At 35.7% G+C, this 115,343-nt stretch carries 91 protein-coding genes, 1 tRNA gene, 4 rRNA genes and 2 pseudogenes; 70 read left to right on the plus strand and 28 right to left on the minus strand.

Features of this window, described 5'->3' with window-relative positions:
- Window positions 1–157: 157 nt before the first annotated feature.
- The 5 genes from VZL98_00005 to rrf (VZL98_00025) all read left to right on the plus strand — a co-directional run bounded on the left by VZL98_00005 (window position 158) and on the right by rrf (VZL98_00025) (window position 6,497).
- Window positions 158–1,690 (plus strand): 16S ribosomal RNA (locus VZL98_00005).
- A 329-nt stretch (window positions 1,691–2,019) separates the two neighbouring features.
- A tRNA-Ala gene (locus VZL98_00010) sits at window positions 2,020–2,095 on the plus strand.
- A 332-nt stretch (window positions 2,096–2,427) separates the two neighbouring features.
- Window positions 2,428–6,068, plus strand: a 23S ribosomal RNA gene (locus tag VZL98_00015).
- 135 nt (window positions 6,069–6,203) lie between these two features.
- Window positions 6,204–6,320: ribosomal RNA gene (rrf, locus tag VZL98_00020) — 5S ribosomal RNA — on the plus strand.
- A 60-nt stretch (window positions 6,321–6,380) separates the two neighbouring features.
- Window positions 6,381–6,497 (plus strand): 5S ribosomal RNA (gene rrf, locus VZL98_00025).
- Together the 16S, 23S and 5S rRNA genes with 1 tRNA gene alongside form the textbook arrangement of a ribosomal RNA operon.
- 125 nt (window positions 6,498–6,622) lie before the next feature.
- On the opposite strand, the gene VZL98_00030 is transcribed toward rrf (VZL98_00025), so the two are convergent.
- A complete protein-coding gene (locus tag VZL98_00030) occupies window positions 6,623–7,939 on the minus strand; it encodes an ISL3 family transposase (GenBank protein ID WVH63376.1) in 1,317 nt (438 codons plus the stop codon).
- Window positions 7,940–8,098: 159 nt separating this feature from the next.
- A complete protein-coding gene (locus VZL98_00035; protein WVH63377.1) occupies window positions 8,099–9,415 on the minus strand; it encodes an ISL3 family transposase in 1,317 nt (438 codons plus the stop codon).
- Between the two features lie 389 nt (window positions 9,416–9,804).
- Between VZL98_00035 and VZL98_00040 the strand changes: the two genes are divergently transcribed.
- The 13 genes from VZL98_00040 (at window position 9,805) to VZL98_00100 (ending at window position 22,223) form a co-directional block, all read left to right on the plus strand.
- Window positions 9,805–10,731, plus strand: coding sequence for a DMT family transporter (locus VZL98_00040; GenBank protein ID WVH63378.1), 927 nt, complete (start codon window positions 9,805–9,807; stop codon window positions 10,729–10,731).
- A 160-nt stretch (window positions 10,732–10,891) separates the two neighbouring features.
- Complete coding sequence (locus VZL98_00045; GenBank protein ID WVH63379.1) at window positions 10,892–11,695, plus strand: hypothetical protein; 804 nt, start codon at window positions 10,892–10,894, stop codon at window positions 11,693–11,695.
- Window positions 11,696–11,766: 71 nt separating this feature from the next.
- A complete protein-coding gene (locus tag VZL98_00050; protein ID WVH63380.1) occupies window positions 11,767–12,459 on the plus strand; it encodes a response regulator transcription factor in 693 nt (230 codons plus the stop codon).
- Entirely contained in the window at window positions 12,459–13,739 is a 1,281-nt protein-coding gene (locus tag VZL98_00055; GenBank protein ID WVH63381.1) for a HAMP domain-containing sensor histidine kinase, read from the plus strand. The genes VZL98_00050 and VZL98_00055 overlap by 1 nt, the downstream gene beginning before the upstream one ends.
- A complete protein-coding gene (locus tag VZL98_00060; protein WVH63382.1) occupies window positions 13,740–14,405 on the plus strand; it encodes an ABC transporter ATP-binding protein in 666 nt (221 codons plus the stop codon). It begins immediately after the preceding gene.
- A 52-nt stretch (window positions 14,406–14,457) separates the two neighbouring features.
- Window positions 14,458–16,887, plus strand: coding sequence for an FtsX-like permease family protein (locus tag VZL98_00065; GenBank protein WVH63383.1), 2,430 nt, complete (start codon window positions 14,458–14,460; stop codon window positions 16,885–16,887).
- Between the two features lie 11 nt (window positions 16,888–16,898).
- Window positions 16,899–17,642, plus strand: a complete 744-nt coding sequence (locus VZL98_00070) for a SagB/ThcOx family dehydrogenase (GenBank protein ID WVH63384.1) — start codon at window positions 16,899–16,901, stop codon at window positions 17,640–17,642.
- 256 nt (window positions 17,643–17,898) lie between these two features.
- Entirely contained in the window at window positions 17,899–18,258 is a 360-nt protein-coding gene (locus VZL98_00075) for a hypothetical protein (GenBank protein ID WVH63385.1), read from the plus strand.
- A gap of 365 nt (window positions 18,259–18,623) precedes the next feature.
- Window positions 18,624–18,845 (plus strand): hypothetical protein, encoded by a 222-nt coding sequence (locus VZL98_00080; protein WVH63386.1) that lies wholly within the window; start codon window positions 18,624–18,626, stop codon window positions 18,843–18,845.
- A 360-nt stretch (window positions 18,846–19,205) separates the two neighbouring features.
- Window positions 19,206–19,553 (plus strand): DUF3796 domain-containing protein, encoded by a 348-nt coding sequence (locus VZL98_00085; GenBank protein ID WVH63387.1) that lies wholly within the window; start codon window positions 19,206–19,208, stop codon window positions 19,551–19,553.
- Window positions 19,550–19,750: a helix-turn-helix transcriptional regulator gene (locus VZL98_00090; protein WVH64520.1), complete on the plus strand. Its 201-nt coding sequence runs from the start codon at window positions 19,550–19,552 to the stop codon at window positions 19,748–19,750. Before VZL98_00085 ends, VZL98_00090 begins: the two co-directional genes overlap by 4 nt.
- Before the next feature lie 59 nt (window positions 19,751–19,809).
- Window positions 19,810–20,526 carry an ABC transporter ATP-binding protein gene (locus tag VZL98_00095; protein ID WVH63388.1) on the plus strand — a complete coding sequence of 239 codons (717 nt, stop codon included), beginning with the start codon at window positions 19,810–19,812 and terminating at the stop codon, window positions 20,524–20,526.
- Window positions 20,523–22,223 carry a hypothetical protein gene (locus VZL98_00100; protein WVH63389.1) on the plus strand — a complete coding sequence of 567 codons (1,701 nt, stop codon included), beginning with the start codon at window positions 20,523–20,525 and terminating at the stop codon, window positions 22,221–22,223. Before VZL98_00095 ends, VZL98_00100 begins: the two co-directional genes overlap by 4 nt.
- A 135-nt stretch (window positions 22,224–22,358) precedes the next feature.
- Here the strand turns inward: VZL98_00100 and VZL98_00105 are convergent, their stop codons facing one another.
- The 5 genes from VZL98_00105 to VZL98_00125 all read right to left on the minus strand — a co-directional run bounded on the left by VZL98_00105 (window position 22,359) and on the right by VZL98_00125 (window position 31,921).
- A complete protein-coding gene (locus VZL98_00105) occupies window positions 22,359–23,414 on the minus strand; it encodes an AAA family ATPase (GenBank protein WVH63390.1) in 1,056 nt (351 codons plus the stop codon).
- A complete protein-coding gene (locus VZL98_00110) occupies window positions 23,390–24,415 on the minus strand; it encodes a DNA-directed RNA polymerase subunit alpha C-terminal domain-containing protein (protein ID WVH63391.1) in 1,026 nt (341 codons plus the stop codon). The genes VZL98_00105 and VZL98_00110 overlap by 25 nt, the downstream gene beginning before the upstream one ends.
- 799 nt (window positions 24,416–25,214) lie before the next feature.
- The gene (locus tag VZL98_00115) at window positions 25,215–30,152 is read right to left on the minus strand and encodes a S8 family serine peptidase (GenBank protein WVH63392.1); all 4,938 of its coding nucleotides are present in this window, start codon (window positions 30,150–30,152) and stop codon (window positions 25,215–25,217) included.
- A gap of 436 nt (window positions 30,153–30,588) precedes the next feature.
- Complete coding sequence (locus VZL98_00120; protein ID WVH63393.1) at window positions 30,589–31,440, minus strand: zf-HC2 domain-containing protein; 852 nt, start codon at window positions 31,438–31,440, stop codon at window positions 30,589–30,591.
- Entirely contained in the window at window positions 31,427–31,921 is a 495-nt protein-coding gene (locus VZL98_00125) for a sigma-70 family RNA polymerase sigma factor (protein WVH63394.1), read from the minus strand. Before VZL98_00125 ends, VZL98_00120 begins: the two co-directional genes overlap by 14 nt.
- Before the next feature lie 169 nt (window positions 31,922–32,090).
- Here VZL98_00125 and VZL98_00130 point away from each other — a divergent pair, with 169 nt between their 5' ends.
- Together VZL98_00130 and VZL98_00135 are read left to right on the plus strand one after the other, a co-directional pair.
- Window positions 32,091–32,603: a DNA topology modulation protein gene (locus VZL98_00130; protein WVH63395.1), complete on the plus strand. Its 513-nt coding sequence runs from the start codon at window positions 32,091–32,093 to the stop codon at window positions 32,601–32,603.
- Window positions 32,604–32,787: 184 nt separating this feature from the next.
- A complete protein-coding gene (locus VZL98_00135; GenBank protein ID WVH63396.1) occupies window positions 32,788–33,498 on the plus strand; it encodes a glycerophosphodiester phosphodiesterase family protein in 711 nt (236 codons plus the stop codon).
- 43 nt (window positions 33,499–33,541) lie between these two features.
- Here VZL98_00135 and ugpC read toward each other — a convergent pair whose 3' ends face one another.
- The 7 genes and pseudogenes from ugpC to VZL98_00170 all read right to left on the minus strand — a co-directional run bounded on the left by ugpC (window position 33,542) and on the right by VZL98_00170 (window position 43,739).
- On the minus strand, window positions 33,542–34,663 hold the full coding sequence (gene ugpC / locus VZL98_00140; GenBank protein ID WVH63397.1) for a sn-glycerol-3-phosphate ABC transporter ATP-binding protein UgpC: 1,122 nt from the start codon (window positions 34,661–34,663) through the stop codon (window positions 33,542–33,544).
- A 12-nt stretch (window positions 34,664–34,675) separates the two neighbouring features.
- Complete coding sequence (locus VZL98_00145) at window positions 34,676–35,554, minus strand: carbohydrate ABC transporter permease (protein WVH63398.1); 879 nt, start codon at window positions 35,552–35,554, stop codon at window positions 34,676–34,678.
- Complete coding sequence (locus VZL98_00150) at window positions 35,554–36,456, minus strand: sugar ABC transporter permease (GenBank protein WVH63399.1); 903 nt, start codon at window positions 36,454–36,456, stop codon at window positions 35,554–35,556. The genes VZL98_00145 and VZL98_00150 overlap by 1 nt, the downstream gene beginning before the upstream one ends.
- Window positions 36,425–37,801, minus strand: coding sequence for an ABC transporter substrate-binding protein (locus VZL98_00155; protein WVH63400.1), 1,377 nt, complete (start codon window positions 37,799–37,801; stop codon window positions 36,425–36,427). Before VZL98_00155 ends, VZL98_00150 begins: the two co-directional genes overlap by 32 nt.
- 241 nt (window positions 37,802–38,042) lie before the next feature.
- Complete coding sequence (gene recQ / locus VZL98_00160) at window positions 38,043–40,199, minus strand: DNA helicase RecQ (protein WVH63401.1); 2,157 nt, start codon at window positions 40,197–40,199, stop codon at window positions 38,043–38,045.
- Between the two features lie 342 nt (window positions 40,200–40,541).
- The gene (locus VZL98_00165; GenBank protein ID WVH63402.1) at window positions 40,542–42,167 is read right to left on the minus strand and encodes a hypothetical protein; all 1,626 of its coding nucleotides are present in this window, start codon (window positions 42,165–42,167) and stop codon (window positions 40,542–40,544) included.
- A 347-nt stretch (window positions 42,168–42,514) separates the two neighbouring features.
- Window positions 42,515–43,739, minus strand: a pseudogene (locus VZL98_00170) (IS256 family transposase).
- Window positions 43,740–44,029: 290 nt separating this feature from the next.
- On the opposite strand from VZL98_00170, the gene VZL98_00175 reads away from it, so the two are divergent.
- Window positions 44,030–45,829, plus strand: a complete 1,800-nt coding sequence (locus VZL98_00175) for a Na/Pi cotransporter family protein (GenBank protein ID WVH63403.1) — start codon at window positions 44,030–44,032, stop codon at window positions 45,827–45,829.
- Between the two features lie 483 nt (window positions 45,830–46,312).
- On the opposite strand, the gene VZL98_00180 is transcribed toward VZL98_00175, so the two are convergent.
- From VZL98_00180 to VZL98_00195, 4 genes are read right to left on the minus strand one after another with little or no spacing between them, the layout of a single operon-like run.
- Window positions 46,313–46,711 carry a Fur family transcriptional regulator gene (locus VZL98_00180; GenBank protein WVH63404.1) on the minus strand — a complete coding sequence of 133 codons (399 nt, stop codon included), beginning with the start codon at window positions 46,709–46,711 and terminating at the stop codon, window positions 46,313–46,315.
- A 10-nt stretch (window positions 46,712–46,721) separates the two neighbouring features.
- On the minus strand, window positions 46,722–47,522 hold the full coding sequence (locus VZL98_00185; protein WVH63405.1) for a metal ABC transporter permease: 801 nt from the start codon (window positions 47,520–47,522) through the stop codon (window positions 46,722–46,724).
- Window positions 47,522–48,259, minus strand: a complete 738-nt coding sequence (locus tag VZL98_00190) for a metal ABC transporter ATP-binding protein (protein ID WVH63406.1) — start codon at window positions 48,257–48,259, stop codon at window positions 47,522–47,524. The genes VZL98_00185 and VZL98_00190 overlap by 1 nt, the downstream gene beginning before the upstream one ends.
- Window positions 48,259–49,257: a metal ABC transporter substrate-binding protein gene (locus tag VZL98_00195; GenBank protein WVH63407.1), complete on the minus strand. Its 999-nt coding sequence runs from the start codon at window positions 49,255–49,257 to the stop codon at window positions 48,259–48,261. The genes VZL98_00190 and VZL98_00195 overlap by 1 nt, the downstream gene beginning before the upstream one ends.
- Window positions 49,258–49,411: 154 nt before the next feature.
- On the opposite strand from VZL98_00195, the gene VZL98_00200 reads away from it, so the two are divergent.
- The 3 genes and pseudogenes from VZL98_00200 (at window position 49,412) to VZL98_00210 (ending at window position 52,400) form a co-directional block, all read left to right on the plus strand.
- A complete protein-coding gene (locus VZL98_00200; protein WVH63408.1) occupies window positions 49,412–49,708 on the plus strand; it encodes a hypothetical protein in 297 nt (98 codons plus the stop codon).
- 153 nt (window positions 49,709–49,861) lie between these two features.
- Window positions 49,862–51,193 (plus strand): annotated as a pseudogene (locus VZL98_00205) (IS1182 family transposase).
- 355 nt (window positions 51,194–51,548) lie between these two features.
- Window positions 51,549–52,400 carry a DegV family protein gene (locus tag VZL98_00210; protein WVH63409.1) on the plus strand — a complete coding sequence of 284 codons (852 nt, stop codon included), beginning with the start codon at window positions 51,549–51,551 and terminating at the stop codon, window positions 52,398–52,400.
- A gap of 97 nt (window positions 52,401–52,497) precedes the next feature.
- Here VZL98_00210 and VZL98_00215 read toward each other — a convergent pair whose 3' ends face one another.
- Both VZL98_00215 and proC read right to left on the minus strand, forming a co-directional pair.
- Window positions 52,498–53,610 carry an alkaline phosphatase family protein gene (locus tag VZL98_00215; protein WVH63410.1) on the minus strand — a complete coding sequence of 371 codons (1,113 nt, stop codon included), beginning with the start codon at window positions 53,608–53,610 and terminating at the stop codon, window positions 52,498–52,500.
- A 55-nt stretch (window positions 53,611–53,665) separates the two neighbouring features.
- Window positions 53,666–54,469, minus strand: a complete 804-nt coding sequence (gene proC, locus VZL98_00220) for a pyrroline-5-carboxylate reductase (protein ID WVH63411.1) — start codon at window positions 54,467–54,469, stop codon at window positions 53,666–53,668.
- 209 nt (window positions 54,470–54,678) lie between these two features.
- On the opposite strand from proC, the gene VZL98_00225 reads away from it, so the two are divergent.
- The 3 genes from VZL98_00225 (at window position 54,679) to VZL98_00235 (ending at window position 57,597) form a co-directional block, all read left to right on the plus strand.
- On the plus strand, window positions 54,679–55,281 hold the full coding sequence (locus VZL98_00225; protein WVH63412.1) for a YdcF family protein: 603 nt from the start codon (window positions 54,679–54,681) through the stop codon (window positions 55,279–55,281).
- Window positions 55,282–55,505: 224 nt separating this feature from the next.
- Window positions 55,506–57,200, plus strand: coding sequence for a M3 family oligoendopeptidase (locus VZL98_00230; GenBank protein WVH63413.1), 1,695 nt, complete (start codon window positions 55,506–55,508; stop codon window positions 57,198–57,200).
- Window positions 57,184–57,597 (plus strand): hypothetical protein, encoded by a 414-nt coding sequence (locus tag VZL98_00235; GenBank protein ID WVH63414.1) that lies wholly within the window; start codon window positions 57,184–57,186, stop codon window positions 57,595–57,597. Before VZL98_00230 ends, VZL98_00235 begins: the two co-directional genes overlap by 17 nt.
- A 107-nt stretch (window positions 57,598–57,704) precedes the next feature.
- Here VZL98_00235 and VZL98_00240 read toward each other — a convergent pair whose 3' ends face one another.
- On the minus strand, window positions 57,705–59,228 hold the full coding sequence (locus tag VZL98_00240; GenBank protein WVH63415.1) for an IS1182 family transposase: 1,524 nt from the start codon (window positions 59,226–59,228) through the stop codon (window positions 57,705–57,707).
- A gap of 119 nt (window positions 59,229–59,347) precedes the next feature.
- Between VZL98_00240 and VZL98_00245 the strand changes: the two genes are divergently transcribed.
- From VZL98_00245 to yqeC, 3 genes are read left to right on the plus strand one after another with little or no spacing between them, the layout of a single operon-like run.
- The gene (locus tag VZL98_00245; GenBank protein ID WVH64521.1) at window positions 59,348–59,959 is read left to right on the plus strand and encodes a BCCT family transporter; all 612 of its coding nucleotides are present in this window, start codon (window positions 59,348–59,350) and stop codon (window positions 59,957–59,959) included.
- Between the two features lie 59 nt (window positions 59,960–60,018).
- Entirely contained in the window at window positions 60,019–61,557 is a 1,539-nt protein-coding gene (locus VZL98_00250; protein WVH63416.1) for an aromatic amino acid ammonia-lyase, read from the plus strand.
- Window positions 61,558–61,570: 13 nt separating this feature from the next.
- Window positions 61,571–62,287 carry a selenium cofactor biosynthesis protein YqeC gene (gene yqeC / locus VZL98_00255; GenBank protein WVH63417.1) on the plus strand — a complete coding sequence of 239 codons (717 nt, stop codon included), beginning with the start codon at window positions 61,571–61,573 and terminating at the stop codon, window positions 62,285–62,287.
- Between the two features lie 47 nt (window positions 62,288–62,334).
- Here the strand turns inward: yqeC and VZL98_00260 are convergent, their stop codons facing one another.
- Window positions 62,335–63,087, minus strand: a complete 753-nt coding sequence (locus tag VZL98_00260; GenBank protein ID WVH63418.1) for an exodeoxyribonuclease III — start codon at window positions 63,085–63,087, stop codon at window positions 62,335–62,337.
- Between the two features lie 308 nt (window positions 63,088–63,395).
- Here VZL98_00260 and VZL98_00265 point away from each other — a divergent pair, with 308 nt between their 5' ends.
- From VZL98_00265 to VZL98_00295, 7 genes are all read left to right on the plus strand, one after another.
- A complete protein-coding gene (locus VZL98_00265; GenBank protein WVH63419.1) occupies window positions 63,396–66,308 on the plus strand; it encodes an insulinase family protein in 2,913 nt (970 codons plus the stop codon).
- 14 nt (window positions 66,309–66,322) lie between these two features.
- The gene (locus VZL98_00270; GenBank protein WVH63420.1) at window positions 66,323–67,996 is read left to right on the plus strand and encodes a DEAD/DEAH box helicase; all 1,674 of its coding nucleotides are present in this window, start codon (window positions 66,323–66,325) and stop codon (window positions 67,994–67,996) included.
- A gap of 223 nt (window positions 67,997–68,219) precedes the next feature.
- Window positions 68,220–68,939 carry an ABC transporter ATP-binding protein gene (locus VZL98_00275; GenBank protein ID WVH63421.1) on the plus strand — a complete coding sequence of 240 codons (720 nt, stop codon included), beginning with the start codon at window positions 68,220–68,222 and terminating at the stop codon, window positions 68,937–68,939.
- The gene (locus tag VZL98_00280; protein WVH63422.1) at window positions 68,923–70,602 is read left to right on the plus strand and encodes a hypothetical protein; all 1,680 of its coding nucleotides are present in this window, start codon (window positions 68,923–68,925) and stop codon (window positions 70,600–70,602) included. The genes VZL98_00275 and VZL98_00280 overlap by 17 nt, the downstream gene beginning before the upstream one ends.
- Window positions 70,592–71,965 (plus strand): ABC transporter permease, encoded by a 1,374-nt coding sequence (locus VZL98_00285; GenBank protein ID WVH63423.1) that lies wholly within the window; start codon window positions 70,592–70,594, stop codon window positions 71,963–71,965. Before VZL98_00280 ends, VZL98_00285 begins: the two co-directional genes overlap by 11 nt.
- 1 nt (window position 71,966) lies before the next feature.
- Window positions 71,967–72,533, plus strand: a complete 567-nt coding sequence (locus tag VZL98_00290; GenBank protein WVH63424.1) for a GDSL-type esterase/lipase family protein — start codon at window positions 71,967–71,969, stop codon at window positions 72,531–72,533.
- Window positions 72,534–72,555: 22 nt separating this feature from the next.
- Window positions 72,556–73,281, plus strand: a complete 726-nt coding sequence (locus VZL98_00295; protein WVH63425.1) for a phosphatase PAP2 family protein — start codon at window positions 72,556–72,558, stop codon at window positions 73,279–73,281.
- Between the two features lie 43 nt (window positions 73,282–73,324).
- Here the strand turns inward: VZL98_00295 and VZL98_00300 are convergent, their stop codons facing one another.
- A complete protein-coding gene (locus VZL98_00300) occupies window positions 73,325–73,636 on the minus strand; it encodes a DUF1294 domain-containing protein (GenBank protein ID WVH63426.1) in 312 nt (103 codons plus the stop codon).
- Between the two features lie 131 nt (window positions 73,637–73,767).
- Between VZL98_00300 and VZL98_00305 the strand changes: the two genes are divergently transcribed.
- From VZL98_00305 to VZL98_00350, 10 genes are all read left to right on the plus strand, one after another.
- On the plus strand, window positions 73,768–74,763 hold the full coding sequence (locus VZL98_00305; protein ID WVH63427.1) for a hypothetical protein: 996 nt from the start codon (window positions 73,768–73,770) through the stop codon (window positions 74,761–74,763).
- 41 nt (window positions 74,764–74,804) lie between these two features.
- Window positions 74,805–75,494: an aspartate/glutamate racemase family protein gene (locus tag VZL98_00310; GenBank protein ID WVH63428.1), complete on the plus strand. Its 690-nt coding sequence runs from the start codon at window positions 74,805–74,807 to the stop codon at window positions 75,492–75,494.
- Window positions 75,495–75,594: 100 nt separating this feature from the next.
- The gene (locus VZL98_00315; protein ID WVH63429.1) at window positions 75,595–75,870 is read left to right on the plus strand and encodes a hypothetical protein; all 276 of its coding nucleotides are present in this window, start codon (window positions 75,595–75,597) and stop codon (window positions 75,868–75,870) included.
- Between the two features lie 26 nt (window positions 75,871–75,896).
- Window positions 75,897–76,535, plus strand: coding sequence for a hypothetical protein (locus tag VZL98_00320; protein ID WVH63430.1), 639 nt, complete (start codon window positions 75,897–75,899; stop codon window positions 76,533–76,535).
- 341 nt (window positions 76,536–76,876) lie between these two features.
- Window positions 76,877–77,476: a sulfurtransferase-like selenium metabolism protein YedF gene (gene yedF / locus VZL98_00325; GenBank protein ID WVH63431.1), complete on the plus strand. Its 600-nt coding sequence runs from the start codon at window positions 76,877–76,879 to the stop codon at window positions 77,474–77,476.
- Window positions 77,469–77,738: a DUF3343 domain-containing protein gene (locus tag VZL98_00330; GenBank protein ID WVH63432.1), complete on the plus strand. Its 270-nt coding sequence runs from the start codon at window positions 77,469–77,471 to the stop codon at window positions 77,736–77,738. Before yedF ends, VZL98_00330 begins: the two co-directional genes overlap by 8 nt.
- A 388-nt stretch (window positions 77,739–78,126) precedes the next feature.
- Window positions 78,127–78,951, plus strand: coding sequence for a mechanosensitive ion channel family protein (locus VZL98_00335; GenBank protein WVH63433.1), 825 nt, complete (start codon window positions 78,127–78,129; stop codon window positions 78,949–78,951).
- A complete protein-coding gene (locus tag VZL98_00340; protein ID WVH63434.1) occupies window positions 78,941–79,186 on the plus strand; it encodes a DUF951 domain-containing protein in 246 nt (81 codons plus the stop codon). Before VZL98_00335 ends, VZL98_00340 begins: the two co-directional genes overlap by 11 nt.
- Before the next feature lie 104 nt (window positions 79,187–79,290).
- Window positions 79,291–80,568 (plus strand): L-serine ammonia-lyase, iron-sulfur-dependent, subunit alpha, encoded by a 1,278-nt coding sequence (locus VZL98_00345; GenBank protein WVH63435.1) that lies wholly within the window; start codon window positions 79,291–79,293, stop codon window positions 80,566–80,568.
- A 97-nt stretch (window positions 80,569–80,665) separates the two neighbouring features.
- Complete coding sequence (locus tag VZL98_00350; protein ID WVH63436.1) at window positions 80,666–81,829, plus strand: dicarboxylate/amino acid:cation symporter; 1,164 nt, start codon at window positions 80,666–80,668, stop codon at window positions 81,827–81,829.
- Window positions 81,830–81,880: 51 nt separating this feature from the next.
- Here the strand turns inward: VZL98_00350 and VZL98_00355 are convergent, their stop codons facing one another.
- Entirely contained in the window at window positions 81,881–82,174 is a 294-nt protein-coding gene (locus tag VZL98_00355; protein ID WVH63437.1) for a hypothetical protein, read from the minus strand.
- A 154-nt stretch (window positions 82,175–82,328) separates the two neighbouring features.
- On the opposite strand from VZL98_00355, the gene VZL98_00360 reads away from it, so the two are divergent.
- The 11 genes from VZL98_00360 to VZL98_00410 all read left to right on the plus strand — a co-directional run bounded on the left by VZL98_00360 (window position 82,329) and on the right by VZL98_00410 (window position 98,596).
- Window positions 82,329–83,240 (plus strand): TIGR01212 family radical SAM protein, encoded by a 912-nt coding sequence (locus tag VZL98_00360; protein ID WVH63438.1) that lies wholly within the window; start codon window positions 82,329–82,331, stop codon window positions 83,238–83,240.
- 155 nt (window positions 83,241–83,395) lie between these two features.
- Window positions 83,396–87,631: an acyl-CoA dehydratase activase-related protein gene (locus tag VZL98_00365; protein WVH63439.1), complete on the plus strand. Its 4,236-nt coding sequence runs from the start codon at window positions 83,396–83,398 to the stop codon at window positions 87,629–87,631.
- A gap of 229 nt (window positions 87,632–87,860) precedes the next feature.
- Entirely contained in the window at window positions 87,861–88,877 is a 1,017-nt protein-coding gene (locus tag VZL98_00370; protein WVH63440.1) for an iron ABC transporter permease, read from the plus strand.
- Window positions 88,874–89,662, plus strand: a complete 789-nt coding sequence (locus VZL98_00375) for an ABC transporter ATP-binding protein (GenBank protein ID WVH63441.1) — start codon at window positions 88,874–88,876, stop codon at window positions 89,660–89,662. The genes VZL98_00370 and VZL98_00375 overlap by 4 nt, the downstream gene beginning before the upstream one ends.
- Window positions 89,659–90,819 carry an ABC transporter substrate-binding protein gene (locus VZL98_00380; protein WVH63442.1) on the plus strand — a complete coding sequence of 387 codons (1,161 nt, stop codon included), beginning with the start codon at window positions 89,659–89,661 and terminating at the stop codon, window positions 90,817–90,819. Before VZL98_00375 ends, VZL98_00380 begins: the two co-directional genes overlap by 4 nt.
- 68 nt (window positions 90,820–90,887) lie before the next feature.
- Entirely contained in the window at window positions 90,888–91,478 is a 591-nt protein-coding gene (locus VZL98_00385) for a nucleoside-triphosphatase (protein ID WVH63443.1), read from the plus strand.
- Window positions 91,479–91,652: 174 nt separating this feature from the next.
- Window positions 91,653–92,567, plus strand: a complete 915-nt coding sequence (locus tag VZL98_00390) for an LCP family protein (protein ID WVH63444.1) — start codon at window positions 91,653–91,655, stop codon at window positions 92,565–92,567.
- An 11-nt stretch (window positions 92,568–92,578) separates the two neighbouring features.
- Window positions 92,579–93,592 (plus strand): type 2 isopentenyl-diphosphate Delta-isomerase, encoded by a 1,014-nt coding sequence (gene fni / locus VZL98_00395; protein ID WVH63445.1) that lies wholly within the window; start codon window positions 92,579–92,581, stop codon window positions 93,590–93,592.
- Between the two features lie 54 nt (window positions 93,593–93,646).
- The gene (locus VZL98_00400; protein WVH63446.1) at window positions 93,647–95,380 is read left to right on the plus strand and encodes an ABC transporter ATP-binding protein; all 1,734 of its coding nucleotides are present in this window, start codon (window positions 93,647–93,649) and stop codon (window positions 95,378–95,380) included.
- Window positions 95,373–97,226 (plus strand): ABC transporter ATP-binding protein, encoded by a 1,854-nt coding sequence (locus tag VZL98_00405; GenBank protein ID WVH63447.1) that lies wholly within the window; start codon window positions 95,373–95,375, stop codon window positions 97,224–97,226. Before VZL98_00400 ends, VZL98_00405 begins: the two co-directional genes overlap by 8 nt.
- Before the next feature lie 17 nt (window positions 97,227–97,243).
- The gene (locus tag VZL98_00410) at window positions 97,244–98,596 is read left to right on the plus strand and encodes an MATE family efflux transporter (GenBank protein WVH63448.1); all 1,353 of its coding nucleotides are present in this window, start codon (window positions 97,244–97,246) and stop codon (window positions 98,594–98,596) included.
- 448 nt (window positions 98,597–99,044) lie between these two features.
- Here VZL98_00410 and VZL98_00415 read toward each other — a convergent pair whose 3' ends face one another.
- Complete coding sequence (locus VZL98_00415; GenBank protein WVH63449.1) at window positions 99,045–101,744, minus strand: calcium-translocating P-type ATPase, SERCA-type; 2,700 nt, start codon at window positions 101,742–101,744, stop codon at window positions 99,045–99,047.
- A gap of 360 nt (window positions 101,745–102,104) precedes the next feature.
- Between VZL98_00415 and VZL98_00420 the strand changes: the two genes are divergently transcribed.
- The 9 genes from VZL98_00420 (at window position 102,105) to VZL98_00460 (ending at window position 108,754) form a co-directional block, all read left to right on the plus strand.
- Entirely contained in the window at window positions 102,105–102,893 is a 789-nt protein-coding gene (locus tag VZL98_00420; protein WVH63450.1) for an MBL fold metallo-hydrolase, read from the plus strand.
- A gap of 10 nt (window positions 102,894–102,903) precedes the next feature.
- Entirely contained in the window at window positions 102,904–103,383 is a 480-nt protein-coding gene (gene rlmH / locus VZL98_00425; GenBank protein ID WVH63451.1) for a 23S rRNA (pseudouridine(1915)-N(3))-methyltransferase RlmH, read from the plus strand.
- 66 nt (window positions 103,384–103,449) lie between these two features.
- Window positions 103,450–104,265, plus strand: a complete 816-nt coding sequence (locus VZL98_00430) for an ATP-binding protein (protein ID WVH63452.1) — start codon at window positions 103,450–103,452, stop codon at window positions 104,263–104,265.
- 128 nt (window positions 104,266–104,393) lie between these two features.
- On the plus strand, window positions 104,394–104,912 hold the full coding sequence (locus VZL98_00435; protein ID WVH63453.1) for a folate family ECF transporter S component: 519 nt from the start codon (window positions 104,394–104,396) through the stop codon (window positions 104,910–104,912).
- A 231-nt stretch (window positions 104,913–105,143) separates the two neighbouring features.
- The gene (locus VZL98_00440; GenBank protein WVH63454.1) at window positions 105,144–105,524 is read left to right on the plus strand and encodes a DUF2089 domain-containing protein; all 381 of its coding nucleotides are present in this window, start codon (window positions 105,144–105,146) and stop codon (window positions 105,522–105,524) included.
- A complete protein-coding gene (locus tag VZL98_00445) occupies window positions 105,517–106,605 on the plus strand; it encodes a DUF4097 family beta strand repeat-containing protein (protein ID WVH63455.1) in 1,089 nt (362 codons plus the stop codon). The genes VZL98_00440 and VZL98_00445 overlap by 8 nt, the downstream gene beginning before the upstream one ends.
- A 259-nt stretch (window positions 106,606–106,864) precedes the next feature.
- Window positions 106,865–107,491: a hypothetical protein gene (locus VZL98_00450; protein ID WVH63456.1), complete on the plus strand. Its 627-nt coding sequence runs from the start codon at window positions 106,865–106,867 to the stop codon at window positions 107,489–107,491.
- Between the two features lie 152 nt (window positions 107,492–107,643).
- A complete protein-coding gene (locus VZL98_00455) occupies window positions 107,644–108,054 on the plus strand; it encodes a Fur family transcriptional regulator (GenBank protein WVH63457.1) in 411 nt (136 codons plus the stop codon).
- A 19-nt stretch (window positions 108,055–108,073) separates the two neighbouring features.
- Complete coding sequence (locus VZL98_00460) at window positions 108,074–108,754, plus strand: peroxiredoxin (protein WVH63458.1); 681 nt, start codon at window positions 108,074–108,076, stop codon at window positions 108,752–108,754.
- A 327-nt stretch (window positions 108,755–109,081) separates the two neighbouring features.
- Here VZL98_00460 and VZL98_00465 read toward each other — a convergent pair whose 3' ends face one another.
- Window positions 109,082–109,795, minus strand: coding sequence for a DeoR/GlpR family DNA-binding transcription regulator (locus VZL98_00465; GenBank protein ID WVH63459.1), 714 nt, complete (start codon window positions 109,793–109,795; stop codon window positions 109,082–109,084).
- 163 nt (window positions 109,796–109,958) lie between these two features.
- Here VZL98_00465 and pfkB point away from each other — a divergent pair, with 163 nt between their 5' ends.
- The 3 genes from pfkB (at window position 109,959) to VZL98_00480 (ending at window position 113,614) form a co-directional block, all read left to right on the plus strand.
- Window positions 109,959–110,885 carry a 1-phosphofructokinase gene (gene pfkB, locus VZL98_00470; GenBank protein ID WVH63460.1) on the plus strand — a complete coding sequence of 309 codons (927 nt, stop codon included), beginning with the start codon at window positions 109,959–109,961 and terminating at the stop codon, window positions 110,883–110,885.
- Window positions 110,882–112,792, plus strand: a complete 1,911-nt coding sequence (locus VZL98_00475; protein WVH63461.1) for a fructose-specific PTS transporter subunit EIIC — start codon at window positions 110,882–110,884, stop codon at window positions 112,790–112,792. Before pfkB ends, VZL98_00475 begins: the two co-directional genes overlap by 4 nt.
- 243 nt (window positions 112,793–113,035) lie before the next feature.
- A complete protein-coding gene (locus VZL98_00480) occupies window positions 113,036–113,614 on the plus strand; it encodes a GNAT family acetyltransferase (protein WVH63462.1) in 579 nt (192 codons plus the stop codon).
- Window positions 113,615–113,675: 61 nt separating this feature from the next.
- On the opposite strand, the gene VZL98_00485 is transcribed toward VZL98_00480, so the two are convergent.
- Together VZL98_00485 and VZL98_00490 are read right to left on the minus strand one after the other, a co-directional pair.
- Window positions 113,676–114,419 (minus strand): hypothetical protein, encoded by a 744-nt coding sequence (locus tag VZL98_00485; protein ID WVH63463.1) that lies wholly within the window; start codon window positions 114,417–114,419, stop codon window positions 113,676–113,678.
- A 279-nt stretch (window positions 114,420–114,698) separates the two neighbouring features.
- On the minus strand, window positions 114,699–115,154 hold the full coding sequence (locus VZL98_00490) for a nuclear transport factor 2 family protein (GenBank protein ID WVH63464.1): 456 nt from the start codon (window positions 115,152–115,154) through the stop codon (window positions 114,699–114,701).
- Window positions 115,155–115,343 lie beyond the last annotated feature (189 nt).

Here is a 115,343-nt window from a genome sequence, read left to right on the forward strand (position 1 = left end):
AATTTTATTTAAAAAAAGCTTGACAAGTTAAATATGGTTTAGTATACTATATAAGTCACCTCGAAACGGGTGACACGAACCTAGACAAGAAGATAGTGAATACTTTGAGGAAACGTACAAAAATAATTTTAAACAAATAATAGAGCAGAATCAAACTTTTAATGAGAGTTTGATCCTGGCTCAGGACGAACGCTGGCGGCGTGCTTAACACATGCAAGTCGAACGAGAATCTAGCAAGTTGATCAATTCGTTGTGAAACATGCTGGAGGAAAGTGGCGGATGGGTGAGTAACGCGTGAGCAACCTGCCTCGCACAAGGGAATAGCCTCGGGAAACCGTGATTAATGCCCTATGATATGCAGAGATCGCATGATTTTTGCATCAAAGCGTTAGCGGTGTGAGATGGGCTCGCGTCTGATTAGCTAGTTGGTGAGGTAACGGCCCACCAAGGCGACGATCAGTAGCCGGCTTGAGAGAGTGAACGGCCACACTGGAACTGAGACACGGTCCAGACTCCTACGGGAGGCAGCAGTGGGGAATATTGCACAATGGAGGGAACTCTGATGCAGCGACGCCGCGTGAGCGAAGAAGGTCTTCGGATTGTAAAGCTCTGTCCTAAAGGAAGATAATGACAGTACTTTAGGAGGAAGCCCCGGCTAACTACGTGCCAGCAGCCGCGGTAATACGTAGGGGGCGAGCGTTGTCCGGAATTATTGGGCGTAAAGGGTACGTAGGCGGTTTTTTAAGTCATCTGTGAAAGCATAGGGCTCAACCCTGTCAAGCAGTTGAAACTGGAAGACTTGAGTAGTGGAGAGGAAAGTGGAATTCCTAGTGTAGCGGTGAAATGCGTAGATATTAGGAGGAATACCGGTGGCGAAGGCGACTTTCTGGACACTAACTGACGCTGAGGTACGAAAGCGTGGGGAGCAAACAGGATTAGATACCCTGGTAGTCCACGCCGTAAACGATGAATGCTAGGTGTCGGGGGTCAAACCTCGGTGCCGCAGTTAACACATTAAGCATTCCGCCTGGGGAGTACGGTGGCAACACTGAAACTCAAAGGAATTGACGGGGACCCGCACAAGCAGCGGAGCATGTGGTTTAATTCGATGCAACGCGAAGAACCTTACCAGGGCTTGACATGTGGGTGAAAGGTATAGAGATATACCCCTCTCTTTTAGAGACATCCATACAGGTGGTGCATGGTTGTCGTCAGCTCGTGTCGTGAGATGTTGGGTTAAGTCCCGCAACGAGCGCAACCCCTATACTTAGTTACTAACAGGTAATGCTGAGGACTCTAGGTAGACTGCCGGTGACAAACCGGAGGAAGGTGGGGACGACGTCAAATCATCATGCCCTTTATGTCCTGGGCTACACACGTGCTACAATGGTCGGAACAAAGGGAAGCAACATAGCGATATGAAGCGGATCCCAAAAAGCCGATCCCAGTTCGGATTGCAGGCTGCAACTCGCCTGCATGAAGCCGGAGTTGCTAGTAATCGCAGATCAGAATGCTGCGGTGAATGCGTTCCCGGGTCTTGTACACACCGCCCGTCACACCATGGAAGTTAGCAATACCCGAAGCCAGTGACCAAACCGCAAGGATGGAGCTGTCGAAGGTAGGGTTAATGACTGGGGTGAAGTCGTAACAAGGTAGCCGTATCGGAAGGTGCGGCTGGATCACCTCCTTTCTAAGGAAGTACGTGTATCGCTTGAAGTATTCACATCTTTATTGTAAGGTTTAAATCTCAGATAAGGAAAATAATCTGAGATTTTTAAAAGGAAAAAACTGAACCTTTAAAAAGAAAAACATATGCCGAAGGATTAAGCTCAGCTTAACATTACCTATTAAATATGGGGGTGGAGCTGACATCTAAAGAAATCTACGATTTCGTCTTAGATTCAATGCCTAGGAAATAAATCAAAGATTTATTGACAAAGGCCTCAGTGTAACTGAGCGGCGTGCAGAGATAACATATGCCGAAGAATAAAGCTCAGCTTAACATTACCTTATAAACATGGGGGTGTAGCTCAGTTGGGAGAGCACCTGCCTTGCAAGCAGGGGGTCAGGAGTTCGAATCTCCTCATCTCCACCATAGTAGAAGTTAAACTTGAAAACAAGATAGACTTTTACAACAAATAAGAGTAAATAATATGGCAGAAGAGATGAGAGATGAAAGAATCTCCTTTGAGACCTAACTTAACGAACGATAGTGAGTTTTAGTAGGTCCAACTTGAGGATTTCCCATCGTGCGATAGCAGGATGGCAAGAAATCTACCGCATCTCCACCATAGTAGAGGTTAGATGTGAGAGGTTAGAAGTTAGAGACTGAACACAAACCTTTACGAAACGCACTTTGAAAAATAAATAGAAGTAAAGCAAAGATAGATTAAAAAAGATTAAAGAAATAAAGTAATAGATATTTCCGGTCAAGAAACAAAGAGCATAAGGCGGATGCCTTGGCACTGGGAGCCGACGAAGGACGCGATAAGCAGCGATATGCTACGGGGAGCAGCAAATATGCATCGATCCGTAGGAATCCGAATGGGGAAACCCGCTTGGACAAACTCCAAGCATCCTATGGTGAACACATAGCCATAGCGAAGGGATACCGGGCGAACTGAAACATCTAAGTAGCCCGAGGAAAAGAAAGAAACATCGATTCTCTAAGTAGCGGCGAGCGAACGGGGAAGAGCCCAACTTCACAAAAGAGATACATTCTAATCGAATCAGCTGGGAAGCTGAGCCAAAGAGAGTGAGAGCCTTGTAGATGAAAGGGTGTATTTTGGGTGAAGTGAAGAGTATCACGGAACACGAGAAATTCCGTGTGAAGACGGGAGGACCATCTCCCAAGGCTAAATACTACCCAGTGACCGATAGTGAACAAGTACCGTGAGGGAAAGGTGAAAAGAACCCCGAGAGGGGAGTGAAATAGAACCTGAAACCTTATGCTTACAAGCAGACAAAGCCGAGCACTTAACTTTATTAATATGAGGTGAAGAGATGTACTATGTATACGTTCTGAAATTAGATAACGATCAGATTTATGTTGGTTATACATCTGATTTAGAAAGAAGATACAAAGAACATAAAAATAAACAATCCACCTTCACATCCAAACATGAAATAGAGTTAGTATATTATGAAGCATATAAATCCAAAGAAGATGCAACTAGAAGAGAAGCAAAACTTAAGCAAAGAGGAAATGCTAAAAGATTTCTAAAAGAAAGAATAGCTAAGAGTTTGGAATAATGTTGATAAAGTTAAGTGCTCGGTGATGTCGTACTTTTTGTAGAACGGGCCAGCGAGTTATGTTATGCAGCGAGATTAAATCATTAAGTGATGAAGTCGTAGGGAAACCGAGTCTTAATAGGGCGACATAGTTGCATGGCGTAGACCCGAAACCAGGTGATCTATCCATGTGCAGAGTGAAGTTGAAGTAAAATTCAATGGAGGCTCGAACCGGGTATGGTTTAAAACATATCGGATGACATGTGGATAGGGGTGAAAAGCCAATCGAACCTGGAGATAGCTGGTTCTCCTCGAAATAGCTTTAGGGCTAGCCTCATTTTAAGTATACAGGGGGTAGAGCACTGAATGGTCTAGGGGCACGAAGTGTTACCGAAACCTATCAAACTCCGAATACCTGATATATAGAAATGGGAGTCAGACTATGTGGGATAAGCTTCATAGTCGAAAGGGAAAGAACCCGGACCACCGGCTAAGGTCCCCAAATATGGATTAAGTGGAAAAGGATGTAATACTACTCAGACAACCAGGATGTTGGCTTAGAAGCAGCCACACATTTAAAGAGTGCGTAATAGCTCACTGGTCAAGTGGTAATGCGCCGAAAATACACGGGGCTAAAATCCATTACCGAAGCCGTGGGGGTAGAGATGAGTAGTGAGTCGTTAGTAGTGAGTCAGAAAGGATAAAGACAAAAAGATGAAAAAAGGATATGAAAAATTAGATGTATACCAAAGAGCATATAAACTCTACATCGGTATATGTAAGATAACAAAACACTATCCTATAGAAGAGAGATACGTATTAGTAGATCAAATCAAAAGATCATCACTTTCAATAGTACTCAATATAGCCGAAGGATATTCAAAAGTAGAACAAAGTCCGAAAGACTTCTGCAGGTACCTATCAATAGGAATAGGGTCAGCAACAGAATTAGAAGTGCTGATAAAAATATCCAAAGACTTAAAAATATTAAATCAAGAAACAGCTAATAAAATTCTTGAAGAAATAGAAATAATTGGAAAGATGCTATACAGGCTAAGAGAAACCTGGCAAAAAAGATAAACATAGCATCAAAAAACCAAAAAACTAACAACTGACTACTCATCTCTACCCGGTAGAGGAGCATTGTATACGGGGTGAAGGTGTGCTGTAAGGCATGCTGGACAGTATACAAGAGAGAATGCTGGCATGAGTAGCGAAAAGGTGAGTGAGAATCTCACCCGTCGAAAGCCCAAGGTTTCCTGAGCAAGGCTCGTCCCCTCAGGGTAAGTCGGGACCTAAGCTGAGGCTGAAAAGCGTAGGCGATGGACAACAAGTTGAAATTCTTGTACTAACTAATTGCGTTTGAGAGATGTGTTGACGCAGAAGGATATACTGAGCGTACTGCTGGAATAGTACGTCCAAGCTCGTAGGCAGAAGCTGTAGGCAAATCCGCAGCTTTGATAATGCTAAGGAGTGATGGGGAGTGAAAATAAGTAGCGAAGAAGTAGACTCCATGCTGCCAAGAAAAGGCACTATCGAGTAATTAGTTACCCGTACCGTAAACCGACACAGGTAGGCGAGGAGAGAATCCTAAGACGCGCGGAAGAACCTTTGTTAAGGAACTCGGCAAAATGATCCCGTAACTTAGGGAGAAGGGATGCCGAAGAGTGTATAGACTATACGTCAAAAGCACTCATCGGTCGCAGAGCATAGGCCCAAGCGACTGTTTACCAAAAACACAAGTATCTGCTAAATCGAAAGATGAAGTATAGGTGCTGACACCTGCCCGGTGCTGGAAGGTTAAGGGGAAGGCTTAGCTTCGGCGAAGGCTAGAACTTAAGCCCCAGTAAACGGCGGCCGTAACTATAACGGTCCTAAGGTAGCGAAATTCCTTGTCGGGTAAGTTCCGACCCGCACGAAAGGTGTAACGATTTGGGCACTGTCTCAACAAAGGATCCGGTGAAATTGTAGTATGCGTGAAGATGCGCATTACCCACGACAGGACGGAAAGACCCCGTAGAGCTTTACTGCAGGCTGACATTGGATTTTGGAGCTAAATGTACAGGATAAGTGGGAGACGAAGAAGTGAGAGCGTCAGTTTTCATGGAGTCATCCTTGGGATACCACTCTTTTAGTTTTAAAGTTCTAACCAGATATCTTGAATCAGATATTGGGACACTGTCAGTTGGGCAGTTTGACTGGGGCGGTCGCCTCCTAAAGAGTAACGGAGGCGTTCAAAGGTCTGCTCAGAATGGTTGGAAATCATTCACAGAGTGCAAAGGCAAAAGCAGGCTTAACTGCGACACCAACAAGTGGAGCAGAGACGAAAGTCGGACTTAGTGATCCGGTGGTACCGCATGGAAGGGCCATCGCTCAACGGATAAAAGCTACCTCGGGGATAACAGGCTTATCTCCCCCAAGAGTCCACATCGACGGGGAGGTTTGGCACCTCGATGTCGGCTCGTCTCATCCTGGGGCTGGAGTAGGTCCCAAGGGTTGGGCTGTTCGCCCATTAAAGAGGCACGCGAGCTGGGTTCAGAACGTCGCGAGACAGTTCGGTCCCTATCCGTCGTGGGCGTAGGAAATTTGAGAGGAGCTGTCCTTAGTACGAGAGGACCGGGATGGACAGACCTCTGGTGTACGAGTTGTTCCGCCAGGAGCAGAGCTCGATAGCTAAGTTTGGAAGGGATAAGTGCTGAAGGCATCTAAGCACGAAGCCCCCCTCAAGATGAGATTTCCTTATAGAATCCACACAGAAAATGTGGTTGATAGGTCAGATGTGTAAGATGAGTAATCATTTCAGCTAACTGATACTAATAAATCGAATACTTGACCGGAAATATGTATTACTTTAGAAGTGAGAGAAGAGAAGTTAGAATAAGACTAACGAAAAATGCAAACACTTCAAAAATCTATCAAGAGAGAAGGAGTTAGAGTTGAAAACCAACTAGTGACAACTCATCTCTAAGAAGCTTGGCGCCGATAGCAGGAGGGATACACCTGTCCCCATCTCGAACACAGAAGTTAAGTCTCCTAGCGGCAATGGTACTAATTTGGTGACGAATTGGGAGAGTAGCACGGTGCCAGACAAAGGACTTTGTACGATATCGTGCAGGGTCTTTTAAATTGTTTATAATCATTTATTTTTGCTCGGTGCTGATAGCAGGAGGGATACACCTGTCCCCATCTCGAACACAGAAGTTAAGTCTCCTAGCGGCAATGGTACTAATTTGGTGACGAATTGGGAGAGTAGCACAGTGCCGGACGCATGACCTTATACGGTTTCGTATAGGGTCTTTTTTATTGGTTCTTTGTCAAATAGTGTTGGTATATAAATTAAGGTTCTTTGTCAAATAGTGTTGGTATATAAATTAATCACAAACTATTAATGTCAGGCAGCGTTAGCTGCCTGACGTTTTTTTACACTTACAGTGTCTTTTGGTACTATCATTTTCTTGCAAATTAATATTCGATTCCTAAAATGATAGTACGACCTGTATCCGAAAGCAACTCTTTTTAAACACTTAATAAAATTATTAATACCTTCTAAACATCCATTTGTAACATTGACTTCTAAGCAATTTTTTACGTACTCAAAGTCCTTTAAAAGCGTGTTAATACTAGTTTTCATAGCATCTGATACCTCATCTGAATAATATTCTAAATGTGCCTTTAAGGAGGCAATATCTCCGTTTTCTACATCCTTTAAAAGAATCTGATAACAATCATAAGTATTTAGAAGTGTTTTGTTGACACTAATACTATCCATAACCACATCTCTAGCACTTTTCCATCTTTCAAAATGTATCCACTTTCTAAAACCTGTAGAATTGAGCTTTAAATAAGGCTTTTGTATCAGCTTCCAATACCTTTTTAACCTTTTGTATTCCATTGAATACTTAGAAAAACTATTCATAACTTCTATTCTTGTTTTGTTCAATGCTCTAGATAAGTGGTTAACTATATGGAACTTATCAAATACTATCTTAGCATTAGGGAAAAGATCAGAAATTAGACTAATGTATGGCTGATACATATCTATACATATACTTTTAACCGATTCTCTAGCACATTCACTAAACCTAGAAAAATAGCGCTTAAGATAGTGTAATTGCCTGTTTTCAACAATATCGATAATATCATGAGTAATAGCATCACAGAAAATAAAGCTCATAGATCCTTTAGCAGTTTTTGTGGATTTAAACTCATCAAAACATAAATGTTCTGGTAAAAACTGATAATTAGGCTTAAACTGTTCAAAAGCTTGATCTACACATTTAGACACCGTAGAATGAGAAACATAATGTAAATTAGCAATATCTTTTTCACTTACTTTCATGGTCAAATTAGTTGTAATATGAGCTTTTACTCTATTAGAAATAAAACAATTCTTTTTAACAATATCAGTTTCAGCTATAAAAGTAGAATTACATTCCTTACATAAAAATCTCGGCTTTTTAAGTCTCAAGAAAGTAGGTTCGCCATTAAAAGGAAGAAGTTTAATATCAGAAGACTTAGTGCCGTGTTTAATAATGCTTGGGCTATGCACGTTACCACAAACGGGACAAACAGAAGCATTATAGGTAAGCCGGCCAAAAATCAAATTGTAAGAGATATTCTTCTTTTTAATCTTCTCGACATTTTCAAAAATCTCAATATTTTCATCTTTTAAATCTAATAAATTTAAGATATAATTACTAATAGACATAGTGGCCTCCTTATTTTTTTGTTGTAGTGATTAAATTATAAAGGAAATTGGTCACTATGTCTTTATTTTTTTAAAAGAAAATAGTGCCAGCAAAGAAACTAATATTTCTTCACCAACACTATAAATTATAGAGCCTAAATTAATCACAAACTATTAATGTCAGGCAGCGTTAGCTGCCTGACGTTTTTTTACACTTACAGTGTCTTTTGGTACTATCATTTTCTTGCAAATTAATATTCGATTCCTAAAATGATAGTACGACCTGTATCCGAAAGCAACTCTTTTTAAACACTTAATAAAATTATTAATACCTTCTAAACATCCATTTGTAACATTGACTTCTAAGCAATTTTTTACGTACTCAAAGTCCTTTAAAAGCGTGTTAATACTAGTTTTCATAGCATCTGATACCTCATCTGAATAATATTCTAAATGTGCCTTTAAGGAGGCAATATCTCCGTTTTCTACATCCTTTAAAAGAATCTGATAACAATCATAAGTATTTAGAAGTGTTTTGTTGACACTAATACTATCCATAACCACATCTCTAGCACTTTTCCATCTTTCAAAATGTATCCACTTTCTAAAACCTGTAGAATTAAGCTTTAAATAAGGCTTTTGTATCAGCTTCCAATACCTTTTTAACCTTTTGTATTCCATAGAATACTTAGAAAAACCATTCATAACTTCTATTCTTGTTTTGTTCAATGCTCTAGATAAGTGGTTAACTATATGGAACTTATCAAATACTATCTTAGCATTAGGGAAAAGATCAGAAATTAGACTAATGTATGGCTGATACATATCTATACATATACTTTTAACCGATTCTCTAGCACATTCACTAAACCTAGAAAAATAGCGCTTAAGATAGTGTAATTGCCTGTTTTCAACAATATCGATAATATCATGAGTAATAGCATCACAGAAAATAAAGCTCATAGATCCTTTAGCAGTTTTTGTGGATTTAAACTCATCAAAACATAAATGTTCTGGTAAAAACTGATAATTAGGCTTAAACTGTTCAAAAGCTTGATCTACACATTTAGACACCGTAGAATGAGAAACATAATGTAAATTAGCAATATCTTTTTCACTTACTTTCATGGTCAAATTAGTTGTAATATGAGCTTTTACTCTATTAGAAATAAAACAATTCTTTTTAACAATATCAGTTTCAGCTATAAAAGTAGAATTACACTCCTTACATAAAAATCTCTGCTTTTTAAGTCTCAAGAAAGTAGGTTCGCCATTAAAAGGAAGAAGTTTAATATCAGAAGACTTAGTGCCGTGTTTAATAATGCTTGGGCTATGCACGTTACCACAAACGGGACAAACAGAAGCATTATAGGTAAGCCGGCCAAAAATCAAATTGTAAGAGATATTCTTCTTTTTAATCTTCTCAACCTTTTCAAAAATCTCAATATTTTCATCTTTTAAATCTAATAAATTTAAGATATAATTATTTGTAGACATAGTGGCCTCCTTATTTTTTTGTTGTAGTGATTAAATTATAAAGGAAATTGGTCACTATGTCTTTATTTTTTAAAAAGAAAATAGTGCCAGCAAAGAAACCAATATTTCTTCACCAACACTATAAATTATAGAGCCTTTTTATTTAGCATCTTTATTTGTGAAGCTTAAAGTGCATTAAACTATGAAATAAAAAATACTCATTAAGGTTAGAAGAAAAAAATATTGATATAACTTAGATGTGTTAATGGTAGTGCTAACTTGCAATTAAGTAGCTTTTATTCTACCGTGTTTTAAATATATTTTAATACAAGTGTACTTTCTGTACATTTTAGGGTATATACTTATTACAGATATTGGTGTGTGAATATTACATAAGCGAGGGTCTGAAAATGAATAGAGATAAACTGATTGGTTATTTGTCGGCACTTGGTTATGCATTGATTATTGGGTTTTCGTTTTTGTTCTCTAAGGATGCGATGAAATATGGAGTCATTAACCAACTTGCATATAGGTCCATCATTGCATTTATCCCTTTGGGTATTGCAGCAATATTTATGAGAAATAAACTCAATTACAACAAGTCCAAACTTGGTAAACTGATGGGATTGGGAATTTTTTATCCATTATTGTTTTTTGGAATTCAAACATACGGTCTGTCGATCACTTCCAGTTTAGAAGCTGGATTGGCGCAGGCCATGGCACCTGTTATTACTTTAATCTTGGCATCTGTATTACTTAATGAAAAAACTAATATTTTGCAGAAACTATCACTTGCAGTATCTATTGGCGGAATCGTTTTTATAATTTATAGGAAGTTAAAGCTAAATCCTAATCCTGATATTACAGGTTTGGCTATATTGTTCTTGGCAACTGTTGCGTTTTCTATTTATTCCGTTGCCGTTAGAAAAATTAGAAATGAAAACACGAATTTTGAAATTATGCTTGTAATAATTGCTCAAACGGCATTTATTTTTACAGCTCTTGCCATCTACGACAGTTTGAGTACAAGTGGTAGTTTAGCGGAGTTTATTAAACCACTTTCTGATATTGATTATATTAAGGATGTTTTATATTTAGGATTACTTTCATCACTTCTAAGTGGATTACTTCTAAATACTGCTTTGATTAGAATTGAGGCATCTAAAGTAGTAATTTTTGGAAATCTTGCGACTGTAATCCAGATATTCTCTGCGGGACTTATTTTGGGAGAAGATATTTTCTTCTCACATAAGGTCGGATCGGTATGTATTATACTTGGCGTAATTGGGATTAATGTGCTTGGATCCAAGGAAAAAACAAGGCCTCAAGTTGAGTAAACATTAAAAAAAGCGTATGTGATACGCTTTTTTTTATTAGAATATTTAACTTTTAATTATATTATAATTGGATATTGTTTAATCATTAATGATATAATTAATAGTAATAATTATAGATAAATTAACTTAATACAAAGAGTGAATAATAAAGGAATGTCAAATGGGTAAGAGAATCTGGATAATTATCGCTTTGGTTTTTTTACTTTCGTCTTGCCAAAGTTTAAATCGAGCTGGAGAAAGTGAAGGTAAAGTAGGTAGTAGCTTTAAGGAAGTACAATTAAATGAAAATGGTGCCAATCATTTGGAAAAGGCAATCGGTTTATTAAAGGATGATCTGTCTTTTGATATATCGAATAAAAATGTCTTAAGAAATACTACGGAGAATGATATGGTGGAGACATCGATAGTAGTCGAAAATAAGTATGAGTCGACCAGTGGTATTTACCATAAAAAAACAAGGGTATTTAGTGGGGTGGAAGAGCAATATTCTGAAATTTATACCGATTCAAAAGTTGCTTATATAAAATACAATGATAATAAATGGATTAAGAAGAGTTTAGAAGAACTTAAAACTAAATTTGATATGAATGGCAAAGCGGCGATACTAAATTATTTAGAGAATATAAAGAGTGAATCAAGTAACTTTTCGTTTGAAGAGGAAAATGATAAGTACATCTATTCATATATAATTTTGGAAGATTCTAATATAAAAAGCGAATTTTTATCTTTTATTTTCGGTGAGAAAGTACCTGAAAAAACCGATAGTATTTCATTTGATGATTTTAAATGCAGATGTGAAATTTACAAAGAGACATATAAGGTTAAATCAATTGAGGTCTTTCTTAAATATAGGATAAAGGTAGACGATCATGAAAATATTGTAGAATCGGAGAGGACTCTGGAAGTAATAAGTATTGGTGAGAGTTTTAAAATGGTTTTACCTGTTGAAGGTATAGACAAATAAATCAATTCTAACAATACTGTACTAATTATAAAGTGTATATTATGGTAGAATTATAAGGGGGAGTGATAAAATTGACGAAAATATTGTTAGTAGAAGACGATTCCGCATTAGCAACCGGACTTAGATATTTACTGGAAAATGAAGGATATGAGTTAGATATAGCGGGAACTGTTAAAGATGCTAAAAATTATATTAATGACAAAGAGTATAATTTATTTATTTTAGATATAGGGCTTCCTGATGGAAACGGATATGATTTATGTCATCATATAAGGATAGATAAGCAAACGCCTATTATTTTCTTAACAGCAAGAGATGATGAAAGGGATGTTGTAAAGGGTCTTGAAATAGGTGGGGATGATTATATAGCTAAACCATTTAGAACGAAAGAATTAGTCAGCAGAGTAAAATCCGTACTTAGACGATTCTCTACCAGAATTACAAGTAATGTGCTTACTTCCGGGGATATAAAAATAGATCAGTTACAAGCTAGAGTTTACTTAAGGGAAGAAGAGATATTCTTAACCCCATCTGAGTATAAGTTATTATTACTCTATATGAATAATTCCAAGAAAGTTATTCCAAGAATAGCTGCTCTAGAGAATTTATGGGATGTTGAGGGTGATTTTATTAATGATAGCAGTATATCAGTCTATATAAGAAGACTTAGAGAAAAAATAGAAGATGACCCTTCAAACCCACATTATTTAAAGACTGCCAGAGGCATAGGATATATTTGGGATGAGGAAGTGAGGCGATCCTAATGCCAAAATCTAAAGATTTTAGAAGGATTGTCATAATAAGTATAATTCTTTTTATAATCTGTGTTTTAGGACTTTTCATCATTTTAGAGTACAATCTTGCCAATATGTCCAGAGATGTCACTAAACAAAATGTTGCCATAGTGGGAGCTGTTTTGTCTAAACATCCTGAACTTGAAGAAGAGGTTGTAAAGACTGTAACGAAGGAGATTTCCGACGAGGAAATTAATTTAGGGAAAGAAGTCCTGGATAGGTACAATTATAATGACTTAGTCGGTCATAGAAATCAGATTGCTATGATACTCACTTCAACTAGTATGAGGAACCAATTGTTAATATTAACCTCGAGTCTATTCGCTATTGGAATCGGGGTTTATTTGTATGGAATGAGACAGCTGTCGAACAAAATCGAGAGACTGTACGTAGCTTCTGAAAGAGTAATCAATGGTGATTTTAGAGTAAGACTTACTGAAGATGGAGAAGGATCTATCAGTATCTTGAATCATCAGTTTAATAAGATGTCCAATATTATAAAGAAGAATTATGAAAGTCTTAATTCTGAAAAATCTTTTTTGAAAGACACCATTTCCGATATTTCTCACCAGTTAAAAACGCCTTTGGCGTCGCTCGTCATGTTCAATGAACTGATGCTTGACGACGAAGATATGGATCCCGAGACACGAAGAGCCTTCCTTGAAAAGTCTAAGATACAATATGAAAGAATGGAATGGCTTATTATCAATTTACTAAAAATTGCCAGGATAGAAGCTGGTGCCATAGAGTTTAAAAGAGATCGGGTATTGGTAAAAGATTTAATAGAGTCTTCGGTCAAGGCTGTAGAGGCAAAGCTGATGCAGAATAGTCAAAGAGTTGCGGTCATAGGTGATACCGATATAGAGCTTTTATGTGATTTTAAATGGACTGAGGAAGCAATTACGAATATCATTAAAAATGCTACCGAGTATGCTCCTTTAGAATCGGATATTGTAGTTAGGATTCAGAAAAATCCTACGACGAGTACTATCACTATCAAGAATACCGGTCCACAAATAGATCCAAATGAGATTAATTATGTCTTTAGAAGATTTTATAAATCCAGTTCCAGCATGGATTCCGTTGGTATTGGACTTAATCTTACCAAATCTATTGTCGAGGGACAAGGAGGAGTTATAGCCGCTCAAAATGTATCTGACGGTGTCGAGTTCATTATAACTTTTATGAATTCGAATTATGGCATTGAGAAGCCAAGCAAAAGATCTAAACTGAAAGCAGGTAGTAATTAGATGGAAGTAATAAGAGCAGTAAATTTATCGAAAATATACAAAACCGGAAGTATTGAGGTCAAGGCTGTAAATAATATAAATCTTTCTGTAAATAAAGGTGAATTTGTGGCAGTAACCGGAAGAAGCGGTAGTGGGAAGTCTACATTACTTCATATGCTAGGTGGTGTAGATAAACCGTCTTCGGGCAAGGTATTTATCGATGGGATTGATATTCATGCACTGTCGGACAACGATTTATCTATATTCAGAAGGCGTAGAATAGGATTTATATTTCAATTTTTTAATTTGGTTCCCGTGCTTACTGCAGAAGAAAACATCATGCTTCCAGTCTTACTAGATGGAAGAAAAGTAGATCAGGTCTATACTCAAAGTCTATTTTCTGCACTGGACTTAAATGACAAATTAGGTTTTTTGCCGAGTAGATTATCAGGTGGGGAGCAGCAGAGAGTCGCTATTGGAAGGGCACTGATTACAAAGCCTTCTATTATTTTATCCGATGAACCGACTGGAAATCTGGATACTGTTACAAGTAAAGAAATAGTTGATCTGTTAAAAATATCTGCTAGAAAATTTAACCAGACCACAATAATGATTACACATGATCCTAATATTGCAGCTCAAGCTGATAGGATTATAGTTATCGAGGATGGTAGAATAATTAGGTGATTTCATGAAGTCGATATCTTCAATCTCATTTAAATATATGAAACAGCATAAAATGCGAACTATACTGAATATATTCAGTATAGTTATTTCTGTTGCAATGATCGTCATGCTTGGAAGTCTCACAATGGGAATCAGAGATTTAATTTTATTCGATGCTCAAATAGGTGAGGGAAATAACCAAGCTGTTATACATGATATAGATTATAAAACATATGAAAAATTAAAATTAAACGTAGATGTAGAAGATGCAGTTCTGGCAAAATCAATAACATATATCAAGGGCATATACGAATCTGATAGAGCGCAAACAGTTGCGCTGGGAGATTCTATTGACAAGCGAATAATTGCAATGAGTAGCGGAGTTGATAAAATCGCACCTGATTTATTATCAGAAGGAAGATATCCTGAAAACTCGTCAGAGATTGTTATTGATAGAAGTATTATAAAAAAGATGGATAGAACACCTGAATTGGGTTCAGAAATCAGTTTAGTACTTGCAGGAGAAGTTGATTATGTCGTAAGTTATAAATTAGTCGGAATCTTGGAAAGAGCCGGAGAAAACTATGCATCTCCTGTTTCAAATATGATTATCGGACTCGATTCGGAAGACAATACAGGTACTTTCAGTCTTTATCTTTTTACTAAAAAAGCAGCAAGTACTTTTCCTGAGATTATGGAACTCACTCGTAAAGTAGGAATACTGCCAGAGCAAGTCCACTTAAATTCCATGTACAATGATAATCTAGGAGTAAATAGGATAAATATAATAGTGGCCGGACTTGGCATAGTATTAATACTAATAGTAGCTCTTTCGACTTTTAGCGGTATATTTACTGTTTTTAATATCTCATATGCTCAGAGACTTAAACAATTTGGTCTAATGCGAGCTGTTGGGGCAACGGAAAAACAGATTAACGATATCAATAAAAGAGAACTTTTGATACTTTCTATAGTGGGGATACCACTTGGAATTATTATAGGTCAGTTGACGGTGCATATATTATTCAATTGGGTTTCAGGAGGGATTTTTGAGATTTTCGGGTTTAAATATTTTAAGCTTAAATTTTATCCTGAATTAATGATCTTTATAGCGATATTTTCATTTGCGACCATTTACCTTTCAATATATAGTGCGACACTCAGGAAAAAGAATCTGTCACCAATAGAAGCCATAAGACAGAGTGATTTTGCCGGAGTAAAGGTTAGAAAGAAGAGATATTTAATTACCAAATGGCTACTTGGTATGGAGGGTTATATTGCGAGAAGGAATATAGACAGGTCGAAGGGTAAATTTTTACTTTCATCACTTTCCATAGGTATTACAATTGCAATATTTGTAACTACCATATTTACAAGTATGCTAGTCAGCAATATAAATTATAATGAAATAGATACAGTTTACGACTATGAAATCTCCTATAGAAAGATGGATAAGGCTATTTTAGCGGATGAGGAAGTAAATCATATTAAAAATTTAGAAGGTGTAAAAACCGTCACTCCCTATTATAATATTGCAATATCTGTAGATGCACATATTAATGAATTTCCCGATTATTTAAAGTATAGACTGTATTCTTCAAATGTTGCAAATAGCGAGAATAATCTCTATGTACTATATGGATCAAAATTCCTAATCATGAGTAAAGAGGACATAATCAAAAACTATGATGTCGAGGAAGCTGTTCTAAATGAGGTAATCGCTAATAAAGCGGTATTCACCTTTATAGAATTTGAGGATTATATAGAACAGGCAGCTATGATAGAAGGTAATACTATTGGGTTAGGAATCAGATCAGGGGTATATATTAATGTACCGGTAGGAAATTACCATTTAAAGTCATATGAAAGCAGAGCCAACCTACCTCCTGGAATTACGGTTTTAATGCCGGAAGAAGTAGTCTCAGAATATATTTCTGATGACATACTCAAGGATTATAATATTAATTTAGGTATTAATGTATACTCACAGGAAAGTAGAACTGAACTTGAAAATTATTTATCCGATAAAGACCATTTCAGTGTCAGATACAATCTTTCAGAGAGGATTAGAAGACAAACTCAGACCAGAATTATAAGAAATTACCTATTAATTTTCTCAGGTTTAATGGCCTTATCATCCGGAATCAATATTATTAACTCGATTAGTTCAAATATGTTAACCAGAAAAAAAGAGTTATCACTTTTGAAGGCAATTGGAATGACGAATAAAGCATTTAAGCGAATGATGAATATAGAGACGATATACTATAGCATTTCGGGTTCGATACTGGGTTTCGTGCTGAGTATACTTGGAATAATGGGCGTAGATTATATCTTAAGGTGGAGAACGGCACCATTTTTCTCGCCTAAGCTCTATGGATACCCAATAATTTCCTATATAGTAATCGTAATCATAACCGTGTTTTTAGTTTACCACTCATCTATGATTGCTATGAAAAGAGTTATGGGTGATGATTTGATAGCCAATCTTAGAAATGAGTAAAGGGGGAAGTAATGGATAAAATAAAACTTGGAAGAAGAACCTTAAAAGACTATGATAGAGATATAATAGACTTTTCGAAAACCGACCAGAGCATGGGAGTGCCGATGCCCCCGGTTCAGAAAAAAGTGAAAGAGGACGAGATAAGCATTAAGCTTCCTAAAATTGAGATAGAAAAATTTGATGATATATCTTTGAATACTGCGATTCACCAAAGAAAATCAGTTAGAAAATATACTGAAGAAGGATTAAGTCTAGAGGAGCTGACCTATCTGCTTTGGGCAAGTCATGGAGTTAGACTGATTAAAACAGGTATAGTTTTGAGAAATGCTCCATCTGCGGGAAACAGGCATGCGATAGACACATATCTGAGTATTCATAATGTAGAGGGAATAAAGCCCGGAGTTTATAGATATCAGCCGTTGGACAACGAATTGGTACTAATAACTCAGCATGAAGATTTGAGAATGAGGTCTGCTATGGCAGCCAGAGGACAAAGCTTTGCAGGGAATTGTCCGGTTACCTTCTTTTGGGTGGCAGTACCCTATAGGATGGAATGGAGATACGACCATGCATCCTACAAAGTAATAGCGCTAGATGCAGGACATATCTGTCAAAACCTGTACCTTGCAGCAGAAGCCATAAATTCAGGTGTTTGTGCGATAGCAGCATATAATCAAGACTATGCCGATCAGCTTTTAAAACTGGACGGTGAGGATGAATTTGTTGTATATATGGCAAGCTTAGGGAAAAAATAAAATAATACAATAAAAAGATAAACCCCTTTAATAGTGACGGTTAAAATAACCGAAACAGTCACATTGAAGGGGTTTTTATGTGAAGAAAAGATTTTTATAAATACAGATTTTAATGACTTAATAAATCTAATTTTTATTACATCTTTGTAATAAAACAAACACATTTCATACAAAAGTTCAGAGTAAAATGTAATTGTAATAAGGAAACAGCAATAAAGAATTAAAATAAAAATCTAAAACGAAAGAAGGATAAAAAATGTTAAAGAAAAAAATATTACCAATTGGAGCAGCAGCTCTAGTACTTATAGGAATGACAGCTTGTGGACAAAAGACCGACAAGAAAAAAGCAGCAGCAGTAGATGCAAATAAAAAACCTGCTGTAGTTCAAGATAAAAACCAAAAATCAGCTCCAAAGGCTGATACTAAAAAAGCAGCGCCGGTAAAGAAAGCCGCACCGGTTAAAAAGGCTAGTCCTGAAGCAAAAAAAGCAGCACCTGTGAAAAAGGCAGCACCAGCTAAGAAAGCTCCTGAAGCCAAAAAAGAAGAAAAGAAAGCAGCTCCTAAAGCGGGAGTAAAAACACCTGCACCAAAGGCAGAAAACAAGAAAAACAACTAATACATATCCATAAGTGATATTGTATATAGAAAGCAATCCGATTATATACCGAAATAGAGGGAGTGCGCTCTCCCTCTATCATAGGTATAATGAAACAGAAGCAATTATCCAAACTTTTTTCATACCCCTTTTAAAATCGCTCACGAAAGTGGGCTTTTTTATTTGAAACTTTGATGCTTTCTATTATTAGATTTCTAATTTGTAATAAAACAAACACATTTCATACATAAGTTCAGAGTAAAATGTAGTTGTAATAAGGAAACAGCAATATAGAATTAAAATAAAAAATCTAAAACGAAAGAAGGATAAAAAATGTTAAAGAAAAAATACTACCAATCGGAGCAGCAGCTCTAGTACTTATAGGAATGACAGCTTGTGGACAAAAGACCGATAAGAAAAAAGCTGCAGCAGTAGATGCAAATAAAAAACCTGCTGTAGTTCAAGATAAAAACCAAAAATCAGCTCCAAAAGCTGATACTAAAAAAGCAGCACCGGTAAAGAAAGCTGCACCGGTTAAAAAGGCTAGTCCTGAAGCAAAAAAAGCAGCACCTGTGAAAAAGGCTGCGCCGGCTAAAAAAAGCTCCTGAAGCCAAAAAAGAAGAAAAGAAAGCAGCTCCTAAAGCAGGAGTAAAAACACCTGCACCAAAGACAGAAAACAAGAAAAACAACTAGGATAATAAGCCGTGAGGCTTAATATAGATAAACGGATAAATCCGGTCGAATTCAATGTGCGGACATAGGCCGGAAAACAAAAACAAAATTTTCTTACTTTATTCATACTAAAAATCGCTCACTAAGTGGGCGTTTTTTTGTTGTAGAATTACGCAAGTTTGATAGTATAACACTCTTAATAGTCAATTTGATTATAAAAATATGTCTTGACAATTCTATGATGATGTTATATATTTATAACAAGATGAGCGAAATATATAACATAGGAGATGGATATGAAAAAGAGGATTAATTATTTGGGTTTTTTATCTCTATTGTCATTGATAAGTATTTTGGGAATTATAACAGATAATAAAGGATTGTTCGGTTTTTTGGGTTTTATCTCGTATTTCCACTACTTTAAAGTCATACCCGATGAACTCTTTATGGAAAATCTTTATAAATCTTGTACTACAGCATTTCTACTGCAAGTGATAATGTTAGTGCCTTTGATTTTCATTAACTATTATTTTTCCTGGTTTGAGAATTTTGTACTTGGAGCAATGGGGATGTCGTTTGCAATAGGTCTAATAGCATTTACTATTATGCTTTATGTACTGCAAAAACGTGAGGCTAGATACTGATGCTGATTACAAAGATTAGAGAATACAGAGCCAGATATAATTTAAGTCAGGAAGAACTGGCCGTTAGAGTAGGCGTGAGAAGGGAGACAATCGGGAATTTAGAAAACGGTAAGTACAATCCATCACTTAAGCTTGCAATGGACATTGCGAAAGTTTTTGGTTGTAGTGTAGAGGATCTTTTTGAATTTACAGATTGATTTATTAAGTTTTAAGTGTTTGAGGGAAAGTAGTTATATAATATATTTGGAGGTGCAATATGATTGAGATTAGTGATTTAACAAAGAGGTTCGGAAGCAAAATTGCTGTTAATAAAATAAGTTTTAATGTGCGAAGTGGTGAAATATTTGGATTTTTAGGACCGAATGGTGCAGGTAAGACGACTACTATAAAAATGATAGTAGGATTAATGAGTCCTAATGAAGGCGAAATAGAAGTAGCCGGTGTAAATGTTATAAGCGATCCACTCGAATCCAAGAGAAAATTCAGTTATGTACCTGATAATCCGGATATTTACGATAATATGACAGGACTTCAGTATTTAAACTTTTTATCCGATATTTACAATTTGTCCAAGGATGAAAGAAAGGAAAGAATAAAAAGGTATTCAGATGAGTTTGAGATGACAGGAAACTTGAATGATTATATTTCGGGTTATTCTCATGGTATGAAGCAGAAAATATGTTTAATAGGTGCACTGATTCACGAACCGGAAGTTTTTATTTTGGACGAGCCAATGGTAGGTCTGGATCCAAAAAGTGCTTTTAGATTAAAAGAACTCATGAGAGATAGATGTAATAATGGTAAATCAGTATTTTTCTCTACTCATGTTATGGAGGTTGCCGAAAAGATATGCGATAGGCTTGCTATTATTAAAGAAGGCAAAATCATTGCAATGGGAACCCTTGATGAAATCAAAGAACAGGCGAAAGACGAAGGTAGCTTAGAACAAATCTTCTTGGAGTTGACAGAATGATGGGAATACTAAAATTAGTTAAGAAAGATTTAATATTGGATTTTGGTATATTATTAAATCCGGGAGCTGCAATGAGAAACAAGTCTACTAAACGAAAGTTATTTGCAATGCCCTTAATTGCCGTATTGATATTGTTCTACACTTCAATGATTATGAAATTTATTTTTAATAATATCAACGACTCAATCATGATTCTATTGGGAAATGTTATACTGTCGATGACTTTTTTACTTTATTTTATGATGGTATTGGTCTTTGGGATTGGACCTTTTGTTAGTAAGATATATTTCAGTAATGATGTCAGTATTATGCAAAGACTGCCTATAAGTGCCAAAGAGATATTTGCCAGCAAGGTAATCTCGGGTGTACTTACCTTACTGCCCATTTCGATACTATTTGTAGTTCCCGTGCTCATGAAATATGCCGGTGCTACAGGTCAAGGTTTTTTATATTATTTACTTGCGTTTATTTGTATCTTTTCAGGTACGGTTATTGTATACAGCACATTAGCATTTATAAATTCCATACTTATGAGTTATATAAATAGACTTCCTCATACTAAAAATATAATGCAATTCTTGGGGATGATTCTAATTTTGGCGATAACCTTAGGTATCCAGGTTTTTACAAGAAGAATGGCACAAAGTATTACAAGTACTGAAGATTTTATACAGACCTTTGATGGTATTGCAAAATCACTAACTGTGATGTTTCCATTCATTAGACTTATTACGGAAGCATTGACAAGTAGTCAAATTTGGACGAAAGTATTGAATACGCTGATACTTTTGGGTCTGGCAATAGTATCGATTACGATTACTTCATTTTTAGGATCAGGCTTTTTAATTAGGGGAATAGACGCTAATCAAATTACTGTCAAGAAAAAAAGATCATCAATAAAAGAATCCGGATTCAAATCGGAATCAGTAGCAATGGCTCTGGCTAAAAGGGAGATAGCCGAGATTTTTAAAATCCCGGTTTACGCATTTAACTTTCTCTCAACAGGTATTTTAATACCGTTATTTATGGCATTTCCAATTCTCACAGGAGGAAATGTAAGTAATGCAGATTTTCAACAAGTTGGAACTGTGCTTAAAACATTCGATATTAGCATTATTAACCAGATTAGCGTGTCGGCAATAATAGGACTTGTAATTTCTATATTTCTTGGGATTAGTGGGCAAAGTGCAACAACCTCTATAACCAGAGAAGGCAAGAGACTTTGGCTGATGCAGTCCCTTCCAATATCTGCAGAAGATCAGATAAAAGGAAGAATTATTGCTTCGGCACTATTTGCTATAATATCCATTTTGCCAACTGCTATTTTGCTGACAGTCATTTTAAAACCCTCCATGCTTATGGTAATCGGTTTAATAATAGGTATTGCAATTGGTGTATTTTTAACCAGCGTATTTGGTTTGTGGGTAGGTATACTTTTTCCAAAACTGACCTGGGATAATCCGCAAGAAGCCATAAAACAAAACATGAGTGTTTTTGTAACCATGATAGGTGTATGGGCATATATTGGATTACTGGGATATATTTTATTCAAACAATTTAGTATAGGTCATATCAACACGAATAATATAGGTATCATTGCAATGGTGCTGATAATACTGCATCTGGGAATTGGGATTTTCCTATTCAAAAAAGAACCGGAAATACTTAGAAAAAAAATGAACACCTACAATGACTAAAATCTAAAAAAGGGACCCATCTAATGATGAGTTCTTTTTTATTGAAGAAAAAACTCTAAGCATTAGTATAACAAGTCATTATTAAAAGCAAAGCCCTGCAGCATGGCAGGGCTTTGTACAGGGTATGAAACAGTCTTAATAGGAATTTGCCAGGGAAGGGGAGACAAATCCCATAGGAGGGGTATTGACTGTTTCAGGTGCATGTTTAATAAAACGCTCAAGGACATCATTAAAATCAATTGATTTTAATGTGAATAAGTCATGATTTGTTAAGTCTTTTCCACTCGACCACAAACTAAACAGTCTTCGTTCCTGATTAAGAACGATTCTTTGTAGGTAGTTCTCAACCATACGTCCATTAGAGAAGTTCTGATCTCTGTGTTCGTAGATTTGAGTTATATGATTTTTTAAGATTTGATGACAGCTCTTATCCAGTTTAAGATTTCGCTGTTTCAGCTTTAATCTGAAGATTTGCTCCAGACTTTTCTGATCATAGTCATCAAAATTTATAATAAAAGGAAATCTGTCTCGGAAACCCGGATTTGAATGTCTTAGCAAGTATTCCATTTCTTCGGGATATCCGGCTAAGATTACGCAGCATCTGCCAATATTTTCAGTCATTAGTCCAGTTAATGTGTTTATAACCTCAACACCATAGTCTTTTGGAGAGCATCCTTCATAGAATAGGGAATAGGCTTCATCGATAAATAGTATTCCGTCAAGAGCACTGTTGAAAACTTCGGTAGTTTTATCTGCAGTTTGGCCTAAATATTCTGCTACTAAGCCGGCTCGCGTAGCGGTTACTAAGTGACCCTTTTTTAAAAGTGATAAATCTTTGAAAATTTCGGCGATGATTTTTGCAACAGTCGTTTTTCCTGTACCTGGATTTCCTGTGAACACCATATTAAATGGATTCATAAATTCCTGATTTGTGACTTCACTTTTACTTTTATTAATTACACTGTGAGCAATAACATCACTCACCTGTTCTTTTACGCATTCTAGTCCTATTAATTCTTTAAGTTTTTGTAAAGATGGAGGATTAGCACGTAGTAAAGTAACTTCTTTTTTGTTAGTTTCCCGCTCTTTAGCTGAGTCTAAGCAAATCTTTTTTAGTTCATGCCATTTATCGTATTTTTCATGCTGAAAATTCTCATAATCGGAATCTAATTTTCTTGAATTAACTGGCACTGGGCTTTTCTAATAAGCTCCAAATTGCTTGAATTATTTAAGTATACTTCGAGTTTATCTAGCTCATTCTCGTCGTCTAAAGACAAGTCAATTAAGTCAAGATTAAAGTAAATTTCATCTAAAATACGGTCATTTATAGATCTAATCTTGGCAAGTGATGCTTTACTATGTGAAGCTAAGTCTCTTACCGTACTTATACCGGCTCTTCTTAAACAATTGTATGTGCGCAAACTGAAATCAAAATATTCTATATCTTCATCTAGAAAATCGTTGGAAATGTTTAAGAATTTGCTCTTTAATAGATTTTCTTCCCCGATTAGATGCTCTTCTATAAAGGTATCTAGATTTTGGAGTCTTTTAAACTCGACAAACTCCTCCTCATTAATTTCAGCCAAACTCAGGTTGATTCTTTTAAGCACACTTGAGAGTTCATATATATTATTTTGATTAAAAGAATCTATGTTTTTTAATAGCCAATACGGACTGCGAATTACCAAATCAGAAACTGTTCTTAATCCACATGATTCTAAAGCACTATATGTGGGCGAACTTAGCTCCAATTGACTTATATCTAAGTCCAAATATTCATCCATACTATATTCCTCCAGGATTATTCCGCGGTCTTTTAAAGCGTCGAATAATTCTTCAAGTTCATCAGAACTCAATTCATCCAAACAATATCTTAGCCAATGTTTGCTACGACATTCTATGTCCGCAATTTGGTAAAGACATGCTTCATTGAGTGCCTCAGATATTGAAGGACTTACATTAAGCATTTTTAAACTATTCTGAAGGAAAGCATCTGAATTGGCATATGAAATGTATTGATCTTGGCAATCTTCATGCCCATATACATTTTCAAGTTCCGTTTTTTCATCAGATTCTTCAACTTGCATATCAGAAGGTTCTACAATCGATCTTTTAGAATGATTCATAAGTGAAAATACAGACTCTTTAATAGCATTTAGTGAATTAGATAATAAAACATGAATTTTTGTCATATAAAGCCTCCTTATTGGGATATTATTTATTAGTTTAAAGATTTTTAAATTATTGCATATAAGTGGACTATATCCGTTTGCCCCAAATTCATTCCTCACAACCTACCCTAGTCGGCGGTTTGCAGTTATCACTCTTCTTGGCAAGCTCGATATTAAAAATATGTCATGGTCTACTTAACTGAAGAGGTACTAAATTTGGACGGTAATTTTTTTGTCAAGGAACACAAAAAAAGCTAATCAATTAATCAAAATGGGTACAGCTATCCCCTTAAACGGGCTCGCTATAATTTCCCTTGATCAATCTGTTAGCTTTCAATAATCATATTCCTAATAAATACACATCCCAATGATATGCACCAATACATTAGCATGGTAAATAAATAATGTCAAGTATTATTTTAAAATTTTAATTTAGTAATGAGGGGAGTAAGCTTAATATATTAAGATTTTAATTAATAGGCCAATAATTTAAAAAAAATGCACTTGAGTTGTGAATAAGAGATGTACTGTGTCATAATGTGTAGGAGTAATTTTTGTGAAGTGGGGAAGGAGTTTTAAAAAAGGACGTGAAAACAAATGGTGATAAAAGAACATAGGTAATTAAAAAATAATTAGATAAAAAATATAAGGATTGATTTATCGGATAAATATGTATACTAAGTAATGGATAATTAAAATGGTAAAGGCGATTGAATACTAGAGTAAACTGCATATATAGACTAAAAAGTTAATTAAGTCAAGCATCTTTATGGGAAACAAAAAAAGACAGACTTTTCGGTCTGTCTTTTTTGGGATTCTATTATTTATAGATGTTTTTAAGAGTGTTTTTAACAGCTGTAGATATTGTGTTCTCTCCACCTAGTAGATAGAATTGAACTGCTCCCATTTCTTTTAGTTGTGCGATAGTTTCATCGCTTACATGATCTTTTTTAACAAGTAAGATTGGAGCTTTTTCTTTAATAGCTATAAGTGATCCTGCTAATGCGTCAGGATAGTTTTCTCCGCTTGCTATAACAACTTTTTCAGGCTTTGCAAAGAATTCTTTTCCTAATTCGTTAGCTGTGTTATATCTGTCACTTCCAGAAACTCTTTTAACTTCTATACCTTTTGCTTCTAGGGCATCGGCAATATCTTTAGATATTGATTTTAGACCACCAATTATAGTAACCTTTTTAACGCCTTCGATTTGCTTCATAGCAGCTTCATCTAGTTTGTCTGATTCAGATAACAGTATACCGGCTTTTTCAAGACCTGCATATGGAGCAGCTGCTAGTGCATCTGCATAGTTTCTACCATTTGCTAAAATTACATGATCAGATTTACTTGTAAGGCTCTTAACCATTTCATTTATTTTAGCTGCTGTTTTGTATCTATTAGTATCTGCTATTCTCTCAACTTTTAGCTCTAAAGCAGAGATTTCTTTTTCAAGATTTGCATCAAGTGTATTTTCTCCACCGATTAATAGTACTTCTTTAGCTTTAAGTCTTGCAATCTCAGCTTTAACATCGTCTCTTAATGCAGACTTAGTACTTAATAAAAGAGGTGCATTCAGTTCAGCTGCAAGTACTGATGCTGCAAGTGCGTCAGGATAATCTTCACCTGAAGCTATTACGACTTTTTCGCTTTCTCTAAATAGCTCGGTGCTAATCTTAATAGCAGTCTCGTATCTTGTCTTTCCTGAAAGTTCAACAGTCGCTATGGTTGCTTCGCTTCCGTCAGAAGGTTTTTCAACAGGATTGTCGATATCAGGTCCGCCAGGTTTATTGTCTTTAGGTTTATCTGGCGTTGTTGCTTCGTCATTAGGCTTTTCATCATCTTCTGGTTTTTCTGGATTCACAGGTTTTTCCGGATCTACAGGTTTTTCTGGATCCACAGGATTTTCAGGATCAGGTGTTCCCGGTTCTACCGGTTTTGGTTCTTCCGGATTGTTTGGTTCATCTGTCTCATCGTTATTACCTGGTACTGTTGGATCTACTTCAGGATCTGTAGGTTCAGTAGTTCCAGGGCCTTCTACGATAGCACATTCACCGCTCTTAATGCTGTATGATACTTTGGTTTCATTTCCTGCGAAATCATAAGCTTTGAAGTAGAATGTTTCATCCTCTTCTACATTTTCTAATTCAAAATCATGAGTGAATGTAACATCGGTCGGCTTTCTTTCAAGCTTTTCAAAAGATTCGTCATGTTTTAGTAATCTTTGATAAGTTGATCCATCTTCTCTTATTTCATCTACCATTACTGCCCAGAAATTATCCTTAACATGGAAGGTAAGTTTAACGTCTTTTTCATTGTCAGGATTACATTCGTGAGAGATTTCTATAGTTGGAGCGGTTTTGTCGACAAATATCCATTGAGCAACATTTCCTTTTAAGGATCCTGATATTGCAGTAATTTGGATATAGATTAGCTCTTCACCTTCAACAGTTATTTTACCATTGAATACAAATTTATCGCCGTCTTTTTCAAAAGTTGCTTCAACTTCTTCGCCTATAACATTACCTTTTTCATCAACTTGTCTAAGTATAACTTTATCCAGATTTTCAGTATTTGTTATAGTACCGCTAACATTAACTTCAGGTTCTTGGAAAGTTAAAATCTTAGGTGATGTAATATCAATTCTTGGAGTATCTTTGCTGTCCTGTAGATCAAATAAATTAAAGAGGTTAAGATTTAGAACAGCATCTTCAGCTCCAACTATTAATTTGTCAGTATCCCAATCTTCAGGTAGCGTATAGGAAATAACATCGCCTTCTTTAAACTCAGGATACGCTTGTTCTACAGGTTTAACTTCTAACTGTTCTGTATTATTAGGATTAATAAATACCAGATATGCTGTACCTGAAAGTGCATCTTTTATTCTAACATCTATTGTTCGTGTAGTTTTATCGTATTTTACAAATTCTACTTCAGGAGCTGTCTTATCCAAAACGATAGGATATTTATAAACTTGAGCATCGGCATCATAGTTTAATTGAGCTTTGATATTGTAATTGTATAATTCGCCTTCTACTGCAGAACCTTTTCTAAGGTTTCCGTCCCATTTCATGAAATCATTGAAGAAATATGGCGATTTTCCTCCGCCCAGTCTATTGACTTTTCTTACACGAATTTCAGAATTAAGTTTTACTAATTCCTTATCTTCAGCATTTGTTATATTAAAACCTAAATTTTCTGCATTACGGATTACTGATAATACAGGCATAATATTGGTCTTGTGGCTAAAGTAAACGACGTTTTTACCGTCTTTTTCTTTTACAGGTAGTGGATTAATTACTTCTTTGCCTTGATTATTCTTATAAATTGCATAGAATCCTGGAAGTGGGAAGAAATTATCTTCAAATCCCTTCATACCATCGATAATTCTCGGTTCATTCCAATTACCATAGAAACCTATGAAAGGAACGGTAAGTTTAGGATGGTTTTTGTTTTCCAAATGAATAAATCCATTTAGCAATTGATTATTTTCAAGACCGTCAAAACTAATGGTAAAATCTTTTGTAATCGTGCTATTAGCTTTAACTTTTATGCTCTTTGGCTTTATAATTGAGGTTATTTCTTCAGTTCTTTCTGCAAAATGGTCATCTTCTATCGCTTCTTTTAATACTTCCGATTTTAGGTCGTATTTTATGGCTTTATTAGAAGTATTGTGAAGTGTTAATTTTACTACGAAGTGATCTTCGTATATTTCTTTTAGCTCTAATTTTCCATCAGCTATATTGTCATTAGTTCCAGTTACATCAATATGAACAGGGGTAGTTATAGCTGAATGAACATTCATCATACCTGCACCTTGCTGCATAACGGAATAAGTGTATCCTGTACCATTATCTTTTTGAGGAATTGCAGTGTTCATCATAACTTGTTTAGTTAATTCCGCATACTCTTTTTCAGAAAGATTTGGGAACTTTTCTTTAAGAGCTTGTTTAACAACCGCAGATGCTCCTGCTACATGAGGTGTAGCCATTGAGGTACCGCTCATAACTCCGTATTCATCATTATTTTGAGTCGAATAAATATTTCCGCCAGGAGCTAGTATTTCAGGTTTCATCCTTAGGTCACTTGAAGGACCCCAACTTGAGAAAGTACTCATTTTTCTGGCAGAAGGATTATCAACGAAACTAGGATCTACGGTTAGTGTAACCTTAGTTCCTTCCGGTGCTCCTACAAGTCTCATTCCATCGCTATGACCGATAAATGCCACTGGAATATCATATGGAGGATCGATTAACATATTTACAAGGGCATCTCCGCCTGCTTCATGATTGAAGATTATAGCGGCAGTTGCACCATGTTTAATTGCAAGATTTTTCTTATCTGTATATGTTGCAGCACCTCTTTGAATTAGGGCTACTTTACCACTTACATCTTTACCTTCATAATCTGCATCTGTAGCACCAAGTCCTACATATACATATTCACTATCTTTTGGGAATCCTTCTTTTGGACTGCTTTCATGTACTTTGGCAGCAAATGAGAAGTTTTCACCATTAATTACAGTTTCAACAGCATTTGAGAATGTTTTTGTGTTTTCAAAAGAAGCTACTGCGAATGAATTAGGGAAGGTAGAAGGAGAGCCAACTAATGCCAAGTCAGGATTTCTCTTATGCATTTTGCCATATCCATCTACTATATTTCTATCATTTCCTGCAGCTATTGCACAGATAATACCATTATCAACTGCATTATTTAGAGCTACATCTTCAGCACTTTCTCCACTTCTATCATAAATGCCCGCTGGTGCTCCTAAACTCATATTAAGAGCATCTGCTCCAAGCATAACTGATTCCTCTATAGCTCTTAGATAAGAATCTGAAAAGACATTATTCATGCTCTCGTTGTCTGAAAACACCTTCATAGCAAGTATTTGAGCTTCAGGAGCAACACCTTTTATACCATTATTTGCTAGGTCACCATTCGCCGCAACAGTACCTGCAACATGCATTCCGTGTTGGGATGAAGGTGCCGTCTCTTTAGGCTCAATATCTTTATCATGATAATCATATCCATAAGGAACTTTATCATTTATATATCTACCTGGAAGAGAGTATTTAGAGATTAATTCGTTGATTTTTTCTTCAGTTAGCTTAGCTTTTGAAGGATCGGTGATTTTCATGTCTTTATGATCGTAATCTACACCGGTATCTATAATTGCAACTACCATGCCTTCACCTTTATAGTTCAAATCTCCCCATGTTTCTTCAATTCCTATTAGACCTACAGAATTGACCATACTCGGTTCAACAGGCGCTGGTCTTTCGTATTCTCTTGAAAGATAAACTTTTTTTACAGCAGGTAATTTAGCTATTTCTTCAAGGTCTTCAGCTTTTACTTCTGCTGAAAAACCATTGATTGCTACAGAGAACTTATCTTTTTCAACAAGTTCTACGCCTTTATTTTCAAGATCAGACTTTGCAGTAGATTGTTCATCTGAAATCGCTTTCTCTTGTGCTCTGAAAGCCCCTTGAGAAAGTTCAGGAACTGATATTCCAGATTGAGTAGCTTTATCAATAATTGGTTCTTCTGATAATTCCACTATTACTCTAACCTTTTCTTCAGCTTTATATGAAGCTAAATTTGGATCCAACTTTGCCAGCTCCGGGTTTACGCTTTCCCTATAGTCAGTCTTTAACTCGGGAACTTTTACTTCCTGTGCATTAGCGATGTTGATAGGTAGAGATGTAAATAATAATGCTCCCGACAACATAAAAGCTGCTGTACGTCTTAAAAATGTTTTCAAGCTAACACTCCCTTTCAAATTTTATGCTCTAAGTATAGCATATGTTACATTATATTTAAAGTAAGGTAGATAGATAAAGAAGTTTATAGTTTAAAAATTGAATAAATTTTTAAATACAGATATAATCGGCTATATTTCCACGATTAAGAGTATCAAATAACTATAGATGCTGATAAAACATGACAATAGAATCATAATATAATAGAGGGCAATATAGAATAAAAGTGTAAAAGAAAATAGTCTTGTAAATTGGATTACTTAAGAAAATGATATAAAAATTTTGTGGAAACGTATGCGCAAGGATTATCTGGTGGAAAATTTATGTGAAATTATTAAAATAATCCCCCCTTAAATAATACATCTATCATTAGATAAAATGACTTACTTTAAGGGGAGATATTAAAAACTGAAATCCTATACTTAATTCGTTCTCGAATTAAATCGTACTTCTTTGCTTATAAAACATAACTAAAGCCATACTGAGAATGAGCGAAAGGACGAGAATGATAAGAAAGTCCTTGGTCATTTGATAAGTAGCTGTTTTGGTGCCGACTACAAGAAAATGAGTAATGATATATGAAAAACTAAAAGTGGCAGGGTACTTAAACCATTTAATTTTTGTAAATGCAGCTATTAGAGCTGTGATTAAAAATACAAATCCGGCAAGTTTTAAATAATAACTAAGTGCAAGTCTTGGAAGTGTGGCTCGGTTAGAAGATTTATTATGCTCACCAAGTATTATGTCAACATCATTATCTGAAATATAGTATATAAGCTTAGACTTGGGATTTTCAATGAGGTATTTAGCTTCGCTCCTATTGGGCATATATTTATTGATTCTATTAGTCCAAGCCATCAGACTATAGCCTTCTTTTTTATTATCAGGGTCTGATTCCATTCCGGACAGGCTTATGCCAGCTACTTCAGAACTCAGAGTCAGTACTATATCCTCACCCTTTATTTCAAAATCCAAGATGGCTTTGTCCGCGGGAAGGAGGACAGGTCTGGTTAAAAACTGAAATATTATAAGCAAGATGTAGGTGATTAGTAGTCCTATGACAATATTTGATTTTTTTCTGTAGGTATTGATTTTATCTCTTGCATTTTTTATAGGTATGGCTTCTGATTCGAATGCATCCGTATATTCATTATCATTTATGGAATCCCAAACTATTTTGCACTCGGAACATGTTTCAATATGTTTTTTTACAAGATTTGAGCTTTCTTCAGAAGCGATATTCTCAGCTACAAGAGGCATTAAATCTTTAACTATATTACAATTTTTCATTTTCTTCCTCCATAAATTTCTTTAACATTCTCTTACCTCTGTGAAATGTAACGCATGCCCAGTTATCCGTTTTTTTAAAATAGTTCCCGATTTTTTTAAAACTCAATTCATCTATAAGTCTTAATTTTACAACCTCGGAATAAGGTTTTGGCAGGGAGAGTATTTTATTGTAGATTTCACTGTATCCAAGTGCGGATAATACTTCTTCCTCGAGATCTTGGTCCGTGGGGAGAAGGTTCAAGTCAATATCAATATCCTGGGGATTGTTTTTTCTGAGGTAACTAAAATACTTGTTCTTTGCAATGGAGCATAGCCAAACTCTAAGTGAAGTTTCACCTTTAAAGCTTTCTATGGACTTCATCGCTTGTAAAAAGGTATCGGAGCAGATATCTTCAGCGATAGTTTCATTTTTGGAGAGCTTTAAGATAAAATAGTAGACATCCTTAAAGTTCTTTTGATAAATCTCTTCCCAGTCATGCATACATTCACCTCCTCGTATATAAGACGTTTTTAAGTGACGAAATCTTACAAAAATCAAATATTACTATTATCTTATCATTATTAAAGTGATAGAGTAAACTTTATTAATCATTGACAAGTTTGTGTTATTATAATATAGTTTTAAAACGGTTTAATGGGAGGAAGAGTGTATGAAGATAGCATTGATGGGTTATAGCGGTAGTGGAAAGTCCACACTTGCAGGGAAACTGGGAAGAGCATTCCAAATACCGGTACTTCATTTGGACTCTGTAAACTTTCTGCCGGGATGGAATCTTAGAGATAGAGAAAGTGCGAATGGAATGGTCTTGGAATTCTTAAAGAAGGAAAGCTGGATAATCGATGGAAACTACGGGGAATTCTATAAGAAGAGAAGGATAGAAGAAGCAGATTTAATAATACTCCTACTCTTGCCTAGATTTACTTGCCTCAAAAGAGCTTTTTTCAGGTATTTAAAATACAGGGGAAAAACCAGGGAAGATATGGCAAGCGGATGTAATGAAAAACTGGATTTTGAATTTATAAAATGGATACTCTACAATGGCAGAAATAAAGCGAAAAGAGAAGCGTTTAAACAGACTGTAAACAGCTATCCGGAAAAGACTATCGTTCTTAAATCGCAAAAAGAGATTGATGAGTTTGTAAAGGGATTTGCTAAAATCTAGAATGCTCTTTGGATACAAAAATCATTTTTAAAGTGCTTATCTTTATGATATTGATACATTCTTTAATTTATGATTATTCCATCTCCTGAAATGAAACTCTTTTATCGGTGATTTAATTTGAACTTTACTTCAAGCTGTTAGTATAGATTTGAGAAATATCTTATATAAAAAAGGTGGCGATGATATGCTTATATATGCTCATAGAGGATGCAGTAAGGTTTTTCCGGAAAACACCATGGAGGCATTTGAACATGCGATCGACATAGGTGTAGACGGGATAGAGCTTGATGTACAGCTTAGCAAAGACGGAGAGGTTGTAATAGTACACGATGAGAATTTAAAAAGACTTACCGGTGAGGATGCTTGGGTTTTTGATTTGACTTTAGCCGAGCTTAAAGAACTTAATTTTGCCAAGAATAGGGATGATTTTAATCATACCGAAATACCGGTGCTGGAAGAGTATCTTGATATTGTTAAGGGATGCAATTTAATAACAAATATTGAGCTAAAGACTTCCATATTTTCTTATCCGGGGCTAATAGACAAAGTAGCTAAACTGATAAAACAGTATAAATTGGAAGAGAAGGTTATTATTTCTTCTTTTAATCATCTGTCTTTAATGGAATCCAAGAGGATAATACCTGAGGCTGCTCATGCAGTACTCGAAGCTTCAAACCTGGTAAAACCTGTGGAATATCTAAAAAGACTCAATATGGAATATTTTCATCCACTATTTACTACCATAGATGAAGATATGATACAATCTCTAAACGCAGAGGGGATTTATATCAATGCTTGGACTGTAGACAATCCCGAGCATGCATCTTTATTAAAAGAGCTTGGAGTAAGAGGCATTATTTCAAATGTGCCCGAAGTTCTTCAAAATTTAAAATAAGAAAAAGGTAGAAAACTCCCGGGAGCTATTCTACCTTTTTTTATTAGCTATATCTCTTCATATCTTCATCTATGGGGTGTAGGAGGCTCTCTTCTGTATCGATATTAAAATAATATGCTTTGGACATATCGATCTTTAGCTTAATGGAGCAGCCCCTTTTAATCGTATGGTTAGGTGCTACCCTTGCAATCATGGATACTCCCGCGATCTCAAAAAAGATATAACTGTCACTGCCCATCTGCTCTATGCTTGAAATTACAATATCGATAGTATCTTCATCTTCTATGCTTGCTATGGAGAATGCTTCCGGTCTAAGGCCCAAGATTAATCTTTTAGGTAATGCTATCAATCTTTTCAAGGATTCTTCATGGATGCGGTATTTATGACCTGCGATGCTGACGAATGGTATATTTTGGTCTTTGACCACGGATACTTCCAATAGGTTCATCGTAGGACTGCCAATAAAGGTTGCTACAAATTTATTGGCAGGGAAATCATAGATTTTAGTAGGGGTATCCATCTGCTCCAAAATTCCATCTCTAAGTATCGCAATGCGGTCTCCCATAGTCATGGCTTCTGTCTGATCATGTGTAACATAGATGAAGGTTGTTTCGAGTTTCCTATGCAGTTTCACTATTTCAGATCTCATCGAAACCCTTAGTTTAGCATCTAGATTTGATAGGGGCTCATCAAGTAAAAAAACCTTCGGATTCCTAACCATTGCTCTACCCAGTGCAACTCTTTGTCTTTGTCCTCCACTAAGTGCAGCTGGTTTTCTGTCGAGTAAGTTATTTAGTTCTAAAATCTCTGATACCTCTTCAACTTTTTCGTTTATCACTTCTCTTTTGACCCCTTTCATTTTGAGCGGAAATGCTATATTTTGTCTTATACTCATATGCGGATAAAGTGCATAGCTTTGAAATACCATAGCTATATCCCTGTCTTTGGCTTGAACTTCATTCATTACTGTTCCGTCTATTTGGAGCTGACCACTACTGATTTCTTCGAGTCCTGCTATCATTCTGAGCATGGTGGATTTTCCACATCCGGAGGGGCCTACAAGTACTACAAATTCTTTGTCTTTTATCTCTAAACTTACATTATTAACTGCAATATTATTGCTTTCATATACTTTTACTAGATTATTTAATACAACTTCTGCCATATTGACTCCTTTCTAACTTTTTACAGCACCGGCAGTTAAACCATTAATCATATTTTTTCTGGCTATTAAAAATATGGTGAGAGAGGGTATCATACACACTACAACGCCAGCCAGCATAAGCAAAAGCGATTGAGCATCGGCAGCATTCAGCATTGCAATACCTATTTGAACAGTTCTGTATTTTTCAGAGCCTGTTATAAGCAGTGGCCACATATACATATTCCATGCACCTAGAAAAGATGTGACACTCAGTGCTGCTATCGTGGGTCGGGAGACAGGAAGAAGTATATAGGTAAAGAACTTTATATCTGAACAACCGTCGATTTTTGCCGACTCATATAATTCTACAGGAAAGGTTTCAAAAGCTTGTTTAAATAAAAATACTCCCATTGCAGAGGTTAGGTATGGAAGAAACAGAGCTGTTAAGGTGTTTTGAAGTCCCCAACCGCTTACCATCAAATACTGAGAAATGATGGTAGCCTCTCCCGGTATCATCATAGTTGCCATGATTAGAGCAAAGATTATTCCCTTACCTTTAAATTTAAGGAATTGGAATGAGAATGCAGCAAGAGATGTGCTTATGAGCTGAGCTAACATTATCACTGTCGAAACGATAAACGAGTTCTTTATAAATCTTCCTATATTGGAGATTCTAAATACATCCATATAATTCTTTAAGGTAATTTGTCTGGGAAATAGACCTACATCCAGATTGTATAAATCTGCCTCGGGTCTAATAGACATACTTACGGCATAAAATAGTGGAAACAGGACAATGCATATCATAATAATATTTAGGATCACGAGAATAATTCCACGCGATTTTTTTCGGTAATATGGAGACTTTTTTATTCCCATCTTTTTTTCTTCAAGTACATTTATATTATCCATTACAAGCCTCTCTTTCTAGCCCTAAACATAAAGTAGGTAAATATCATAATGATAAAGAATAAGATGACGGATTCAGCTGAAGCATAGCCGTATCTGTAGTTCATAAATGCATTTCTATAAATATCGTGGACGATTACATTAGTCGACTCGCCGGGGCCGCCTTGAGTTAGAAGCTTAATCTGACCGAAGCTTTGAAAGGCGTTTATGATATTTGTTACTACCACAAAAAATGTTATTGGCATCAATGAAGGGATAGTTATATAGATGAGTTTATGAAATTGGTTGGCTCCGTCTATAGAAGCACTTTCATACAGATTTTCGGAAATGCCTGCCAAGCCCGAGCTGAAAAATAAGAAATTCATTCCACTATTTAACCAACCTGTAAGGATGCCAACAGACCATATAGCATACTTAGGATCTGCAATCCAGTTGATATTAGTATGGAGCAATCGATTTAAAATTCCCGTAGTCTGATTTAGCATAACGCCAAATACAAGTGCCATACCGCTTGATGCTATCGCAAGGGGTAGTGCATAGGCTGTAGAAAAGATTTTGACCCCCGGGAAACTCTTTTGACAAAGCAAGGCTGTTGTAAATCCTAACAGTACTCCAACCACGACCACTATTGCTACATAGTTCAAAGTCACAAATAAACTATTATAGAATGATGGGTCTTTGAAAAGAAGTATATAGTTTTCCAGCCCGATAAATAAAGCGTTTTTACCCATATTATCGGTAAGGTAGAGGCTTCTTTCTAAAGTCTGAAAAAATGGTATAAATACAAAAACTATGAGTGCTGCCAACGAAGGGAGCAAAAACAGGTAGGCATTGATACTCCACCTGTTTTTACTCAATAATGGCACATTTGAATTATTTTGCGTTAACTCTATTGTAGTTTTCAATTGATTGATTCACCTGCTCTCCGATTTTTTGGACAGTTTCTGCAGGCTCTGACAGACCGTTCATAAGATTTTCGATCTCTTTTTCCATTATCTGTCTAGTTTCTTGGTATACTGCACATAATGCACCTTGAGCCTGGGGAGTCGTATCATGTAGTTGTTTAATTGCTGTTTCAAATTGTGGATATTTTGCTAAATTGTCTTTAAAAACATCTTCGTCATGACTCTTGACATTTATCGGGAAATATCCTGTTTGTGCATTCCAGTAAGCTTGTGACTTTGGAGATATCATAAATTCTATAAACTTCCAAGCTGCATCAGTTTTAGCGGTATCACCTGAATCCATAATATACAAACTTGCTCCGCCTATAGAAACACCATTTGTGTCTTCCTTTAAAGCACCGGGGAAGTAAGCTGTGCCCAGTTCGAACTTATCTCCAACTTCGTTTAACAGATTTCTTAGGCTGGCTGTCGAAGCAAATGCCATGGCTGCTTTTCCTGAAATGAATTCAGCTGATCCTCCCGATCTACCTACATTTGGTGCAAATCCTTTGGTTTCAAGTCCATGCCACATGCTCAATATTTTTTCAAGCTTTCCGTTTTTTACGAATTCAACACTGGTTGGAGAAGCCGTTCTACCGTTTCCGTTGTCAAACATTTCTCCTCCTGCTTTGCTCATCCACTGCTCTACCCACCAACCATAGATGGAGATAGCGATGGGCATTTCTGCACCACCCTTAGTTTTCAGCACTTCTCCTATTTCGAGAATTTCTTCCAGGCTTGTAGGAGGATTTTCTATACCTGCTTTTTTGAAAATATCTTTGTTATAGTATAAAAGCGGTGTTGAAGAGTTAAATGGCATTGAGTTTAACTTACCGTCGACTGTGTAATATGCAGCCAGATTGGGTTCTATATTGTTGATATCATATCCCGTAGAGTCTATATAGTTTTGAACGGGAACTATCCAGCCGGAATCGATCATAAAACGAGTCCCAAGATCAAAAACTTGAACTACGTCAACGCCGGCATCTGCAGCAGAAGATGCAGATCTCAGTTTATTGAGGGCATCATCATAAGCACCTTGAAATTCTGTGATGACTTCAATTTCATCTTGAGACGAATTAAATCTACTTACCAATTCTTTAATTCCTTCTTCACCGACACCGCCCATAGAATGCCAAAAAGTTATCTGTGTCTTTCCGGAATCACCTGTTTTTGCTTCAGAACTACTATCGGTTTTGTTTTGAGCTGCTGTATCAGACCCTGCACTATTACAAGCGACCAGGAAAGACGTCAACATAACAATCAATAGAAGTACTGCTATAAATTTCATTTTTGTTTTTTTCATCATAATCCACTCCTTATTATTTTGTTCACATTAAATAGTAAAGGATGGATGTTAAGTGTGTATTTAGAGTGAGTAAAGACTGCGAATTGTGGAATAAAATGTGAAGGAGCGATCTTTATTTGTAAATACATAAAAAAACTAAGGTATGGTATCAAAATAACTTTCCATGCCTTAGTTTGCGAAATAAAATCTTAAATTTTTGTAAATTACCCCCCGGTATTTATTGAGTCTTTGCGAATATCTATAGAGATTTTTTCTTCTCATTATAGTCAGTTACGACGATTCTAATACTATCATATGTTATATTTTCGCTTACGATCTCCTTAATCGGTTTCAATCTCTCAGATCCTACTTTTTCAATTGCATTCAATATCTCGTTTCGCTGATCTTCATCTACAAGTCTGGAGATATCAATATCGTGACCATTTTTCATCAGTTCTGTTAAATGATTTAATACTGTAGATAGAACGATTCCCCTTTGTGATGCGATTTCGTCAGGGGAAAGTCCCAGTTTAAACAGCCTGAAGCTTTCAAGTTCAGTTGAGCTTTCTACTTTTTTAGGTCTGGATATTCTTTCTATTTCTACCTCGGTTTTGATTAGGTATTTTTTACCCTCATCTGCATTAAGAGTGATTAATTCGAGCAATTTTTCACCATAGTTTGCCGCTTTGCTTTCTCCAATACCCTTGACTTTGAGTAGTTCATCCATCGTTTTAGGCAGCACATCTACCAATGACATAATGCTTTGGTCGTGGAGGATAATAAAGGGAGCTAGCTTTTGGGATTGTGACTCTTCGTATCTCCATTTTCTGATTATCTCAAAAAGTTCCTTTCCATCGTCCGTAAGCTCCAAGTGAACTTCACTTGTCGTCTTAGGAGCAGCTGATTTGATTTCGCTTTTTTTGTACTTCATCATAATCGGCTCTTCAGAATTAAGTAGAGATGACGAGTTTGCATTTAAGAAAAGGGTAGGATATTGTCCCTGAGTTTGTCCGATATACTCATTGTCAATCATAAAGCTTATGATTTCTTCGACTTGGTTTCTGGTGTATTCGCTCATGATCCCGTAAGTGGAGAGTTTATCAAAACCAAGCTCAAGGAGTCTTTTGTTTTTAGAACCCATAAGTACATTAGCGGTCATATTTGAACCATAATTTTGACCCATCCTGTAAATACACGAAATAATTTTTTTAGCATCGATTGTTATATCTTTTTCGTCAAATTCAGTGTCACAGTTCTTACAACTGCCGCAATCTTCTTTCGGAAACTCATTAAAATAGTTTAGTATATGATTTCTAAGACATTTTGTCGTTCTAGAATATTCAATCATCTTTTCAAGCTTTTGATGGCTTTCTTCTCTATTGGTATCGTCTTGCATTATGAATTTTTGAATGATGATATCTTGAGGTGAAAATAAGAGGATGGCCTCACTTGGTAGACCGTCCCTGCCGGCTCTACCTGCCTCCTGGTAGTAGTTTTCCATGCTCTTGGGCATATTGTAATGTATGACTTTTCTGACATCGGATTTGTCTATTCCCATGCCAAATGCGAGGGTCGCAACCATGATTTTGATATCGTCGTTAATAAATGCCTCCTGAGAATCATGTCTATCTTCAGGATTCATACCTCCATGATACTTACCTAAAGTATAACCGTTTAACTCCAGATATCTATGAAGATGATCGACTCTCTTTCTGGTAGCACAGTAGATTATAGTCGACTCGTCTTTGTTTAAATGATTTAGAATCTCAGCATCTTTAGAAGAGGTCTCGATTACTTCAAAATAGATATTGGGTCTGTCAAAACTCGTCACAACTATTAGCGGATTTACCAGTTGAAGTTGTTTGATGATATCGGAAGCACAGTTTTCAGTAGCTGTAGCAGTGAAAGCCGTAACTACGGGTCTTTTTTGAAGTCTATCAATCATACTGGAAATCATTCTGTAATCTGGTCTAAAATCATGTCCCCATTGACTGATACAGTGGGACTCATCGACTGCAATCTGAGAGACATTTATACTTGCCAGCATATCAATGAAATAGGGAGTGGAGAGTCTTTCCGGAGCGATATAAACCAGCTTATAAACTCCTGAGACCAGCGCACTCATCCTGGTATTTATCTCATCAAAATCCAGACTGCTGTTTATATATGTAGACGGAATTCCGACTTGATTAAGCGAATCCACCTGATCTTTCATAAGCGAAATAAGAGGCGAGATTACAATGGTAACACCATCCATCAACATTGCAGGAACTTGATAACAAAGAGACTTTCCACTTCCTGTCGGCATCAAAGCAAGAACATCTCTTCCATCTATAATAGCATCTATAATCTCTTGTTGAGAATCTCGAAAATCATCATATCCAAAATATCTTTCAAGTATATCAATAGGTCGCATCGAATCCTCCATCAGTTATTTTATACTTACCATTATACCATTCTTTATCAAAATTTTTATTTCTCAAAAAGGGTCAGGTCACACTTTTATTGTGTGTTTTACATAAATATACCGGCTATATTGAATAATATTAAGTAATATACATAAACCATAAATATGTTTTCATAATTATTTTTTATTCTTTATCTGTTTTTTATTTATTTTATACCAGGTTTATAATACATTCCTGGAATCTACCATTTATTCATATCTTTTTTATCAAGATTGACCGTAGTAACCTATTTAAAAAGGACTTACCTTTTCGATAAGTCCTTTTAGTTAATTTGATTTATAAGGATGAATTTATCTCTCTATTCCAAGAACTTCTGCAGCATTTTCTCCTGCTTCTTTGTATTTAAAGCTGATTTCATCTCCGATATTCATAAATGGAAGTCTTTCAGAGAGCTTTACATTGGTCATGTAGATTGTTTCATCTCCGTCGAGTATAAAATAGTAATGTGTGTTTCCGTCTATTACGACTGAGTGAATGTCTGTAATTGTTCCGGATTTTTCTTTAATATCTTTAGGATCTATTTCCTCATCAGTTGTCACTACGAATTTATCCCCTAGATGGACTTTGTATGCCGCTTCCACGGTATTACCTATGGATACGTCCTGGTATTTTTGGGCATCTACAAAGGCATACATCTTGATAAGTCCAGCATTGTCTTTAAGTGATAAGAAGTAGGTCGGCTTTCCTTTGATATTTAAAAGTATTGGGAAGGTCGATTTATAGGATTTTTCCTGTACTTCTCCTTCAGCAGATGCCATTGCAGAGAATTCTTCGGCAGAGGATACTCGATAAAATGTGGTGCTCTTATCTCTAAGGTTTACAAGCACAAATCCTACATTTGATTCATCGGCTGCAACTGAAGTAATTCCGGTATATAGGTATACATCGTCGTTGATTGCAAGGTAATTATAGCCTTTAGTAGCTTGAAGCACGCCTTTTTGGGCAAATCTGGAGTTTATATATCCGGACTGGTATTTTCCGTCCCAGTTAAGCTGCTGAATTATCTCTTGTGCGGAGAAGACTCTATCTACCCAGGTCGGGATTTCAGCAAGCGGATAGTATTTACTCTCACCTGTAAGTGCATTACAAAGCACTGCTCCATTTACATCCATCGCTCCAAACCATGAAATTCTGTTTTTATAAGTGGAAGCAATCCAGTAAGGTGTTCCATCTTCATCTATTTCAAAGTTGATTTCGTTAAAGATTTTGGTTGGATGTTTAAATCTTATATGTCTTCTGATATCTCTAAAAAGCAAATCGGATTTTGAATACCTGATATTATCACTCGGAGTTTCAAGTTTTGCATCTCCGTTGATCATGTCAACTACTAAGTAATTCGGTATACCTTTTGACTGATTGGTAAACCATTTCAATAGCCCATTGTACTCAAGAGGTGTTACTCTTATGGGTTTTCCCTTATAGTTAATCTGAGTATAGCTCTCGTCTATATTAAACTGCGAAACGAGTTCCAAGAGTTCTCCCATTTTTCTACTTCCCAGCCTTATAGCAGTCTCTCTGTCAACAGTTGGAATATCACTATATGGTATCTCTTTGATATCATTCTCAAAATTACCGTCCTGTTTCTGAAGGATGGCTGCATATCTCTTGGCATTGAAAAACTCTAGTGAACTTGCAGTCAATAATCCGATTATAACTGCCAGTACTGCAAGGCCAATTGCCAATTTCTTAAATACTTTAAAGATTGGACCGAGAATCATAGTAGTATAGATGGCGATTATAAAGAAAAATAGCCAAAACTGGTGTGAATGCGCATTAATCGGTGGCAGCATGGTGAAAAACAGCACAAAAGCCAGTACGGGTATACTGATAATCAATGATTTTTTTGGCGTTTTAATATCTTTAAACGGGTTTTGTGGCTTCTTAAACTTATCTTTTAAGTTCGAAAATCTATCCATTTACATCTCTCCTTTATATTTTCTAAATAAATTGAACTCTATAATTATATATACCAATTATATACCCAGACAAACATTAGTCAAGTCCAAATTAGTGTGTAAATTGTTTTATCTTACCTTTTGATTAGCAGTTTCTTTTTTTGATTTGTTGTAGATTTGGAGCCTGAGGTATTACATCAGCCACCCGAAGGGCTTGGCCTTGTGGCAAGTACTTAAAAAATGGTACACTAAAAAAACGAAGGAAAATTACACCATTTTGTTGTGAGTTTATCGCCTTCGGTGGTTAACACTTACCGTTTTTTAAGTTCTTGGTGCAAGGCTGGCGGTGCATTAGCTTAAACTCAGACTTATGCAACTACCTTTGTAGGTTCAACTTGTTGAAGCTCGGCTTGATCTTGCTTGGATTCATGGTATTCATGCATATCCAACCATATTCTCCCGCTACTCCATTTCTCATCTAAATCAATTAATATTGCCCCAATTAAACGGTTCATGGATTCATCGTTTGGGAATATTCGTATTACTCGTTCTCTACGACGAATCTCTTGATTTAGACGTTCAATGATATTTGATGTCCTTAATCTTTTTCGATACTTTATTGGAATATTTAATACTTGGGTTATGTCGTCAAAACCAGCATCTAGTAATTCCATAGCCTTTGGTGCAGTATTTGAGTATTCATCAAGGATATCATTTAATACTGTTCTGGCAACTTCTGTAGTTGGCGCATCATAAAGCTCTCTTAATCGATTTTTTATCTCAGGCTGTAGTCTAGTAGGACATACATCAAGTATGTTTCTACTAAAATGTGTTTGACACCTCTGCCATGAGCTGCCTTGAAACTCTTTAAGGATTGCAGATTTTAAGCCTTTATGTGAATCACTAACAACTATATCAACATTTGATAATCCTCTATCCTTTAATGATGAAAAGAAGTTTCTCCATCCTAGTTCAGTCTCACTATCACCACACATAAAACCAAGAATTTCACGGATACCGTCAGAGCGAACTCTACTCAATCATTAGAGCTTTGCTTCTAACTTTTCCTGCATCTCTTGATTTTAAATACATAGCATCAACTACGATAAAAGGATATTGTGACTCTAATGGTCTGTTTCGAAACTCATCAACTAAAGGATCCAAGTTTGAATAGAGGTTTGATACTGTTGATTTTGAAAATGATGTTCCACATAATTCTTCGGTGATTTTTGTTACTTTTCTTGTGGAGACACCCTGGATTACCATCTCCATCATAGCCAGTACAAAAGCTTGTTCATTTCGTTGATATCGATTGAATAAATCAGGAGAAAACTCACCACCCCTAACTCTTGGTACTAGCAATTCTAACGTTCCTACACGAGTTTTAATTTGTCTAACTCTAGAACCGTTCCTGTAACATGTACGTTCTTCAGTGCGTTCATAAGGCTCAGCTCCTATTGCCTCAGTAACTTGAGCCTCTAAAACTTGGTTTAAAATTGATTCTAAGAGTTTTGCAATAGCATTTTCTTTAGCTGAAGCTGAAAATAAACCTTTAATTATTTCTGAATCTAGTGTAAAATATAGCCAGACCATCTCTTTTACCTCCTGGTTAGTTTTGTGGTGAAACTATTATACCAAAAGGTTGGGGATGGTTCATATTTTTTTGTAAAACTAATTTACACCATTATATAGACTTTATCCAAACATTTTAATTGAGACATTATAAAATATTTATTATACCTGCGATATTAATATAATTACACCTAATTATTTTAATATTCTAATATATGAATGAAAAATCTGTTTTTACAAATAGTATATTTCATATGAATATGATAGAATTATTATGATAAGTTCTTACATAATTTTTGAGGGAGTGTGTCATGACTTTTTTTAATATATTATCTTTGATTGGCGGTCTTGCTCTATTCCTATATGGAATGGATACAATGACGAATAGTTTGAGCAATGTTTCAGGTTCTCAAATGAAAGCTATTATGAAGAATTTAACTTCCAATAAGTTTAAAGGAGTGGCTCTTGGGGCTGCCATAACAGCTCTGATTCAATCTTCTTCCGGAACGACTGTAATTGTAGTCGGACTTGTAAACTCCGGTATAATGACACTTAAACAAGCAGTAAGCGTAATTATGGGGGCTAATGTCGGTACTACAATGACTGCATGGATACTATCACTTACATCCTTAAGTAGTGATAATTTTGCAGTACAGATGATGAAACCATCGTCATTCTCGCCAATACTTGCAATGATAGGTGTAATCTTTTTAATTACTGCACATAGTGAGAGACGTACTGAAATCGGTAAGGTACTATTGGGATTTGCTGTTTTGATGTATGGAATGGAAGCTATGAGTAATTCTATGAAACCACTTGCGAATATGCCCGGATTTGGAGATATACTATTATTGTTTTCCAACCCAATACTTGGTGTTATAGCGGGTGCGGCTATTACCGCATTAGTACAATCTTCATCTGCTTCCGTTGGTATTTTACAATCTCTTGCCGCTACAGGACTTGTAAACTATGCTGTTGCACTTCCTATTATAATGGGACAGAATATCGGAACATGTGCTACTGCACTGATTTCAACCATTGGAGCCAAGAGAAACGCCAGGAGAGCAGCGATAATTCACTTGATGTTCAACTTATTTGGAACGATTATTTTCATGGTATTATTCTACCTGGTTAATGCAATCAGACCATTTCCATTTATGGGGGCATCAATAAATCCTGTCGGGATAGCAATAGTACATACGACTATGAATGTGTTGACTACTATGGTACTTTTGCCGCTTTCTAACTATCTTGTAACACTTGCTATTAGACTTATACCTCTTACTCAAGAAGATATAGAAGAAAGAGATGAAGAATTTCAAAGACTTGACGATAGACTTTTGGAAAACCCGAGTATCGCTTTGCAACAGAGTTTTGAATTATCCGTTCAGATGTTTGGTTTTGCAAGAGATGCTTTAAAATATGCCATAGACTTGGTAGATAAATTTGACAGAGAAAAATTCCAAAGGGTAAGATCACTTGAGAACAAGGTAGACAGATATGAAGATAAGCTTGGAACCTATATGGTTAAGATTTCTGCTAAGACTTTAATAGATAAAGACGCCAGATTACAATCAATTTTGCTGCAAAGCATAGGAGATTTTGAAAGAATTGCAGACCATGCCAGAAATATTGCCGAATCAGCCAGAGAAATGGAGGAAAAGCAAGTAGAATTTTCTGAACAGGCAAGGAACGAATTAAGGGTGTATACTGCAGCTACATTTGACCTGGTTCAGAGAACCATAGAAGTCTATGAGACCAATGATGTAGTGCTCGCTGCAAGTGTTGAGCCTTTTGAGGAAGTAATTGACTATATGAACGATGAAATGAAGGTAAGGCATGTCGATCGTATAAGAGAGGGTACCTGTTCAATAGAACTGGGCTTTATACTTTCAGATATTACTACGAGCCTTGAGAGAATAGCAGATCACTGTTCTAATATTGCGGTTTCTGTAATAACCGTAAATACCCAGACATATGAATCACATAGCTACATGGATCATGTCAGAAAAGACAGTGAGATATTCCTTAAAGAGTATAGAGAAAACCGTGAAAAATATAAACTTCCACTAAAAAGAGATTATTTAAATAATAATGACAATGACCAGTAAAAATAAATTTAAGGTAGTGTGTCAGAATAAGCTAAATTCTGATACACTACTTTTTTGCATTTATAGAAATTGGATATTGCCTAGTAAATTTTCCAGCAGCCCTTTAAATCTAAAAGCATATAGAAAACACAAAAAAACAAACGCCGTAAAACCAATGTTTATACATTTAGCAACTTTCACAAATCCGATGATACCAACGATTGAATGGGGTCAGGCTTTTATTTCTACTATTTTATGAATATATATAATGAAAAATTGGCGATAAAACACAACAAACACCAATAACAAGACGAATACCATGCTAAAATACATACATCATATAGCATAATCATACAAAAAATAAAATAATAAAGGCCTGACCCGCTTATTTTTTCGTGTAGATTTAAGTAGGGGTATTCTTTTGATAAATTAATTATACTTAAAAAAGGCCTATCGATCCGATAGATCCTTTTGAATTTTGGCGAGCTATTTTGGAATAACCCACTATTTATTTTTATTGCAATTAGAACAATAGCCATATACAGTAAATCTATGATCGATTATTTGAAAATCAGAGTCGGACAGACTGGGCTTATAACTATCCAGAGGACAATCGGTTATGCTTATCACTTTTTGGCAATTCATACAGACGCCATAATGTTTATGGCTTTCGTCTGTAAAAAAATAATGAGAAATCTCGCTGCCGGGAATCTCAGTTTGAACTATAATGCCTTCGTTCTTAAATAGTTCTAGGGTTCTGTAAATAGTTGACAGCCATATATCCTCATTTTTATCTTTTAGAATTGAAAAGATTTCCACCGCTGTAAGAGGACGATCGGTATTTTGTAATAGATTGTATATAATCTTTCTTTTTTTTGTCATTCTAAAATTCTTATCTTTCATTTCCAACTCCTTAAGATCTGAGTTTTTTTATTGCTAGAATTATAATTAGGATACAGACACAAATACTGACTATCGTAGCGCCCGGTTTTAGACCAATGTAAAATGACAAAATCAATCCCAATAATGTCGATAGAACCGCGAATATAATAGAGAGTACGGCGGTTTGTTTATAACTCTTAGAAAGCTGCATTGCACATGCGACAGGGACTACCATCATAGATGAAACTATCAAAGTCCCAACAGTTCTTGCGGCAATTGATACGGTTATAGCTGTAAGAACTGTAAAAATAAAATTGGTTGATTTAACGGGAACTCCTGAGAGTATCGCACCCCTTTCATCTATAGCAATAAAGAACAGTTCCTTATGCAGTAGTATCAAACTTGCAAAGACTATAAGACCTGTAAACAAGACAAAAATCAACTCAAAGTTTGAAATAGCTACTATTGAACCGAATAGAAAGCTGTTGAATCCCGTGGCATTTTTTATGAAACCTGATAATAAACCTGCTAAACCGATACCGGCCGATAATATAATTGCGATAGACATCTCAGAAAACTCCGGGATTTTTTTGCGGATAGCTTCAATACTTAGAGATGCCAGGAGTGTCGCTACAACTGCACCGATGATTGGGTTAAAACCAAAAGCTAGCCCCGCTGCAACACCTGCAAGCGATGAATGGGAGAGAGCATCTCCCATCATCGACAATCTTTTTAAAACTACAATTACACCTATGAGTGGAATTATAATGGAGAGCACAATGCCCACAATAAAGGCACGTATCATAAAATCATATTGGAGTATACTAGGCATTATAACCTCCCTTCATTAAGTGGCGGATGTTCATGTCTATGTTGAAGCTCATGCAATACTTCATCTCTGGACAGTTCCAGAAGATATCCCTCTTCAAGACAGAAAACCCTATTGGTATATGGAAAGACTTTTCCTAAATCATGCGTAACATTTAAAATTGTAAGTTTTGTGGAAGCATTCAGTGATTTTAATAATTCGTAAAATGACTCTGTAGACTTTGAATCCACTCCGGTTGTAGGCTCATCCAGTACTAATAATTCGGGATCGGAAACCAACGCTCTTGCAAGTAGAACACGCTGCCTCTGACCACCTGAGAGCTCGCCTATCGCTCTATCATAGAAACCATCCATTTCTACCAACTTTAAAGTATCCATAACCTTTCTTTTTTGAGAACTATTTAGAAAACTAAATCTTTTTACCTTGGAATACAGATTTGTAGACACCACTTCAAAAACTGAAGCAGGGAAATTGGCGTTTTTACCTAAACCTGTTTGAGGAACATATCCCACCCGGGGATTGCTTTCGGTTTTCGTGACATCAGTTCCCAGAACTTTTATCAGACCGCTTTTTGGAGAAAGTTCTGATAGAAAAAGTTTAATGAGCGTGCTTTTACCTGCACCATTAGCACCGATTATAGCGACAAAATCACCTTTATTTATGCTCATATTAACATTTTTCAGAATCTCGTGATTGGAATATGAAAAATAAAGATTATCTGCATTAACAATCGGATCCATTATTTAAGAGCCTCCTTCAAAGCCTCCAGATTTTGTCTCATAACAGAAAAGTAATCGTCACCATTATCGATCTGCTCCTTGGTCAAAGATTCCAGAGTACTTAGTACTTTGGTCTTTGCTCCTGTCGCTTTTTCGATGGTCTCGGCTACTTTTGAACCTGAAGATTGTTCAAAAAAGATAGTGTTTACATTATTTTCTTTAACATAGTCTATGATTTCAGCCATCCTCTGTGGAGTTGGCTCTGATTCGGGGATTAAACCCTCTATACCCATCTGAGTTAGGCCGTATTCGTGAGTCATGTATCCGTAAGCTTCATGAGAAACAACGATTTTTTTGTTTGGTAAACTTTCTAAACTCTCTCTATACTCGCTATCCAGTTTATCAAATTCGGTGGAGTATTTTTCAAAATTGGATTTATAATACTCTGCATTTTCAGGGTCTTTTTTAGACAATTCTTCCATGATGATTTTCATCTGTTTTTTTGCCTGAACAGGACTCGACCATATGTGGGGATCATAAGACAGTTTTGTTTCATCATCATGATCATGTTCGTGTTTATGCTGGTCTTCATGATCATGTTCGTGTTCATGCTCATCTTCGTGATCGTGATTATGGCCGTGATCATGATGATGTCCTTCTATCAAATTAGCTTCTTTTGACGTATCGATTAGAGTCAGATTTTTATTGGACAGAGAACCGAGGACAGAATTAGCCCAAAACTCCATACCCAAGCCATTTATTACGAGTACATCTGCCTTTTCAAGAGCAGCAATATCAGTAGGGGATGGTTCCCAGTCATGTGCTTCAGTTCCCATCGGAACCAGTAATTTATTGTCTATTTTGTCTCCTCCTACCTTTGAGGTGAAATCCCAAACGGGATAGATAGAACTGTAAACAGTTAATTTATTTTCCAATGGAGATTTATCAACAGTATTTGTACTACATGCAGATAATAAACCCATCGCTAAAACCAAAAATAATAACTTAAAAACTTTCATAAAACCTCCTTAAATGACAATGCGAATCATTCGCAAATACTGTATATATTATACCCTTTTTATTTAAAAACTAACAGTATAAAAATTACATGAATTAATTATTAACTTAAGGTATAATATATGTAATAAGAAACGATTTTATTGGAGGGATACCATGGCAAGAAAATTCTTGGACAAATCCATTGATTTTGGAATAGGTTTATTCAATAATTCCAAGGAAAAAATTGAAAAATTTGTCAGTGAAATGGTAGACAAGGGAGAATTAGCTTCAGGAGATGCAAAAAAAGTCATCGATGAACTTGTAAACCAGGTAGAAAAAGAGAAAGATGGATTTAAAAACTTCGTTAAAGAAAATATCAAAGAAAGCATTGATATGTCTGAATATGTTAAAAAGGACGAAATAAAGAATATAATAAAAGATGAATTAAAAAATATGTTTCCGGATAAATAATAAAAATTTTCTCTATTAATAGAGAAAATCAGACTGTTGACAAAGCATAGCTAGAAAAAATTTCTAGCTGTGCTTTTTTTGTTCTAAAAATGCCATATTATGTGTAATTTAAGCCGTTTTGGGTATATATAACACTAAGAGAGAGGTGTTAATATGCTATTTAAAAATTCTAAAAACAAAGTTGATCAAGTTCAAATGATTTCAATAGATCAAATGGTTCCCGAAGATCATATACTTAGAAAAATAGATAAATACATTAAATTTGATTTCATATATGAATTAGTTGAAGATTTGTACTGTCTTGATAACGGACGACCTAGTATAGATCCCGTTGTTTTGCTTAAGATTACCTTAATCCAATACCTTTTCAACATAAAAAGCATGAGACAAACAATTAAAGATATTGAAGTAAATCTTGCTTACAGATGGTTTTTAGGTTTTGATTTTTACGATAAAATACCTCATTTCACAACTTTTAGTCAAAACTACAGAAGAAGATTTAAAGATACAAACATATTTGAAGATATTTTTCAAAACATACTACTACAAGCCATTGAAGAAGGCTTAGTTGATACAAATATCCAATTTGTTGACTCAACACATGTTAAAGCACATGCCAATAGGTATAAGGTTGTTAAAGTAAAAGTGAAAAAAGAGATAAAATACTATCAAAAAAAGCTAGAAAAAGAAATAAACGAAGATAGAAAAAAACATGATAAAAAGCCATTTGATCCTAAAGATAAAGATGAAGAACTAAAAGAAGTAACAAAAAGCACAACAGATCCTGAAGCAGGACTATTCCATAAAGGTGAACATAAAGAAGTATTTGCATACAGCGTACAGACATCATGTGATAAAAATGGATGGATATTAGGTTTTAAATCATATCCTGGAAACTTACACGATGGAACAACATTTAAAGATTTCTTTGATGAAAAGTTAAAACGATTGAACCCTAAAAAACTAGTTATGGATGCAGGCTACAAATTCCCGGCAATAGCGAAAGAACTGTTTGATGATGGAGTATTTCCAGTATTTCCATACACAAGGCAAAAAACAAAACCAAAACTAGAAAACCCATTCTACAAAAGAGATTTTGTGTATGACGAATACTACAACTGTTACCTTTGTCCAGCAAATGAAGTATTAGGATACTCAACCACAAATAGAGAAGGATATAGGCAGTACAAGAGCAACCCAAAGATCTGTGTAAACTGTGGGTACCTAGGAAGGTGTACAAGTAGTAAAAAACACCAAAAGATAATAACTAGACATATCTGGCAAGATTATCTTGATATCTCAGAAGAATACCGGTATACATATAAAGGGAAAGCAGAGTATAAAAAGAGAAAAGAAACAATAGAAAGGCAATTTGGGAGTGCAAAGGAATATCATGGATTTAGATATACCAATATGGTAGGTATAAAGAAAATGGATATGAAAGCAGCACTTACTTTTGCGACCCTAAATATGAAAAAGTTAGCAATAATCTTAAGTAAAAGAGATAAAAAGCCACCCCAAAATAATGGTGTTTTAAGAAAAATATTGAACTTTGCTAATAGATTTGTCAAAATAGAGCAAACCCTAAATTTTCTCTATTAATAGAGAAAATTTTTTTGCCTTAAAGAAGATAGCTCTATTAAATCTATTATTCCGGTGAAGAAAAGCAAAATAAAAATGTATAAGAGGAATTGTTAAAAGTCCGGGTCTTAAATTTTGCAATTAACAATATTGTTAAATATATATTTATTAAGTTTATTGTTTTATATTGGTTATGGATATGATAAAATAATAAAAGCTAATAACAAGTTAAAAAAAAAACATATACCTGGAGGTTAAATTGAGTAAATTCGTTTTAGTAACAGAAAGTGGCTCTGATTTGTCACGTGAATATATAGATAGATATAATGTAAAAATAGTACCCATGCATGTGTCATTCGGAGAGGAAAGTTTCGATGATTCCGACTTGAAATCCAGTGATGTATTTGATTATTATGACAAGAACAAGATATTGCCAAAAACTTCGGGCTCTACTCCGAGTGATTTTGAAAAAGTATTTAGCGAAATCAATAGAGAATACGGCGACTGTATTATAATCTATATTGCATATTCTTCCGTTACTACTGTTTCTTATAATTCTGCAAAAATTGCAGCTGAAGAATTCTCAAATGTGGTCTTAATAGATAGTAAAAATTGTACTGTCGGACTATCCAGAGTAGTTATGTCTACGGCAGAGTATATAGAAAACAATCCCGATTCAAGCGTAGAAGAAATAGTAAAATACGTGGAAGAAATAAGGGAAAAAACTCGATTTGTTTTCCTTCCACAGAGCTTATTATACCTCAAAGCCGGGGGCAGAATTTCCAATGTTTCATATCTTGGAGCAATGCTTTTGAAGATTTTCCCGACTATCAATTTAGAAAAAGGATATCTCGTTGCGGGTAAAAAATATCGTGGAAATTTTAAATCTTCCTATAAAAAACTTATAGAGGACTTTTTCAATAGATTTAATATAGACAAAGACAGTCTTTTATTGGTCAAGGTTCACGGATTAAGTGATGACCATATAAAAAGTATAGAACTGATTCTTGAAGAGCATGGAATTAATAAACCAAAATGGTTTGATGCCGGAGCGGTTATATCATGCCATGGAGGACCGGGGGCATTTGGAATAGTAGGAATAGAAAAATAAAAGTAGGTGAACCGTGTTTTACGGTTCTACCTACTTTTTTATTGACGATAGAAATATAAAATCTATCTAATTTAGAAATACTATACGGATACCTAAATTATGGAAAATCCTTAATTATAAGAGGTATCTTCATCTCATCTTCTGTCATACCACCATGCATCCCAATAAAATTCTCAGCCTGTTCACTGCTATTACAAATAGATAAATCATCTATTGCTATAGCCAAATAGTCTCCGAGCATATCCCTAAAAACCGGATGTTCTATTCCGGGTCCAAAGAGTTTTCTTCTTATTACTTCATCCTTGGTCAATAAAATGAATTTTTCTGAAAATTCTCTCTCGAACTCATATTTAAACTTTTCTTTTAAATCATCCAAAACAAAAAAATTTACAGCTCTGGGTTCAATTGTAGGCATGCGCTTCAGGCAATCAAAAATTTCAGGAAAATCAGTTATAGTAACGCAAGTTGAATCCAGTTGTCCATGATCTGAAGTTACTATCAATAGTGTATCTTCAAGATCTTGTGAGAGGTTTTCGATTTCAAATTCGAGTCTTTTTAGTACCAACTTGGTCTTTTCTCCATAGCATCCATTTGCATGCATGGTACTGTCAGGTTCGTACCAATATGCGTAGATATATTTTTTATCAGGAAGACTACAGAGCTGACTGATGCCTTTACAGATTTCTTCAAAACTCGAAAAATAGGGTTCCTCAAAAGGCGCCAAAGTATAGCTAAATCCACCGAAGCTTTTTATCGTAGATGCGATACTTTCATATGGACAATACCTCCACGCTACATTATAATCTGCAGCTTGTCTAAATGTGTTTTGAATCGTATTCAAATACACCGTGACATTTTTATCTATTTGGGGATAGTAGTTAATCCATCCCAGCCAGGCGTGTTCAGCAGGAGTTAGGCCACTTAGAAGAGATGTCGTGGCAGAAACGGTTGTCGATGGAAAAACAGAGCTGTAAGACCCCAAAAAATGCCGTCTAAGAAACCCGTCTACTTCCAGATTTTTCTCCATTATATTTGTACCCATGCCGTCCAATAGAATGAGCACTATATTCTTATAATCCCTTATTAAATAATTGTCCAAAATCTTAAGACTCTGTCCGGGATGATTGGGATTCCAGAACTTAAGAATAGAGATTGCAAGATTTACTAAACTATTATTATAATCCGGGTATATAATCTTTCTTTTTTCCATCCGCAGCCTCCTGGCATTTTCTACCTGGTTTGTGTTTCAAATAGTAGAATTTATACTATTTTTTACTCAATTGACTCAATTTATTAAAGGATGCATTTACAGCTTTTACTATATTTTCATCGACTTTGTGATCCATTAAGACATAAAGTCCTTCAATAGTCGAACCTCCCTTAGTTGCAACTTTATCGGATAGTTGTTTTGAGGAAATATCTGTTTCTTGGACGGTTTTAACAGCACCTAAAAAGGTCTGAGTCGATATGAGTTCCTTGTACTTTTCAGGTAGTCCAAGATCCAAGCTTGCCATTTCAAAAGCATTCAAAAGATATCCGACAAAACCAAGTCCCGAGGAAGAGACTGCAGATATTTTCTCAAGGTTTTCTTCAGTTGTAGTAATGACTTTTCCAACTGCATTGAATAAATGCGAAATCTCCGATATTTCTGGTTCAGTTAAGGCTGAATTTGGACAAATCGTAGTCAGTGATTCTCTAACTGCCATTGCGATATTTGGCATGACGCGTGCAAGTTTTGAGTTTTCCGGAAGTAGTTCTTCTAATTGACTCAATTTGGTACCCGCCATAAAGCTTAGTATAATCGTATTTGGCTTAATAGAATCCTTGATTTCATTTATAATATCGGCATATAAATGCGGTTTAACTGATATAATGATATAATCACTATTAGTAGCAAGTTCGGAGTTTGTAGAATAAGATGCAATACCGAATTTTTGTAGAGCATCTTCCTTCGTCTTATCAGTAAGTGATGTTATCATTATCTGCTCACTATTAAGATAATCTGATTTAAGAACTCCTTCTGTAAATGCACTTGCTAAATGACCAAAACCTATAATACCTAATTTCATTATTATCACCTCAAGTTGATTATATCACAGTAGAGTATTAAATGAGAAATGAGATTGGTAAGTGAACCGAATACAACGGAAACTATATTAGGTATTATTTTAATGAAATAGTCCGGATGTTTAAACTTAGAATTCCGGGTATGAAATGTATTGAGTGAATATGAGTATTAATTGTAAGACAAATAGTTTTAAATAGATAAGGGGGATAAATGAGAAATATTAAAGAACTGACGGATTTTATTTTTATGGAAAATGAACTGAAAGCTTCAGATTTGATAATGCTTCCTGGCAGCAGGTCCATTGAGACGATTGAGCTGGCAGCGAGCATCTACAAAGAGGGACTTGCACCTTATATCCTTGCATCGGGAGCATTCAGTAAAGATGTAGGAAGATTCGAATGGGAAAAGATAAGAAGAAATGAATATAAGAAGGACTTTAAAACAGAGTATGAGTTTATGAAACATGGTTTGCAGTTAAATGGTGTTCCTGAAAGCACAATCCTAAAAGAAGATACTGCAACATATACCTATCAAAACGCACTGAGATCAAAGGAGATGCTCGTAAAAGAAGGCATTAAACACGACAGGATTATCTTATGTGTAAAAGATTATCATGCTAGACGAAGTTTTATGTATTTTGACATGGTTTTTCCCGACTCTGAAATCCTGATAGCACCAGCATATATAGAAGTTGCATCAAAAGATCACTGGATGAAATCAGAACTCGGAATAAGAGTAATTACAGGAGAAATGAGGAAAATAGGCGAACAGTTTTATGACCTGTACCTAGATCACTTCAATCTTAAAAAATAACCCTAAAAATATAATTAATGACCAAAAAAAGTGGGTATAACAAGATATATGAAAGTTTTCGAAGAAAACTACACCAAAAGCGTTTCCTCGGATTTCAAAATGTGGGGGAATCCGAGTTAACAAGAAAATTTACCTTAACAAGTAAAAAATCTTTTAAAAGAATTTAAACCAATAATATAATAATTAAGAAAGGAATTCCTGATTAGAGGGAATAGAGTGAGAGAATGAAGAAATTTCATGAGATTGAGTACAAAAGACCGGATGTTGAGGTTCTGATAAACAGCATTAGTGAATTGAAAGAAGAATTCCCAAATGCCGATGCAAAAAGGCAAATAGAACTAGTCTATGAGTCAGACCGTATAGCAAGGAAATACTTTACTGCCAATACCATATGTCAAATCAGGTTCACTATGAATACTGCTGATGAATTCTATAAAAAGGAAACTGATTTTTACAACGAAAATTCGCCACTATTTATAGAGGCTATGACGGCATTTCAAAATGAAGTATTGGAATCAAAATATAAAGATGAACTGGAAGCGGAATTTTTCAAACAAGCATTAAAACTGCTTGAAATGCAGAAAAAATCTTTTGATCCTTCCATAGTTGAAGATTTGGTGGAGGAAAATAAAACTTCAAACGAGTACTCTGAACTAATAGGGTCTGCACAGATTGAGTACGAAGGAGAAATGTATACTCTATCGAGATTAATACCCAAAATGCAGGTAGAGGATAGAGAAAAAAGAAAGAGTGCTTCAGAAGCTTACTATGGTTTCTTCAAGGAAAATATGGATAAATTTGACGATATCTTTGACAGATTAGTCAAGATTAGACATAGGATGGCTAAAAAACTCGGTTTTAAAAATCATATAGAGCTGGGTTATCTAAACATGAACAGAAGTGATTATGGACCGGCAGATGTAGAGGTCTACAGAGATGCTATCGTAAAGTATGTAGTACCTTATGCAAGTTCGATTTACGAAAGACAAAGACAGAGGTTGGGACTGGATAAATTAAAATACTATGATGAAGCATACAAGTTTGAATCGGGAAATCCTACACCAAAGGGAGAGCCTGAGTGGTTGATTCAAAGGGCGAAAGAGATGTATTCGGAAATGAGTCCGGAGACTAAAGAGTTCTTTGATTTCATGGAAGAGTATGAGCTATTTGATCTTGTAAGCAGAGATGGAAAGATGTCGGGAGGATATTGTACCCCGCTTACAGAATATAAAGCCCAGTTTATTTTCGCGAATATGAATGGTACAGCACATGATGTAGTTGTTCTAACTCATGAAGCAGGTCATGCACTGCAAGTTTATTTGGCAAGAAATCTTCCGCTATCACTATATATTTTCCCAACATACGAAGCATGTGAGATTCACTCAATGAGCATGGAGTTCTTTACAATGCCATATATGGAAAGATTTTTCAAGGAAGATACAGAAAAATACAAGTATTCTCATTTGGCTGGAACTATGGAATTTATCCCCTATGGTGCATTAATTGATGAATTCCAACATTATGTATACGAAAATGTAGATGATACTCCGGAAATGAGGAGAACTAAATTCAGAGAATTAGAGCGTAAATATCTTCCTCATAGAGATTATGAAGATAATGAGTTCCTAGAATCAGGTGGATTCTTCTTCAGACAAAACCATGTATTTTTAAGTCCATTCTACTATATCGACTATACATTGGCACAGATTTGTGCTATTGGCTATTTGAGGATGTTAAAAGAAGATTATGATGATGCGTTTAAAAACTATTTGGATCTATGTAAACTTGGAGGATCTAAGTCATTCTTAGAGCTTGTAGAATCAACGGGTCTTCCTAACCCATTTGAAGAAAGGACTATAGAACTTGCTGTAAATACAGTTAAGTCCTATTTGGATAAAATAGATGATAGTCAATTTTAAACATTTAAAACAGAGCATCTCCAATAAGGAGAATATACCTTCGTATATTCTCCTTGGACTGCTCTTTTTTACTCAATTATTTTACTCAAGAATACCGATCGGAGCACTCTTAAACATATTGCTGGCGACAGGGGCAATATTTCTATACAATAAGAAAAAACAAAGTACATTAATGATAATTATTGCTTATATGACCATAATTCTACTTTACACCGGATATCTATTTTTAGAATACAGATATCTCGTCGATGCCATATTTTATATCTCCATCCTGTGGGCAATCTATACAGTTCTGGAGTATGTAAGCTATGAGAATTATGTGGAAAGACTAAAGGAGAGAATAGTAAGGATACTGATAGCAGCAGTGTATTTTGGAATAGTGTATCTCAGTATATGAGTCTGCTGAAAAAGCAACCTTTTTCCACATCATTTTACTGTAAAATATTCGTGTATTTTATAAATATCTCAATTTCTTTGAATTTTAAAAAAACAGGAGCGATTTTATCACTCCTGTTTCATCTTATTTAATGCATATCGGTTAAAGTTGACCATCAAGGCTCTTAGTAATCCATTTTTACGCGCACTAATCAAGCCATAACTCTGCTGAGTTTTGCCTTCAAATACGTTCTTTAATTCATGATTGATGCTTTCGTGAAGTGCCCTTTTATTTGCTATTTCTTTTGCTCCTTCTTTTTGCATTACCGCTGCACATTTATTATATATTCCGTAATTAATTGTGCATTCTATTCTTTTTGCAACATATTTTTTTTCGGTAACGCATTTTTTGTGATCAGGACACATTTTACAAATTTCAGAATTAAAGGTATATATTACACGTCTTGTTATTTCGGTGTCTTTTTCTTTTATTTTGCATACTGAAACTGTTTCATTTCCATGTTTACAGGTAAATTGGTCAGCATCTTTACAATATTCAAAACCCTCTTTTTCTTTGTAACTCCCTAAGTTTATTGGGATATAGGGTTGTATTTCTTTTTCATCTGCTGTTTTAAGTATTTCCCCTTTGAAGTATGCTTTATCTCCTAGTAGTTTTTCTGGTTTTATTCCCAGTTTCAATACTTTATCAAGTAGTTCTTTAAATTCCACCCCATCACAGTAGTTTCCTGGATAAGTGTTTGTGGCTAGGATATATCTACTCTCTATGTCTGCTATTAGTTCATCTTTGTATCCATAAAATACTTTGTTCTTACTTTTATGACCTACTCTTGCATCTGGATCTGATAATGAGTGTTCTTCTAATCCTTTTAAAAATCTTTCATCTTCTATTTTTTCTTGTAGTTCTTTTTTTAGTGATTGATAGTCTTCCATTTCTTCGCTTATTTTTAAACCGGGGATTATCTTTTCTTCATCTTCATTTTCTAGGGATTCAAGCATTTCTAATGTTTCTTTTACTTTACTGATAACTGTTTTTACTTCTTCTTTTATTGATGTACCTCTTGGTATTTTGGGTATATCAATACTTATTTCTTCTACTGTATTAAATTTAAGTATTTCATTTAGCTGTTTTAAAAGCTGATTAAGATATTCTCCAGGTGTTAATTTCTTGGCTTTTGATGCACTGTGTGTAGCATCTATACTTATTATTTTACCTTTAATCTCCTTCTTTTTGATTAATTGAATGTTTAAACATGTTAAGAGATTATTTAAGATGTCTTCATTTAGTCTTTCAATCCTAAATTTTGCTATCGTAGAATAGGTAGGTACATTATCATAAAGCCCAAGTCCTACAAATCTTTTGTATACTAGATTAGATTGAAGGTGCCATACTACTTCTCTATCTGTAAAGTTTTCAAAGTACTGAAGTATGATAGTTTTTAACATCACTTCTACAGGATAAGCAGGTCGACCATTGTCTAAGCAGTATCTATTAGTTATTTCTTCAACTATTTCTGAGAAATCAAAGTCATTTATATAGTCAATTTTAGATGTTGGACATCCTAGTGCTTCTATAAGATTGTCTAATTCAATAGTATCTATAGTTAGTTGCTTATTTTCTTGGTCTTTTAACATGATAATCTCCCCTTAATATATTATATATATTATCTCATGAAAGAGGGCTCTAATCAAGTGATTTCAATGCTTTAACGGATTTTTTAATAGTTTTTCGCTAGGGGTTTTTCAGCAGACTCATAGGGGGAGCTCCGCTTGTCCAGTCGTGGACATTATTTGACTGGGCGGTATGGATTGCCTATGCTCCGGTAACGGGAATTTTCCTGGCACAGATATCATATGGTAGAACCGTTAAGCAATTCTTGTTAATAAACCTGGTATTACCATCCATTTTCGGTATTGTATGGTTCAGTATCTGGGGAGGAAGCGCTATATTTATGCAAATGAGTGGTAATGTTGATTTAGTTTCAACTATAATAAACTCAAATGCCACCATGGCCTTGTTTGAGTTCTTGAAACAATTGCCATTATCCGTGATACTCATACCGGCAAATCTCTTTATCATCCTTATATCTTTCGTTACTGCTGCTGATGCAACCTCAACCAGTATTGCATCGATGTGTATGAAAGATGTCCCTATAGGATCTGAGGCTCCCGGATATATGAAAGTTGTTTGGGGAACACTTATAGGAGTAGTTGCTATAGTTATGGCTGCCTTTGGTGGAGGTGTACAGGGCGTCCAAGGGGTTAAAGACTTAGCGGCTGCCGGAGGATTTGTAGTACTATTCATATTTATATTACAGATGGTCGCTGCCATCAAAGTCTTCTTTATTGATGATATAGTTGAATAAAATTATACAGGGATGAGCTGGCTCATCCCTGTAGTATATCTAAATATGGGAGGTGCAAAATGAAAAGAGCCAGAAATGAGGAGTTATTTTTAGATGATATAGATCTGGAAAAATTTATGATGATAATTAGAGATAAAAGATTTATATCTTTTTCTGACTCCTATAAAAACAGGATCAATACCAGTAGAAGGTTGATAGAGAAATGGGTGGATGAAAACAAGATTATCTATGGAGTAACCACCGGTTTTGGGGCTAACAGTACTAGGACCATATCTCAAAGCGATGCAGAACAACTACAAAGAAATATAGTAATTTCACACTCAACATCTGTTGGAAGACATATGAGCGAGGAAGAAGTCAGAGCAGTAATGCTAATGATATTATTAAATATAGGTACAGGTTATAGTGGCGTCAGACTGGAAACCCTGGAAAGATATAGAAACTTTTTAAATCTCGGCATATATCCTTTTGCACCCAGAGATGGTTCAGTTGGGTATCTTTCTCCGGAAGCACATATTGCTATGACTCTGATAGGGGAAGGGATGGCCGTAAGCGAGGGTGAAATAATAAATGCATCTGAGGTTTTAAACAATAAAGGACTCGAAGCCGCTTATAAATTGTCATATAAAGAAGGGCTTGCACTGGTATCGGGTACGACAAGTGTAACAGGTCTTGCGGCAATAGCTCTTTACGATATTATAAAAGCGGTTAAAACTGCAGATATCATAAGTGCAATGACTATAGAGGTTTCAAAATCTACCTTAAGAGCCTTTGATGATAGAGTTATGAAGATCAGACTGCATGAAACTCAGAATAATACCGCTAAAAACATTAGACGAATTCTTAAGGATTCTGAAATAGCTCTTGCACATTATAATCATAGATTACAGGATGCTCTTTCTATCAGATGTGTACCCCAGATTCACGGTGCCGCCAAAAAAACACTCTATGATGCTAAGATAACTATAGAAAATGAAATGAAAAGCTCGACTGATAATCCGGTTATCTGGTATGATGGAGAGGATAGTGATGTTATTTCTTGTGGTAATCCAGACTCCTCATTTATAGGACTTGAAATGGATAGTGCTGCAATAGCTGCAACCATGGTTGCCAAGATGTCGGAGAGAAGAAATAATAGACTGATAGACGGAAACCTAAACGAAAATCCATGGTTTTTGGTAAAAGTACCGGGACTTAATTCTGGACTAATGATTCCTCAATATACTCAAGCGGGACTATTAAACGAGATGAGGATACTCAGTACTTCTGCTACCATCGATAATACGCCGACATGCGGAAATCAAGAGGATTATGTCGCCAATGGATACAATTCTGCAAAGAAAGCTATAGACATAGCAGAAAAACTGGAATATATACTGGCCATAGAGCTTCTCTCAGCCTACCAATCGTATCAGTTCTTGGATTCAAATCTCAAAAAAAGCAGCGTAACAGAAGCTGTATATAAAGAGTTAAATAAAACAGTACCAATCCTGGAAGAAGACGCCTACCTTTATCCGTATATCGAGCATATAAGGAATCTAATCCACGATAAAACGATACTGGATATAGCTGAAGCTAAGATTGGAGAAATCTTATAAAACGGAGAAAGACATGAACTTAACGGAAGCATTTGACATAAAAAAACACGATATAGTCGCATTTGTAGGTAGTGGAGGAAAGACCACAGCCATGTACACATTAGCAGAAGAGCTTATGGAAAACGGAAGTGTGCTGGTTACAACAACCACCAAGATTGGAATTCCTAAAAATCAATCAGAACTTAAAATGTACTATCCCATGGATAAAATTGCCGAAATAGACAATAAAAGGTTTAGATTGATTGTGACAGGAGGACGGGAAGAAAAGAACAAAATCACCTCTATCACAGATGAAGACTTTAAAGCTGTCTATAAAAAATTCGATTATATTCTAATTGAATCCGATGGATCAAAGATGCTTCCTTATAAAGCTTGGAGAGAATTTGAACCCGTTATAAGAGAAGAGACTACCAAGACAATCGGAATTATTCCCATAAATGGAATTTTGGAAAAAATTGGTAGAGATAGGATATTTAATGATGAACTATTCGTGGAGAACTTTGGATTTAAAGATATACTTACCATGGATGTATTGCTAAATATACTCAAAAGCAAATCAGGGATTTTCAAGGGAGCAAAGGGTAAAAAGTACCTTTACTTCAATCACTGTACTACAGAGAATGATGTTTTGAAAGCCAAGATGATAATAGATGAGCTTTCAAAACTGGACCTGGATATAGAATATGTCTATGGTTCTACTTTAAAAGGCTACAATCTATACAAAAAGTAAAATTTAAGAAAGACTCGATCCATTATTTTAAGATCGAGTCTTTTGTATTACTTCAGTATTATTCCTACCGGGCAGTGGTCACTTCCCATAATTTCAGGGTAAATAAAGGCATCTTCGAGTTTATCCGTAAATCTGTCAGAGACTACAAAGTAGTCGATTCTCCAGCCCACATTTCTTTCACGAGATTTTGCAAAATAGGACCACCAAGAATACGCATCGGTTTTGTCGGGATAGAAAAACCTGAATGTATCAGTAAAACCTGCTTCTAACAAATCTGTCATCTTTCCGCGTTCCTCATCAGTAAAGCCTGCACTTTTTCTGTTGGTAGACGGGTTTTTAAGGTCGATTTCCTTATGAGCAACATTTAAGTCTCCACATAGTATAACCGGCTTTACCTTATCCAGTTCTTTTAGATAGTTTCTAAAATCTACCTCCCATTCCATTCTATACTCGAGTCTTTCCAGTTTACGTTGAGAGTTTGGAGTATAGACATTTACAAGGTAGTAATCCTCAAACTCCAAGGTGATAACTCGTCCCTCATTATCATGATGTTCAATATCCAGACCGTAGCTAACCGACTTCGGTGTGATTTTTGTGAAAATTGCAGTTCCTGAATAACCGGGTCTAACAGCATAATTATAGTATTCCTCGTATTCAGGCAGATCTATAACGGCTTGTCCTTCTTGCATCTTAATCTCCTGTAGACAGATTATGTCAGGATTCATAAGCTCCATCGAATCGAAGAAACCTTTTTTTATTACAGCTCTTAAGCCGTTTACATTCCAAGAAATAAGTTTCATAATACCTCCTAAATTCTAAAAAAACAAATGATTAACTCGTAAAATAGTATATCATATATTTTGAATTTATGAATTAGGATTTAGATTATGATTTCTAATGAAACTACACAAAACATTATAATTATCAATAAAACTTTATACCGAAGGTTTTATGATGTATAATAAAGAGTGGATTTGTATGAACAAAAGTATGGATTTAGATTAATTCAAGTGTGGAAAATTTTATCTCGGAAATTAGTGGTTTTAATATAAGAATATTTTATTGTATGAATTCAAATAGATAATAAAGACAGAATGGAGTGAAAACAATGGAAATTGGACATGTCATTAGTGGATTTAAACTGGTTGATAAAAAGAGACTCGATGAGGCAAATTCAAATGCATTATTATTCGAACATGTAGTTACAGGTGCAAGACTTTTAAAACTTGAGAACGATGATGATAATAAGGTATTTGGGATAGGCTTCAGAACACCTCCAAACGACTCTACAGGTGTTGCACATATAGTTGAACACTGCGTATTATCAGGTTCCAGAAAATATAAGACTAAAGAACCTTTTATGGATATGTATAAGACAAGCCTGCAAACTTTTATAAATGCAATGACTTTTCCCGATAAGACGATCTATCCTGTAGCCAGCAGAAATGCTGCAGACTTTAGAAACCTTATGGATGTATACTTGGATGCGGTATTCTATCCCATAATAGGTGAGAAAAAAGAGATATTTATGCAGGAGGGTTGGCATTATGAGCTCCTTGGAAAAGAAGAGCCAATAACTTATAAAGGCGTAGTTTATAACGAGATGAGAGGAGCAATGTCAACAGCTGAAGATCAGGTGCAGGAGTTTTCAAATCAAGCGCTTTATCCTGACAGCATTTACAGATTCAACTCAGGGGGAGAGCCTTATGATATCCCAAAACTCAGCTATGAAGATTTTGTAGATTTTCATAAAAAATACTACCATCCTTCCAATTCATATATCTATCTATATGGAAACGGAGATACTATATCTGAGCTTGAATATATTGAGACTGAATACCTTTCTGCCTTCGATAGATTAGAAATCGATTCATCAATTTCTGCTCAGCCTAGATTTGATGAAAAAAGATATTGCAGTTTTGAGTATTCAACTACGGATGAGGTTGAAAATACTGAAAGTGACTATTTAATCTATGGTGTTTTAACAGGTGACACTCTTGATGGCGAAACGAGAATGATGACTGAGATTTTGAAGGAAGCTCTTATAGACTCGGATGCAGCGCCAATAAAGAGAGCACTTATCGATGCCGGCATAGGCGAAGATGTCTTTTCGATGGGATATTCCGCAAAGGAGATACCTTTTGTAATAGCCGCTAAAAATACTTCAAAGGATAAAATTGTAGAATTTGAAAATATTATCGAAGAGAGCCTTAAAACACTGGTCGAAGAGGGAATTGATAAAAAACTACTGACCTCTACTCTTAACAGATTTGAATACAATCTTAGAGAAGCTTCCGGATATCATACCAGGGGTATTGTCTATTTCATAGAAGCTTTTAATAGCTGGTTATATGGACAGACTCCGCTTAATGCATTGAGCTTTAATGCTATGCTTGAAAAACTGAGAAGCGGTATAGAAACAGGTGCCTATGAAGACTTTGTCAAAAACAGGATACTAAGCAATAATCACAAGACAATAGTTGATGTAGTGCCGAATAAGGGTTTAAATGAACTGAAAGATGCAGAAGTCGTAAAGGAACTTGAAGAGTATAAAAAATCACTGTCAGAAGCAGAAATTGAAAGTTTAATAACTGAAAATGATAATCTTATAGAGATGCAATTAGCAGAGGATAGTGAAGAGGCAAAGGCGACAATCCCTAAGCTTTCGCTATCTGAAATCAATGAAAATTTGGAGAGGGTACCAAGGGAAATACTCGAGTTAAACGGTGCAAAAGTCCTCTACAATGAACTCTTTACAGCAGGAATCAACTATGCGAGCTTTTTGTTCGACATTGGTCACATAACTCCCGAGGATATCCCTTATGTGGCATTATTGTCGGAAATGTTGGGATCCATGGATACGGAAAGAAGAGCTTATACTGATTTAGCGAGTGAAATTTACATCAGAACAGGTGGCATAAGGTTTGGTGTAAATATATTTAACGATAGAGTGAAAGATGGAGTTTTCTATCCTAAGTTCATGGTAAGTACTAAAATACTGGGTGAGGATTTTTCAAAAGCAGTGGAACTTATTGAGGAAATCTCACTGGAGACAAAATTAAGAGATGAAAAGAGATTTAAAGAGATAGTTAGGGAAATAAAATCTCAAATCGATATGTCCATATACAATAGTGGGCAAGCAGTTACGATGGCAAGACTTAAGTCCTACTTTGATTCCTCTGCGGCGTACAGTGAAAAAGTATCGGGAATTGATTTCTATTTCTTTATACAGGATATTGAAAAGAATATGGCTGAGGATGCAAATGTATATATCGATAAAATAGTCGAAGTATACAAGAAAGTGTTCAATCCAAACGGACTTGTCATGAACATCATTGGAGACAGGAAAGCAGTTGACGGTTTCCTTAAGTCAGCCGAGAGTTTTGTTAAAAAACTGGATAAAACAGCATATGAACCGGCAAATCTAAATATAGTTGCAGATCCAAAGAATGAAGGAATAAAATCTTCTGCAAATGTTCAATATGTTTCAAAAGGTTCACCATTAAAAGCAATCGGATACGAGTATAACGGCAAAATGAGTGTACTATCCTCTTTCTTAAGCAGAGGTTATCTACACAATACCATTAGAGCAATGGGCGGAGCTTATGGTGCTGGAATAACTATAAATAACAGATCGATAGCTACTTATTCATATCGTGATCCAAATCTGGTAGAGACGATTAAAGCATATGATGAAATGGCAGAATTCCTTGAAAACATGGAGCTTTCACAGGAAGATTTGACCGGAATCATCATAGGAACAATGAGTGCTTTCGATCCGCCGAGAACAGCAGTTCAAAAAGGAGCTCAAGATTTAAGGATGTATTTAGAAAATCTCAAAATAGAAGAGGTTGAAAAATACATGAGTGAAGCATTATCAACTAAAGTAGAAGATATAAGAGAATACGCAAAGATGATTAAATCCGCAATGGAAGAAAATTATCTATGCGTGCTGGGTGCAAGTGACACCATCAGCAAAAATGAAGAGTTATTTGATAAAACAATTAACTTAAAGAAATGAGGAAATAAATTTTAATGGAAATAAATAATTTTAAAGATTTTAATATCTCGGAAGAGATAATCAGAGCAGTAAATGATATGGGTTTTGAGGAGCCTTCATCAATACAATCAAGAGCAATTCCACTGGTGCTTGAAGGAGTGGACATGATAGGACAGGCTCAAACCGGAACCGGAAAAACCGCTGCATTCGGTATACCTATACTTGAGAAAATCAATGTAAATGACAAGAGCGTTCAGGCGATGATACTATGCCCGACAAGAGAACTTTCTATACAGGTTGCAGAAGAGATATCAAGGCTCGCAAAATATATGAGAGGAGTAAAGGTACTTCCAATATACGGCGGACAGCCGATAGATAGACAGATTAGAGCTCTTAAACAAGGAGTTCAGATCGTCGTGGGTACTCCTGGTAGAGTTATAGACCATATAAACAGAAGAACTCTAAAGATCGGTAATGTAAAAATCTTTGTGCTCGATGAAGCCGACGAGATGTTTGATATGGGATTTAGGGAAGATATCGAGCTTGTAATAGGACATCTGCCTGAGGAAAGACAAATGACTTTCTTCTCTGCCACCATGGCAAAAGATATTATGAATTTTGCCAAGACTTACCAGAAAGAACCGGAAGTTATAAAAGTAGTCAAGAAAGAATTAACAGTGCCAAAGGTGGATCAGTATTATTTCGATTTGGAACCGCATATGAAAACCGAGATACTAACCAGGGTTTTGGATATATACAATCCAAACTTGACCATAGTATTTTGTAATACCAAGAGAAAAGTTGACGAGCTTACTGCGAGTTTACAAGACAGAGGTTATTTTGCGGAAGCTCTTCATGGTGACTTAAAACAAAGTCAAAGAGATACCGTAATGAACAAGTTCAGAAAACTAACAACAGATATCCTGGTTGCAACCGATGTGGCTGCCAGAGGAATCGACGTGGATGAGGTGGATATGGTCATTAACTATGATTTACCTCAAGATGATGAGTACTATGTTCATAGAATCGGTAGAACTGCCAGAGCAGGCCGAGAGGGAACAGCATTCAGTTTTGTATCGGGTAAGGAGTTCTATAAGCTCAGAGATATTCAAAGATACACTAAAACCGAGATAGTAAGAAGACAGGTACCTACTCTTCGAGATATAAAAGCTACTCAAAACGAAAAGCTATTGAATATAATAACAGAAAATATAGACAAGGACGAGTATAGAAAGTATGAATCTGTATTAAATGTACTTCTTGAGAAAAACTACAGTCCTATCGATATAGCAGCTGCCTCCATAGGACTCTATGTTAAAGAAAAAGGTATAGGTCAGCATGAAGAGCTGGATTATATTGACAATGACAAGAAAAGAGCACCAAAGGATCAAAGGCAGAAGAGAGGAAAGACTAGGGATCCTAAGAAGCATACCGGAAGAATCTTCGTCAGCGCAGGTAAAAAAGATGGCGTAAGCGAGAGGAATATCCTTGGTAATATAATTCAATATTCAGATATAAATAAAAATGAAGTTGGAAGAATTGATATTTATGACAATTTCAGTTTTGTAAGCGTAAAAGAAAATATAGCTGAACAGGTTGCCAGAGATATCAATGGAACCAGACTTAAAGGCAGACAGATTACCGCAGAGATAGCAAAAACACGAAGAAAAAGCGGTAAAAGCATCAGACGTAATAAAAAAAATAAATAAGTATAAAGTTTTATTAGTTGAGTTTAATACTTGGTATAATCTATTGTATGGGGAGTATTTAGTACTCTCCATACAAGATTAGACCATGCAGCTTGGGAAAACATTTATCGTATGCATATTAGGTGATTATGAGATAGTTAAAGTGTAATCAAATTGTAAGGTGAACTTTAACCGAATATGTTATAGTATAGTTAGAAAGCTGGAATCTAAATGAGGTGATTCGATGTCAGAAACTTTAATTAAATTAAGAGATCTTCACAAAGTGTATAAAATGGGCGATGAAAAGATACATGCGCTCAATGGGGTAAGTGTGGACATTAAAAAAGGAGAGATTATATGTCTACTTGGAACATCAGGTTCCGGAAAATCCACCCTTCTAAATGCAATGGCAGGTCTTGAAAAACCAACCAAGGGAGAGATAAATATTGGAGGTATACATATTGAAAAACTAAATGAAAGTCAGATTACTTCCTTTAGAAGACTCAACATTGGTTTTGTTTTTCAATCTTATAATCTGATTCCAACTTTATCGGCACTTGAAAATGTCAGCATTGGATTGGTCTTTAAAGGCGTTTCGAAGTCCGAAAGAGACAAAAAGGCAATAAAAATACTCAAAGCAGTCGGACTTGGTGACAGGATGAGACATAAACCCACTGAATTATCAGGAGGACAACAGCAGAGAGTAAGTATCGCAAGGGCATTTGTAGATAATCCGAAGATAATATTTGCAGACGAACCGACGGGAAACCTGGATACCAGGACTACCATCGAGATTCTTCAACTTATCACGGGGATGGCAAGAAAAAACGGACAAACACTTATCATAGTTTCGCATGATGAGGAAGTCACAGCTTTTGCCGATAGGACTTATCATATGCAGGATGGTAAAATCAAAGAAATCCAAATAAGTAACAGGGAGGAAGAGAATGAAGAAACTATTTAGCTTTGCGTTGGCATTCGTACTTATATTTACCCAAATACCGGCCGGCGCAGATGACTGTCAACCAAAGATTTTCAAAAATACTATTTTGAGTATTGATCAGGCGGTTACTGAACCTGTAATTACTACAAATGGAGAGAATTTTGTACTTAAACTAAAGCTTACCAATATTTCGGGATATGATTTAGAAAAAGCAACCATAGACCTTAGGGAAGTCGGACCGGAAGAAGGAAAACCGAATAGATACTTTAAATTATCTGAGGAAGTTGAAAACAATACTGCTTTAAGAGCATTTGAGATTGCAAAAGGTGCGTCTGTAGAGTTTACATATGTGCTTCTTGCTAAATGCAATTTGGGCTGCAGTAAATATCCACTGACTCTTAGTTTTAAAGTTGGAGAATCAGAATTTGTCGATAGGATTAATGTAGATGTCTATAGAGACAATACAGTCCAATTACCGTCAAATGGAGATGGTCCTGAAGATCAAAAGGACATATTTGAAACTGAATTACCAACCATACCATCTGATGCAGATCCAAACAAACCTATCGGGACACAACCTGATCCATCTCCTGCACCTGATCCAACGCCAACACCTGATCCAACACCGACACCCGATCCAACACCTGATCCGGTACCAACACCTGATCCGGCACCAACACCACCAAACGATTTACCAAGTATACCTTCAGGCGGAGGAATAGGATTAAGTGGTGATTTTGGTGGCAGCGGCGGAAGCGGCTCGGACAAAGTAAAAAACAAACCTAAATTAATCATAGATAAATACGGATTTGAACCTAGCAAACCATTAGCAGGTGAAGAGTTTACGATGAATTTAAGTTTTTATAATACCAATGCTGATAAAAGCGTTAGAAATATAAAAATCTTCTTAACTTCACAGGATACTGCTGAGTCTGCCAATCCAATGGAAAACAGATCACCATCAAGTTCTGTGTTTACACCTGTGGACAGTTCCAATACATTCTTTATCTCATATATAGAACCGGGTGGAACCGTACAAAAGAGCATTAATCTTTCTACATCGCCTACTTTGGCGGCGAAAAACTATTCAGTAATAGCTAATTTTGAATACGAAGACAAAGACGGAAATGAATACACTGCTCAGGAATTGATTGGAGTACCGATTGTTCAAGAAACCAAGCTTCAAACAAGTGAAATTACTCTACCACCGGAAGCGTTCTTAGGAATGTCTCTTGACGGAGGAATAGAATTTTATAATACAGGAAAAGATACATTAAACAATTTAATGGTAAAACTTGAAGGAGATTTCCAAACAGATACGAAGCCATACTATGTTGGTAATTTCCAAAGTGGTACCTCGGATTCTTTCCAATTTGACCTTGTACCGAACAAGCCCGGTGAAACAAGAGGAAAGGTTATTTTCACATATGAAGACTCCACAGGAAAAGAACAGACCTTTGAGAAAGAATTTGATTTCGGTGTATCTGAAGAACCTCAAATGAGTCCGGAAGAAATGGAAGCCAATATGCAAATGGAAGGTGCTATGGAACAGCCGAAAAAGGGACTTCTAACACCTTTAAACATTGGTATTGGTGCAGCTGCACTAGCAGGTATCGGAGCATTTGTATATAAAAAGAGAAAAAACAAAAAAGAGCAAGAGGATTTGACTATCGATGAAGATTAGTGATCTCTTTTCATTAGGCTTTAGAAATCTGTGGAGGAGAAAACTAAGAACATTTCTAACTGTTATCGGTGTTGTTATAGGATGTGCATCAATAGTTGTAATGATGTCACTTGGGCTTGCACAAAGAAAACAGATAGACGATATGATAGAAAACACCCAAAGCTTAACCTTGATACAGGTAATGCCGACTCAGTATTTTGATCCGAGATCGGGAGGAAGAGCTCCCAGAGAGGGACTTATTACTGATCAAGTAGTAAAACAAATAAAGGAAATGCCACATGTAACTGCGGTAATAAATCCTTCTAAAATTGATCAGAACATGGGTGGCGTACGTATCAATGTTGACAAATACTCGTATATGGATACCCTAAAGGGATTACCTGAAGCGGATTTGGAACCGGCAGGTGTTAAAATAGAGAAAGGTCGTGTTTATAATCCCAACTCAAAGGATATAGAAATCCTGGTACCAACGGAACTCAGATATTCATTATATGATGAAAAATCAATGGGGCGAGAATATAAACCTGTAACAATTGAAGATCCGACCAAGAGTAAGTATAAAATCACAATTGGAAATATATACGAAGAAAACAATCCACTAATCGCCATGCAAAGCGGAGGTGGAGCTAAAAAGAAAACATATAATTTGAAAGTAGTCGGCACCTATACTGCCGGAATGCCATGGTTTGGCGGAGCGTCAGGAATATATGCAGCTCCGGAAAAAATCAAACTTCTAAATGACGAAATGAACCAACTTTCATTGACACCGGAAAAATACAAAGAGTATAAAAAGAAAAATGTTAGATACTATGAGAATATTTCGGTTCACGTAGATCATATGGATAATGTAAAAGGGGTTCAACAAGCCATAGAAGAATTAAAACTCCAAGCTCATAATGACGGAGAGATGATGAACGAATGGAAAAACCAAGGTAATGTAGCACAAGCCATACTGGCAGGCATCGGCTCTATATCCTTGATAGTTGCAGCGATCGGTATCACGAATACCATGGTCATGTCCATCTATGAAAGAACCAGAGAAATAGGTGTTATGAAAGTTATAGGAGCTTCCGTTAAAGATATTAGAAACCTCTTCCTGCTTGAAGCAGGCATGATAGGACTTTTCGGAGGTGTTACAGGAGTAGGCTTGGCATACTTCTTATCCAACCTTCTAAATACCATACTTGGAGCAAGAATCCAGGGAGGATTTATGGGAGGCGGGGAAGTCGTCATATCCTATATACCGATATGGTTGGCTGGAGCGTCACTTGTATTCTCCTTCTTAATAGGTGTAATTACAGGATATTTCCCGGCACTTAGAGCGACCAGACTTTCAGCTATTGAAGCAATAAGGACTGAATAATATGAAAATTGTTTGTTTAGGAGATAGCCTGACATATGGATACATGCTTCCCAGAAAAGAAGCGTGGCCAAACATACTGGAGAATATAACCGATCATAGAGTTATAAATAGAGGCATAAATGGAGATACGACTGCAGGAATGTTATCGAGATTCCAAGCTGATGTGGTTAGTGAAAACCCATCAAGGCTTATAATAATGGGCGGAACCAATGATTTCTTCAACGGCATTGGATATATAAATGCAGCTTTGAATATAAAGACGATGATTATGCAGTGTAAATACTATATGATAAAACCCATGGTGTTAATCCCGGTACCTGTGATTTCAGTAGAGCCAATGCTTTTAATGAAAGCGGGGCAAGTAAATGCTCAAATCAACAAATTAAGAGATGAACTAATGGGATTTAAATCCATGGAAGACTTTATACTGATAGACTTAAACGAAAAAATAACGGAGTTAATTGATAAAAATCTTGCGATGGAGTATTATTTAGACGATATCCATTTAAACAGCAAGGGTAATGAATTAGTGGCCGATTTAGTAAAGTCACACTTGGAAGGGGAATAAACTTAAGAAAGGGGGGGATTAAATGAACGAAGTGTTAAATAATATTAAAAGCGAAAAGAGAAGAAGAACTATTATAGTGCTGACCTTTGTATTTCTTTATCAGATGATGTTCTTTTTAATCGAGGGACTAAATAGAGAATTTAATGTTATCTACCATCCATTAGATGATTTAATCCCTTTCAATGAGTACTTTATGATACCTTATATACTGTGGTTCTTTTATTTGGGAATCAACCTGATCTACTATATAAGGAAAGCTGACAGAAGTACATTCAACCAATATAATAGTCTGTTATTTGGTGGGATGGTATTCTGTCTCGTGATTAATATAATTTGGCCGAGCATGGTGCAGCTTCGACCTACACATTTTGAAAGAGAGAATATTTTTATTGAAATAGTTAAGTATATGCATGTCATAGACACACCGACAAATGTATGCCCGAGCATACATGTATATGCAACTGTTATTACACATATGGCACTTACAAAACTCACCGACATAGGCAAGAATAAATGGATAAAGGGGCTTTCGTTTATCCTATCCGTATCAATACTTATGTCCACTGTGTTTTTGAAACAACATTCCATAGTAGATGTGGTGGTAGGCATATTGGTTGCTCAAGTGATTTTTGTATTCTCTGAAGAAGTTAAAAAACTGAATATACAAAATCTTGGACCATTATTTAATCGTGGAGCTAAAGAAAGACTCAGCCTCGAAACAGACACATACTATAAAAGAAATAAATAATAATAAAAGCTATATTAAAACGGAAGGGTTTTAATATAGCTTTTTAAATTATATAGAGTGAAACTAAATACAGAAGTACAAGATTAAGAACGAAAATTATCGGAATCCCTATGACAAAAAAGGGCTTTCGAGTCTTATGCCTAAACGCATACATGGCTATCAAACTGCCGAGGGATCCTCCCAGCAGAGAAACCAAGAACAGAGTATTTTCTGAAAGCCTATTTCTACGACTCCTGGTCTTTTTTTGAGATTCAATTTTATCGTAAACAAAAAGCAATAGGGCGATTATATTAATAGCCAATATATAAATAAACAGTGCTTTTTCCTTAAGTGGAAGTGTTTTTAAAATTATCATATTTTACCTTCTCTAATTCAAAAATACAAATAAAAGGGGCGTTAGCTTACCTTTAATCTTTGCTCAGTTTATATTATACTATATATAGCTGAAAATTCACTAAATTTAAGAAAAATATTGAGGAAGATATTATGAAATACAGTCTTGTTAATTATAGAAAATTTATATATGTACTGCTTACAATAGTTGGGATAGCTGTCATCGGTCTTTTGTTTTACCTAAGTCCCGAACTTGTAAAAAAACAGGTGAACTTAAATCATGATTTCACGAATCTCGAATTAAACAGTATTCAACCAATGGGTAACGGGGTATACACCATCGAAGACGGAAAATTAATGAACTACTCTTCCGGCTCAAGCTCAAAAGTCATAGAAGGAGACCACCCCAAACTGCTGGCTGAAAAACTTCAGCTAGATCATGAAAATGTACTTAAGAATCTTAAGAGTAAACTCTTTTCAAATAAAAGTGTACAAATTAACTTTGAGCCAGAAGCCATAATTAAACTAAAAGACTACTATCTAATCAAAGCAAATCACTTACTCGTCCTTGATGAAAAACTTAATACCAAGTATGTTCAAGAATTTAAACACGGAATTTCAGGTGTATTTAACAATCAAAGCAATACCATGGACGGGGTGATAACACTTGGTCAGGACGAGTTTATTAATTCAGCTGTTAGCATATACAATTCGAAAAGAGAAGAAGTATTCAAACTAACCTTTAAAGATGAGATAATACTGGGTGCAGACTTTATAGACAATGAGGATTTACTTATCTGCACCACGGAATACCTTTATAGATTTAAAAACGGAATGCTGGACGATAAAAACCCAATGGAGAATACCAAGGGATTCGATTTCAGTAAACCCTATATAGTCAGGACGACTGATAGAAGCTTAAGAATACAAAACACAGATATGGAAATACTGCTTGATACAAAAGTGGAAGAAGATATCAAAGGAGTATTTGCAAAAGAGGGAAAGGTAATAGTATATGGAGAACTTTTATTCCATGTCTACGACGGAACTGAATTTAAAACCTATCGCCCGGATGGGAGCATCAAAGGCTTTAAAAAAGATGGCAATAGATACTATATTATAACCGATAAAAGCGTATTGGAAGTTTAGGAATAAAGTTTGAAAATTTATTGGACTTTCGTGGGGGAGACATGAAAACAATAGGTTTAATTGGAGGAATGAGCTGGGAGTCGACAGCTACTTACTATAGAATCATCAACCAAACTGTAAAGGAAAAATTGGGTGGACTGCATTCTGCAAAAATTCTACTCTATAGTGCAGATTTTGAAGAAATTGAAAAATATCAAGCAAATAATGACTGGGAAAAAAGCGGGCAAGTACTTGGGGAAATAGCTAAAAAGCTGGAATCTGCAGGAGCTGAGTTCATTGTTATCTGTACAAATACAATGCATAAAGTCCTGCCTCAGATAGAAGAATATATTTCTATACCTATAATTCATATAGCTGATGCAACTGCAGAAGTTTTAATCGAAGAAAATATAAAAAAAGTCGGGCTTCTAGGTACAAAATATACCATGACTCAAGACTTTTATAAATCGAGAGTTATAGATAAGGGGATAGACGTGATTGTTCCAACAGAAGAGGATACAGAAATAATCAATTATATTATTTACAATGAGCTATGTCTAGGTATTATTAAGCCAGGTTCTCTCAGTGAATACCAAAGGATTATAAAAACATTAGAGTCTCAAGGAGCACAGGGGATAATACTTGGTTGTACAGAAATCGGCTTATTAATATCCCAAAAGGACTCAAGCCTACCACTATTTGATACTACTTATATACATTCTGAAAAAGCTGCACTTTTTGCTTTGGAATAGAAAATCTATTTAGAGTCATGATTCGAATTGATTTGAGATAAATCTGTAAGAAGAACAAGCCTCAAATCAACCAATACAATAAAGTATAAGGAGAAATACTATGTGGGCACTACTGGGAATAGGGGCAATTATCTTTGCGGCATTAGGTATAGTATGGGCTCTTCAGAACAAAAATTCTAAATGGTTTTCATTCTTGAGCCTTTCGCTTACAGCATTAACATTATGTGCTTTTTATTCAGATGGAGCAAATAGAGTTGTTAATGAAGACTGGGGTGGATTGATGGATACTATGCCTACTATGAATAGAATATTATGGATATGCACAGTAGCTTCTATCTTTATAAATGCTTTCTTGATTAGTAAAGAAAAAGAGTAAAAACAATTGATAAGGAAAGAGGGTTTATGAAAGTATATTTAGATAAAATAAGAGAACCTTTAAAAGGAAATAATTTAAGCAAGGATATTATAATTACACTTGCCATAATGCTAACGGGATTTTTCTTAGGCTTATTACAAAAATGGCTTGATGGTGGTGCATATAATGATTTCCCTATGATCCTTCAAAAATTAGATATTTCAAACTATTTCGGAAGACTCGGAGTATGGATACTATTAGGTACATCGATTTCGGTATATTCGAGAAGTCCATTAAGAGCAGGAATTAATGTTTTTCTATTTTTGTTAAGCATGTTAACGGGATATTATCTTTACAGCAATTATGTACTCGGTTTTTTACCGGTGTTTTATATGAGATTTTGGATAGTTATTGCATTTTCTTCGTTCTTTATTGCATATATTTGTTGGTATGCCAAGGGAAAGGGGATTTTTGCCATTTTGATTTCGTCAATTATATTAGGCGTACTATTTTCTCAAGCTGTACTAATTTTTCAAGGCATACGAATAACACATATGCTAGAATTCTTAACTTGGATAATCGGAGTACTCGTACTTTATCGAAAACCGAAAGAACTAGCCTTAGAAATAGGTTTATCTCTAATTGTTGCATTGTTTTATCAAAGCTATATACCATATTTTGGTTAATTAAATCTAGGTTTAATTATAAAAAAATTAATACCCCTGATGTCAAGTAATTGCTAACTCTAAAAAGCTCGATATCAGGGGATTTTTCTGAATTGAAGATGGAGTAATACTTGATTTTCATAATTCTATTTTAGGGGAAGTGTCGTTACAATATCCAAAATAAGAAGTTCATTTCAAAGTACATATAATAGGAACCATACTATTTACAATTATCTATAAGGCTTTAAAGGAATTGTGGCGACTTAATCATAAGGATATCTTATCAATAATCAAAAATCATAAGAAAAACGAATTACTGAATGGGTATTATTGCAATATAATAGTACTTAGGAGGCGATTAAATGATTACTATAGATGCTATTGGAATAGATTGTCCTAAACCTGTAATTATGGCTAAAAAGGAACTGGACAAGATGGCGGAAGGAGTTGTCGAGATACTAGCGGATAATGCTGTCTGCGTTCAAAACCTTATAAAGCTTGCAGAGTCAAATGGATTTAAATACGATCATAAACAGGAATCAGAGGATAGATTTATAGTCCACATATATAAGAATGAAGAAGGCTCTTCCGGCGATGAAGTGAAAACTAGCCAACCTGTTAATGACGATTTTACTATTGCAATCGGTAGCAGGTATTTTGGAGATGGTGATGATGTGCTTGGAGAAATATTAATGAAGAGCTTTATATATACAGTTACTGAAACAGAGCCGCTACCTAAAACCATAGTGTTTTACAATTCAGGAGTGTATTTAACTGTAAAAGACTCTCCTGTGCTGGATGATATAAGAGTTTTGGCTGAAAATGGTGTTGAAATTATTTCATGTGGTACCTGTTTGGATTTCTTTGGACTTAAAGAGGAGTTAGCAGTAGGTGAGATTTCAAATATGTATACGATTTATGAAGCCATCAAGAATGCAGGGAGGAATATGGTAATTGGTTAGTGTATTGACGGAAAAGCTGGTACTGACTTTTGATTCCGTAAATTATGCCATGCAAGCAGAAAAGGCATTTAAAGAAGATGAAGTAGAGTTTAAAACCATACCTACGCCGAGGGAGATAAGCAGTAGTTGTGGATTGTCTATTATGACATCGTTGGATAATACGGAATATGCTTCTAAAAAAAAGAAGGATGGGCTTAATATCAATCAGCTTTGGAAGCATACCAAATCAAAAACCGGCAAGAGTGCGGAACTTATAGAATAAGTTCAATTTAAGATTTGGCAAAATAAACAGAAACAACAAGAGCAGTCTTTGTATTTAGATATGCTCTTTTTTATTGAAAGTGAATTGCTGTTGAAATGTCTTTGAACTGAAAGGGATGTTATATTGGACAAAGTATATTAAAAAACATTATAATAGTTGTGAAGGATAAAAAAATATCAGATTTAATATAGCCTATTTTAAGGCTTCAAGATCTGATATGTGAAAGCTAAGCATCAATTATTTTGTTGTAGAACTTATTATACTTAATAATTTCATTAAACTTTAACCAATAAGACAAATCAGTTAGTATTTCAGAATCGTTGATTGGAGTATTTAACTGATTTCTAATATGAATTTAGGAGGTACTGACGTTTTGCGCTACGAAAAAATGAGAAGTATAATAATAAATGAACAGGGAAATCTAAATATAATAGGTAAATTATTTTATGCTGCATTAGTGATAATAATTGCCTCCATACTTGTTGGGCTTATTAAAAGGGCGATAAACAGAGCTTTGAAGTATAGAGGATTGCAGTCTGATTCAAAGATAAAGACCTTTCAGCAAATACTTACTAAAATAATTTATGTATTTGCATATTTTATTGCGATTGTATTGATTCTCGACAGGTTTGGTATAAATACTAATTCAATTTTAGCGACTGCAGGAATCGGAGGTGTTGCGATAGGTTTCGGGGCACAGTATGTCGTAAGAGATGTAATCTCCGGCATGATAATTTTAGCCGAAGACCAGTATAGAGTTGGTGATTATGTAAGCATTGAAGGCGTTTCAGGAATAATAGAAGATGTTGGATTACGACTGACAAAGGTTCGAGACTTCACTGGAGAGCTACATATTATCCAAAATGGAAATATTAAAATTGTAACCAATAAATCCAGAGGTCCTCAAAGAGCTTGGGTTCAAGTCTATTTACCGCATAGTACAGATATTAAGGCAGTAACAAGTATAATTGAGGGAGCATGTGAAAAGGTCAAGGAAAAATATCCTTCCATAACCGATGGACCGAGTCTTTTAGGGATTACCGATTTTGGTGAATACGATATGGTAATGTCAATCAAAGCCATGGTCGAGGATTTAAAACACTGGGAAGTGGAAAGGGAATTAAGAAAGACTATACTGGAAGATTTGGTGGCTGAAGGAATTGAGCTTCCTGCATTTGTTGTTGTAGAAGGTGGTGCAAAGGATGAAGTATAAAGTTGGAGATATCATTACATTAAAAAAGGGACACCCATGTGGTGAGAATAAGTGGGAGATAATGAGGACCGGTGCTGAAATAAAACTAAGATGTATGGGCTGCGATAAACAAATCTGGCTCAGTAGAGTTGATTTTAACAAGAGGATAAGAAAGATAGAACATAATGGTAAATTTATAAGCATTGTCCATTATGAACCAGATGCAGAGACAGAAGAAAGCATAGATTTAGAATAGGTAATAACAAAAATTATTTAAAAACATGATAAATAACTACCACTTTTTCAAAAAAAATGTTAAACTTAATGTAAAAAGTATCATATAAATTTTGGAGGTAAATTGTGAATAAAGATTATACACAAGATTTAATAAAGGTTGTAAAAGAGGACACTAATCCGGCTCTTGGATGCACTGAACCGGTAGCAGTTGCCTTTGCAGCAGCTGTTGCAGCTGATCATACTGATGGAGAATTAAAGAGTTTAGAGGTATTGGTAAGTAAAAATATCTATAAGAACGGTAAGTCTGTACTTATTCCACATACCGGAAAATGCGGTCTGGACTTGGCTGCTGCCGTAGGATTTGTAGGTGGTAATTCTGAAGAAGAATTTATGGTTCTTAGATCTGTAGAGCCAAGTGATTTAAAAGGTGCTGAAGAATTACTTTCTAAGGGAATAGTAAAACTTGGATACAAGCAGGATACGCCTGATGTATATGTAAGCATAGTTGCCGAGGCAAACAATAAAGTGGAAATAATATTAAAAGATGCTCATACTCATATACATAAGATAATAGTTGATGATGAGGTTCTATATGAAGGAGAATCCTCAACTAGTGAAAAAACATCTAAAGAGTTTTTGAAAGATTTAACATTCAAGGCCATAAGAGAGATGATCGAGAGTATTCCGATTGAAGAACTTGACTTCATTATGGACGGAGTTGAGATGAATATTGCTGCTGCTGAAGCAGGACTTGAAGGCGGAGTAGGTCTAAGCATAGGCAAAAAATTAAGTGAAATAGAAGCAAGTGGTCTTATTGCAATGGATGCGGGAACCAGATCCAGAATATTAACTGCTGCAGCTGCTGACATGAGAATGGGTGGTGGAGAATGTCCGATTATGACAAGTGGGGGAAGTGGTAATCAAGGTCTTGGAGTAATACTGCCTGTTTATGTAGTTGCCGAAGAAAAAGGACTCGAAGAAGATAGGCTTACCAGAGGAGTATTTTTTGCTCATGCAATCAACGAATACGTTAAGATATATTCAGGTAAATTATCAGGTATGTGTGGATGTGCAATCGGCGCAGGTATCGGAGCTACTGCGGGTATAACTTGGATGCTTGGTGGAGATGATACTCAAATTGCCGGCTCTGCTAATAATATGTTTGCAAATATTTCAGGAATGTTATGCGATGGAGCGAAAGATACCTGTTCATTAAAATTAGCTACTTCAGCTGCGGAAGCCGTATTATCAGCTTATCTTTCATTAAACGGAGTACTCGTTTCTCCAAAAGTAGGAGTTATAGGTGAAAATATAGAGCAGACTATAAAAAATATTGGGAAACTTGCTCATCAAGGATTTAAGAATGTCGATGACACCATGCTTGAAATAATCGATAATTAAGAAAAATAGATTAATTTTTTAATTACCTATTATTGATTGTCCACAGTTGTTAGGCGTATTGCTATGAAGTTACAGTATTCAAAGAAAGGATGATTGAATGAAAGTTAAAGATAATTTAATACTTAAATTAGTATTAGGGGTAATCATCGGTATAGTTATTGGAATGGTTTCAAATGTTCAAGTTATTGAAGTTATAATTACGATCAAACAGATTCTTGGTCAAGTTATATTCTACATGGTTCCATTAATAATACTTGGTTTTATAACTCCTGCGATTACAGATTTAAAAGATAATGCCAGTAAGATGCTGTTTACGGCGCTTGCTATTGCATATTTATCTTCAGTAGGCGCAGCTTTATTTTCAATGTTTGCCGGATATGCTATAATTCCCGGATTAAATATTGTGCCTGAGACTGAAGGAGTAAAGGAGTTGCCTAAAATGGTATTCCAATTAGGCATACCTGCGATTATGCCTGTAATGACAGCTCTATTTACCTCTATAGTATTTGGACTTGCAATTATTTGGACTAAATCTGAAGGTATGGAAAAACTCTTTAAAGAGTTAAATAATATCATGATGGAATTGGTTAAAAAAATTATAATTCCTATACTGCCGTTCTTTATTGCTGCAACCTTTGCAGGTTTAGCATATGAAGGAGCTATAATTAAGCAGTTCCCTGTATTTATAAAAGTTATTGTTATAGTACTTATCGGTCACTATATTTGGCTGGCAGTACTATACGGTATTGCGGGTGCAATATCAAAGAAGAATCCATTTGATGTTCTTAGATACTATGGACCTGCATACTTTACAGCGCTTGGAACTATGAGTTCCGCTGCAACCCTACCTGTAGCTTTGGCATGTGCCAGAAAGTCGCCGGTACTGGATAGAAAAATTGCAGACTTTGCAGTACCGATAGGTGCAACCATACATCTATGTGGTTCAGTACTTACAGAAGTATTTTTCGTAATGACAGTTTCTCAAATTCTTTATGGAAAACTACCGTCAATGGGAAGTATGATAATATTTATTGTACTACTTGGTATCTTTGCAATCGGTGCTCCGGGAATCCCTGGTGGAACCGTAATGGCTTCATTGGGTCTAATAACAGGAGTATTGTTATTTGACGAGACAGGTGTTGCATTAATGCTTACTATATTTGCACTTCAAGACAGTTTTGGAACTGCTTGTAATGTTACTGGAGATGGAGCTATAGCACTTATGCTGACGGGGCTATTTGGTGAAAAATCAAAGGCTTGATGTTTTAATTATCAACTGTGGACAAAATCCGCCGATTAATCGGCGGATTTTTTATTTCCTCTTTCTTCTGTCTTTACCCTTTATTAAATTCATAAAAAAACCGATAATCATTAAGAGTCCAAAACCTGCAATTTGATAGCGGTAATTGTGGAGAAAATCATTGATTTTTTCATTGGAATTATTGACCTCATTTCCTATTATAACCTTGGGCTGTTTAGATGCATGTGTCTTAAAGCTTTCTATTTTATACCGGTATTCGGGAAAATCGGATTTATTATTCATGCCCGTAATAGGAATAAATAGTCCGATTAATACTAAAATTAGCAAGTATGATTTACTCTTCATCATAAAACCTCCAATAAAATAATAAAATTAATTTAAGTAGTTTCTGAATATGTCAAAAACAACTATCTATGTTAGGTGGATTGTGATATTCTTATGGTAAGTATACCCGGTATAATTGTTTTGTACAATATATGAATAGATTTTTGGTGATTTAATGAGTAGATACAACAGTTTTCATGATTATTTTTATAATAAATTCAATAAGAAGATACTTAAGCTCTCGATAGATGCGGGTTTTACATGTCCAAATCGCGATGGGACACTTGGAAAATCAGGATGCATATACTGCTCGGAAAGGGGTTCGGGAGACTTTACTTTTAAAGACCTCGATTCCATAACTCTTCAGATGGAAAAACAGAGAAAAATACTTGAAAGAAAATGGCCTGAGGGTCTTAATATAGCGTTTTTTCAAAATTTTACTAATACTTATGCGTATGTAGAACAGCTTAGAAAAATCTATTATACAGCTCTCTCTTTTGAAAATACGGTGGGGCTGGCAATAGCGACCAGGGCAGATTGTTTATCAGATGAGGTACTTGATCTTCTTAGTGAATTGAATGAAAAGACTTTTTTGTGGATTGAGCTTGGTATGCAATCTGTAAATGAAAGTATCATAGAGGAAATTAATAGAGGATATTCTCATACTGTCTTTGACACTGCAGTTGACAAGCTAAAAGAAAGAGATATAAAGACTCTGTCCCATATTATCTTCGGTCTACCTGGCGAAACAAGTGAAAGTATGATGGATGGGATTAGGTATATAAATGATAAAAAGCTCTTTGGGGTAAAAATCCATAGCCTTTATATTCAAGAAGATACACCTCTTGCTAAGATATATAAGGAAAAACCATTTGAATTGCTCTCAAAAGAAGAGTATATTAATTTGGTGGTAGAAGCAATATCAAGACTGGATCCCAAGATCGTAATCCATAGACTGACCGGGGATCCAAACAGACAAAAACTTATTGCACCGAATTGGACGGCAGATAAATTATCGGTCCTTTCCGGTATTGAGAAGAGATTGAAGGTTGAAAATATAAACCAAGGTTGTAATGCGACGTTTTAAAACAAAAGAACGAAGAAAATGAGTATATTAAATATTCTAAATATACCATACTTTATTTATAATTAATGTAGATTTTATGATTGGATTATAGCTATCTGTGGTATAATACTATTATGATTTAATGATATATACACTTTGAAGGGAGTATCAAGGCAATGTTATTGCATATTGGTTTAGATGTCGGATCTACAACCGTTAAGCTCGTAGTAATGTCTAAGGATTATGAGATATTATTTTCAACTTATCAAAGGCATAAATCCGATGTTGTAGAAACCGTTAAGAAAGTGATTTCAACGGCCTATAAAAATTTTAAAAACGAATACATCACTATAAATGTAACCGGTTCAGGTGGGATGTTCGTAGAGAAATACCTCGGTATTGAGTTTATTCAAGAGGTAGTTTCCGGAACGAATGCCATCCGAACTTTTATACCTGAAACTGACGTAGCAATTGAACTTGGCGGAGAAGATTCCAAGATAACTTATCTAAGTGGCAATATTGAACAAAGGATGAATTCAATATGTGCAGGAGGTACCGGTGCTTTTATAGATCAAATGGCTGCGTTGATGGAGATGGATGCGGAGCAGTTAAATGAATGTTCCAAGCATTTTGAAAAGATATACCCGATAGCTTCCAGGTGTGGAGTATTTGCAAAGACGGATATTCAGGCACTTATCAATCAAGGAGCCTCAAAAGAAGATATTTCTGCATCTGTTTTTCAGTCGGTAGTAAATCAGACCATATCCAATCTGGCCTGTGGTAGACCCATCAAAGGTAATATCGCACTCTTAGGCGGACCATTATACTTTTTGGACGGACTAAGAGCGAGGTTTATCGAAACTCTGGAAGGTGACGGGAATGTATTCATTGCCCCTGAAAATGCTCAATTATTTGTTGCTATGGGTGCTGCAATAGCATCAATGGATTCAGAAAAGACGTCATTTAAAAATCTGATAGAAAAAATTAAATTAGATATAGATATAGAATTGGATGAAGAAAATACGCTCGAACCACTATTTAGTTCAGAGGAAGAGTTTGAAGAGTTTAAAAAGGTCCACGCTAAAGATTCAGTAGCCACCGCTAATATTGCAGATTATAAAGGGAATTGCTATCTGGGTATAGATGCAGGAAGTACTACTTCAAAAGTCATTTTAATAGATGAAGATGATAATATACTATATTCTCACTATGCCAATAACCTTGGAAGACCACTGGAACTTATGATAGATGTGCTTAATGAAATCTACAATCTACTTCCTGAAGGTGCAAAAATCGCTAATAGCGGAATAACAGGTTATGGCGAAGATTTCATCAAGGCTGCAATTAGTGTCGATACAGGTGAAGTTGAGACAATAGCTCACTATACAGCGGCAAAACATTTTAATCCGGACGTAGATTTTATAATCGACATAGGCGGTCAGGATATGAAAGCCATGCATATAACCGATGGTGTAATCGACTCCATCCAGTTAAATGAGGCTTGTTCTTCTGGATGTGGATCTTTTATTGAAACTTTTGCAAAATCACTAGGGATGACTGTAACCGAGTTTCAAGAAGCGGCTCTTACTGCAAAAAACCCGGTAGACTTGGGATCGAGATGTACTGTATTCATGAATTCCAAGGTTAAACAGGCGCAAAAAGAAGGCGCTTCTGTGGGAGATATTGCTGCCGGACTTTGCTATTCGGTTATAAAAAATGCACTACAAAAGGTAATTAAACTTAGAGATCCGAGCGAACTTGGTGAAAATATAGTAGTTCAAGGTGGAACTTTTTATGGCGACGGAATCCTTAGAGCTTTCGAAAATGTTTCTAAGAGAACCCCGATAAGACCGACCATTGCAGGGCTTATGGGCGCTTATGGAATGGCACTTATAGCCAAGGAAAGATCCACTGGCGAAAGCAATCTTTTCAGTATAGAAGAATTATCAGAATTTTCATATAAGCAGCATTCGACAAGATGTGGACTTTGTAGTAATAACTGTGCCCTTACTGTAAATATATTTTCCAATGGAAGCCGTTATATCAGCGGAAATAGATGTGAAAGAGGCAGTGGGGTAAAAACTGTTAACTCAGAACTGCCAAACCTTTATAATTATAAGTACAAGAGACTATTCGACTATGAATCGCTTCCGGAAGAGCTTGCTCCAATGGGAACGGTCGGTATTCCTAGAGTGCTTAATATGTATGAGAATTATCCTTTCTGGCATACATTTTTAACCCAACTAGGCTACAGGGTTGAACTTTCGATAGACAGCAGTAGGGAAGTCTATGAAAAGGGAATCGCTACGATAACAAGTGAAACGGCTTGCTATCCGGCTAAATTGGTTCATGGACATATTGAGGATTTGGTCGAACGTGGAATAAAATTTATTTTTTATCCAAGTGTTTACTATGAAGAAAAAGAATACTATACTGCTCAAAATCACTTAAACTGCCCGGTGGTTGCAGGATATTCGGAAGTAATATTGAATAATGTGGACAGTTTAAAGGAAAATAATGTAAAATTCATGAATCCTTTTATTTCTTTCGACAATAGAAAGAGGCTTGCTGACAGACTTTATGATGAATTCAAAATACTTGGATTCAATAAGACCGAAGTAAGTACTGCTGTAAATCTTGCATATGCCGAACTGGATAAGTATAGAGAAGACTTGGTAAATGAAGGTAAAAGGACCTTGGAATACATTGAAGAAAATGGTGTGAAGGGTATAGTGCTGTCCGGTAGACCATATCATGTTGACCCGGAGATTAATCATGGTATACCGAATTTAATAAATTCTTTGGGATTTGCATTATTATCAGAGGACAGTTTGGGAACTGAGATGGATGTATCCAGCGACTTAAGAGTCCTAGACCAATGGGTTTACCACTCCAGATTATATAGAGCTGCTGAATATGTAGGCAGGAATGAAAATCTGGAAATGGTTCAATTAAACTCGTTTGGATGTGGGCTTGATGCGGTAACTACGGATCAAGTCAATGAAATACTTGCTGCTCATGGTAAGATATATACAGTACTTAAGATAGACGAGGTATCCAATCTTGGGGCTGTAAAGATAAGGCTGAGATCGCTATCTCAAGCTATTAATAAGAGACAAACTAAACCTAAGAGATTAAAACTGCATCCTGAAAAGGTTAAATTCGATAAAAGTAAGAGAGAAACGCATACCATCCTTGCTCCTCAGATGGCACCTGATCATTTTGAGATATTAGAAGCAGCTCTTAGAAGTGAGGGACTAAATATAGAATTTTTACCTAAAGTCAATTCCAAGGTAATAGACGAGGGATTAAAATACGTCAATAATGATGCTTGTTACCCATCTATAACCGTAGTTGGACAGATGATGGAAGCGCTTAATTCCGGCAAGTACGACCTGGATAAGACGGCTCTTTTGATGACACAAACAGGAGGAGCTTGTAGAGCTTCGAATTATGTCGGATTTATAAGAAGGGCATTGGAAGATGCGGATATGCCGCAAATTCCGGTTATAGCTCTTTCAGCACAAGGTATAGAGTCTCACTCGGGATTCAAGTTGACTCTGCCAATTCTATATAAGGGGATTTTGGCAGTTCTTCTGGGAGATCTTCTTATGAGATTATCCAATGCAACCAGACCTTATGAAGTATTGAAAGGTTCTACCGATAAACTCAAGGATGCTTGGATAGATACTTTGAGGACTTTCGTTCAAAAACCAAATACTAAGCAGTTTAAAGCTTATGTCCAAGAAATTGTTACTGACTTTAGCAATTTGGAAGTTAAACTAAGGGATATTCCTAAGGTTGGAATAGTTGGCGAAATACTGGTTAAATATCTTCCGGAGGCTAATAATAATCTTCAAAAAATACTTGAGGCAGAGGGAACAGAGGTAATAATACCGGACTTAACTGATTTTTTAATGTATTGTTTGAGAAATGCAACTCATAAATACAAACTGCTATCGAAAGGGTTCTTTGGTGCAAAAACTGCGCAGCTAGGTGTGTATTATATAGAATTCTATAGAAAGCATATACGTAAAGCACTTGAAGGCACCAGATTCTATCAAATAGAATATATTGAAAACCTGGAGAAAAAAGTTGAAGGAATTGTATCTTTAGGTAATCAATATGGAGAAGGCTGGTTATTAACTGCCGAGATGATAGAGTTGATAGAGCTTGGAGCCAGCAATATAGTATGTACGCAGCCGTTTGGATGTCTACCGAATCATATTACCGGTAAAGGTGTAATTAAGAAATTAAGGGAAATACACCCTAGTGCAAATATAGTTCCAATAGACTACGATCCGGGTGCAAGTGAAGTAAATCAGGTCAATAGAATTAAGTTGATGCTGTCTACTGCAAAAGAAAACATAGAAAAGAAACAGGAAGAAAATAGAAAGCTAAAGACTATCTAATTTTAAAATAAAAAGAGCTTAGAAAGTTGTAAAACAACTTTTGAAGCTCTTTTTTTAGTGAAACTAATATTCTATTAGATTATAGTAAAATCCTAAACACAAATACTGACAATTAATTATTAGAAAAATCATCATTCGCTCAACGAAAATTTACAGCTTTAGCATATTGCAGAAGACTTTAGTCTATGATACCATTGTTCTCAAGAAAGGATAATGCAGGTGGTGCAATATGAAGTATTCTGAGCGTGGGATAAAAATTAAATTCATAATAATGATCTTGGTTTTCATATTTGTTTTTATAGGATCATTCGGAGTCGGAAGATATCCTGTACCGATCTGGCTTATACCTAAGATTCTCTTATCTAAATTTGTAGATGTAAATACGACTTGGGTCAGAGAAATGGAAACGGTTGTCTTATTGGTAAGACCTCCTAGGATTTTTGCTGCCGTGTTGATAGGGGCCGCACTTTCAACTGCAGGTGCCGTTTATCAAGGACTATTTAGAAATCCGATGGTATCACCTGAAGTTCTAGGCGCTTCTTCGGGTGCGGGATTTGGAGCGGCTCTTGGAATTATAATGGCAGCCGGTTATTTTAGGATAACGATCTATTCGTTTACATTTGGACTTATAGCCGTTGCGCTTACCTATATGATAAGTGCGAGAAGCAAATTAAACAGGACATTGAGTCTAGTGCTTGCAGGCATTATGATAGGTTCTATATTTTCTTCGCTAATATCCTATATTAAACTCGTAGCCGATCCGTTAAATGACTTGCCGGCAATAACCTATTGGCTTATGGGAAGTTTGGCATCTATAAGACCGAGAGATCTATACTTCGTTTTTATTCCTATTCTGCTAGGGCTCATACCGCTCGTTCTATTGAGATGGCGAATAAATATCCTGACTATGGGCGATGAAGAGGCCAAGTCAATGGGAGTTGATACTGGACTACTCAGACTCATAACCATTGTATGTGCCACATTAATAACGGCAGCCAGTGTATCCGTTAGCGGGATGATAGGCTGGATTGGGCTTGTAATCCCACATTTTGCCAGATTGATAGTTGGATATGATTACAAAGTACTTATTCCGGCATCGATACTGCTTGGGTCGACATACTTACTTATAGTCGATGATATTGCAAGAATACTCACTACATCCGAAGTGCCTTTAGGTATATTGACTTCGCTTGTAGGTGCTCCTGTATTTATTCTACTCCTTTTGAGGGAGGATATAGCCAGATGATACTGAATGTTAATAACTTGAGTTTTGGATATGATAAAAGGCTAGTATTAAAAAACTTGAATTTCGAAATTGAAAAACCTGGAGTTTTAGCGGTGGTTGGACCTAATGGCGTCGGTAAGAGTACGCTCTTTAAATTGATGCTTGGACTGTTAAAACCAAAAGAGGGAAGTATCGAGATAGAAAATAAAACTATTTCAGAATATTCAAGAAGAGAACTTGCCAAACAAATGGCATATATTCCGCAGTCACATTATCCAACATATAATTATAGCGTCTTAAACACTGTAATCATGGGGATGGTGGGGGATATCAATATGTTTTCGACACCTTCTAAAAAACATATAGATGCTGCTTTTGAAGCACTATCAGAACTTGGCATTAGTCATCTGGCGACTAGAGGATATGCACAGATAAGTGGAGGAGAAAGGCAATTGACTTTGATTGCAAGAGCTCTAGTGCAAAAGGCAAAGATACTGATTATGGATGAACCAACAGCAAATTTAGATTTTGGAAATCAGTTACATGTAATGGAAAAGATTAGAGAATTATCCAGAGAAGGGTATACGATAATCGTATCCCTACATAACCCGCAACATGCTTTTCTTTATTCCGATACTTCATTAGTACTACATGAAGGATCGGTACTGGCGTATGGGGATACCAAAACAGTTGTAAATCACTCAGTCTTAGAGTCGATTTATAATATAGGCATAAACTTACTAGAAGTGGAAAATGAAGGTGAAACTACACTGGTACCTATGCCAAAAATGAGGAGGAAGAAATGAATCGCAAAAAAATCTTGAGTTTATTATTAGTACTTATCTTACTTCTTTCAGCATGTCAACCTGCAGTTCAAGCTCCACCAAAAGAAACAGAAAAAGTTGAAACAGAAGTAAAAGAAGAACCAAAGGAAGAACCTAAAGAAGAGCCGAAAGAGGAACCAAAGAAAGAGGTAGAGGGAGAAACTACCAAATTTGTCGATTCCGTCGGAAGAGAAGTTGAAATACCTGTCAAACTTGAAAGAGTTGCACCTTCAGGACACTTGGCACAGATGATTATGTACTCGATAAATCCTGACCAATTAGTCGGATGGGGAAGATTACCGAACAAGGATGCACAGAAATTTATACCGCAAAAGTACTTAGACCTACCGGAATTCGGTGCATTTTACGGTGCAAAAGCTGATTTGAATGTAGAGTCCTTGCTTGCAGCCAAGCCACAGATTGTAATAGATTTAGGACAGATAAAAGGTGATAAGATGGCTGAAGAGTTGGACGAGCTTCAAAAGCAAATCGGTATACCGGTAATTTTCATAGAAGCCGAGCTTGATACGATGGTAGATGCATATGAAAAACTTGGCGAAGTTCTTGGCCAGCAGGAAAAAACAAAAGTACTAGCGGATTATGTAAAAACGACACTTGCGATGGCTAAAGAAAATCTTGCAAAACTTAGTGAAGATCAAAAAGGAAAAGTATACTATGGTGAGGGAGAAACAGGACTTCAAACTAACCCACCTCAATCAATTCATGCAGAAGTATTAAACCTCGTAGGAGCAATAAATGTTTCGGACATTCCTAAAACAAGTGGTGCAGGAATGAACGAGATAAGTATGGAACAGTTATTGGGATGGGATCCTGATATAATAGTATTTGGACCTAATTCAGCATATAGTAGTGTTTCTGAAGATCCACTATGGGCAGATTTAAGAGCCGTTAAAGATGGGAAAATTTACGAAGTTCCAATGGGACCTTACAACTGGATGGGAAGACCTCCGGCAGTCAACAGAATCCTCGGTATTAAATGGTTAGGAAACTTATTGTATCCTGAAGTTTTTGATTATGACATGAAAGCTGAAACTAAAGAATTCTATAAATTATTCTATAACTACGACTTAACTGATGAAGAAGTGACCGAACTATTGTCAAAATCAACACTTAAATAATCTTAAGAGCTGTGTCAAGATGTATAAATAAATATACTCTTGATACAGCTTTTGATATGAGGTGAAAAATGAAAAGAATAGAAATAGTAAAATTAAAAAGCATGGCTCTAGAGAAATTTATCAAATCCGGGAAAAAACACCTAATCATTACCGGTAGTATCGGAATTGGTAAAACTACACTTTTAAATGAGATACTAAAAGAACTCAGTTCAGTATCAGGCATTAGAACTTGGCTCGACATCATAGATGAAGAAACCGGGATGAGAGATATAGTACTTAGTGAAATAGGTGAGAATACTGTATACAGAGTAGCCAGTTGGAATGGCGAGAGGATGGAAATCATAGAAGATTTTTTTGAAACGACAGGAAGTCTAATACTGGAGGAGCAATTGAAAAATAACTCAGAGATTTTTGTAATGGATGAAGTTGGTCCCCTCGAAGGAAAATCACCAAAATTTATGAAACTACTATCCCAAATCTTTGAAACCAAAAGAGTGTTTGCAATAATGAAAAAAAGAGCCTCAGCCTTAAATCGAATTTTAGAAACCAATACTGACTATTTCCTAATAGACCTCGATGACTTTTACACAAACATCCCATACGAAACCCTAATAAAAAAACGAATAACAGGTAAATTCAACAACCCCAACCAAAAATAATTCAATATATTAAATATATGGACTGTTGTTAATAGGGGGAAGTATGTGTTATTATAAAATAACGATAAAAATTGTTTACTAACAATCTTGTAATCTTTTTGATTAGTTCTTTATGATATAATGCCTTTGTGTTATAATGTTAATTGAGTCAATATGACTGAAGGAGGAGCAGTAATGAAGAAGAAATTTCTCATTACTTTTCTGGTTGCTGTGATTTTCTTTTCGGGGTCGTATATTTTCTTTTCGAAATATTTAGACGTTCTTGAAGCCGGCAGCCCTAAGGAAGTAATTAAAGGCGTTGATCTTGGTGAAGATAATGTTATCGAACAGGTTGTAAAACATGAGTTATTGTTTTTGTTAACCGGTGTCGACTATAATCAAGATGGAGATGAACAGAATAGAGTTAGAACTGATACTCTTATGATAGTGAAAGTAAATTTAGATAATGGTGAGGTAGATCTTTTATCCATACCTAGAGATACACGCGTACTTATTGGGAATTCGATGGATAAAATAAATCATGCTCATGCATATGGTGGTATGGCTCTTACACTAAGGACGATAAGGGATTGGTTGAATATAGACCTTGACTACTTTGTTAAGCTTGATTTTAAAGCGGTTGAGGAGATTGTTGATGCCATGGGCGGTGTTGAAGTTGATGTACCCGTGCAGATTTACGAGTATCAAACGGGAATATTCCTTGAACCCGGCGTTCAAAAATTAAATGGTAAGGAAGCACTTTATTTTGCCAGATTCAGAGAAGGTTATGAAGATGGAGATCTTGGTAGAGTAAAGGCACAACAGCAGTTAATGCAGCAAATAATTAAGCAGATGATATCGGTAGAAAATTTACCTAAGATTGGGGATTTCTTTACGACCTATGCAAAGCGTGTAGATACTAATATACCCACATCTCTAATTCTTTCTATGATACCTACTGCTTCTAAAATAGATACAAACAATATTCAAAAATATGTTATTCCGGGTTATGCTGATTATATTGATGAAACATCCTACTATATTTACGATGAGGAGGGAACAGCACAGCTTATTAGAAACTTGTTGCCTGAATACATACTTGAAAATTAGGGGTGATTGATATGAGGAAAACAAGAAAGACAGAGCATATTGAGAATTATTTGAAAACAGAGTATGTCGGGGACAATTTATTTGATTATGTAATATTGGAACACAATTCACTGCCAAACCTCTCGTTCGATGAAATAGATACATCTTCCGAGTTTTTGGGAAAGGCAATTGAGTTTCCCTTATTGATAAATTCTATGACAGGTGGAGCTGATATTTCGCTTGAGATTAATAGGGATCTAGCAAAGATAGCGAAAGAATTCGGAATTCCAATGGCTGTGGGGTCTCAGCAAATAGTTCTTGATGAAGAAGACACATCTGAATCTTTCAAAACGGTAAATGAGTTTTTGAAAGAAGAGGATATAATAATAGGAAATTTAAATGCTTCTTCGAGCGTTGAAAATATTATAAAAGCAAGAGAAATTATCAATGCTGATGCTATGCAGCTCCATTTAAATCCTTGCCAAGAATTGGTAATGGAAGATGGAGACAGGAATTTCAAGGGTATACTTGATAATATTGAAAAAGCTGTAAATAATTTGGACTTTCCGATAATTGTAAAAGAAGTTGGATTTGGAATTTCTTATGATGCCGCAAAAAAACTCTATAACGCAGGAGTGAGATACATAGATATCTCAGGATGTGGGGGTACTAATTTCATAGAAATCGAAAACCTTAGAAGAAATGATATAGATTTTTCTGATCTTTATTCTTGGGGAAATCCTACTGCTAAATTACTACATGAATACAGAAAGTTCCCTGAAGACTTGGTGATAATAGCTAGTGGCGGTATAAGAACCGGACTTGATATTGTAAAAGCTTTGGTTATGGGAGCTGATATGGTGGGTGTCAGTGGTGAAGTGCTAAATTATTTGATACATGGCGGATTTGATTATGCAAGAGACTATCTTGAAGGAATAATCTATAAAACGAAGATTGTGATGATGCTTCTAGGCTGTAAAAACTTGGAGGAACTGAAAAAGGTCCCCTATAAAACAGTTGGAAGATTAAAAGATTTACTATATTAAAAAACACGGCCTTGAGCAAAGCTCAAGGTCTTTTTGAGTAGGAAGTGGCAATTTATGTTGATAAAAGCTTTTGGCTATCTAAAAGATTATAAAAAATATTACTATCTTGGCGTCCTTTGTACCGCTCTTGAGACTGCTTTTCAATTGATATTGACACTACTTATGGCTAATATTGTCGATATAGGAATTGTAAATAGAGATATGGATTATATTTTAAAGCAAGGTGTGCTGATGATTGGAATGGCACTAATCTCGCTTTTTTTAGGAAGGGCAGCTGCAAGATTCACAGCGATTACAGGTATAGGACTTGGTGCAGAGTTAAGAAAAATACAATTCGAGGAAATACAAAAATTATCCTTTTCGCAAATCGATGATTTTAAAACCGGTTCACTTATAACAAGACTAACAACTGATATAACCAGAATTCAAACTGCATTTATGATGGCTACGAGAATGCTAATCAGGGCACCTTTGATGATAATAATCGCAGTAGTGCTTGCCATGTTTATAAGTGTACCATTAACGACGGTGTTTATCGTGAGCATACCTGTTCTTGCTATAGGTATTACGCTTTTAATAATAAAGGTTAGACCTCTATTTACTAATATGCAAGAAAGAATGGATGATTTAAATGTAAATATCCAGGAAAATCTTGCGGGGATTAGAGTTGTCAAATTCTTTAACAGAGAAGAAGAGGAGATTGAAGAATTTTCGCTTAAGAATCTCAGTTTAAAAAATATATCTCTAAAAGCCCTTAGGTATATGGTCATGGCCATGCCTTTGGTTCAGGTTTTAACTTTTGGGACGATAATTGCGATTCTATGGATTGGTGGAAATATGGTTTATTCTGGAGATCTTACCATAGGTAAACTTACAATATTTATCTCCTATGTAAACCAAATAATGTTCTTTATGATGATGCTGTCTTTTGTAGTCGTCAGCATTTCAAGATCCATGGCTTCGCTTAAAAGGGTGTTTGAAGTTATAGAAACTGAAAAAGGCATTGATATTACTGCTGCAAATAGTGAAAATATTGTAAAATACGGTAAGATAGAATTCAAAGATGTCTTTTTCAAGTACCATAAGTCGAGTGATGATTATGTGCTAAAAAATATAAATCTAGTTATAGAGCCAGGTATGAAGGTAGGTATATTGGGAGGTACAGGATCAGGCAAGAGTACTCTTGTTCAATTAATTCCAAGATTATACGAGCTGGATAAAGGTGTAATTTTGGTGGATGATGTAGATATCAAGAAGTACTTTCCGGACGAATTGCGTAAAGGTGTATCCATGGTGCTCCAACAAAATACGCTCTTTTCAGGTACCATATCAGAAAACCTGAGGATTGGTAATGAGAATGCTACTGAGTCAGAATTAATCAAGGCCTGTGAAATAGCAGTTGCTCTTGAATTTATAAACAAGCTCGCCGATGGTTTTGATCATATCCTAGAACAGGAGGCATCTAATCTATCGGGTGGTCAGAAGCAAAGACTCTGTATCGCCAGAGCTATACTGACTCATCCTAAGATACTGATAATGGATGACAGTACTTCAGCTGTCGATACTTCAACTGAGCAAAATATCCGGGAAGGAATAGATAAAGAGCTCGGTGATACAACCGTTATTACCATTTCTCAAAGGATAAAAACACTAAGAGAATCAGATTTGATTTTGGTCATGGACGATGGACGCATTGTAGATTTCGGAACCCATGAATCACTTATAAAGAGCTCGGAAATCTACTTAGAAGTTTACGAGACTCAGAAGAAGGTGAATAAAAATGGCTAGGAATAGGGGAAAGATAGATAAGCCGAGAAACAGTATGAAGGCTTTTATGAGACTTCTCAGTTATTTAAAACCTTATAAATACATCGTTATACTATCTTATTTCTTGATGCTATTGTCGAGTTTAGGATCAGTAGCTACGGGTTTTTTACTAAAGCCGATAGTCAATGATTATTTAATCCCCGGAGATTTTAATGGATTATTAAAAATGCTTTTATTACTGACCGGGATAAGTGCTTTTACTGTACTTGCTTCATTTATTTACAGGAGAATTATGCTTGAGGTCTCTCAGAGTGTAATATCATATATAAGAAATCAACTATTTGAGCATGTAGAGTATTTGCCGATTTCGTATTTTGAAATGCATGCTCATGGTGATGTAATGAGTAGATTTACAAATGATGTAGATAATTTAAACGACGCTCTTGCATCATCATTACTGGATTTGGTATCCGCTGCATTTACTTTTACCGGAACTGTAATTGCTATGCTGTTTTTAAGTCCTACTCTGTTTTTGATTACATTTCTATCACTGATCCTTATGATTTTTATAGCGAAATCCATAGGTTCCAAGAGTAGAAAATACTTTAGAAAACAACAAAGGTATTTGGGGGATTTAAATGGCTATATTGAAGAAAAAGTAAAGTGGCAGAAAGTCATTAAAGTTTTCAGGTATGAATCAAAAGCCATAGAGAATTTTGAATTAAAGAATAAGGAATTAAAAAGAGTTCAAACTAATGCCATGGCAGCCTCGTACTCCATGATGCCAAGCATGGTCAATCTCACATATGTGAGCTATGCTATAATATGTGTTTTCGGTGGACTGCTGGCTATAAGAGGAAGTTTCGACATAGGTACATTAATAGCTTATCTTCAGTATTCAAGACAGGTGAGTGGTCCGATAGGCAATGCTACTCAAAATATCAACTCTATATTTTCTGCCCTTGCAGGAGCTGAAAGGGTTTTTGAAGTTCTCGACTTGGAAAAAGAAGTCGATGAAGGTAAGTATGAATTAGTAAATATAAGAAGTGAAAATGGTCAAATTATAATTTGTAGCGATACTCGTTGTAATAGATGGGGTTGGCATAATAAGGAAACAGATGAAATTATTGAGCTTAAAGGTAGAATAGAGTTCAAAAATGTAAATTTCGGATATATTAAAGATAAGCCCGTCCTGAAAAATATTAGTTTTTATGCCGAACCGGGACAAAAACTTGCCTTTGTAGGATCGACAGGAGCCGGGAAGACAACCATAATGAATCTGATCAACAGGTTCTACGAACCGGATTCAGGCGAGATAAGCTTTGATTCCATAAATATTAAAGACATTGCAAAGGCAGACTTGAGAAGGTCCTTTGGCATCGTACATCAAGAGGTCAATTTATTTACCGGAACTATAGAACAGAATATAGAATATGGCAGGAAGGACTCGACCAAAGCTGAAGTAATTAAAGCTGCGGAACTTTCGAATGCATCTTCCTTTATAAAACATTTAAAGGATGGTTATCAAACGGTTATTGGAGGTTCAGGTGCCGAACTCTCACAAGGAGAGAAACAGCTCTTATCAATTGCCAGAGCCGCTATTGCCGACCCTCCCGTGCTCATACTTGATGAAGCTACGAGTTCTGTGGACACCAGGACTGAGAGGATTATACAGGAAGGCATGTATAATCTTATGAAGGGAAGGACCGTAATGGTCATAGCACATAGGCTCTCTACAATTCACGACTCAGACGCTATATTCGTTCTTGAAGATGGTGAAATCATCGAAAGAGGGAATCATGACGACCTGATTTCACAAAGAGGTCGATATTACGACCTTTATACAGGATTAAGTATATTAAGTTAATTTCCATGGGGTGAAGAATGGATAAAAATATAAAACTATTAGAAGGAAAAATACTACAGGTTCTATTGAGATTGTCCGGACCTCTTATGGGGACTGCATTTGTACAGATGGCTTATGCTCTTACGGATATCATATGGATAGGAAGAATAGGAACAAATGCAGTGGCAGCCTCGGGAACGGTGGGCATGCTTATTTGGTTTTCAAATGCCTTAATGCTGATTCCAAGGGTCGGTATGAGTATAAGGTCATCCCAAGCGTACGGAGCCGGTGATTTAAAAGCCACTATGAAGAGTTTTAGGAACGGATTCCAACTTGCCATACTAATGGGGCTCGGATTATGTGTGCTAATGATTGTATTTAGAAATCAGATAATCGGGTTTTTCGGCTTGGTACCAAATGTTGCTGAGATGGCAATACAATACCTATCGATTATCGCACTGGGCTTCGTTTTCAGTTTTATTAATCCTGTACTTTCCGCCAGTTATAATAGTATGGGTAATTCAGTTACTCCTTTTCGAATGAATGTTATAGGACTCGTATTAAATATAATACTGGATCCGATTATGATATTCGGATTCGGATTTATTCCCGGCATGGGGATAAGAGGAGCAGCTGCGGCGACGGTATTCTCTCAGATGATTGTAACGATACTATTTGTCGTTTTAATCTTCAAAGAAAAAGATTTGGTTTATAGATCCGGCTTAAGAAAAGCCATCGATACTGAAGAGATGATTGGTATTATCAAACTTGGAACGCCATCCTTTTTTCAATCGGGCATACATTCCGCTGTGACCATGATTTTGAATAAATACATGGCGTTTTATGGAGCAATTCCGGTTGCGGTATACTCGGTTGGGTCGATGATCGAGTCGATTTCTTGGATGACGACAGATGGATTCAGTGCTGCTCTGGCTGCATTTACGGGACAAAACTATGGGGCAAAAAACTTTGGGCGGATTAAGGAAGCCTTTAAACTGAGTACCATAATAGTTACTATCCTAGGACTATTTGTTACACTTTGCTTCTTTTTATTCGGTGACCCACTATTCAGAATATTCCTTCCAAATGATGAAGCTGCAATAGCACTCGGAATAAAATACCTTAAGATAATTGGATTGTCTCAGGTGTTTATGACTATCGAAATCGCATGCACAGGGGTTTATAACGGGATAGGAGAACCTAAGACACCTGGAATCATAGGAGTGGTATTTAATATCCTCAGAGTACCTCTTGCTCTAGTATTGATGCCTGTATTCGGAGTTCTCGGAGTCTGGATATCCATGTCTATTTCTGCCGGTTTAAAAGGTATAGTGAGCATCGGTATACTACGGGGAAGAGTTGATAGATTGTTGGTGGCCAGAAAAATATAAAATCATAAAAAAGGTAGAATATCAGTACAAACTAAATCCTGATAAACTACCTTCTTTTTTGTTTTTAAACGGGGTCAGGGTTGATTTAATTGACTTTTTCGTATATAAATCCATAAAACTTGGTAAAACTCGCGTTTGATGTTTTATATATGTAAATAAATTTATATATATTAATCCAGAATAGCCTTGATGATAATTTTTTATCTACTATTAGCGAATTATAACATGCATCATTACAATATGAAGAGTAGTTAAATTTACTCTAAATTTATGGGCATAATCAATTGATACTTTACGAATATAGTCACTTTTATTCTATAATCTAGATTTCTTAGAATAATTCTCTTATCACTGAAGACAATCTCTTGATGAATTAATTATACTAAAAAAGAACCTATCATTTCGATAGGTCCTTTTGAGTTTAAATAGATCTTATGCAGCAGCTTTTTTATTCTGCTTTAAGATATTGTTTTTGTGTAATTGCTTTTTTGATTTCTCCTGCTAGCATAGGGATTAACGCAAATCCTATGATTACAGCCCAGTCCATTGCGCTTGGAACTATTACGTTAAATATATCTCTTAGGAAAGGAATATATAGAACGAGTAGTAGCAGTCCAAATGAAAGACCTGTTGCATATACCATAAATCTATTGCTTAGAACTCCGATTCTGGCAAGTGTAAAATGAGAACTTCTCGCTGAGTATGCTCTTAGCAGTTCTGCAGTTATAAGAGTTGAAAATGCCATCATTCTGGATCCTTCTGAGCCTGATCCGTAAACTTTCATACCATAGAAGTATGCGCCTAGAGTTGCTGCGGTAATCGCTATGGCTTGAACAGCTATTGAGAATCCGGTTTTCTTGTCTATTATTGCTTCATTAGGATCTCTAGGTGGCTGGTTCATAATATCTTCTTCACCTTGCTCAACTCCCAGTGCTAATGCCGGGAATGAGTCTGTTACCAGGTTTAACCACAATAATTGTATTGGAGTCAATGGAAGAGGTACATTTATCAGTATCGCAATAAATACTATCAATACTTCTCCGATATTACATGATAATAGGAAGGATACGAACTTTTTGATATTAGAGTAAATTATCCTGCCTTCTTCAACGGCATTTACTATTGTGGCAAAGTTATCATCGGTTAGGATTACATCGGAAGTGTTTTTCGCAACATCTGTTCCGGTTATACCCATAGAGATACCAATATCGGCTTTCTTTATTGCAGGTGCATCATTTACACCGTCTCCTGTCATTGCTGCAATATGGCCATTTTCCTTAAGTGCAGTCACGATTTGAACTTTATTTTCCGGAGAAACCCTAGCAAAGATTCTCTTCTTCTTGACGATTTCTCTTATTTCTTCAGTACTCATTGCATTAAGCTCTCTACCCATTATGGCGTCTTCTTCAGAGCTTGAAATACCTAAGTCTCTTCCTATTGCATATGCAGTTTCCAAATAGTCTCCGGTAATCATAATAGGAGTAATACCTGCTGATTTACATTCTGCAATGGCATCTTTCGCCTCAGGTCTAGCCGGGTCAATCATTCCCGTCAAACCGACGAAAATCATGTCTCTTTCAATATGTTCATGATCAACTTCAATCGGCATGGAGTCGTATGATCTAAAAGCGAAAGCAAGAACTCTAAGAGCTTGGAGAGCAAACTCGCTATTGGTGTCCATTATATCTTGTCTATCTTTTTGTGACAGTTCTACAACTTTACCATCTACCAGCTTATGAGTACATCTTTCCAGAATAAGATCCGGTGCACCTTTTGTAAAGGATACGATTTTACCTGGTAAGAAGTTTTTGTGGAAGGTTGACATCATCTTTCTTTCTGAGTCAAAAGGTATTTCATCTATCCTAGGATAGTCGGCTTCCATTTTTGATTTTTCAAGATTCTTTTTACCTGCAAAAGTAATCAGTGATCCTTCTGTTGGATCTCCTATCATTTGATACATATTACCATGCTTCTCAAGTTTTGCATCATTTGCAAGCATTGCAATGCTCATCAATGTAAACAGGGAAGAGAACTCTCCGTCTTCGACCTCATGACCATCATAAACTATATTTCCAAGCGGTTCATAACCGGTTCCCTCGACTTCGACGACTTTATCGTCTACCAAGGCTTTAGTAACGGTCATTTCGTTTTGAGTAAGAGTACCGGTTTTATCTGAACAAATAACCGTTGTGGTTCCCAGAGTTTCAACTGCGAGTAATTTTTTGACTATCGCATTACGCTCTGCCATTCTACCCATTCCAAGTGATAATACTATGGTTACAATAGCGGCCAATCCTTCAGGAATTGCAGCTACTGCAAGTGATATTGCCATTAAGAACATCTCGTAGATTTCGTGTTTATAAAACAGACCTAAAATTACTACGACAATACAAACGCCGACGACTATAAGTCCAAGTAGTTTCGACAATTCGGTAAGTTTCTTTTGTAGAGGAGTTTGTTCGTCCTCATAAGATTGAATTGTGGTTGCTATTTTTCCAATTTCAGTTCCATGTCCTGTCTCTACGGCAATACCCATACCCCTACCATATGAAACTATGGTTGAACTGTAAGCGTAGTTTTCTCTATCTCCAATTTCAATTGTGTCCTGATATACTACACTTGCATCCTTTTCTACTGGAACTGACTCTCCTGTCAGTGACGATTCATCGATTTTTAAATTTGCACTCTCAATAAGTCTTATGTCGGCTGGTACTATGTCACCTGTTTCAAGTCTTATTAAGTCTCCCGGCACAATCTTGCTGGAAGGAAGTGACTGTTCAACTCCGTCCCGTATTACCTTGGCATTCGGCGAAGACATCTTCTGGAGTGCTTCAATAGCTTGCTCTGCCTTACCTTCTTGATATAGACTAAGTACCGCGTTTATTATTACAATTGCAATTATAATTACTGCCTCTACATAATCTCCCAAGAATGCTGAAACAATACTTGCAAGTATCAAGATGATTATCAGCGGATCTTTGAACTGTTCTATCAGCTTGGCGGCTAAGGACTTTTTCTCTTCTTCTCTCAACTCATTCGAACCATGCTTAAGAAGTACATATTCAGCAGTCTCCTGAGTCAAGCCCTTTTTAGGATCTGTTTGAAGTTCGGTATACAAATCCTCCGGTTTTTTCTTATACCATTCCATTTTCATCCCCCTTTATTTTGCTTGTTCAATATAAAAAAGACCATTGTCCAAGCGAAGCTTAAACAAAGGTCTTGCTTACCTAAAAGGTGTCATGCCGGGCTATCGCCGTATTGACGACATGAATTTAATGAGCTACTCCCCTTCGTTAGTAAAATTATATAATAAAAAACGCTTAAATTCAAGAGATAAAGCCTCTTTTGTATCGATATCATTTATGCAAATATATCAATGCGCATTTTTATTACCTGTGTTATTAAATTTTTTATGAAAAATATAGCCGAAATGTAGGTAGAATATTATAAAAAACTTATACAAAAACGTAGTTTTACTATATAATGTATTATGAAATGGAGGTATTATATGAAATTCTGTTCGCTTGCCAGCGGTAGTAGTGGGAATTCATTATATATAGAGACTGAAAAGTCGAAATTTTTAATAGATGCCGGACTAAGTGGAGTTAGGATACAAAAACTCCTTAGCAGCATAGGTGTAAAAGCTGAAGAACTGGATTTTATCATGGTGACCCATGAGCACACAGATCATTCCAAAGGTGTAGGTGTGCTTTCGAGGAGATTTAATCTTCCAATTGTGGCGAACTATGATACTTGGCTTGCCATGGATAAGACTATTGGTAAGATTAAAGATGAAAACATCATAGTGTTCAAGTCGGACATGGATATAGAACTACGCGATGTTGACATACATCCTATGTCCATATATCATGACAGTGCTTCCGCAGTAGGTTATATAGTAGAATCAAAAGGAAAGAAAATATCGGTACTGACCGACACGGGATTTGTTTCTGAAAAAATGAAAGAGAAAATAAAGGGAAGTGATCTATACTTTCTTGAAGCAAATCATGATCTCCATATGCTGGAGACGGGACCTTATCCTGAACTCTTAAAAAAGAGAGTTAGAGGTCTAAACGGACATCTTTCCAATATAGACTGTGGTAATGTCTTGGGTGAGATGCTTAGAGGAATGGGAGAAAGAGTGTTTTTAAGTCATTTGAGTGAAGAAAACAACACCCCACAAAAAGCATTGAGGACCGTAGTTGAATACTTGAGATCCATTGGAATGGATACGGATAATGATGCATTTATTAAAGTTGCTGATAGATATAATCCGAGTATGTTAATAGAGCTTTAGGAGATAGAAAATGAAAATAAAGATTATTGCGGTAGGTAACTTAAAAGAGGAGTATTTAAAGGATGCCGCAACCGAGTATAGAAAACGTCTAGGTAGATACAGTAAGATTGAAATAGTAGAAGTTGCCGAGGAGAGATTGTCGGATAAAGCTTCTCAAAAGAACATAGAAAACTGCCTTAAAAGAGAAGAAGACTATATATTACAACATATTAATGATACAGAATATGTAATTATAATGGCGATTGAAGGACAAATGATAACGAGTGAAGAACTGGCTATGAAAATATCTGATTTAATGGTTACGGGACAAAGTGCTATCACATTCGTAATCGGCAGTTCACATGGTTTATCTGATGGAGTTAAGAGAAGAGCGAACCTAAGCTTATCTCTATCCAGAATGACCTTCCCACATCAACTAACCAGGGTAATACTGCTTGAGCAAATCTACAGAGCATTCAAAATCAATCATAATGAACCTTATCATAAATAAGAATGCAATATAGAGCAGACAGCTGCTCTATTATTTTGTGGTAGATAAGAAACTATAGGAGTGAAAATGGAAGAGATATTAAGTATAAATGAAATTGAAAAATCACTAATCAAGAGGTACAGAAAACATATTTGGTCAAAATTCATCAAAGCTGTTAAAGAATATGAGTTAATTTCCGAAGGTGATGTAATAGCGTCTGCTATATCCGGAGGAAAAGACAGTTTAATTTTGGCGAAATTGCTTCAAGAATTACAAAAACATGGTCCTGTGAAGTTTGGATTGGAATTTATAGCCATGGATCCGGGATATGCAGTGGAAAACAGGGAGAGACTGGAACAAAACTGCGAAGCCTTGGGAATACCGGTCAAGATCTTTGATACCGATGTTTTTAAAGTAGCTGACAAAATCTCTGCGGACAATCCCTGCTATATGTGTGCTAGGATGAGAAGGGGAGCTCTTTACAGTAATGCAAGGGAACTGGGGTGCAATAAGCTGGCGCTCGGTCATCATTTTAACGATGTAATAGAAACGACCATGCTCAATGTTTTAAGAGCGGGATGCTTTAAGACCATGATGCCGAAATTAAAATCAGATAATTTTGAAAATATGGAGATAATTAGGCCGCTGTACCTTGTTAAGGAAGAATATATAATAAGGTGGATAAATTATACAGGAATAAAAGCCCTCGACTGCGCTTGCAGTGTGGCAGCAAAAAGTGTAGGTTCTACAAGAGTCGATATCAAGGAACTCATTGAAAAATTAAACGAGGAACATGTAAATCTCGACATCTCCATCTTTAGAGCAGCTGAAAATGTAAACTTGGATATGGTTATAGGATATGAGAAAAATGGAGTTAAGCATAATTTTCTGGATGAGTATTAGGTAAAAGTTAAATTTTATATAAACTTTAGAGTTCAAATGGATTTTATGATATCATATAGTTGTTGAAATGAATATAATTCAACTAAATATAAATTAATATAATTGAAATATTAAACAAGAGGAATGACATGAAAAAACAACGGAAATTCACCGTGATGACAATAACATATGCCAGCTTTTTTATCGGACTTTCTGTGGTAATTAATACCCTTAGGATTGGAAACTTAAGCTTTTCAGGCTTTCCTATCATATTTTCGGGCTATGTACTGGGACCTGTCATGGGATTTGTAGTAGGACTACTTGCTGATATACTTGCTTTCATAGTGAGACCCGCAGGATTTCCCTTTAATCCGGTTTTTACATTTACATCCGCACTTACCGGTATGATACCTGTTCTGATTACAACTATTCTGGGAGATGATTATCCCGATTACAAATTTTGGAAGATACTTATAGGTGTTTTTATCGGACAAGTCATCACCTCCGTAATAATGACACCGTACTTGATGTCCGTAATATATGGTAAGTATACTTTCTGGTATTTGATGATTCAAAGTGCTATTAAACAAGCGGTTTCGATACCGATTTACGCAGTTTTGATAAAAATAGTTTGGGATAGAATGAAATATATAGTCCATATTGACTGACAATTGCAAAAAAAAGAGATTTGATTGAAGAATCAGATCTCTTTTTTATTGGAAGATTACAAACAAGGGATAGAATCAAGCAAAAAATAAAAATAATTAATTATAAAATTAAAAATAATTAATTATAAAATTAAAAATAATCAATTAATACAACGTTGTAATTAAAAATATTAATCTCTACATTGACATTATTAAAATGAGGTGTTATTATATATTTAAGAGGTGATCGAAATGGTAAAAACCAATTTGAGTAATTGTCCCGTATGTGACAGAGATCTCGTAATAAGAGAATATGAGTGTTTAAAATGTCATACTACAATTAGAGGACATTTCAGGCAAGATAAATTTTCAAAATTAACTCAAGAACAAAAAGATTTTATAGAGATATTTGTAATGAAGAGAGGAAGTATCAAGGAAATAGAAAAAGAACTTGGTATATCATATCCGACTGTCAGAAATAAACTGGATCAAGTTATAAATGCACTTGGACACAAGGTGGAAAGTGACCAATCTCGCATAGAGATACTTAATATGCTAAACGAAGGGCAAATAAGTCCCGAAGAGGCTGCAGAAATGATAGAAAATTTAAATTTGGAGGGTAACAATGAGTAAAGAAAAATTATTGGTTTTAAATATGCTTAAAGAAGGCAAGATTTCAGAGGAAGAAGCATTAAGACTTCTTGAGGCTATGGGCGAAACTAAAGATGTAGAAGAAGACAGCGAGAATAAATTTAAAGACTTCGAAGAAAATGTAGTTAGCAAAATAACCAGTTCATTAGAAAAACTATTTAAAAAGACTTCAGAAACAATCCAGAACATCGATTTAGAAGATTTTAATATCAGTTTTGGTTCAAGTTATGGTAGATATAAGTCCAAAATAGAGAAATCACAATCACTGGAAATTGCGGAAATCGAAAATCCTAAACTTAAAATCGACAATATCAATGGTAAGATTGAGATTTATCCTTGGGATAATAGCTTTATCGATTGTATAGCAAAAATCTATTATGATGAAAAACTGTTGGGACCTGACCATGAATTCTTCAAATTAGAAAAAGTGGAAAATGAAATATCTATTAAACCTATATTTCATTCCGGTGGGTCACAGCCATTTGAACTAAACCTAGAAGTTTCTGTACCTAGAAGATACTACGAAGCATTGATGGTAAAATCGGTTAATGGAGGAGTAGACGCAGGTATACTGGATTTAGGATACCTTGAACTTGAAACGACTAATGGTAAAATAACTCTAAATTCAATGACTGCTGAAAAGTCAGTAATTGAAACTAAAAATGCTAAAGTAGAAATAATCGACCATAATGGCAAGAGCTTAAATATCACCAATACCAACGGTAAAGTTATAATCACAGGTCTTTATGTCAATGAAACCGAAGTTAAGACTATAAATGGCAGCATAGCTGTTCAGGATATCTCAAATGTTGCATCCAAACTTGCGACTTATACTACAAATGGCAGTATAAGGGTTGGAATTGGAAGCTATGTAAGAGGCGTTAAAGCTCAATATGAAAAAATGAATAAATACTCCACAAAAGTAGTGCTATCAGATAGATTTACAAGCATAGTACAGGACGGTAAGGACGTAATAGGTTACACAGAAGGATTTACTGAAGAAGCCGAAGATTCTTTGAGACTGTTCGGATCGACTGTAAACGGCAGTATAAATGTAGAATAAATTATTAAAGTCTCGGTATAAATTTACCGGGACTTTTTTATGGGAATAATGTAAGACGGTGAAATTTATCTTTTGATACCGTTAAAATAGTAAGAAATAAATATCGAAAAAGTGATAAATTCAAAAGAGAATTATATTTAGGTAAAAAAAAGATGCAGGTAAACAGAAAATAACTCTCAATCCATTTATGTATGTTAGTTTAAGATTTTTTAGGGTAAATAATGCATAGAAATTTAAAATACAGGAGAAGGTGAAATTGATGAAAAAAATGCACTTAGCATTTACACTAGCCTTGATCTTGGTATTTACAGCAGGATGTCAAGGAGAACCAAAATCCAAAGTTACAATCCCTAAAATAACGCAAAACGAAGAGCTTTTAATCGATGCAAGTGGGCAATACGCTAAAATCTTTGAGATTAAAGCACCCGGAATGAGCAGTATGACAATAAACACAGAAGTGTGGCATAGGGGTCAGAAGGTCGTAGACAATGTGTTTAATCAAGGAGAAATGGATGAATATAAATTGGTATTAGCGTATTGGGATGAGAAAAATGATAAAGATGAAAACATTGGATTTAACTGGAGGATTTTAAAAGAATATAATGGAATAAAACTGAAATCTAAAACATTCACTTATTCATACCCTCATGGACAGGTTGCCACTGGATGGTCTCTTAATCCGGATATGAAAGAAGATGAAAAAAGTTTCGAATTAAAACCCGATAGCGAATATATTTTAGCAGGTATGAATATTGATTTAGATGGAAAGGGTATTTCATCTTTTGACTTAGGTGAAGTTAAGGATGGTCAAAGGAATATAAATGATGAAATCAAAGATCAAGAAGCCATACTTATATTAAGAATCAAGACAGGTAGTGCTAAATAATGAGTAAAAGTTGGGATTAAAAGCCATAAATTAACAAAAAATATAAATTACACACTAATATTAAAAAAATACGACATAAGGCTTGACAGAATATAATATTAGATGTATTATTATATTAGAATGATTCTAAACGCTTTAGGAAAGGAGAAGTTATGAATGAGAAACTGGATGCCTTAAAGCTATTAGAAGAGCACGGGATAAAACCCTCATTCCAAAGGGTGAAGGTACTGGAGTATTTAATCCTTCACGATACGCATCCAACTGCGGATGATATCTATAAAGGTTTAATTGATGAGGTTCCTATACTTTCGAAAGCAACGGTATACAATACGTTAAATCTATTTTCTAAACAGAAAATAGTAAATACCATGTCAGCTGACAATCAAGAAACCAGATATGATTTGTTGATGGATGAGCATGGACACTTCGTCTGTGATAGTTGTGGTGAGATTTTTAATTTCCCATACTTATACAAAAATAGATATGAAGGTCTGGAAGACTTTAATATCAAAAAAGAAGAAATAGTATTAAGAGGTACTTGTAGTAAGTGCCTTCAAAAATAAAAAAACTAGGAGGAATCAAATGACTGAGAACATTAATCAAGAAGTAAACTTTCCGCTAATCGGATCAAGAGCACCGGAATTTGAAGCTGTAACTACACAAGGGGATATGAAATTCCCTCAAGACTATGAAGGAAAATGGGTAATTTTATTCTCACATCCGGCTGACTTTACTCCGGTATGTACCACTGAGTTTATGACATTTGCATCAATGCATGATGAGTTCAGAGAATTAAATACTGAATTGGTAGGACTATCAATAGACTCAATACATTCACATCTGGCATGGTTAAACGCAATAAGAGGATACACTTGGAACGGAATTGAAAAACCTGCCATAGATTTTCCTGTAATAGCTGACCTTAAAATGGATGTTGCTAAAAAATACGGAATGCTTCAAGGCGAATCAGATACATCAGCAGTAAGAGCTGTATTCTTTATTGATCCAAAGGGAGTTATTAGAACAATTCTATACTATCCTGCAGCACTGGGAAGGAATTTTGATGAAATTAAGAGAATCATTCTAGGTTTACAAAAAGCAGATGCTGAAAGCGTAGCACTTCCAGCTAACTGGGAACCGGGCAAAGACGTTATAGTACCACCACCAGGAACATGTGGAGCAATCAAAGAGAGAATGGAACTGGCAAAAGGCGAAGGATACGAAATGAAAGACTGGTTCTTAACATTTAAAGAAGACAAATAAATAAGTAAGAAAGCCACCACTTTTTAGTGGTGGCTTACTTGTTTGGAATTTTTAATATCTAAGTATTACAATGATCTAAGAATAAGATAAAAATATAGTACATTTATAGCTGCCCAGACAATGGTTTCAGGTTTTTTGCTTTTTCTGAAATAATAGTAAGTGCTCCAAGCTGCGATGGATACGATAAAAAGACTTATCAGGATGCTCTTTAAAAATATTTTGAGGATAAAAAGAGCAGCGAATAAGCAGGTTATAATGATTCTATACTTTTCGTAAAGATTTAAGAAATTCAATTTATTACTCCTCCTATAATTAAATCTTTTGCAATCAATCAATTTCAGTTATCAGTTCTGCTTCTTCCAGGTTTCCGAATGTTATAGCGCTTGATTTTCCAAGTTTCGATGTATCTGCAAGTACATATGCTTTTCTACATTTCAGCATGGCTTTTCTTTTTATTAAACCTTCTCCTGCATCTGGTGTTGTGTATCCGTTTGAGTTGGAAACTGCATTTGTACCGAAAAAACCAATATCAAAATTCCACTTAGATATGGATTCGACGCATTCTTCGCCTACTATTGCCATTGTAGATTCTTTTAACTCTCCTCCGGGAAGATAGACCTTAAGTGATTTTTTTATTAGACTCTGTGCTATCAATATATCATTTGTGATATAGACTGCTTTCTTAGGTAGTTCAAATCCCGTTATCTCATAAGTCGTAGTTCCCGCATCGATATAAACTCTATTTCCTTCTTTAATAAGCAGACTTGCCTTTTCTGCGATTATTTTCTTTGAATCTTGATTTTGCTGACTTCTAATAGTGCTGCTGACATCGATTCGGTGATCGGTTTCAATTGTGATTGCTCCACCATGAACTTTTTTAAGTAATTTCTCTTCGTCCAGTTTGATTATATCTCGTCTAATTGTAGATTCCGAAGCATCGAGTAATTCTGCAAGTTTAATCACAGATGCAGAACCCTCAGTATTTACCAAATCCAGAATGACTTCTCTTCTTTGTTCGCTTATCAAAATTATCACATCCATAAATAAAATATATTTATATTGTGTCATATTAATCATAATCCGTCAAATTAATTCTTGAAAATGAAATTAAATGACTGAAAACGATTGACAATTAAATTTTAAGTGGTATAATAGTATTAAATAATTCAAAATCAGTCACAAATAATCAAAAATAGGAGGAATAATGATTACGACTCTATCCCTAAATCCATCATTGGATTATATTGTAGACATTGAAGATTTTAATATCGGAAAAATAAATAGGACAAAATCGGAATATATGCTTCCGGGAGGAAAAGGCCTGAATGTCAGTCAGGTACTAAAGAACCTGGGCATGGCATCTACGGCTCTTGGTTTTGTAGCCGGCTTTACAGGGCGTGAACTGACTCGGATGCTGGATGAGCAAAATATCTCCAATAAAATGATAGAAGTAGAAAATGGTTTTACAAGAATTAATCTCAAAGTAAGAGGAGATATAGAAACGGCTGTAAATGGAATGGGACCGATAGTCACAGATGAAGATTTTAAGAAGGTGATTATAGAGTTGGAAAAGCTAACCGAAGGAGATGTTCTAATCCTTTCGGGGAATATTGCACGAAATATGAAAGAAGATTCCTATAGGCTCATTATGGATAAGGTACCTGATAGTGTAAAGGTTATTGTCGATGCTACAAAAGAGCAATTGATGAGCGTGGCAGATTTAAAACCTTTTCTGATTAAGCCAAATCATGAAGAATTGGGCGAATTGTTCAATGTGGAAATAAAAGATAAAAAAACTGCTGGAAAATACGCAAGATTATTGCAGGAAAAAGGATTCAGGAATATATTGGTTTCTATGGGTGGTGATGGAGCAGTGATGTTAACTGAAACCGGAGACGAATACCATGCAAATGCTCCCGTTGGGAAATTGGTAAATTCTGTTGGTGCAGGCGATTCTATGGTTGCAGGATTTATCTATGGGTACTTGGAACTTGCAGATTATACAGAGGCTTTCAGATATGGAATTGCTGCAGGATCAGCAAGTGCATTTTCTGAAAACCTAGGGACCGGAGAAGAAATTATGAATTTATTGAGTCAAATAAAAATAGGATTGGTGGAGGAAAAACAATGAAAATTACTGATTTAATTTCCAGGGAGAGTATTAAACTGAATGCATCTTGCTTGGATAAAGCAGATGCAATTCATCAAGTTGTCGATCTTATGATGAAGAGTGGTAGGATATCGGATAGAGAAGTTTTTGAAAAACGAGTATTTGCAAGGGAAGAAGAAGGTACTACCGGTGTCGGTGAGGGAGTTGCAATCCCACACGGAAAATCTGAAGCGGTCATTAAGCCGGGTATAGCAGCGATGACAGTACCTGAAGGTGTTGACTATGAGTCACTGGATGGAGAACCTACCAAACTCATATTTTTGATAGCAGCACCGGCTGAAGATTCTAATGTACATCTGGAGATGTTAAGCAAGCTTTCAATGATGCTTATGGATTCAAACTTCATAGAAAGCCTAGTAGCTGCAAAATCTGTTGATGAATTTCTTCAAATCATAAATGATGCACAAGCTGAAAAAGATGGTGATAATGAGGAAATCATCCCTGAAGAAGTTAAAAGCGAATCACCAAGACTGAAACTGCTTGCAGTGACAGGTTGTCCAACCGGAATTGCACATACTTACATGGCACAAGAAGCACTTGAGAAAAAGGCTCGTGAACTGGGATATGATATAAAGGTTGAGACGAGAGGCTCAGGTGGAGCAAAAAATGTACTGACAGCTGAAGATATAAGGGAAGCTGACGGAATCATAGTTGCATCCGATACAGCAGTTCCAATGTCCAGATTTAACGGGAAAAAAGTAATAGAAACCAAGGTGTCTGACGGTATCTCAAAACCCGGAGAACTAATTGAAAAAGTGCTATCAGAAAGCACCAAGACATATAGAGCGAGTGAAACTGAAACAGTTGAAACGAGAGACTCTGAAGGCATCGGACATAAAATATACAAGGACCTGATGAGTGGGGTATCCCATATGCTTCCTTTTGTCGTAGGTGGAGGAATCCTAATTGCATTGGCATTTTTGATTGATGGATTCAGTGTAGATATGAATGCTTTACCTGAGGATTTAAGAGGAAACTTCGGCTCGATAACTCCAATAGCTGCCATGATTAAAGATATCGGAGGAACCGCATTTAGCTTTATGCTCCCAATACTGGCAGGATTCATTGCTCTTAGTATTGCAGATAGACCCGGTCTAGCAGTGGGTTTTGTCGGAGGAGCGATTGCCGCAGCTGGAAAGAGTGGATTCTTAGGCGCATTAGTAGCAGGATTTTTGGCAGGCTATATTGTAAAGTTCTTAATGAAGGCAACTGAATCTCTGCCTAAGAGTTTAGATGGAATCAGACCGATATTAATCTATCCACTACTTGGAATACTTCTAATCGGTTTATCGATGTTCTATATAATAGAACCCATAGTAGGAGTAATAAATACCGGTTTAAATAATTGGCTAAACGGACTTCAAGGTGTAAGCTCAGTAATTTTAGGTATGATTCTGGGTGGAATGATGTCAATAGATATGGGAGGACCTTTTAATAAGGCGGCATATGTATTTGGGACCGCATCTATTGCAGCCGGAAATTATAATATTATGGCGGCAGTTATGATAGGCGGAATGGTGCCACCGACAGCAATCGCACTTGCAACATTATTATTTAAAAATAAATTTACAGAAACAGAAAGAAAATCAGGACCTGTTAACTTCATTATGGGACTTTCATTTATTACAGAAGGTGCAATACCATTTGCAGCAGCAGATCCATTTAGAGTAATACCTGCTTGTATAGCAGGATCTGCATTAGCCGGAGGACTTTCAATGTTATTTAACTGTACATTAATGGCACCTCATGGAGGGATATTTGTATTCCCTGTAGTAGGAAATGGACTTATGTACTTGGTCTCTTTAGTTGCAGGTACTGTATTAGGAGCAGTTTTACTAGGTATTTTAAAGCGAAATCCTCAAATATAATAGACGAAGGGATCGATAAAAAGCTCTATCGGTCTCTTTGTTTCCGGACTATTTCATTTATTAAGTATAGAGCTTATGATAAAATAGATGTGAAAACTGGAATAGAAGATCTGATAGAGATTTTATTCTAAGGAATATAAAACAGAGTCTTTAGAATTGAATTTAGATTAAGTGATTATCTCTTTGTTCCGTTTTAGCACGGTTTATAAAATAAGACTTTAAAGAGCGAAGAAGGAGAAAACGATGATTGTATACCGATGTGCAAATGCTGAAGATTTAGAAGGAATCAAAGAATTACAACAAAAGTACCATGTTTCTACAATTAAAGAAGAATACAAAAAAGATGGATTCGTGACAACATTATTTACTGATGAACAATTCTTGGCCTTAATAGAAAAGGAGAATGGACTTGTAATTGCACTTGATGGAGATAAAATAATTTCATATGCAATGTCGGCCTCATGGGAATATTGGAGTGAGTGGCCACTGTTTAGACATATGATTCAGGACCTCCCAAATACAGAGTATTTAGGACAGAGACTTTCTACAGAAAACTCCTACCAGTATGGACCTGTATGTATCGATATGGAGTATAGAGGACGTGGAGTTCTAGAAAATATATTTGAATATTCCAGAAGGCTTATGGTTAAAAGATATCCGATTCTCATTACTTTTATAAATCAAATAAACCCAAGATCCTTAAAAGCACATACTGATAAAGTAGGACTTGATTTGATTAAGACTTTTGACTTTAATGACAATCACTACTATGAACTAGGTTATGACATGAATAAGCCCGTTAAAGGCGCAAGTTTAGAGTAGTTTAAACAATAAAAATCTCCTTTTATGGGATCTAAAACCCATACAAGGAGATTTTTGATTTCTATTTGTTTTCATTTTCTTCGTCATATTTAATAGAATACTCTTCTAAATATGCAGCAAGTTCTTCAACGCTTCCACTGGACTCTTTCCATTCATCATAGGGTACGTAAAAAGCATGCACACTGCTCTTATCTGTAGCATCTTCGTTGCCGGTTATTAATATCGAATAAATACCTAAATCCAAATTGTTTTTTATAGCCATATCTTCCACTTTTAAAAATTGCTTTGCAAGATTTACATAACTCGTATCATTATCTTGAACGTGTAAGTCAATTGAAAGAGGCTTAGGAATAGCATCTAAAGAAAACTTGCTATCTAATGGGAAACCCTCATAGTTTTCGATTTTAGAACTGATAAATCCATAAGTCAAACTTGATTTATCAAAGTTAGATTCAATAATCGGATCCGTTATTTCTCGTAGTTCTTTCTCAAATCTAATAAAAGTATGGAATCCCTTCTTCATAATCTCATAATCATCGTATTTAACCTTACCCCAAAAGTTGGTTGAAACCGTAAAATGTTTGTCTGAAGAGTTTTCGGCTCTGAATTTATGGTGATATTTAGATGTTTTAAAATCATACTTGGTTTCTTCGTACTTGTATTCATCAGAATAATTCTTTTGGACAAACTTTTCTGCTTTTGATTTTCCTAGCATGCTGGAAATCGGATTTCCGTAAAAACCGGACAAGAAATAAATGGCCACCAACAGCGCTGCTATTAAGAGTATAACTAATAATTTTTTCATAAAATCTCCTTATTGTTTAATAGGCAAATACATTTAGTTGAATGATTAGTGCTTATAAATGGATAAAAAGCAAACCTGCTAATGTGCTTCTAGACTATAGTTAACATGGTTTATAAACACTACGATAATTACTCCATTTAATCATAACATAAGTAAACCGGTTATGAAATGTTTTGAAGTATTTAATGATAAGTTTTAGTCTATCTAATAGGATGCCGAATAGCAGAAATAAAAAGCTCATGCACAATAAGCTTAAGCACCAAAATTTGCTCTACGCTTTTATGCAATAGGTTTTGCTGAAGCTTCATCGACTCCCTGTTCTGCAAGTGCATTAAAATAGCCGCGAAGATACTCTGTATCACAAAAAACTTCCAAGGATATAACCTTGCCCCAAGCTATTGTAATTACATGAACGCCTCTATTTGAATAAGAATTGCCCTTTCTATCAGTAAGATAATCAGTCCATTCAAGCATAGCTGTAGTATGCCAAGGAAATCCGCTAATAGAAATTTTTTCTATCTCAAATCTTAAGTCCGGCATAAGCCTTGATAGTCTTGCATACCATTCCAAGATGGAGGCTTTACTTGTCCTCAACCCGGAAAGGGGATGATCTTCTCCTGAAAACCAATGGCTTACATTATTATCTCTAAACTGTTTGGTTATAAACTCATAATCTCCACGATTAAGTGCTGCAAATGAATTCAATAAATTACGCTTTACTATAGAATGATACATTACATCCTCCAATAAAAAATATTTAAATAACCGGATGTAATCATATTATATTATATAATTAATGTTATGAACAAATGGATAGTTCTATCAATACCTAATGGAGAGATGCGAATAAACCGGAAAACAAGACTAATACCAATCGCATTAAACTGCTCTCAACAATAGTTTTGCAGTTTACAATATGATAAA

Source organism: Peptoniphilaceae bacterium AMB_02 (assembly GCA_036321625.1).
GTDB lineage: Bacteria > Bacillota > Clostridia > Tissierellales > Peptoniphilaceae > Microaceticoccus > Microaceticoccus formicicus.

Excerpts from the sequence above, each read along its gene's own strand:
- VZL98_00460 (WVH63458.1), top strand. The coding sequence starts at position 108,074 with ATGACTGAGAACATTAATCAAGAAGTAAACTTTCCGCTAATCGGATCA.
- VZL98_00070 (WVH63384.1), top strand. The coding sequence starts at position 16,899 with ATGGATAAAATAAAACTTGGAAGAAGAACCTTAAAAGACTATGATAGA.
- yqeC (WVH63417.1), top strand. The coding sequence starts at position 61,571 with ATGAACTTAACGGAAGCATTTGACATAAAAAAACACGATATAGTCGCA.
- VZL98_00080 (WVH63386.1), top strand. The coding sequence starts at position 18,624 with ATGACAGCTTGTGGACAAAAGACCGATAAGAAAAAAGCTGCAGCAGTA.
- ugpC (WVH63397.1), bottom strand. The coding sequence starts at position 34,663 with ATGGCAGAAGTTGTATTAAATAATCTAGTAAAAGTATATGAAAGCAAT.
- VZL98_00125 (WVH63394.1), bottom strand. The coding sequence starts at position 31,921 with ATGCATGACTGGGAAGAGATTTATCAAAAGAACTTTAAGGATGTCTAC.
- VZL98_00075 (WVH63385.1), top strand. The coding sequence starts at position 17,899 with ATGTTAAAGAAAAAAATATTACCAATTGGAGCAGCAGCTCTAGTACTT.
- VZL98_00450 (WVH63456.1), top strand. The coding sequence starts at position 106,865 with ATGAAAAAAATGCACTTAGCATTTACACTAGCCTTGATCTTGGTATTT.
- VZL98_00295 (WVH63425.1), top strand. The coding sequence starts at position 72,556 with ATGAACGAAGTGTTAAATAATATTAAAAGCGAAAAGAGAAGAAGAACT.
- VZL98_00305 (WVH63427.1), top strand. The coding sequence starts at position 73,768 with ATGAAATACAGTCTTGTTAATTATAGAAAATTTATATATGTACTGCTT.
- VZL98_00340 (WVH63434.1), top strand. The coding sequence starts at position 78,941 with ATGAAGTATAAAGTTGGAGATATCATTACATTAAAAAAGGGACACCCA.
- VZL98_00445 (WVH63455.1), top strand. The coding sequence starts at position 105,517 with ATGAGTAAAGAAAAATTATTGGTTTTAAATATGCTTAAAGAAGGCAAG.
- VZL98_00420 (WVH63450.1), top strand. The coding sequence starts at position 102,105 with ATGAAATTCTGTTCGCTTGCCAGCGGTAGTAGTGGGAATTCATTATAT.
- VZL98_00280 (WVH63422.1), top strand. The coding sequence starts at position 68,923 with ATGAAGAAACTATTTAGCTTTGCGTTGGCATTCGTACTTATATTTACC.
- VZL98_00320 (WVH63430.1), top strand. The coding sequence starts at position 75,897 with ATGAAAGTATATTTAGATAAAATAAGAGAACCTTTAAAAGGAAATAAT.
- VZL98_00400 (WVH63446.1), top strand. The coding sequence starts at position 93,647 with ATGTTGATAAAAGCTTTTGGCTATCTAAAAGATTATAAAAAATATTAC.
- VZL98_00130 (WVH63395.1), top strand. The coding sequence starts at position 32,091 with ATGAAGATAGCATTGATGGGTTATAGCGGTAGTGGAAAGTCCACACTT.
- VZL98_00095 (WVH63388.1), top strand. The coding sequence starts at position 19,810 with ATGATTGAGATTAGTGATTTAACAAAGAGGTTCGGAAGCAAAATTGCT.
- fni (WVH63445.1), top strand. The coding sequence starts at position 92,579 with ATGAGGAAAACAAGAAAGACAGAGCATATTGAGAATTATTTGAAAACA.
- VZL98_00390 (WVH63444.1), top strand. The coding sequence starts at position 91,653 with ATGAAGAAGAAATTTCTCATTACTTTTCTGGTTGCTGTGATTTTCTTT.
- VZL98_00290 (WVH63424.1), top strand. The coding sequence starts at position 71,967 with ATGAAAATTGTTTGTTTAGGAGATAGCCTGACATATGGATACATGCTT.
- pfkB (WVH63460.1), top strand. The coding sequence starts at position 109,959 with ATGATTACGACTCTATCCCTAAATCCATCATTGGATTATATTGTAGAC.
- VZL98_00200 (WVH63408.1), top strand. The coding sequence starts at position 49,412 with ATGGCAAGAAAATTCTTGGACAAATCCATTGATTTTGGAATAGGTTTA.
- VZL98_00085 (WVH63387.1), top strand. The coding sequence starts at position 19,206 with ATGAAAAAGAGGATTAATTATTTGGGTTTTTTATCTCTATTGTCATTG.
- VZL98_00235 (WVH63414.1), top strand. The coding sequence starts at position 57,184 with ATGATAGTCAATTTTAAACATTTAAAACAGAGCATCTCCAATAAGGAG.
- VZL98_00360 (WVH63438.1), top strand. The coding sequence starts at position 82,329 with ATGAGTAGATACAACAGTTTTCATGATTATTTTTATAATAAATTCAAT.
- VZL98_00035 (WVH63377.1), bottom strand. The coding sequence starts at position 9,415 with ATGTCTACAAATAATTATATCTTAAATTTATTAGATTTAAAAGATGAA.
- VZL98_00165 (WVH63402.1), bottom strand. The coding sequence starts at position 42,167 with ATGGATAGATTTTCGAACTTAAAAGATAAGTTTAAGAAGCCACAAAAC.
- VZL98_00485 (WVH63463.1), bottom strand. The coding sequence starts at position 114,419 with ATGAAAAAATTATTAGTTATACTCTTAATAGCAGCGCTGTTGGTGGCC.
- VZL98_00225 (WVH63412.1), top strand. The coding sequence starts at position 54,679 with ATGAGAAATATTAAAGAACTGACGGATTTTATTTTTATGGAAAATGAA.
- VZL98_00365 (WVH63439.1), top strand. The coding sequence starts at position 83,396 with ATGTTATTGCATATTGGTTTAGATGTCGGATCTACAACCGTTAAGCTC.
- VZL98_00185 (WVH63405.1), bottom strand. The coding sequence starts at position 47,522 with ATGCCTAGTATACTCCAATATGATTTTATGATACGTGCCTTTATTGTG.
- VZL98_00350 (WVH63436.1), top strand. The coding sequence starts at position 80,666 with ATGAAAGTTAAAGATAATTTAATACTTAAATTAGTATTAGGGGTAATC.
- VZL98_00260 (WVH63418.1), bottom strand. The coding sequence starts at position 63,087 with ATGAAACTTATTTCTTGGAATGTAAACGGCTTAAGAGCTGTAATAAAA.
- VZL98_00250 (WVH63416.1), top strand. The coding sequence starts at position 60,019 with ATGAAAAGAGCCAGAAATGAGGAGTTATTTTTAGATGATATAGATCTG.
- VZL98_00315 (WVH63429.1), top strand. The coding sequence starts at position 75,595 with ATGTGGGCACTACTGGGAATAGGGGCAATTATCTTTGCGGCATTAGGT.
- VZL98_00385 (WVH63443.1), top strand. The coding sequence starts at position 90,888 with ATGAAAAGAATAGAAATAGTAAAATTAAAAAGCATGGCTCTAGAGAAA.
- VZL98_00215 (WVH63410.1), bottom strand. The coding sequence starts at position 53,610 with ATGGAAAAAAGAAAGATTATATACCCGGATTATAATAATAGTTTAGTA.
- VZL98_00120 (WVH63393.1), bottom strand. The coding sequence starts at position 31,440 with ATGAAAAATTGTAATATAGTTAAAGATTTAATGCCTCTTGTAGCTGAG.
- VZL98_00410 (WVH63448.1), top strand. The coding sequence starts at position 97,244 with ATGGATAAAAATATAAAACTATTAGAAGGAAAAATACTACAGGTTCTA.
- VZL98_00135 (WVH63396.1), top strand. The coding sequence starts at position 32,788 with ATGCTTATATATGCTCATAGAGGATGCAGTAAGGTTTTTCCGGAAAAC.
- VZL98_00380 (WVH63442.1), top strand. The coding sequence starts at position 89,659 with ATGAATCGCAAAAAAATCTTGAGTTTATTATTAGTACTTATCTTACTT.
- VZL98_00300 (WVH63426.1), bottom strand. The coding sequence starts at position 73,636 with ATGATAATTTTAAAAACACTTCCACTTAAGGAAAAAGCACTGTTTATT.
- VZL98_00190 (WVH63406.1), bottom strand. The coding sequence starts at position 48,259 with ATGGATCCGATTGTTAATGCAGATAATCTTTATTTTTCATATTCCAAT.
- VZL98_00045 (WVH63379.1), top strand. The coding sequence starts at position 10,892 with ATGGGTAAGAGAATCTGGATAATTATCGCTTTGGTTTTTTTACTTTCG.
- VZL98_00415 (WVH63449.1), bottom strand. The coding sequence starts at position 101,744 with ATGGAATGGTATAAGAAAAAACCGGAGGATTTGTATACCGAACTTCAA.
- yedF (WVH63431.1), top strand. The coding sequence starts at position 76,877 with ATGATTACTATAGATGCTATTGGAATAGATTGTCCTAAACCTGTAATT.
- VZL98_00100 (WVH63389.1), top strand. The coding sequence starts at position 20,523 with ATGATGGGAATACTAAAATTAGTTAAGAAAGATTTAATATTGGATTTT.
- VZL98_00370 (WVH63440.1), top strand. The coding sequence starts at position 87,861 with ATGAAGTATTCTGAGCGTGGGATAAAAATTAAATTCATAATAATGATC.
- recQ (WVH63401.1), bottom strand. The coding sequence starts at position 40,199 with ATGCGACCTATTGATATACTTGAAAGATATTTTGGATATGATGATTTT.
- VZL98_00110 (WVH63391.1), bottom strand. The coding sequence starts at position 24,415 with ATGACAAAAATTCATGTTTTATTATCTAATTCACTAAATGCTATTAAA.
- VZL98_00275 (WVH63421.1), top strand. The coding sequence starts at position 68,220 with ATGTCAGAAACTTTAATTAAATTAAGAGATCTTCACAAAGTGTATAAA.
- VZL98_00335 (WVH63433.1), top strand. The coding sequence starts at position 78,127 with ATGAGAAGTATAATAATAAATGAACAGGGAAATCTAAATATAATAGGT.
- VZL98_00145 (WVH63398.1), bottom strand. The coding sequence starts at position 35,554 with ATGGATAATATAAATGTACTTGAAGAAAAAAAGATGGGAATAAAAAAG.
- VZL98_00285 (WVH63423.1), top strand. The coding sequence starts at position 70,592 with ATGAAGATTAGTGATCTCTTTTCATTAGGCTTTAGAAATCTGTGGAGG.
- VZL98_00065 (WVH63383.1), top strand. The coding sequence starts at position 14,458 with ATGCGAACTATACTGAATATATTCAGTATAGTTATTTCTGTTGCAATG.
- VZL98_00435 (WVH63453.1), top strand. The coding sequence starts at position 104,394 with ATGAAAAAACAACGGAAATTCACCGTGATGACAATAACATATGCCAGC.
- VZL98_00440 (WVH63454.1), top strand. The coding sequence starts at position 105,144 with ATGGTAAAAACCAATTTGAGTAATTGTCCCGTATGTGACAGAGATCTC.
- VZL98_00265 (WVH63419.1), top strand. The coding sequence starts at position 63,396 with ATGGAAATTGGACATGTCATTAGTGGATTTAAACTGGTTGATAAAAAG.
- rlmH (WVH63451.1), top strand. The coding sequence starts at position 102,904 with ATGAAAATAAAGATTATTGCGGTAGGTAACTTAAAAGAGGAGTATTTA.
- VZL98_00375 (WVH63441.1), top strand. The coding sequence starts at position 88,874 with ATGATACTGAATGTTAATAACTTGAGTTTTGGATATGATAAAAGGCTA.
- VZL98_00055 (WVH63381.1), top strand. The coding sequence starts at position 12,459 with ATGCCAAAATCTAAAGATTTTAGAAGGATTGTCATAATAAGTATAATT.
- VZL98_00310 (WVH63428.1), top strand. The coding sequence starts at position 74,805 with ATGAAAACAATAGGTTTAATTGGAGGAATGAGCTGGGAGTCGACAGCT.
- VZL98_00490 (WVH63464.1), bottom strand. The coding sequence starts at position 115,154 with ATGTATCATTCTATAGTAAAGCGTAATTTATTGAATTCATTTGCAGCA.
- VZL98_00430 (WVH63452.1), top strand. The coding sequence starts at position 103,450 with ATGGAAGAGATATTAAGTATAAATGAAATTGAAAAATCACTAATCAAG.
- VZL98_00060 (WVH63382.1), top strand. The coding sequence starts at position 13,740 with ATGGAAGTAATAAGAGCAGTAAATTTATCGAAAATATACAAAACCGGA.
- VZL98_00030 (WVH63376.1), bottom strand. The coding sequence starts at position 7,939 with ATGTCTATTAGTAATTATATCTTAAATTTATTAGATTTAAAAGATGAA.
- VZL98_00230 (WVH63413.1), top strand. The coding sequence starts at position 55,506 with ATGAAGAAATTTCATGAGATTGAGTACAAAAGACCGGATGTTGAGGTT.
- VZL98_00270 (WVH63420.1), top strand. The coding sequence starts at position 66,323 with ATGGAAATAAATAATTTTAAAGATTTTAATATCTCGGAAGAGATAATC.
- proC (WVH63411.1), bottom strand. The coding sequence starts at position 54,469 with ATGAAATTAGGTATTATAGGTTTTGGTCATTTAGCAAGTGCATTTACA.
- VZL98_00455 (WVH63457.1), top strand. The coding sequence starts at position 107,644 with ATGAATGAGAAACTGGATGCCTTAAAGCTATTAGAAGAGCACGGGATA.
- VZL98_00465 (WVH63459.1), bottom strand. The coding sequence starts at position 109,795 with ATGGATGTGATAATTTTGATAAGCGAACAAAGAAGAGAAGTCATTCTG.
- VZL98_00040 (WVH63378.1), top strand. The coding sequence starts at position 9,805 with ATGAATAGAGATAAACTGATTGGTTATTTGTCGGCACTTGGTTATGCA.
- VZL98_00240 (WVH63415.1), bottom strand. The coding sequence starts at position 59,228 with ATGTTAAAAGACCAAGAAAATAAGCAACTAACTATAGATACTATTGAA.
- VZL98_00155 (WVH63400.1), bottom strand. The coding sequence starts at position 37,801 with ATGAAAAAAACAAAAATGAAATTTATAGCAGTACTTCTATTGATTGTT.
- VZL98_00175 (WVH63403.1), top strand. The coding sequence starts at position 44,030 with ATGACTTTTTTTAATATATTATCTTTGATTGGCGGTCTTGCTCTATTC.
- VZL98_00480 (WVH63462.1), top strand. The coding sequence starts at position 113,036 with ATGATTGTATACCGATGTGCAAATGCTGAAGATTTAGAAGGAATCAAA.
- VZL98_00475 (WVH63461.1), top strand. The coding sequence starts at position 110,882 with ATGAAAATTACTGATTTAATTTCCAGGGAGAGTATTAAACTGAATGCA.
- VZL98_00180 (WVH63404.1), bottom strand. The coding sequence starts at position 46,711 with ATGAAAGATAAGAATTTTAGAATGACAAAAAAAAGAAAGATTATATAC.
- VZL98_00405 (WVH63447.1), top strand. The coding sequence starts at position 95,373 with ATGGCTAGGAATAGGGGAAAGATAGATAAGCCGAGAAACAGTATGAAG.
- VZL98_00355 (WVH63437.1), bottom strand. The coding sequence starts at position 82,174 with ATGAAGAGTAAATCATACTTGCTAATTTTAGTATTAATCGGACTATTT.
- VZL98_00195 (WVH63407.1), bottom strand. The coding sequence starts at position 49,257 with ATGAAAGTTTTTAAGTTATTATTTTTGGTTTTAGCGATGGGTTTATTA.